This window comes from Priestia sp. 10L35 (assembly GCF_056395685.1).
The window spans coordinates 114834-229929 of sequence record NZ_JBFTKA010000002.1 but is presented as its reverse complement, the minus strand read 5'-3'; the positions used below and the strand labels follow the sequence as shown (position 1 = coordinate 229929).

Here is a 115096-nt window from a genome sequence, read left to right as displayed (position 1 = left end):
ACAGTACCTGCCTCCACTTGATCTAAGGAGATTCCTGCGTTCTTATACTCTTGTTCTAGTAGTACCGTTAATCTTTGAACATCGATTTCAACATCGTTTAGCATAGGAGTGGTATAGATAGAACTTACATACGTTACGCGACGATCAATAATTTGACAGCCTGGCAGCGTAAACTGATTTTGTTGATTTGCTATTAACAGCTTGCTTACAATCAATTTTGTTGTGCTTGTTCCGATATCTAAACCTATGCTCGTTATCCATTTCTGTAGCATGCTATCAATCCCTTATCTCGTTTGAATATGGTGATTATCATAAAACAGTTTTTTGAATATTTCACTAACTATGTTATCAAACCTGACACACTTTTGTGTAAACAAAGGTGACAAATGACAAAAAAAGACTAAATCTTGGTAGATTTAGTCTTTTTGCTTATGATGAGTGTGATTTAGTTACAATCATTCTTGATGCGGATGGAATTAATAGTGAAAGAATGATTAAGCAGGCTATTAGTGACCCTACCATTGAAATACCGTTCATTGAAAAAGAATACCATAGAGCGGACATGCCCTTTGGCGCATATGATCCCCAAAAAATAATACCCGCAATAAAGTGCCAGAAATACCGTGCGAAGCTGCCGATAACAAGGGATAAAACAATCAAAACAAAAGCTTTTGATCTGTTATTGTTAGCTAAATTTGTTTTAATAGATTGCGAAAAAATACCTCCAACACCTATAAAAGCAAAAGCCACAATATATTCAATAAACGTTTGTAGCGCTGTTAAAATATAAGCCGTTCCTGTTGCCAACTGCAACAGCCCCCATAATAGACCAGATAGGGCCCCGCCTTTTACTCCCCAGCGAAAGCACATAATAAAAATGGGCACCATGGAGAACGAAATACTCACAGCCGTTGCAATCTTAATGGAAGGCAAAAGATCAAGTAGAAGTGCTAATGCTGCAAAAATAGCTATTTCAATTTTAGCCTGTAAAGGTAATGCTTTATTCACGTTTCTCACTCCTGTTTTTGAATCATTCATATCAAACGGTTTACACAGGAGTAAGCAAATATATGCTACTATTCCCACATTCCTACGCTAGCGTTAACTAACAGGTTCGAAGGGTCTGAACAATTTGTTCACTCTCAGCACGGCGGCTCCCCCTGTGGTACGTTCGGATATTTATGTAGTATTATGACAACATTCATTATACCATATGTAACAAAATAGATTCGAGAGATTTCAAAGATGTTTCTATTTTCTGAATCTATTTTTTATAATGACAATCGTTTTAGTATTTGGTATACTTCTTTTATGTCAAATGAATATAAAAAACCCTCATCCTAATCGATGAGGTAGAGGTCGCAGTTTTTAATAGTAAAGCAACGGAAATGCAGAGAACATTGAGGATGTTGTTTGAAAGGAAAAATTGCCGAAGTTTAGATCACTTCTCGGTTGATTTAAGCTGGGGCTGTCTCCGAACAGGAACAGAACTGTCACATCATGCGAGTGATGTGAAGAGCTATCTTCACGGAAGGTTGACGCGGTTTTCAGATTTAAAAGCGCGCACATATACTGCGGGCTTTTTTTATGTTATCCCGTCTCTTTCCGTACATTCGAAAGGAGTATTTATCTATGCAAGAGCAGCAAGAATTAAAACGTGGGTTGAAATCTCGCCACTTAACGATGATTTCATTAGGAGGAGCCATCGGAACCGGCTTATTCTTAGCAAGTGGTGGAGCAATTCACACAGCAGGACCTGGGGGAGCGCTTTTAGCTTACGCTATCATTGGTGTCATGGTTTACTTTTTGATGACCAGCCTAGCGGAGCTCGCAGCTTATATGCCTGAAGCCGGTTCATTTAGTACGTATGCGTCTCGGTTTGTAGATCCATCCTTTGGTTTCGCTCTCGGCTGGAACTATTGGTATAACTGGGCTATTACGATTGCAGCTGAATTATCTGCTGGAGCCCTTATTATGAAATTTTGGTTCCCAAACTCTTCTTCTATTTTATGGAGTGCCCTGTTTTTATTAATTATGTTTGGGCTTAACTACCTTTCTGTAAAAGGATTTGGTGAATCTGAATTTTGGTTTTCGTTAATTAAAGTAGTAACAGTTATCATCTTTTTAGTTATTGGCATTATGATGATTTTTGGTATCTTTAACAATGAAGCACCAGGGTTTAAAAACTTCACGCTTGGTGATGGACCCATTCACGGTGGATTCTTTACTGTCTTAGGTATTTTTATGGCTGCTGGTTTTTCATTTCAAGGAACAGAGTTGCTTGGAGTCGCAGCTGGAGAAAGTGAAGATCCGGAAAAAACGGTTCCTCGCGCAGTTAAACAAGTCTTCTGGCGCATCTTGTTATTTTATATTTTAGCTATTTTTGTTATCGGGATGCTTATTCCATACACAGCCGATTCATTAGCAAGTGATGATGTGCGAGTAAGTCCATTTACTTTAATATTCGAACGAGCAGGTCTGGCGTTTGCAGCATCAGCTATCAATGCCGTTATTTTAACAGCCGTTTTATCTGCTGGTAACTCAGGTATGTATGCTTCTACGCGTATGCTGTGGAACTTAGCGAAAGATGGAAAAGCACCAAGGTTCTTAGCAAAAGTGAATAAACGAGGCGTTCCAGTGAATGCTTTAATCGCAACGGCACTTGTCGGTACACTTGCATTTGGTGCTTCATTTTTTGGAGACGGTGCGGTATACACGTGGTTACTTAACGCTTCTGGTATGTCTGGCTTTATTGCTTGGTTAGGAATTGCCATCAGCCACTATCGTTTTAGAAGAGCATTTGTTGCCCAAGGTCATGATTTGAGTGAACTTCCATATCATGCAAAACTTTTCCCGTTTGGTCCTATCTTTGCCTTTATTTTATGTGCTGTTGTCATTTTAGGTCAAAACTATTCGGCGTTTACGGGTGATTCGATTGACTGGTACGGTGTACTTGTTTCTTATATCGGACTTCCTTTATTCTTAATTGTTTGGTTAGGATACAAATGGACGAAAAAGTCAAAACTTATTCCGTTAAAAGAATGCCAAGTAACAGTGAAAAAATACGAATAAAAAAAGCTCTCTATTCAAAAGAATAGAGAGCTTTTTTTATGTGATCTGATCAGCAAAATGAAGAGATATATAGGCGGGCTGATTTTTCATAACAAGCATATAACCTTTGAGGGGACGATTACAGTAATCAGCAGCTTCTATATAATAAATACGCTGAATTAACCTGCTTAAATGGGTTGCAAAAGATGGAAGTTGATGAGTAGGAATGCTTTGGATGTAGTCTATGATTTCTTGTTTAGTTTGAAGGCCCGAATGGGTACATTCTAACAGATGAAAAAGCGGATCTGCTGCTATAGTAGATAGTTCAGAATTGTGTTTGATTCTATTCAGCTGGATATGCAGTTCTTTTTTGGACCATCTTTTTGGAATAGCTCTTAGATGCTGATATTGAAAATGTGTATTCATGATAGCTAACACCTTTCGTATTAAAATAATAAAACGACTTATTATTTTAATAACCTTTACACATGAAACTAAAACGTCACAATGTGTAAAGGTGTCATACATCTTATAAAATAAGCTGATAAAAAAGCACATCTTGCCACTGATCGAATTTCCAGCCTACTTCTTTAAATTCTCCGCAAAATGTAAAATTAAATTGCTCATGCATTTTGACACTGATATCATTCCCTTTTGTAATCCCTGAAATGACAACGTGATGGTTGAGTTCTTTAGCTAATTCCAAAATCCGCTTCATAAGCTGTTTTCCAATGCCATACCCCTGCTGATTTTTGTCAATATAAATCGATAGCTCTACCGTTTGAATGTACGCCTCTTTATCTCGATAAGAAGAAAGCGAAGCATAGCCCGCTACTACCCCATCTTTTTCTGCGACAATAAGCGGAAAAAGTTCATTGCTAATATGATTATTAAACCAGCTCCTTCTTTGCTCTACTGTTACAGGCGTTAAGTCAAAAGTAGCAGCACTTGTTTGAACAGACTGGTTATAAATTTCAACAAGCATAGGTAAATCTTCTTCTTTAGCATAACGAATGATCATATGTACAAACTCCTTATAGTATAGAATTATCTTTATTTTACTTCTTTTAAGGAACATAATCTACATAAAAAACCGATGTGCGCATGCACATCAGTTGTGATTTTGAGCATATTGAAAGGTTTGAAGAACTTGAAGTGTCTCTTTTGTAGAAACGACCGTCGCAAACTCCTCATGCAAAGAAGACAGTGCGAATGTATGTACATCTTCTGCAGGAAGGCTTGTTTTTCCATCGTAGGACATACCATCAAAGCAAGCTGTTGCATCGTTTACAACGTACGTTCTGTACCCTAAATTTCCAGCCATGCGGGCAGTCGTAGAGACGCAGTGATTAGTAGTTAGTCCTATTAAGATAAGCGTATCATAACCATTTGCTTTTAAATAACTGTCTAGCTCTGTTCCAATGAAGCAGCTGTTCACGTGCTTGCGAATTAAGTATTCATCTTCTTGTGGACCAAACCCTTCTTTGAACTGAAATCCCTTCGAACTTGGATGTAAAGGAGAATCTGGATTTTCTGATGCATGCTGTACGTGAATGACAGGATAATTTTGGCGCCTCCATGCTTGCAGTAGCGTCAGCATATGTTTTTCTGCATCTAGATTGTTTCTTTCCCCCCACTGTGGTGAATAAAATCCTTCTTGTACATCAATAAGCAGCAGCACTGGCCGGGAACGTAGCATAAGCATCATCTTCTTTCATCTTTATTTTAAAATGGAAATAACGTATGTGCACCCATCAGGACCGGCTTTTGACGAATGAACCGTTTGTTTCGGTAAATGTATCCGATCTCCTGCCTGACATAGAACCGTATCATGTTCAACTGTAAAGTAAATAGATCCTTCAAGTATATGAAGAATTTCATCAGTTGGATGGGTATGAGATGGGTGCGTTTGAAAAGCAATATCGTGCTGTACTTCAACGTATCCAGTATACGCCGGAAGCAGTTCTTTAATTACTTCTTCAAACTTTCCGCCAACTCCTTTTTTAATAGAGGCTTTTTTTACGTCCATGCTGCTCACTCCTTTTTAATTTAAACGGACACTGTCCCGTAATATAGTTGTTATCATCGTGTAAAAAATATTGCTTCCACTCTCGGTTTTCCTGCTGTCCATACCATCCTAACTCAGGGTGAGCTGATACGTCATCATATGTTTTTAACCGATCGCGGACCACCTTTTGTACGTGCCGCCCTATTTTTGAATCTCCTGTCATACCTTCAAACACCCACCGAGGTTGAAATGTAATCATAAATCCCCTGCTCTTACGGCTTTTACGTAAAGAATGAGCAGGCGTATTACAGACGACAAAAATAGGTTCTCCGTGAAAGCAAAATTCCCATAATGGATCTTTTGGATCTTTTGGAATGTCTTGCGGCCATGTCTTTTGATCAATTTGATGAAGAAACGTCAGCGTATCCCAAAACATCGTTTCGTACTCTTCCATTGAACGTTCTTTATGTTCAGGCTTAAAGAATAACACAAAGGATGTATAGCGACCTATGGTTTTAAAAGTATCTATGTATTCTCTAAGTGCCGACGCTGCATTCCTAATATCTTGGTAGTTATAAGGAGTAGTCACAAATGAAAACCGCAGTAAATCTTTTTTAAAGCCTTCTACCCCTAATATACAAGGAAATGGATTTTCTTCTGATAATATATCGCTTTGGAAATATTGAAAAGCATCTTTTCCCCAAAACGGGACATGCGTTGACTCTAAAATCTCATTGGCTCGAAAAAGCATTTTTGATGCCATTAAAACCCTCCTTATGGAACTCAACGTTACATGTGTATTAAAGAAAAGAAAGTTTATGAGCATTTTTAACTAAATGCCGCTTCTAAATTATAAAACTCTAATCTATATATATATAAGCTACTATTGGACAAGTTAGAAAGGAGGCTGTGTTTGTGGAGTGGTTTTTGATTGCTATAAAACAAATAATTCTAGGTATTAGTCTCGCAGCACCGGTAGGTCCAATTAATATAGAGATGATTAAAAAAGGGCTGACGAAAGGTTTTTGGGCTTCTTGGCTAGTTGGTTTAGGGGGCATGACGGCCGACATTTTATTTATGCTCCTCATTTTAATAGGGTTAACGCCTTTTGTGCAGATGCAGGCTGTTACTGTTACCCTGTATGCAACTGGTTTTGTCATGCTCACATTTGTTGGCTTTCAAAGTATGAAACAAGCTGTTTCTCGTTCCTTTTCAATAGATGTAAATAAACCCTCTATTAAAAGAGATAAGTCGTTTTTTACAGGTTTCTTCATTGCTCTTATGAATCCTTTAAATATTGTGTTTTGGTTTGGTGTATTTGGGTCAAGCTTAAGCGAAAGCCTCCAAAGTCAAACGTGGCTATCTGTCTTTTTTCACAGTTTCTTTATTATCTTTGGCATCCTTCTTTGGAATTTAAATATTGCCAGCAGCATTCATTTTACAAGAAAATTTATCACGCCTAAGCTTCTTCGCTTTATTACGTTAGGTGCAGGTTTTTTACTTTTTTTATTTGGCTGCCAATTCGGTTTTAAATGTATATCCTTACTTATAGGCTGAGTTTTTAGCGATGAGTTCAATAAGAGTGTCATTTACTTTCTCACGTTCATCATAAAAAAGACCGTGTCCACTATTTTCAAATGGAAGAAGTGTAGAAAATGAAATATGACGATTCATAACTTTTGCAAGATCAAATGGACAAATTTGATCTTTTTTTCCGTGTAATATATATGTCTCAGTAAAAATTTGACTCAAATCTTCCCGTAAGTCTTCGTCTCGTAAAGACACCGCAGTTTTAATCGTTCCATGACCGGATGCCTCTAAACCTAAATCTTGAAACCATCCTCTAAAGGCTGAGCTGGTAGGCTGATTAAAAAACTTTTTCTCAAACTCTTCAAGCATGTTAGGACGATCTCTATACGTATTTTGAATAATTGTATTTACTTCTTCAGAAGGAAGTCCATATGGAAAATCAGTTTTTTGAATAAAGCTTGGAGCCGCTGCCCCTAATAAAATTAACTTCTTCACGCCATATCCTAAATGTCTGCTCATATATCGAATAGCAATGGCTCCCCCCATAGAAAAGCCTACGAGCGTATAATTTTTAAGCTCAAGTCTTTCTACTAACATGCGAATATCATCCGCTAATTGATTATAAGAATAGCCGGTGAAAGGTGCATCTGATTTTCCGAATCCCCGAAGATCAGGAGCGATACATCGAATACCTCGGGCCGGCAACGTTGTAAATTGGTATTCGTACATTTTAGCGTTAACCGGCCACCCGTGAAGGAAAAGAACGGGTTCCCCTTTTCCAATATCTCGAACAAAAAGTTTAGTCTTAGGAGTTACGTGAATAAAGTAGTTCATCTATAACACCTCCTAGTTGGTCTTATATATATATGTGTAGGACAATTGGAACATTCAAAAGTTTCTTAGAGGCTTGTGTAGGAGGTGTATAATGTTTATCTGGGATAAGGAGTAGGGAAATTCTTTTATATTGTTTATTTAGAACATAGTTTAATTTAAAAATATTAAACAAAAAAAGTAGTAAAGCGTTAAAAACTTTACTACTTTTTTTGTTATTTTTCTTCCAGCCACATGTCAACTAAATTGCCAGCTTCGCTTTGGTCCAATACGAATGAACCGTTGCTGTATCGGTCGCTAGCTCGCATTGTAGACGGGTCAACCTGCTCGATTTGACCTTTAGATGATTCCACTATCACGTAATGTTCTTTAGAAATTGCTTTTACTTTTGCAATTTGATGCGGATTAGATTTTAGTTCTCGGACCATCACTAGCCCTCGTTTTGCTCGTGCTGATTCTTCAAACTCAGTAATTTTTGTCTTTTTCACAGCTCCTCGCTGTGTGGCGATAAATAATTCAGTTGATAGAGCTTCATCTTCATCGAAGATAACGCCGCTTACAACATAATCATCGTCTTTTAAGTTAATTCCTTTCACACCAGAAGCGCGAGTCCCTACAATATTGATTTCTTCTTCCCGGAAACGCAGTCCGTAGCCAGAGCGAGTGGCAATAAACACTTGTTTTTTACCATCCGTTTGATATACATCGATTACTTCATCATCGCCTTTTAAATTAACGGCGACAAGAGCTTTGGAGTAGCGCTGTGCTTTATATTGAAGTAATTCTGATTTTTTGACCATACCATTTTTCGTAAAGAAAAGCAGATACTGATTTTCTTTAAATTCTTTCACTGGTATCGCCCGTACAATTTGCTCTTCTTTATCAATTGGAACAATGTTCATGATATGCTGCCCCATGTCTTTCCACCTGATATCAGGAAGTTCGTGCACTGGCATATATAAATAATTCCCTTTGTTTGTGAAGATGAGTAGCGTTTCAGTTGTATTAATTTCATACTTCGCTAAAATTCGGTCCGTATCTTTCATACCGAAGTCTTGCCCGTTAGACGCGGCGTAAGAACGAAGGCTTGTTCGTTTTACGTATCCGTCTTTTGTGACTGTCACCATCACCTCTTCAGATGGAACCATCACTTCTAGATTAATCTTAATTTCTTCGATTTCCGCTTCAATTTTTGAGCGGCGTTCTGTACTGTATTGCTTTTTCACACGGCGTAATTCTTTTTTGATTACATTAAAAAGTTTTTTCTCGCTATGTAAGATTTCCTCTAACTCGTTAATTTTAGCACCTAGCTCTTCAGCTTCCGCTTGTAGAGCTGTGATGTCCGTGTTTGTCAAACGGTATAATTGAAGCGATACAATCGCCTCTGCTTGAGGTTCTGTAAATTCATATTTGGCAATTAAATTATTTTTAGCGTCGCGCTTATCTTTAGAAGCTCTAATCGTCGCAATAACTTCATCTAAAATCGACAGTGCCTTAATCAATCCCGCTACAATATGTTCACGTTCACGTGCTTTTTGAAGTTCGTATTTAGAACGATTTGTTACCACTTCTCTTTGATGATCAATATAAGCATCAAGAATGTTGGCCAAGCTCATAAGCTTTGGTCGCTTTTTAGCAATAGCAACCATGTTAAAATTATAAGGTACTTGCAGATCCGTATTTTTATAAAGATAGTGAAGTACTCCTTGAGCATTTGCATCTTTTTTTAATTCTACTACGATGCGCAGACCGGTACGATCCGTTTCATCGCGAACTTCAGCAATACCTTCCACTTTTTTATCTAAACGAAGCTCATCCATTTTCTTAACAAGGTTGGCTTTGTTTACTTCAAACGGAATTTCCGTAATGACAATTTGCTGTTTTCCGCCGCGAATGGACTCCACTTCCGTTTTTCCGCGAATAATAATTTTCCCTTTACCTGTCTCGTAGGCTTTCTTAATTCCGTCTACCCCTTGAATGATTCCTCCCGTAGGAAAATCAGGACCTTGAATAGCCGTCATCAACTCTTCAATTGTACACGTTGGTTTATCAATTCGCATGATCGTTGCGTCAATCACTTCACCTAAATGATGAGGAGGAAGTTCTGTAGCATAACCAGCTGAAATACCCGTGGATCCATTCACTAGCAAATTAGGAAACATAGCCGGTAACACAGTTGGTTCGCTACTTGTATCATCGAAGTTAGACACAAACTCAACCGTTTGTTTGTCAATATCTCGTAGAAGTTCTGCAGCAATCGATGAAAGGCGAGCTTCTGTATAACGCATTGCTGCTGGGGGATCTCCATCAATACTTCCGTTGTTTCCATGCATTTCGATTAATACATTTCTAACTTTCCATTCTTGACTCATTCGAACCATGGCCTCATATACAGATGAATCACCATGAGGGTGATAGTTACCAATTACGTTCCCTACAGTTTTGGCTGACTTGCGAAAGCCTTTTTCTGCTGTATTCCCATCTACGTGCATTGCATATAAAATACGGCGCTGAACGGGTTTTAACCCGTCTCTTGCATCCGGCAGTGCACGCTCTTGAATAATATATTTACTGTATCGACCAAAACGGTCGCCTAGTACATCCTCAAGAGGTAAATCTAAAAAGCGTTCTGTTTGTGTCATTGTACGTCCTCCTCTGCGACCGTTAATACATTTTCATTATCTAAAATATTTGGATCTTCTTCTAATCCAAACGCTACGTTGCTTTCAATCCATTTTCTGCGAGGTTCTACTTTATCGCCCATCAAAGTGGTCACACGACGATCAGCGCGAGCAGCATCATCAATACGAACACGAATCAGCGTACGCGTCTCTGGGTTCATTGTTGTTTCCCACAGCTGATCTGCGTTCATTTCACCGAGACCTTTATAGCGTTGAATCATATACCCTCTTCCTACCTTATCGATAGCCCCTTGCAATTCTTCGTCACTCCATGAATATTCAACCACTTCTTTTTTACCTGACCCTTTACTTACTTTATAGAGCGGTGGAAGAGCAATAAATACTTTTCCTGCTTCCACAAGCGGTTTCATATAGCGGTAGAAAAACGTTAGCAGAAGCACTTGAATATGAGCGCCATCCGTATCCGCATCGGTCATGATGACTATTTTATCGTAGTTAATATCATCGATGGTGAAATCTGCTCCTACTCCTCCGCCTATCGCGTGGATGATCGTACTAATTTCTTCGTTTTTAAAAATATCTTGAAGCTTGGCTTTTTCGGTATTGATAACCTTCCCTCGCAGTGGCAGCACAGCTTGAAAGCGGCGATCCCTTCCTTGTTTTGCTGAACCTCCGGCGGAATCCCCTTCGACTAAGTACAGTTCGTTTCGCTGAGGATTTCTTGATTGCGCAGGCGTTAACTTTCCACTTAGAACGGTTTCTTGACGCTTTCGTTTCTTCCCGTTTCTTGCATCTTCTCTTGCCTTTCGTGCTGCTTCACGCGCTTGAGCAGCTTTGATTGCTTTTTTTACAAGAAGAGAGCTTACGTCCGGGTTTTCTTCTAAGAAATAGGCAAGTTTTTCAGAAATAACTGAATCTACGGACGAACGAGCTTCACTTGTACCTAACTTTCCTTTTGTTTGTCCTTCAAACTGAAGCAACTCTTCAGGTATTCTAACGGAAACGATGGCTCCCAAGCCTTCTCGTATATCTGTTCCTTCTAAGTTTTTATCTTTTTCTTTTAGCAGGCTTACTTTACGGGCGTATTCATTAAATGCACGCGTCATAGCGCTTTTTGCACCGGACTCATGCGTTCCGCCATCTTTGGTACGAACATTATTAACAAATGATAAAATGGTTTCAGAATAACCATCATTAAATTGAAAGGCAAATTCAACTTCAATATTATGATGAATCCCTTCAAAAAAGACGACTGGATGAAGTGAATCTTTTTCTTCATTTAAATATGAAACGAAGGCTTGAATACCTGTTTCATAATAAAAGATATCGTGACGATCATGTCTTTTATCGATTAACTCTATTTTGAATCCTTTTAACAGGAAAGCCGATTCGCGGAGCCGTTCACACAGCGTATCATAATTATACACAGTTGTTGAAAAGATCGTGGCATCCGGTTTGAAATGAATCGTTGTTCCCGTTTTTTTCGTTTTCCCTATTTTTTCTAGCGTCGTAACCGGCTTTCCTCCATTTTCAAAACGCTGTTCATAAATAAATCCATCTCGATGAATGGTTACGGTCAACCATTCAGACAGCGCATTTACAACAGATGCACCTACTCCGTGTAAGCCTCCGCTTGTTTTATATCCACCCTGTCCGAATTTACCTCCTGCATGCAAGATGGTTAAAATAACTTCAGGCGTTGGTTTTCCTAGTTTATGCATGCCCGTTGGCATACCTCGACCTTTATCTTGTACAGAAATTGAATTATCTTTGTGAATGGTTACAATAATTTCTTCTCCGTAGCCTGCTAGAGCTTCATCGACAGAGTTGTCGACGATTTCATATACTAAATGATGCAGACCTCGTGTATCCGTACTTCCAATATACATACCAGGACGTTTACGAACGGCATCTAATCCTTCTAGTACTTGAATTGCATCTTCATTATAATTAAATTGTTGTTTCCGAGCCATTCATACTACCCCTTTCATCACAACGAACATTACTACATTATGTATGAAACACAAACGTTTGCGTTTCGTGTCTAAGAATAAATGATCATGTATCCTATCTTTTAATTTTATAGTGTTCGCATCAACAGAACGTATGTTTCTATTTTTGCGTACTTACAAGATTTTAGCACAAATTTCCGTATTATAAAAGCAATATCTTGTGTATTCATGGATTATAAGCATTATAAAGCTAGCTGTCTAACGTCTATTGTAGCGGAAACGCTCTTACTATTTCAACGCATGGTGAAACCCATGCAAGCAGTGTGCATGGGTTGGTTGTTCTGCTTATAGATCTTACTTTGTTAAAGCATGCTCAACTTTTATACAACGATCCATAACTACAGTATACCCTTTTTTAGCGAGCAGGTCATATGCTTCTTCATTAATTAAACCAGATTGTGCCCAAAATACGTCTGCGTCTACTTCTAAAAACTCTTCTGCAACTTCAAGCAAATGCTCAGAGCGGCGAAATACATTAACGATATCAATATGTCCTTCAATTTCTTTTAATGAAGATACAGCTTTTACGCCGAGCGCTGAGTTTATTGTCGGGTTCACCGGAATAATCTCGTAACCTTGCTGCTGCATGGCTTCTGAAACCATATAAGACGTTCGATGAGGGTTATCTGATAAACCTACTACAGCAATGCGCTTGCTTTTTTTTAATATTTTACCAAGCTCTTGGCGGGAAGGAATTTTAATGGACATGTCTATTACCTCTCTTAGCTATATAATATGTACTGAACAACATTCGCGATTTACAGTTGATTTCCTGCATATAGTACCCGTTTTCTCTATTTTTGTAAACGTCTTCTTTTTTTAAAATAATTGTCTCTCACCCAAAACTAGCTATGTTTTTTTAAGTATCTCATGGTAAAATAGAAACGATATAGAAATAAAGGAGCTTTCAAACATGAATTATTTATTACCTATTCTTGCCTATATCTTGGGCTCTATTCCTTTTGGACTAGTTGTTGGAAAACTAGGATACGGCATCGATATACGAGAGCATGGAAGCGGCAATTTAGGCGGGACCAACTCCTTTCGTACATTGGGTGTAAAAGCCGGAATTATCGTTACGCTGGGAGACATTCTAAAAGGAACCCTAGCAGCTTCTTTACCGCTTTTATTTAATACGAATCAAAACATTCTCTTCATTGGTTTATTTGCTGTCATTGGTCATATTTTTCCTGTTTTCGCGAAATTTAAAGGCGGGAAAGCTGTTGCCACGTCCGCCGGAGTGATTTTATGTTATGAACCTCTTTTATTTGTTTTCGTACTATTATGTTTTTTTATCTGCTTATACATAACGAAATATGTATCACTGTCATCAATGGTTACCGGGGTATTAACCTTTATCTACACGCTATTTAAACAAGACTACATGCTTATTATGATTATTGGTTTAATTGTAGCCTTTGTCATTTACAGACACCGCGCAAACATTACCCGAATTCTTAACAAAACAGAACCGAAAGTCACATTTTTGTCAGGTAAAAAGAAATAAGGGGATCTTCCTCTTATTTCTTTTTTTATAACCATCTTGTAAGCGAATACATTTCTTATTTATTAGTTATACTGATACTAAAATAAGGAGGTGAATGATGTGAAGAAAAAATGCCCCATTTGCAAACGAAATAAGAAAATGGATTCACAGCTAGAAGGAAGCCGCTACTGCGTTCACTGCTGGGAAACCATTGGAAAACAATATGATTTCAAATGAAAGAATGAAACGATTTAATATAGAAATGAAGCCTTCACCTCTATATTAAATCGTTTTATTTTATCTCATTCCTTCCTAGCCGGATTCGTATATATTGGTAATTTATCTACCTTTCTACTATAATAAATGTATCCGCAGTATTGGAAGGAGCATAATGAATGAAATTAACAGTAACAGAAGCAGCAGCTACGTGGTACAAAGATGAAATGATGCTAGAAGGAAACGAAACAATTCGCTTTTTTGTTCGCTACGGCGGATGCAGCAACGTTCAAAAAGGTTTTTCTTTAGGTGTAAACACAGATTCTCCTAAAAACGTTGGCGTTGAAACAAAAGTTGACGGTTTAACATTCTTCGTAGAAGATGAAGACCTTTGGTACTTTGACGGTCATGATTTGACCGTAAATTATAATGAAGAAACAAAAGAACCTGACTTTCATTACGAAGCGTAAGAAAAAAAGCATCGATTTATCGATGCTTTTTATTCTTGCGCTTAACCCTGCTTTTTGGCATCTTCATAGGCTTTATGCCATTCCGGATAATTACGGCGAATCGAAATAGGCTTAAAGTTTTCTTTTTTCACACATACGTGTGACGATGTTCCTGTTAACGCAAGTTCTTCATTTGAATTAAAAATTTCGTAGCCGTACACAACGCGTAGACCGTCATAGTTCTCAACCCAAGTATGTACTACAGCTGTCTCGCCATAATGAAGCGGCTTTTTATATGAAGCCTGTATATCAATAACTGGCGACAGCACACCGTCTCTTTCCATTTGTGCATAGCTAAAACCTAAATCACTAATAAACTGCGTTCGACCTATTTCCATCCATACTAAATAGTTAGCATGATACACAACGCCCATCTGATCGGTTTCTGCATAGCGCACTTCGATTTCTTTCTTCGACACTAGCATGATTCTACCTCCTCTTGCACTGTTCCTGTTTTATCTTACCATATAAGGAGAATATACTCCTACTAGTTTGGTTGTAACTCAATATGTTGTAAGACTAAGCACATTTTGAATGCGATATATCAGTGTTTCCAGCCGCGTCATCTTATTTTCATACTTTTTATAAGGAAGTGTATATGTGTAGTCTTTATTTGTCCATAAACGGTCAAAATAAGCGTTTAGTTCGGTCATAGCCTTTTTGTTAGAAGCTCCTGATACTTTAATATCCGTTTCTAAATTCAAGTCATCTAAATTTCGTTTTGTGAAATTTGCTGCTCCTGCAATAATCGTTGCCTTTCTTTTGTTCCCAATAAATAAAGTTTTAGGATGATACTGCTCTTTTCCCGTATGATACCAGCGAACTTTAATATCGCCTTTAGATTTTTTCACAAGTTCTGCTGCTACTGGACGGTTAGGCAGTCCGAACTTTTTTCTTCCAAACGCATTTTCATTAGGATCTAAAATTAATCGTACGTTTGCGCCTTGTTTGGAAGCTTTCAAAAGCGCCTTTATTACGTCTCGATCTCCAAGATAAAACATGCCAAGCCATACATCGTCTCCTTTTTTAGCATGACGTAAATCATGTAATACGTGCTTATAGATTTTGCCTTCTGTTAACAGCTGAACATAGAGGTCTCCCTTTTCTTTTTCTTTCTTCTTATACCGAGGTAACTTTCCTCCGTAAGAAAAATCTGACACCGCTTGTTCACTTTTCACCACATCTCCAATGATATTCCCTTTTACTTCAAAGGCCATGTTAGAATTATAAAAACTTGCATCATGAGGATTGGCAGAGGAGATAATAACGCTTTGATCTGTTGCTACTACTTTTCTATGATTAGCTTTTACATTTAACAACTTTAAATAAGCACGGACCGTCGCTTTAGGCGCATTGGTACCAAACGGATTTGTTATCCAGCCGTTTCCTTTTTCACCAAACCACTGAATAAAAGTTCTCCACACTGCAGAATACAGTGGAATGGAGTCTCTGAGCTTAGATAAATTGGTTTGCACCACTTTGATTCCGTTTAGCCGCAGTGAATCTAACCACTTTGAATCATGTGAGCCGTAGGTTGTATTGATTTCATCTGTAATAAAGACGATTTCGATAGTAGGATGTTTTCGTTTCTTTTCAATCAGCTTACTTGCAAGCGTATCACTAAGGTGAGGAAACGTTTCGCCTTGGTTATAGTAGCCGTTAAATAGAAACATATCCATAATAATAAAAGCTTTTGCGTCATCAATCGCATTCGTAACTGCTTGAAAAATATGTTGTTCAGAAACAGATGTCTGCTGGTCTTGATACGTTAGGTCTGATAAAAGAAATACATCTTCTACTTTGTGGGGCTTACTTTCGTATGAAACTCCTTTAGGCAAGGGCTTATGTGTTTGATAAGAGCCCACAATAATCAAGACGACAAGTAAACTGATCAAAATCCTTACTACTTTCTTTTTCACGTGCTTTTTCACCTACATAAACCTCTTCGCTAGTTTGTATTAGTATTGACTTACTAAAAAAATATAGAAAGAAAGCAGCTAAAACCGTTTATTTTTAGCTGCTTATTGTCGTTGCTTTATTTATTAAATCGTACCTTCGTAACCATTTTGACGAGCTTCTGACTCATCTTTTATTTCGCTGCGCATTGCTTCGATACTTACTTCGCGATTGTGATTTTTTTGCTGAATGCGCTGACGCTCTTCTTCATTGCTGCATGCAGCAGCTTCTTCTGCTTCTTCAATGTTTTTCATTGTATTTTGCACCATTGTTTGTAATTTTTCAACGTTATCACTGCGATCGTCTGGATTCGGTTTATTCCATGCCATTGTATCTTCCTCCTCAAAATAACTTTGTTACAATTGTAGTATGCCGGATTTGTTCATCTCTATAAGTGGAAAAAAATGATTTTAGTTTACATAATATAATTATAATTAAGTTAAAATGTATATATAAAACATACATAATATGGTAATATATACATACAAAGGGGGAATCTCTATGACTAAACGAATGATAACATTACTAAGCGTCATCTTTATTGCAGTGCTTGCCGTATTTTTTATGTCGCAAACCTCATTGGCATCAAAATTGACAGCAAGTGCCTTTATGAAGCCTCATCATTACTCAAAACATGAAGAAAAAATGTTAGCTGTGACAAACCTGGACTACAAAAGCAATATCATTGCATACGATGTGAAAGCTCCTAGTGATGCAAAAGAAGCTTATGTAAAAGCTACTTATTACGAAAAGGGAAAAGCCAAAGAACCTTTATTTTCAGGAGGGTTGACTGTTTCAAAAGAATTTGACATGTTTGCTATTACATATAAAATCGATGATAATACTCACAAAGTTATGTTTAATGTAGGCAGCAACGATACAAACCTAGGAATAGAAGCGGAAAAGCCAAAAAAAATGAACGGCTATTCCTTTACTGGATTAGAGAAAAAACAAACGGTAAAAATGAATAAAACATATCCAGTTGCTGCTTTATTTGGTGACGATGGCAGTGGCATACGAGTTGCTCCGCTTTCAACCGACGATGAAGAAGTCGTTAAAGAGCTTATTTCGACCAATCCTTACGTTTATTTATTCACGGTAGAATTCAAATAATAAAAAGTCGCTGAATTCAGCGACTTTTTATTCACTCACCTTTGGTTTGAATAACTTGAGGATGCTTGCCGGATTTATCTTGCATTTGTTTTCCGTTATTTCCACCAGCTTCTCTCGGTTGAGTGCCGATGTGATTCGGAACAAAAGGTTTGCTTTGTTTTTTAGGATTTCCCATGCTTATCCCCTCCTCACCGTTACTCTAACCAACTTACTTTAAAGTTATTCAGCTCTTTCAAGCATACGATCTTCTAACCGCTTTTCAATTTCCATTTCAATGCGTTCAATTTCTGACTGATCTTTTAACAGCTGCGTTTTATTTTCTTGCACTAACTCTTCAAATGAACGTTTGCGTAATTTTCTCATGATTACAACACCTACTTTATGTAATTTTTATGAAAAATCTGAAAAATCTAAAGAAACTGATATCATATAACTATCTATATTGTAACCAATTTGTCAGATAAGTAAACATACTTTTTTGAAAAGTTGTAAGAAAGTTTGACATGTTTAATGACTTATCTATATATACGATGATAAAGTAAATAAGTTTCATGTTTAATAAAACAAGCAGCGAAGTTAATTCGCTGCTTGTTGAGCAAAGTTTTCCATTTGTTTAAGCGTCATTGGACCATTCACTCGTTGAACAATTTTCCCTTCTTCATCTATAAAGTAAGATGTCGGAATGGTGGAGACTCGATATTTTTTACTTCCTACATTATCTTGGTCGTCCAATAATACACGAAACGTAAACTGTTTTTCTTTAAGAAACTTAGATACTGCCTGTTTACTGCCTTCTGACGAAGTTAAATTAACCGCAAGCAGCTGTACATCGTTTCCATATTTCTCGTAAAACGCTTGCATATCGGGCATTTCTTTTTGACATGGCGGACACCATGTTGCCCAAAAGTTTAAAATGACTTTTTTTCCTTTAAAGTCCGATAATTGAACAGATTTCCCGCTCGTATCTGACAGTGTAAACGGAGGCGCTGTATCTTTTGGTTCCAACCCATAAGCTTGACCTGAAGCCTGACGAGCACTATCGCCTTTTTTGATATTTAAATCCTTGTATTCGCTTAAGTTAGAATTATCGGATGCTTCATTTGGAGAAAGCCCTTGCCAAAGTGCGTAGCTAAGAAAGCCTACTAGAAGCAAGACCGCAATTATTTTTTTAACCATATGATCGGCTCCTTTATTTCTTCTAAAAAGTGATAATCTATGTACTAATAGATATGTGCAATATCTACTAAAATAATCCTTTTATAGGGCATTTTCTTTTATAATATAGCATATTCCCCTCTCACTTTTTGTCGAAAACGGTGCGTTTGCATAAAAAAAGAGCGGCTCACGAGAACCGCTCTTTTTCTTTATAACTTACGCATGTGTTTTAGATTGTAATTTATCACGAAGCACCATTTGAAGGATACCACCGTGGCGATAGTAATCAATTTCAACTTCACTATCGAAACGAACCAGTACTTCAAATTCTTTTTTGTTTCCAGCTTCATCAGTTGCTGTTACTTTTATAAAATCACGTGGTTTTACTGTTTCATCAACTGCTACTGCAATTGTTTCTTTTCCAGTTAAACCTAATGTATCCGCGCTTTCACCATCTTTAAATTGAAGAGGTAAAACACCCATTAATACTAGGTTTGAACGGTGAATACGCTCGAAGCTTTCAGCGATTACTGTTTTAATACCTAAAAGATTTGTTCCTTTTGCTGCCCAGTCACGAGAACTTCCCATGCCGTAATCTTTGCCTGCAAGTACAACAAGACCTGTATCTTGCTCTTTGTATTTCATACAAGCATCATAAATGCTCATTACGTCATTTGTTGGCCAGTACGTTGTCCAGCCGCCTTCTGTACCAGGAGCTACTTGGTTTTTTATGCGGATGTTTGCAAACGTACCGCGCATCATCACTTCATGGTTACCACGACGAGAACCATATGAGTTAAAGTCTTTTGGCTCTACACCGTTTTCTTGAAGGTAAAGACCTGCAGGTGATGTTTTTGCAATTGAACCCGCTGGTGAAATGTGATCCGTTGTCACTGAGTCACCAAATTTCGCTACTACGCGAAGATCATTTAACGGTTCTACTTCACCTGGTTCTTCTGATAAGCCTTCAAAGAAAGGTGGGTTTTGAATGTACGTTGAATCATTCTCCCACGTATAAAGCGCATCTTCGCTTGTTTTAATTTCATTCCAGCGTTCGTTATCATCGAATACGCGCTCATACTCGTTACGGAATAATTCAGGCGTTACGGTACGGCTAACAACTTCTTTAATTTCATCTTGAGAAGGCCAGATGTCGCTAAAGAATACTTCATTGCCGTCTGTATCAATGCCGATTGGATCTTTTTGTAAATCTACATCTACTGTTCCAGCCAGTGCATATGCTACAACAAGCGGCGGAGAAGCAAGGTAGTTACCTTTTACTAATGGATGAATACGTCCTTCAAAGTTACGGTTTCCTGAAAGAACAGACGTTACAAGCAAGTCGCTATCTGCAATCGCTTCTTCAATTTCAGCTTCTAATGGACCAGAGTTACCGATACAAGTCGTACAGCCATAACCTACGATGTTAAAGCCGATTTTATCTAAGTATGGAAGCAGCCCTGAATTTTGCAGGTAAGCCGTTACTACTTTTGAACCTGGTGCTAAAGAAGTTTTCACGTAAGCTGGAACATCCAATCCTTTTTCTACCGCTTTTTTCGCAACTAAACCAGCTGCTACTAATACGTAAGGATTTGATGTGTTCGTACAGCTTGTGATAGCCGCAATGGCAATGGCACCTGTTTTCATTGTTGTTTCTGAACCGTCTCCAAGCTTAAACGTAATTTCTTTATCCACGTCTTTAGCATCAAGTCCGAAGCTTTGGTTGCTAACAGGAGCTGTTAAAGCCTTCTTGAATTCTGTTTGCATTTGAGAAAGTGGAATTAAATCTTGCGGACGCTTTGGACCAGAAAGATTTGCTTCAATCTCAGCAAGGTTAATCTCAACAACGTCAGTGAAAATTGGATCTTCATTTTCTGGTGTGAAGAATAAACCATTTGCTTTTGTATATTGTTCGACAACCTGAATGTCTTTTTCATCTCTTCCTGTTAAACGCATATATGCTAATGCTTCTGCGTCAACTGGGAAGAATCCACATGTTGCACCGTATTCAGGAGCCATATTAGCGATTGTTGCACGGTCAGCTAATGGAAGTTCTGCTACGCCAGGACCGAAGAATTCCACGAATTTTCCGACTACTCCTTTTTGACGAAGCACTTGCGTAACTTTTAACGCTAAGTCTGTAGCTGTAGTGCCGTTTGGTAATTCACCAACAAGTTTAACACCGATTACTTCAGGAACTGGGAAATAAGAAGGTTGACCAAGCATACCTGCTTCCGCTTCAATACCGCCAACACCCCATCCTAAAACACCGATACCATTAATCATCGTTGTATGAGAGTCAGTACCTACTAGAGAATCAGGGAAAGCTACAAATTCACCATCTTCTTCAACAGCATGAACAACGTTTGCTAAATATTCTAAATTTACTTGGTGCACGATGCCTGTAGCTGGTGGCACTGCACGATAGTTATTAAATGATTTTTGAGCCCAGCTTAAGAAATTATAGCGCTCTGTATTACGTTGAAACTCGAGGTCCATATTAATTCGTAATGAGTCAGCTGTACCTGCTTTATCAACTTGTACGGAGTGGTCGACAACGAGGTCTACTGGAATTTCTGGATTGATTTTGTCAGGATCTCCTCCTAAATCAGCCATTGCTTTACGAAGTGACGCTAAGTCTACAACCGCTGGAACTCCAGTGAAATCTTGAAGAATAACACGAGATGGTTTGAAAGGAACATCGATATCTTTAATATCTTTTGTTCCCCATTTTGCAAGGTTTTCGACGTGTTCTTTTGTAATAACACGGCCATCTACCTGACGAAGAACAGATTCTAATAATACTTTAATTGAATACGGCAGCTTAGATACATTACCTAAACCTGCTTCCTCTAAAGCTTGTAAGCGGTAATAATTATATGTGCTGCCATTAAGATCGAATGACGAACGAGCGTTGAAAACGTCTTTTTTAGTCATTGCTTTTACCCCCTTAAAATTCTATGTATAAAGGATTTACTTACCCCATCCTCTATTCCCTTCACCATCTATCTTAATATAATATTATACATAAGTAAATAAAAAGAATGTTATTAATTAACATAAGTTTCACTTATAACCTTTTTCCATTCTCCTTTTATTTTTCTAATAATTCATATTTCATTGATTTTTACGCATGCTAGAAACGGAGGTGATTCAACATGGCTAAACGTAAGTCAAACCACGTCATTCCTGGAGCTAACGCGGCTAGCGCTCAAGGAAAAGGAGCGGGTTATAATGAAGAGTTTTCAAATGAACCATTAACGGAACAACAGAAACAAAATAATAAAAAACGCAAAAAAAATCAATAAAACAATCTCTTATTGGATATACTAATCACTAGTTAGAAAAGCAAAATCGTTTAACTCCATGAAATCTAACGAGAAGGCGTCATTATATGTGACGCTTTTTTTCTGTTCCCATTTCCTGTTTTTGTTAAACCTATTTTTAGAAAGGGGAATTTTTCATCGGATAAATTCCCTGTCACTATCCTACCCTAATAAATGAAAGGGAGGCTTTAACTATGAACAAAAACAGCAGCAAAGACATCAGAAGAAATGCACCAAAAAGCAATTCTGGACAGCCAGAACCGCTAAGCGGATCTCATAAAGTAAAAAACCGTAAGCATTCTCGCCAAAAACACAATAGCGGACATGATATGTAAAACAGCGGCAAGCTCTCTATAGAGCTTGCTTTTTTATGCGTAGAAAAGACAGCTAGTACTTCAAGCTTATTCTTTGCGCAGGAGTTCACTAAGTACATAAACGCGCATATGATAGTAAAGTGAAACAGTTTAAATAATGGAGGAACGCAGAAATGAAAAACAAGCGTCTGCCAGCAGACCAAATGTTTGTAAAAGGCTTTCAAGAGTTGTTAGAAGTCATGCTTTCAAATCCCTTTATGAGTTATTTAGATTATGATTCCGTTCGTATAGATTTATTTGAAACAGAACAATCATTTATTGTCGAAGCTGAATTATTAGGGTATCACCCTAAGGATATTATCGTTCAGATAAAAGCTGACCACTTACAGCTGACAGCCAAAAAATACTGCATTAGAGAATTTCATGATGAAAAGCAAGGAACGCTTGCAAGAGAACAAATGGAAGAAAGCGTTGAACGTACAATCGACTTTCCATTTCCATTGATGAATAAAAAAATTACCGCTACATTTAGTAACGAAATCCTTGAAATTACGATTTCTAAACATGAGACAAATGAATCTAATCAGCAAATAGTCCCTATCGATTTCCAATAAAGCTGCAGATGTTGTCTCTGCAGCTTTATTGGAACTATTTAATTGTTTATTTAGCACATAGTTTTTTAAGAATATTCTTCTTTTCAAAACAATGGGATATCTAATTTATTTTACGGCACACTACTAAAAAAGAGTAAAAGGAGAACGTTTATGCTTCATACTGCCTGGAAAGGTAAAATCAGCTTTGGATTAATTGATATCCCTATTAAACTGCACGGAGCAATTGAAGAAAAAGATGTAAAGCTGCGCACGCTACACTCCGTTTGCCATACACCTATTCATCAAGAAAAACATTGCCAAACGTGTGGACGAGAAGTAGAATCCGATGAACTGGTTAAAGGATACGAAACTGCGACCGGTCAGTTTGTTGTACTTTCACAACAGGAAATTGACAGTGTCAAAGAGCCCTTTACAGCAAACAAAGCCGTTGAATTGTTACACTTTGTTTCGTTAGATGACATTGATCCCCTGTTTTTTGATAAGCCCTACTATATTTCTCCTGGGGAAACAAGCCTAAAAGCTTATTATACTTTATTAAATGCACTTGAAATAACGAATAAAGTCGGTATTGCGGATGTATTTTTATATTCCAAACAGCAAATGGCAATTATTCGTTCCGTGGGCGGATCTCTTGTTCTTCACACGATGCATTTTGAAGAAGAGCTTCGTTCAGTCACAGATGTGCCTAACTTATCCAGTACTTCTTCCATTAATGAAAGTGATACACAAGTGACGGTGGAATTAATTGATAAGCTATCTACTTCTTTTAATCCGTCTATTTACAAAAACAACTACCGAGACGCCTTACAAAACGTCATTCAACAAAAAATAAATCAAGGCGAAGTTACAAAAGGCAGCGGAAGCGAAGAACGAGATATTCGACATTTAATGGAAATGTTAAAAGTGAGCATAGATCCTTCTACTTTACACCCGACAAAATCAACAGCAGAGAAAAAAACTTCATCCTTAAAAAAGAAAGCATAAAAAAGCTAACGAAGAAATTCGTTAGCTTTCATTTGCAACAGAAGTCTTAGGAACAATAGTTCCATATGACGCCGGTATTTTTAAATATTGCGTTACTTGATTATTTTCTACAAAGACAATAAAGTTATCTTTTTTATCTTTTCCAATACCTTTTGCTTTTGCTTCAGACCACGTGAAGCCCAGCTTTTCATTTACCTCACTGCGAGTCGTTTCCGGTCCAAAAACATATACTTTATCCCATCTAAAATCACATAATTCATTAAAATCAAGGATGGAAGCTTCTTCTTTACTTTGATTTGTTTTTTTAATTTCATTAATTACAGTTTGCTGAAGTTGCGCTTGGTTGCGTTCGCTGTATACCCTGTCAATAAAAAAAGTTGCCAATAGCGCTACTAACGTGAATAGTAGAATCTTTTTCACTTCGTTGTCCTCCTGAAACGTTCTCTGCACATGATACGACTTCTTTTCGATACGGTTTTATTCTCTACTATTCTAGAAAATTCAACAGGAAAATACAACTAAAATCTCGAAATGTCATCAAAACATAAAAAACTTAACACTATGTCAACGCATAAAAAAAGACTTGTTCACTTTCTATCTATTCACCTACTCAGCGCTGAAAAAATGTGGTTCTACCGTACAAATAGCTTCAATAAATTCTTCTACTAACCCTTCTTCTCCCGGCAAAAAAGGCAGCGCGCCAACTCCAACACGTTCAATACTTTTATAAAAGTGATGCTGCTTATAGTCCTCTGCTTTCCCTGGAAACAGCACAATCGCTGTTTGTACCGGTTTTATTCCATTTTCCTCTACAATAGCGTCTCGGTAACGATGCATGGTATTAATATCTTCTTCTCTAGGTGAAGGCGTATCGTGATTTGGTTTGATACGATACTTAGCGTCAAAAAGATATACATTTTTTTTCTCCCCTTGCTTTACTTCAAGCAGTAAGTCCGGCTTTTGAATAACGGTATGAGTATGATGGTATGCTTTCTGATACCATAGCGTGACTTCTGCTTTCCCCACTTGAAAACGATGATAAGACGGCTGCATCCTGACGTTCAACCCTTGTTCTGTCGTTGTCATGATGTTTTGTTCTATCCGTTTGCCGTAAGTTTGCAACTTCTTTAAAAGACTAACATACGTCCAGTATTCATAGAGAGTTGCGATATCTTTTAATGAAAGGTGGTAAAACTCTCCGTTAAGAGCCAACCCTCGCGTTAAGAACATAAAGTATCTGCTTGCTTCCCGGTAGCGGGGTGCCGTACGCAGTGTAGGAGGAAGAGTTGAAGCTTGTAGGGTCTTCACCCGTTGCCAAAACGCATTATTTAACAGTCTTTTTAATTCGGCATGATTAGTTTCTAGAGCCGATACGGCTTCTTTTTTTACATATCTATCTTCTATCAATTTGTCAATTAGGGCAGTTAGCTTATGATACAGCTGCGTCATCATCCATTTTACACTTTGGTTTTCCAGATTATCATAGGTAGACACATGCCTGGTGCCAATAGCTTTTGTGGGTACTACTTTTATATTCCGATTAATTTTAATCCCCCTGCTTGAAGGTGCAAGATAGGTAGGGTGGGTTCGGACAAAAGATATAGCACGGCTATCTTGTTTTTTTATTTGATCGCCTCTCATGAGCTCATGTTCAACTTTTACCGATTGAAACGGCTGATTTTCAATCTGACGCACAGAATGAAGAAAGGGTTTCATATAGTGAGAGAGAACATGATAAAATTCCGTCCATGTTGCTTGCTTAGACCAAACAGATTTGGCTTGAATATATGTTTTACGAAGCATATCGTATGCCAAATCATGAATGTATCCGTTCACTTCATCGACCATGTGTACATAGTCTGTCTTGTAGCTCATCTTTGAAGGGAAAATTTCAAGAGTAAAGGAGAGCTCTTTTTCTCTTTCGCTGTAAACATGAAACGTAGAATACCCTACTTCATTTTGAAAGCTTATATTTCCCGTCAAAATGTAGGGAAATCCTACGCTTTGAAAGCTTTGTTCAACTGCTTTTGAATCGTGGTTAACAAACAGTCTTGTTTGATTTTTAGAAACAACTGTAATTTGATAGGTTTCATTTTCAAAAAATAAAGGCTCAAGCGGCGGTTTTGAAGTCATCATGCCTTTTGTTTGATTTAATACTTTTACATGTGTAATTCCTTTTCCTGTACAAGAAAAAAACATCACTTCTTCTGCAGATTTTATTTTTTTCTTATTTTTCCCTTTTATAACCACCGTACACGTGTCAGTTTCAATTTCAACGTACGGTATTAATCCAAAATGACGTGTATCCGTATACTTCAAAACGTCTCATCATCTCCATTATTTTGCGTGCGCTTTTAGGAAATCTCATTCCATCTGCATTTACGACAGCTGTCTCAAATTCATCATCTAACAGCGTATTTGTACAGTAATAATAAAGGTTTTTTAATAAATCAAATGTGTACCCATCGCTTCCTGAAATACGAGGCAAAACTTTTTGCAAAACCTGAAAATCAAACGCCTGATCAAATGTAAACATTCCGCTTTTCACCGCGTAAATTAAATAAAAGCATATTTCGTCGCGTACGCGGTAACCTATTTGTAAATCGACTTCTATAAGCATCTCATTGATGGTTAGCAGTTCATTTGTTACTTCGTGAATGAGCTCAGCATGTTCAACATACGCATCTTTTAAGTGAACATATTGACTTTGAATTTGTACATTTTGAATGCCGTGCTGAGACGGATCTTTATCATCTAAAAAATCAAAAGAATCTAGTTGAATCTTATTTAACTCAATGGTGTTGGTACGATCTAACAGCTTTTGACTAAACCCATGAGTTGTTTCATCCATATTAATTGTACCGATAATGAGAAGATTAGATGGCAAATAAATATCTCGGAACATCTTATGTCCCGGGAATAACGGAGCCGTTTTGATTTTCCCTTTTGACCAGCTCCTGCTTTCCATCACGCTTAAAATATCGCTAAAATAATGTTCAACTCGAGCTAAGTTCATTTCATCCAATATGGCAACATATGTGTAAGCTGGATGCTGAATGGCTTGCTGCATAATGGACAGAAACGATCCTCTTCGAAAATCTCCTCTTAAATCAATATATCCTAATAAATCTGAACTATCGTGCCAATCGGGTCGAACCGGAATGAGCACTTGTCTTCCATTTTCAATCGTGGCACCGATACTATCTGCTAAGAGCTGAGCAAGCTTTGTTTTTCCTGTCCCGCTCATTCCGGATAAAACAATAAACGGTTTAGTCTTTAAAGCAAAGTAGGCGTTGGCTATATCATGTCGTTCATATGTAAATCCAGATTTCCTAATATACTCATGAATATGGACGATGGCGTCTTTGTCTCCAATCATCTCTTTGCTCATTCCGTATGTTTTTATATACTGTTCATGCATACTTAGCAGTAAATGCAAGTCCTCTTGCAGCTGATCATTGCTAGGTAAGTCTGCTATATTGTAAGGAAGGTAAAGAGCTACTCTATCCTCAAAGCTTTTCGCTTCCATGCTTGTACCAATGACAATATGATTATCTTTCAATACGCGGGCATGTTCAGGAGTAAAAAATCGAATGTCTTTCAGATCTGTTCCTTCTTCTGAGTCTCCTCTCATCATGACTAAGTAAATACGCTGACCGTCTTCACTGAATAAATACGCGACCATCACGTCACTCTCTATATTCTTATTCGCAAGGGTCACGTAAGGAAATGTTTCAGCGTGGTGTCCCGATATACGCATTTCTTCTCGATTTATATGCTCCAATCGATAAAGAGAAATCGGAAGCCTGCGTGTAAGCATATTTTCTATTTCATGTTTTACAAGTACGTCTCCACCCATTTGTTTATAATGTTCCGCTACATACAGCAGCCGCTCGCGCAAACTCATCGAATTCTCTCCTTTCTGCCTTCACTGCAGTTTGTAAAAATAAAAAGCATCGTCAGCTGACCACGCAAAAGGTTCATTTCTTTTATTATAGACGCTTTCTTCGTATAGTAAGCTATTTTATAACGTTAGGAAACACTACATTATTCTTTTCTCTACATACATGTTTATGTTCATTTTAATGAAACATGACAGAAAAGAAAAGCGTTAGGGGCTTAATGAATGAAGGGGCAATGATATGAACAGAAAAATAAGCAGCTTGTGTGCCCAAGGATAAAACACCCATTATGCTACATGATTATTTAACATCTGATGCTTTTGGCTGAGTAAAGAAAAAGATAAAAATAATAAGCGGCAGGGCGATAAGAAAAATACTCGTCTCTGAAGGTCTTACTGTAGGTATATCCGTTAATGACATTTTAATCAGTCCTTTGTAAATTTTTCAACTAAGTCAGGATTTACATAAAAATGTTTTGATACGGTACGATGAAAAAACTGAGAGGATTGATTCAGTTCACTTAATGCAGGTTCTGTTTTGGGAACGCCAAAAATAGGTCCGCTTACGTTAATGGTAAACCTTCCAGAAGAAATAAAGGCGCCCGACACATTGATCTGGTTATTAAGCAGCAAAGCCGCAAGAAACACATCAATCATATCAATAATAATATTAATTCCCACATTTCCGTCTTTTCCTTCGATGCGACTGGTTCCTGTAATAGGTCCGCCTACTGAAACACGAAAAGCTCCGGGTGTCACAAATACTCCTATAATTGTTATTTGGCCAGTTAATAATAATATGGCTGTTACTACATCAAGATCTCGTTGAATGGCAAAGATAAGTTCCCTTTCTTTGTCAAAGCCGCTTTTCCATTCCACATTCTCCACACCCTTAGCACATACTATTCTAACCACGTGTAAGTGTTATTCTAATTCTGCTTTTTCTTTTCTCACTCGCGCTCAGAAAAGTGTAAAACAGATTTTACTGCGTCTTCAATTTCTTTATACCCTGTACATCTGCATATATTGGAAGCTAACCACTCCTTTATAATATCGTCACTGCCTGAAGGATGGCGTTTGGAAAGCAAATGAGCATTCATAATAAAACCCGATGTACAATAACCGCACTGAAAAGCAAAATGTTCAATAAAAGCTTTTTGCATAGGTGAACTCTTCAGTCCTTCTATAGTCATTATTTCTTTCTCTTCTGCTTCTGCCGCTAACATAAGGCAGGATTTCATTTGCCGCTGATTTATCCCTACTGTACAAGCTCCGCAGTCTCCATTTAAACAGCCTGGTTTTGCTCCGGTAAGGCCCAGCTTTTCTCTTAATACGTAAAGCAGCGTATCTGCTGTTCGGATATCAACCATTTTTTCTTCCCCATTAACCTTTAGCTTAACTGTTATTCTATACCCTTCATCTCTTAGCACATTACGTTCCTCCCAGCTCTTTGAAAATATCAATCAATAAATTTCCAATCACAAATTTGCGATATCGATCCGATCCTTCTCCATCATTTAAAATTGGAGCCGGTATATAATCAAGAGCAGTTTGAAGTCGATCTTCTAATGGAATGTCTTTCTGGTTTAGCACTTCTTCTACTTCAGCTGATCGAAAAGGAAACGAACATACTCCGCTGAAAGCTACTCGAATGTTTTCTTCTGTTTTTAAAGCTGCTACTGTAACTAGTGGATATCCTGTATCCCACTGCTGGCGCTCCTTTATACTCATATACGGGAGGTCAGCATACTTTGTTTCAACAAACACCTGAACAAGCAGCTCTCCTTTTTTCAGCTGCAAACGCCGCTGAAAAAGATCGTGAATCGAATGGAGCTTTATTCCACTGAGATCTGCCACTGCGAGTTGACTATCCGCTAGAAGGAGCGGCAATACGGCTTCTCGATAAAAGATATGCCCACAAATATTTCCTCCCAGCGTTATTTTATTTCGAGCCGTGTGATCAGCCACTTCGCTAGCAGACTTACTTAATAAAGGAAATAAGTTTTTCTCTTCCAGTTCAGTCAACGTTACACCTGCACCAAAAATCATCCAGTCTTCATCGGCTTCTGCTTTTTGAAACTCGGGTATATTTTTTATATCAATGACAGCATGGGTAACAAACAAACCCAACCTGCCCAATGTCAGAATTTCAGTGCCTCCAGCATAATAACGCGGCTGTTTGCCTTGATTCTCTAACTCTTGAAATAAGGCAACTGCTTCTGAAACGGTAGCAGGTTTGTGATATTCAAAGTCAAATGAAATCATCAGCATTCCCTTCTTTCATTCTCCAAATTAATTCTGGAATAAGCGGAAGGTGGTTTAATTCTGTTTCTGCTGCCACCGTTAAGCTGTTTCCTAAAGAAGCCGGCATACCAAGCAGCCCGTGTTCTCCCACTCCTCTAGCTCCGTAGGCCGCATCTAATTGAGGCGTATGAACAAAATCTACTACGTACTCCGGATGCTCTCCGTAGCGAAGAGGACGATATTTCCGAAGCTGAGGGTTTAAAATACGGCCATTTGAATCAAACCAAAATGTTTCTCTTCCGGCAAACGATAGGCCCATACTCATCGCTCCCATGACTTGCCCTCTTGCCATTTTCTCGTTTAACACGGTTCCTATGTCAATAACAGAGACTGCTTTTACAATACGATATCTATACGTTCTAGGGTTATATTCCACTTCAACTCCTTCAGCTGCTACCGTCCATTCAGGACCGGGACGCCCAGCTCCCGTTTCTTTATCCAAGTAGGTCATCCCTCTTAAAATATAATTGCCCCTCCCTATGATTTGCCCTCCAATTGCATTTCCGTTCGGATATTTATAACCATATACAATTTCTTTAAAGGCCAAGGAGGTTTCAGGCTCATCCCGTAAAAAAACTTTTTCATTTTTTATTTCGATATCTTCCTCAGAAGCTCGAAATATACAAGAAGCTATCTTTTTTAATTGGTTAATCACATCTTCAGCCGCTTCTAAAACCGCTCTTCCTGCCATAAAAGTGCCTCTGCTAGCCACCGTTTTCCAATGTTCAGGAGTCGTTTGAGTATCTACTTCCATTCGCACATGAATACGTTCCACGGGCATCTGCAATTTTTCAGCCAGTATTTGCGCGAGCACTGTTTTGGTCCCCGTGCCTAATTCAATAACGCCAGACATTAAATTCACGCTTCCATCAGGATTGAATGTGAGAATAACACCTGAACCTGCGTTTGTTTCAATAGTGGAGGTTTTCCAGACGCAGCTAATCCCTTTGGCAGTAATAAGGCCGTTTTCATGAACTATTCTCTGCCCTTCCTCCCATTTCATTAGCTGCTTCAAGCGACGAATACATTCCGGTAAGTTACCAACGCTGCTAGAAGTTAAACGTACTTGCGTAGGCGTAGTATCACCCGGCAGAATAGCGTTTTTTTCTCTAAACTCCAAAGGATCTATACCTGCTTTTTTAGCAAGGATGTCCATCGTGCGCTCAAACGCAAATAATAGTTCCGAATGGCTAAATCCTCGAAAAGGGGAAGCGTAAGGGTGATTTGTATATACACATAATGAATCACAAAAAATATGTTCAAGACGATAAGGTCCCGTACAGTCAGCTGCTGCTGCTTTACTCAAGTCCGTTCCTTTATCTGCGTAAGCACCGCTGTCGAACAAATAAAGAATGTCAGCAGCCTGCAAGAGTCCCTCTTTAGAACAACCTAGCTTGATTTTGGCATCTAGACCTACGTGAGCAGGCGAAGTAAGCATATCTTCTTCTCTTGTGTTCAATATTTTAACCAGCCTTCCACCCACAGCTTTTGAAGCTAGATAAGCAAGCAGCTCCAGCTGAACAGCTGCTTTTCCTCCATACCCTCCTCCTACTAGCGGTGTTTCAACGATCACTTTTCCCGCTTCAATTTCAAAGTACTCACTGATTAATTTTTTGACCATAAAAGGAGCTTGAGAAGAAGTGATAATTTTAACTAATCCATTTGGAAGGATTTCAGCAGCGGCGCTTCTTGTTTCCATTGCCGCGTGATCTGAAGGAGATAGAGAAAATGTTTCTTCGACTATTAACTCACTTTTTTGCCAACCTTCTTCTATATTGCCTTTTCGAATTTTAACTCTGTTTGCTACGTTGGTGCCGGGCTCTGGATACACCGTTTCATCATGCTTGTAGATGTGCATATGTTCATGCACTAAAGGAGAATCAGGCTCAATAGCGGCGCTAGGAGAATGTACGACAGGCAACGGCTCATATTGAATATGAACGGAGCTCGCCGCACGCTCAGCGAGTGCAGGAGTTTCTGCTACTACCAGGACTACGGCTTCTCCGTGATAACGCACTTTTTCAAATGCAAGCGGTCGCCGGTCACGAACTCCTTCCCCGGTTAACGGCAAGTGCTCACCCGTCACAACCGCGTGAACACCGGGAATAGCAATCGCCGCTTGGACGTCTATGGCTTGAATCCTTGCATGAGCGTAAGGGCTGACTACTATTTTGGCATGCAGGGAGCCTTTAAACATGTAATCATTTGTGTATCGAGCCGTACCCGTTAATTTTTCCAATGCATCTTTTCGAATCACGCTTTTTCCAATGATCTCCACTCTTTTGACCTCCATCAATCAAAACAGTCGACGTTTCTCTTTGTATATCTTTTTAATGCGTTCATATCCTTGTTTTGTATCAACATCCATAAAAAGGGAAGCGTCGGTCCATTCGTAAAATATTCCATTTTCAGGTCCGCTTTGTCTTATAATTTTTCTTGCCCCTTGATCTCCTTGCAGCTTATCCAAGCTTGAAAACATTTGTTTTGAAAATAAAACCGGTGCTCTGGAAATTCCTTGATAAAAAGATGAAATAAATGGAACAGAAAAATATTTTTCAAAAAGAGAAACAAATGTATCTATCAGCACGATGCTTATAAGAGGCTGATCTGCCAACAGCACAATAATAGCATCAGCGTTTAATTCTTTTGCTTTTTTTAATCCGCATTTTAAAGACGCAGACTGATCTTTTAAGGCGCTACTACAAGAAGTATGACTCCACTTCTGCTGATATGCTTCTGAAAAAAGAATAGGGTCAATCCACTCAAGATGATCTCCTTTCTTAGTTACTACTATCGTATGATTTACTTTTGAAGAAACAGCTTTTCGTAAAGCTTTACTTCCCAAACATCCATTCCCTAAAGGCAGCAGCAGTTTATTTCTGCCCATCCTTTTACTAGCTCCTGCGGCAAGATAAACAGCAACAATATTTAACCCGGACATTTTCATCCCTTTTTTTCATCATACATTCGGAGGTTTTGAATTAGTTCAGCAAGAATACTAACGGCAATTTCCTGCGGTCCTACCGCTCCTATAGAAAGTCCTACCGGCGAATGAATGCGTGAAGAAATATCAGTATTCAATAATCGAAGTGTTCGCTTTTTAGATCCTAAAACTCCTATATACTTCACAGGGTTTGATTTTAATATCGAGAGAATTTCTTGATCGCGATAAAAATTATGCGTCATGATCACAACAAAATCATCGCTTTGTATGGACAGCTGTTCGTCTACTTCCTCTGGAAATCCAATATGTATTTCCTCTGCTAGCGGAAAATGTTCCTTATTACATAAAGCCGGTCTCCAGTCGCATAAGGTAACAGAAAACCCCGTATTGGCAGCAAGTGATACTAAGTATTTTGCATCGGCACCTGCTCCCCAGATAACTAGACGAGGCTTTGGTTTATATAGATGAGCATATGTGAGCAGGGAGCAATTTGAAAGTTGAATACCGCTCTTTCCCCCATTCCAATCATCTGTTGCAAAAGATGATGTGTCGCTATTTCCACCAAATATTTCGCCCGTCTTTTCTACATAAAAAGAGGTTGTTTGAATAAAGTTTTTTTCTAATTTTTTAATATGCAAAACAGGATTTCGGTTATCTAAATGACGTTTTACCCGCAAAAGATTTTGCTTCATCCTCGCAGTTACAGGTTCTAGGAGAATATAGAGAATTCCATTGCAGCCTGCTCCTTGTCCCCATCCTGCATCACCTTCTTCTTTTAAATTGTACGTAACGGTTAATACGTGCTCAGTGTCGAACAACTCTTTTACGCGCTCAGCAATATCTGCTTCTACACAACCAGCGCTTAACATCCCAATGTTCTCTCCATTTTCTTGAAACAGCATGGACGCTCCTTCTTTTAAATATGAGGATCCTTCTACATGAACAATCGTTGCCAACACACTTTTTACTGTTGATGTGTTTACAGCATGTAAAATATCGTGCATTTTTATTATTCCCTCCTTTTCCTGTCGAGGTTTTAAAATCTTTTCACGTTTTACACAGAACTACAATACGCTACAGTAGACCACTTCTACTCTCTGAATGAATCCATGTATTATTCATATTTTCAAAGAAGCTACAATAAGCTTTTAAAGACTTAGAAGAACTGTCGTTTGAAAGGAGAATAATATGCTATTCGACTCAACAAAAATCAACCTAGGAAAATTGAACGTTCGCAGTGCTGATCAAGCAAGCAGTATTTCTATTGGAAATACGTCAAAAGTTACAAGATATGTTACAGCAAAGAAAAATCAGGCCTTCGGACAGCAGCACGCTGATCAATGTTTTACAGCGGGATCTGCTTACAAAACTGTAGATAATGATTATGTAGATGCATTTGCAACAAAAAATGATAAATAAGGAGGAAACCATATGATTTTTTCGCCTATGGTCATTAACTTACAAGCCTTCAAAGTGAACGTTTTGGATAATTCATCCGTTTTAAGCATAGGACCTAATCAGCAGCTTGATGTGTTCGTATCTTATAAACGTAATCAAGGTCTGGGAGAATCAAACGGAGATTTTTCTCCGAACGTAACTCCGTTCTCATGGATTATAGACTCAGATGTAAATGATTCAAACTCAGTTAAAAATAGCGTAATTTAATTTTTTCATCTCCTCTACCTCTACTGCGCACAACTAGCAGCATATCTTCATCTATTCGTCTATTAGCATTCAATCGGAAGCCTAATAAATATAACCTGCAGCTGAACTGGCTATATTTATTAGGCTTTTTCTATGAAATGGGCACTTTTTGAAAAGATGATGGGCTGTCAATTTGATCTCGATCATCGACACAGCTTCTCGTTCCTATAAAGCCGCTATCATCACCAAAATTTTGCCCAAATCCCTGTGTTTTTTTATCTGAATTATTCCAGTCTGCTAGTAAATTCTGTCCGATATTTACTGCAGACGCATTTTCAAAGGAATTTATCTTTAGCATTAAAATATTAATATTTATAGATGCACCTGCCATTTAAACCACCCCCTTTTCAAACTATATTCAAATTCCATCTTTTTATGATGTGTGGTAAGGAGGAAACCATATGGACTTTGATAAACTTATGCAGTGGATGGAATTTGCTAAAAAATATCAAACAAATGACTTTTGGAACGGTGTTTTTGATCAAACTGCTTTTAACGAATTTATGAAAGAAAATATGGATATGAATGCTCCTGATTCATATCAGGCACCTCAGGCTTCTAAAAGTACTTTTCCACCTGTTGACATTTACGTTACCCCACATGAAATCATTATTATCGCTGACTTGCCCGGCTATCTAAAAGAAAATTTGCACGTGTCTGTTTCAGGCAGCCGGCTTTTGTTAAAAGGCTCACCGCACCCTCTCATCACAGGACAGCCGGTTGTACAAGAACGACCTTCTGGAGACTTTAACCGAATTATTGAATTGCCAGAGCCTACGGATGCGCATCATCTGCGTGCGAAATTTGAAAATGGACTGCTTATTCTTTCTTATCACAGGCAGTTTTTCCAAGAAGAACGTATTCACATTGAATAAGGCTTAGTAGTTTTATGAATGAAATTCAATAGTTCACATAAGCATTTATAAACGCAAAGAATTTAACGTGAATTTCCAAACTGGACCAATATATATTTATCTAACTGTTATTACATCGGAAATAAGCCCAAGATGAGGAGAAGCGAAATGTCTATGAAAGGATTTTTTAACCCCAAACAGACTAACCAACAGCTTCATACTGAGCTAGCGGACTTCAAACATCAAATCAAGCGCATTAACACGCTTGAAGTTCACATGAACCGTTTTTTAAAACTCGAACCGCAAATTGGTTCTCTCATAATGCTCAAAAAAAAGCTGGAGGCTCAGCCCTCGCACTCCAATGCTTCTTCACCTTCACAAAGAAGCACTCATAAAAATGCTGAACAAGCATATGCAAAAGATAAGAAAGAGATTGCTAACCAGCTTCAATTTTTAAAGGAAAAAGTAGCGCAATTGGAACAAGTGATCTCCATGCAACCCCCTCGCGATAAAAAGATAGACGCTGTACCTTATATGGATATAACTCGGTTAGTAGAACAATCTGTAGAAAAACAAATGGCTCCTTATATCGAAAAAATGACCGAACTAGATAACAGAGTTTCAGCATTAGAACGCAGCATGTCGCTTTTAACTGAAGTACAGGTGGACATGCTAAAACGAACGTCTTCCCTTCAAGAAGAAGTGAAATTGATTCACCAAAAAGGCACACTTTTAGAAAATGCTCCTCCGCCTATTCATATTGATAAATTTTTTCTTGATAAATACGAACAAAACAACAATATTGGCCAAGTGGGCATTAAAGAACTCGGCGGTACTTTAAATATCGGAGCTACATACGGAAGCGGAGCTATACCAAAGGATTTCACGGACCAAATCCAAAAAGACATGGAAGAGTTAAAAAACGCTAAATCCGATATTTCTTCTGGTAAAACGAAGCCTGCACAAGAGGAAAAAGAGAATTCTTCTTCCTCTTTCGAAAAAGAAGACACGTATACGGAAGTTCCTATTTTTGATGAAGATGATCCAAAGGAAGAGTCAGTCTAAAAAAGTCATAAAATTATATGTAGTTATGACTAGAATTTTTGCAAGCTATTCTTTACACTATAGGTAATAACTTCAAAAAAGGAGATATGCTGATGCCAAAGCTTTTATGGAGAATAGGTGCTGTCATGTTGCTAATGTGTGGAGGCTTTATCTTTTTATTTATTGCTGCTTCGCAAATGATGGTTCAGCAATACAAACCTTTTTTTAGACGCGAGAGTGCATAACTCTCGCGTTTTTTTATTGAATGTTATCCTGTTTATGGTAATATATATATCAAAAAGATATAGGTGAGGAAAATAAATGAAGGAAAATCAAACAACATATGCAATTTTAGGACTGCTTACCACGGAATGCAGAACTGGTTATGAAATTAAGCAGTTAATGGATCGAAGTTTAAATCATTTTTGGAAAATCAGTTATGGCCAAATTTATCCCACTTTACAAAAGCTTGTGAATAATGAACTAGCAACGGTCAATTCCGTTGCTCAAACTGATAAACCAGATAAAAAAGAGTATGTCATAACAACTAAAGGAAAAGAAGTTCTGCAAGATTGGCTGCGTGAACCTATTAAGCAGCTCCCTTCCGAAAGAAATGAAATTTTGTTAAAACTCTTTTTTAGTAGTCAGCAAGAAAAGCAGCTCACAATTTCCCAGTTAAAAAACGCTCAGCAGAAACTAACTGAACGTTATCACATGTATTGCGGAATCGAAGACAGCATTTCTAACAGCCCTTCTCCCGACAGAACGTATTGGCTTATTACCCTAGACTACGGTAAACGAACAACGTGTGCTTCGATAGAATGGTGCAAAGATACGATTAATAAATTATATGATGAGGAGGCGCATAATTTATGATTCATTCCAATCGTGTGATGGCTAAGCCCGGTCAGGAGTTGGTCGTCTTTGTTATAGGAATGCGCATTAATAAATGGACAGCCGTACACAAATGGTTCCCTGTATTTAAAGCAATGCCTCCTATGATTCGCGAATTGTATACAAACAAAAAACTTGGCTTTTTATCTTTGCAAGGATCTTTTAATTTAAGAACCATCACGCTGATTCAATATTGGGAGTCAGTTGATCAATTGACCTCCTATGCAAAAGGTCCTCAGCACTTAAAAGCTTGGAATTCTTTTTATAAACAGGCTTCAAAAACGAATGCAGTGGGCATTTATCATGAAACGTACGTCATTTCTGCAGGAAATTATGAATCAGTATACGTGAATATGCCTTTGTTCGGTTTAGCTAAAGCGCTTGGATCTGAAACCATAACGAAACATACTCAAACTGCCAAAAAACGTTTGAATGTTAAAAAGCCGCTTTAACTAAAAGCGGCTTTCGTTATATTTGTTATACATATATTTTCAGCATTTGATTGGCACCTTTTTGAAATTCGTACGGGACGTCTGCTATTTCTGTTCCCTTTACTAGAGGCGCAATCTCTTCTAACAGCTGCGGCAAATAGGTAGAAATCTTGCCGCTCAAATTCGTTAAAGGAAATAAACGTACTTCCTCTTTTGTAACGCGTATCAGTTCTTTTAAAGCTTCTAAATGAAACGTATAATCTAACCGGTCGCTGTACATAAATAAAAAGTTTGCACAAAGCGTTAAATCAAACTCGTTCTTTTGAAACGGCAAATTAGGAAGTGCTCCGTACTGATAGGCTTCGGGATTCTTTTTCATATGAGCAATACAATCTTTTAATGCTCTTTTTCGATGTTCAGTTAAATCATCAATAGACGAAAAATACTTCCACACATACTGTTCTTGTACGTGCTGCATTTGATTCATCGTATGAATTAAATCCAGGCTTCCTTTCTTTTCAAGCTCTTCTGCCGTAAATTTATAGGCAATATCACAGCTAGTAGCCTCCGTACCTTGCTGCAAGGCATGAGCAGTAAAAGAACAGGCCCCGCTAGCACAGTCTAACACTTTTTTTCCTTTTAAATACTTTTCATTCAAATTAAACATAGCTCTATACTCTTCAAACGTTCTGCCGATAAAAACAACTCGGTCAATTCCTAACTTTTTCTCTGCTAAACTCAACTCTACTCAGCTCCTATCTTTTACTTAGACTTTCATTTTACAGAAAATTGGATTAAATTCCAATAGTTTATGTAGTAATTAGTTTAACCACTATCTTTTGAAGGCCTAAAAACAGGCTCCAACACATAACTCCTATTGATAAACTCATAAACAAATGAAGAGAGTTTTTTAAGCAAATATAGACGACAGCAAGTAGTAAAATAGTGCCTGGCAGTCCATAAAGAACGCCTAGTGTAAACTGACTGACCACTTCCTTTTTTTCTCCTTGCACTGATAACCATATAATACTTAGTAAGCTCACAATTGGAAGGGCAGCCACAATTCCACCGTATGTCGGAAATCTTTTGGCCATTTCTGTTACCCCTGCAATAATAAGAGCCGACATTAAAATTTTGATGATACTATACATGTTTTGCACGCTCACTCAATAACTGAAAAGCCTGTTGAATCAGCTGTTTTTCAGATGCTGTCATTTCGCGTAAAATAGCTGATACTTTTTCTTCATCCAAGCTTGAATTCCGTTTTAATAGGTCTTTTCCTGCTTCTGTTAAATGCAGAATTACTTTTCTTTCATCATGTATATCTCTATTTTTATATACATACCCTTTATCCATACTTCTCTTTACGTGTTCAGATGCCGTATTATGCGAAACGTGTAAATAATCCGCAATTTCTTTTATTCCAACCGAAGATGATTTATCTATATGCTGTAAAAGACGTATTGTTTGGTGTGTAATTTTCTCTTGATGCGTATAGTGCAAATGATAATAAATAGACGTCCAATAACTGTTTAACTCTTCTACTTTCATGATCCTGCTCCTTTATATCGTATTTTTAGTTATTATCGTATTATACGATATATATTACAGGAACAACAGCCAGGTTTCAATACTACCTTCTTTTTATCTGACATCTCACATAATAATACGATTTAACAGTTACACTAATCGTACACACTGTGAAAGGCGGTTGTATGACATTGATTCTTCGACTGTTAAAATGGGTTCCGAATCTCTTTACGATTGGAAATTTGCTAAGCGGCGTATTTTCCATAGCTTTTAATATGAATAGCTACGAACGCTTAGCTGCTCTTTTTATTTTTCTAGCCGCTTTTTTCGATTTATTTGACGGCAAAATTGCGAGAAAGCTGAAAGTTAACAGTGAGTTTGGTGTAGAGCTAGATTCTTTGGCTGATATTATAAGCTTTGGCGTAGCGCCTGCAATGCTATTTCATACTCTTTCTCCCCACTCTTGGCTAACCGTACTCGCTTTTATGATTTATCCAAGCATGGGCGCATTAAGATTAGCTAAATTTAGTGCAAATCCAACCATGGGTTATTTTATAGGGCTTCCTATTCCTTTTCCCGCTCTAATTATCGCCCTGCTTGGCATGTTTTATTACGTAAACCCTTACCTTATGATTATTTTAGCTATTTTGATGGTTAGCCCTATTCGAGTGATGAAAATTTAGATGCAATAAAAGACAGACAAAATGCCTGTCTTTTATAGTGCTGTCCATTCTTCGCACAGCATTTTATGCTTGAATTTCAGCTCATGTTCTCTTTTTTCAAGCTGAGCTTGTAAAGAGAGCCACTCGCTATTATCAGGTGCTGAGCATAATTTTTCTTCAAGGGACAGTAAGGAATCCAGTACGTCTTCAAGCTGAGCAGCCACTTCTCTTTGCTGTTTTATGTTCATTTTTTTCAACAGTAGTTTTTCATTTTTCTTCATTTTTTTCACCTCTTTCTTTTCTTTACCCAATGTTGAGTGTTTTAGTATAGAAAGTATATGGTTAAAAATATTTCTACTGTAATAAAGATTCTTTAATAGCTTATTTTATTTCTAATTGTTATTTAGAACATAGTTTAATAAGATTATCATATCTGATACAATTAGTAATACTTTTACAAACCGTGATATACTTAAAAAAAGAAAGGATGATGAATAGAAAATTATGCTGCAAAAATTTGGTTTTTCTCAGTATGAAAGTCAAGTATATGAAGCGCTGCTTGCGAATGATGGCCCGCTGGATGCTAGTTCAATTGTTACGTATTCGCATGTTCCAAAAGCAAAAATTTATGAAGTGCTTAATCGTTTAATTGATAAAGGTATTGTAGTAAATACATTGTCCGGGAAAAAGAAACTTTACTCAGCGGTAGCCCTTCAAACCGTCATTCAAAAACTTACTGCTGATTTTGAAAATGACATTAATGAACTAAAAACATATAAAATTAAAAAAACGTTTACAGATGATCATGTTTGGAGTTTAAAAGATAAATCCTCTATTTCTGCTCACATTGAACAATTGATTGACGAAGCGGAATCTTCTATTATTTTATCCGCATGGAATGATGAGTTAGAACATTACCGCTCATTGCTAGAAGAAAAAGAGAAACAAGGCGTAAACGTCGAGGTCTTAACCATAGGGAACTTGCAGACTGCCCTCAAACATTTACATACATTAAATCCAATAGATGATCATAAAAACCTTGAGCCGTCGCAGTTGATTATTGTTGACGATGCTTACCTTTTATTTGCCGGCATTGAACATGCGACATGGAAAGCAATAAAAACCATGTCGCAGCCGCTTGTAAAAGTTTTTGCTGATTTCTTTTATCATGACGTCGCACTTACCCATATTACAAAGAAATATCAAGAGCAGCTTCTTCAAGATTCTGAGATCATGGAGCTGCTTACTCGACTGCGATATTAAAAAGGTTACTAATTCATTAGTAACCTTTTTAATATTACCTATTGAAATCCTTTCTAAAAAAGGTTACTATTCTAGTTGTAACTTTTTAAAGAGGGGGTTTTTTGATGAATAAAAAAGTTTACATACTTGCGATTGCTTCCTTTGTTGTTGGAACGGTCGAATTAATTCTAGGAGGCATCTTAGACTTAATTGCCGATGCATTTCATGTATCATTAGCAAAAGCAGGTTATTTAATCTCTATTTATTCATTTGTTTATGCCTTGTCTGCGCCGATTTTACTAAATGTGACGGCTAAGATAGAGCGTAAAAAAGTTTATATGTGGACATTATTTATTTTCTTATTGAGCAATGTATTTTCAGCCTACAGTTCGGGCTATTATATGCTACTGATTGGACGTATTCTTGCTGCTGCGAGCGGTTCTTTTATCATTGTATTATCTACCACGATGGCTTCTAGAATGGTAAAACCTGAATACCAAGGCAGAGCAATTGGCATCGTATTTATGGGAATAAGCGGCTCACTTGTTTTAGGCATTCCTCTTGGTATTTTGATTGGAAATGCGCTTGGCTGGCGTCAAGTATTTGTTATGATTGCAATTTTGACTGCGATTATTATGATTACCGTTTGGTTTACAATGGAGCGTCTAGCTCCTGCTCCAATTGTACCGTTAAAAACTCAGGTAAAAGCTTTACGCAATAAAAAAATGCTCGCTATTCACCTAGCAACATTATTTGTACTTGCGGGCCATTTAACGCTTTATGCTTACTTCACGCCATTTTTACAGGAGACGCTAGGATTAAATACAACGATGGTGACTATTATTTATGGTATTTTTGGTCTTGCTGCCGTGGCAGGAGGAGGACTTGGAGGAGCTGTTTCTGATAAATGGAATCCTTCTTCATCTGTTATCACCATGATTGCTCTCTTTTTTGTTAGCATGATTGCTATGCCTTTTGGCGTTCATTTACCATTTGTTGTGTTCTTGCTTCTTATGATCATTTGGAGTGCGCTCAGCTGGGCGGTCTCACCAGCTCAAAGCAATTTAATTATTCATAGTGCACGCGAGACGTCGGACATTTTAATCAGCACCAATGCAGCGATTTCACACGTAGGAATTGCGATCGGCTCCTATGTTGGAGGAATTGTCGTTAATCAATACTCTGTTATTTATAACGGCTGGGTCGGGTCTATTTTTGTTTTGTTTGGTCTTTTCTGCTCTCTTTATGCGGTAACACGAACAGAAAGCACAGCAGATACGCTTCATAGTAAATAGGCTTTTATAAAAAAGCGTACACATATGGTGTACGCTTTTTTGATTATGATGGGTCTCTATGCATTTCAGCTGCAAATTGAGCTTCGGACATAACGATAAAACCATGCTTTCTTAGCAACGCAGTCGTTACCCCTTCACCTGCTATTTTAACGTTTGAAAATGCCCCGTTATATATATGTTCACTTCCACATGAAGGGCTGTTTTCTTTTAGTACAATAACAGTAGCTTTTATTTCTTTTGCGATGCTCAGTGCCTTATAGGCCCCGTCTATGTATATGTCTGTGACGTCTTTTCCCGATCGTTCAATAACTCGCGCATTTCCGTTTATTACGTCTATTCCCGTTCCTTTTATAATTTCTGCCGGTTCTCTAGGCGTGTGAAATCCACCTAACAGTTCCGGACACATCATTACCGCTTCTTTATTTTCAACGAGCGCTTTCATTTCCTTAACTAAGGCACTGCTTCCATTATATCTGCATCCTTGACCTGCTAAGCAGGAACTAACCAAAATCACAGAATTCTCCCTCCCATAAAAAAACACTTCTCATTCATCATACAAAGAATATATGATGAATGGAAGTGTTTACCTTTTATATTTTATTCAAGATCACGCTTGGACTCCTGCTCTTTGTCTCGATCCGTTTTCGCTTCAAATTCAGAGCGAGTCATTACGTCCTCTACATGCATATTTACTTCTACTACTTCTAATCCCGTCATCTCGTGAACTGATTTTTTTACGTTATTAACAGTTTCAGAGAAAATGGCTGGAACATTTTTTCCGTATTCGACAATTACTTTTAAATCAAGGGCAACTTGCTTTTCTCCTACTTCAGCGTTAATCCCTTTTGTGATATCTTCAGTGCTGCGGAAGCGATCTGTTAACCCGCTCATAAATCCCCCGCTCATTGATAAAATCCCTTTAATTTCATTAGCTGCAATTCCAGCAATTTTTTTAATGACTTGATCTTCAAATGTTAATGTATTTTGATGTGTATTTTCCTGAGATTTTACTGCTGTATTTGTTTCATTAAGTGCCATAACTAACATCTCCCTTAAAGTGATTTTCTATCTTCCTTTAGTAAAGAATCCTACCCAAGCATTTATATCTAAATGACCGTCTCGCCACTTCCCAATTACATAACCAATTCCCATAAAAGCTACAATTAGCAGCGTGGGACCAAAACCAATTGTTAATAGCAAAATTGCCAACACTAAACCTGCCAGAATACCAAGTACTCGGCCACGGTACGGAATCAATTTATCTGGAGTACTCATTATGTCCCTCCTTCATCACACAACACGCTCTTTCTTTCGTGTTTGTGTATCTGTTAAGTCAACACGGACGGAGTGAACGGGAAGCTCCAGTAAGGCCTCCACGGCGCGTTTTGTTTCAAGCTGCATTTCTTTTCCTAGTGTTGGTAGTCCATCTCGTCCAAACAACGAACAGTTGATATACAGACTAACTTTTTCTTTGCGAGAATGAATAGATGCCTGGACTTCAGGAGAGCGTATTCCCTGAAAGCTTCTAATTGCTCGTAAAGCTGTAGATTCGATCGTTGCTTTAGAAATTGTTATTTTGCCTTCACCAGTTACAATTGCTAAATTCTTTTTAGGCGGTCTGCTAAATATGCCTGTTAAAAGAAAAATAATAAAAATAACTGCTAAAAATGCGCTTATTGATAAAATTGTGTAGTAAAACCACTCCTGATGCCGCCACTTTTCTAACCAGTTTGAAAGGTGAGGAACCCTATAAACCATCAGTGCTAACATACTGGAACAAATCAGTCCTGCAATTCCAATAATTGCGATTAAAAACCGATTAAAATTATTCAATTTTCCACCTCATCTCAACGTGAGCTCCTACTGCTTTTTTGTTGTGTGTAAAGGGAAGGCAACGAGATATTCAATAGTTACCCGCAATATTTTTTTGATAAACTTTCTAATTGTAAAACTGAATATAAAAAAAAACGACTAGGTTTCCCTAGTCATTTTCCGCGTCTCTATACGTTGTCTTGTGAGCTTTGATGAACTTATTACCATTTATTAAACCGCCAATTAATAAAATAGCGGCCGTTAAATAAAACCAGACCATTAAAATAATAATACTTCCAAGCTGACCATAGATTTGCGAGTAGCTTCCAAACTGGACATAGTATCCAAATCCGGTAGATACAACTTGCCATCCTAGCGTGGAGAAAACAGCTCCTGGAAGTACATCTTTCCACGTTACTCTTGCGCTTGGCATCAGTTTGTAAAAAAGAATAAAAAAGCCTAATAAAAATAATGTCCCAATTCCCCATCTAATTGTCGTCCAGCTTTGAAACCATATGTCAGGAACATGGACTTTTGTTAGTACCAGATGTCGAATGACCTCTTCAATAATTGGGACAAATAATGAAATAGCTACCACAACCATAAAACCAAAAGTTAAAATTAAATCATTGATTAAACCGCGCAAAAACGTTTGTTTTCTTTGAATATGATACGCGTCATTTAACGAGCGAACCAAAGATTGTATAGCCATAGATGCGAGCCAAAAAGTCGCCAATAAACTAAAAGATAAAACCTTTTTCCCGCTATTGTTAACTGTTTCAATTGACCGTTCAATTACGTCATAGGCGCTTTTAGGCGTAAATGGTTCAATAAATACCAGCAAATTGTTTGTATCAATTGGAAAGAAACTCAGCAGAGAAAAAAGAAAGATAATAAACGGTACAAAAGATAACAAAAAATAGTAGGCTGTTTGAGCAGCCTGATCAAAGAAACGCTCCGTAAAAAAACGAGCGGCAACGGTCTTAGATGTTTGAATCATAACAGCGTTCTCCTTTACTTTCGCTTCACTCTGTAGTGAAATTCATATTCAATTTTTATGTTCAACATGTATTGGATAAGTTTCGGCTTATAAAGCTTTCCTTTTCCATTATCCACGGTTGACAAAGAATTTAACCTGTAAAATTATACAGCCGGTTCATAAAGAAGATATTATTATAATTACATCTGCCATTACCACCATATTAATAGATCTTCTTTTCCTTTCATAAAACCATAAATTCTTTGGGACTGCTTTCCCTTTTTTTTTACTTCTTAAACTTTTTTACGCTATGTTAAAAAAGTAAAACATAAGAGCACCGATCAGCATCAGCATAATCATTAAAACAAAAATAACCAAAGCGTGAGAAGATTGATACGTTTGGCTGTTAATTTTTTTGCGGGTTGAAAAATAATGATAGGTTGAGAAGAGAAGCAAACCTGCACTTGCAGCTAAAGAAAAGATAATAACAGCAATAATAAGAGTATCGGCTGCTTCACTTAATGTTTTTCCGGAATTGAAATGTAGGCCGCCTGCAACAAAGCCAATGCCGAGTGTGGCAATAGACGTTCGAATCCACGCTAAATACGTTCGTTCATTTGCCAAATGCTGCTGAATATAAATGGATTCATTTTCTTTTTTAGTCATTTACATACCACCGTCCTTTTATATGTCTTCTATTATAAATAAATGCTCAAACGAAAATAAATTGAGGACGCTTCACGCCACATTATACCCGAAAAGAACGAATTATTACCATCTTCAAGCGGCTAAAAAACCCTAACGTAAAACTGTACCCCTTTCTATTTTCACTTCACGTTAATAGTTCACTAAGTGAATCATTTTATTTTTAAATATTTCTGATATATGGTATAATTTAAACTGATAAAAAGATGCTGCATGTATGCTAAAAGAGCAGGCCGTATGGTTTCGCTCTTTTGTTGTTTTCACGCCATGCGGCACAACGAAAGAAGGAAATAGAATGGAATTATGGAAACGAAACTTGTACATTTGCTGGTTCGGTTCTTTTTGCACCACAGCCGGGATGAGTTTAGTTATTCCGTTTTTACCGCTTTATATTGAAAAGCTGGGGGTTCACGATACAAGCTCCATCAGCAGATGGGCTGGTATTGCCTTTGGATCTACCTTTTTAATGGCGGCTATTGTTTCTCCTTTATGGGGGAGTTTGGCCGATAAATATGGGCGAAAGCTTATGCTCCTTCGCGCAAGCTTGGGTATGGCAGTTGTTATGACTTCCATTGGTTTTGTGCAAAATGTCTATCAGCTTGTCGGACTGCGCTTTTTAATGGGGGCCGTTTCCGGCTTCATCTCTGCAGCCATTACGTTAGTAGCGACTCAAACACCTAAAGAGCACAGCGGTAAAGCATTAGGTACGTTGTCTACAGGGGCTGTATCAGGATCTTTATTAGGACCGCTAGTAGGCGGCTACTTAGGAGATACAATCGGGCTACGCCACGTCTTTTTCGTGACGGGTGCATTTATGTTTTTGTCTTTTTTAATTGTAAATTTAATTCAAGAAGACAAAAAAGAGACGGCGAAAACGACGAAAGAATCTAACATTGGGTTACTGTCTCTTAAAAATTCAAAGGCCGTGATTGGTGTATTTGTTACAACTTTTTTACTGCAGCTTGCAGTTATGGCTATTCAGCCAATCGTTACACTGTATGTAAAACAACTGTCTACTCATACCGATCACCTTGCCCTTATTTCAGGCTTTGTCGTAGCGGCAACAGGAATTTCAAATATTTTAGCTGCATCAAAACTTGGCAAAGTCAGCGATCGCGTTGGTCCTCAAAATGTGCTTCAAATATGCCTGCTTATCGTAGCGGTGATTTGCGGCTTACAGGCCTTTGTGCATAGTACTTGGCAGCTATTCTTACTTCGTTTTTTACTCGGTTTTGCAATGGGAGGATTATTACCTTCTATTAATTCTTATTTAAAGAAAATTGTACCGGACTCGATTACAGGCAAAATGTTTGGCTATAATCAAACAGCGCAATATTTTGGGAATTTAGCTGGTCCAGTCATTGGCGGACAAATTGCCGGAGCTAAAGGAATTCCTTACGTATTCTTAACAACCAGTGTTCTTCTACTATTGAATGCTGGGTGGGTGTATTATCAGCGCCATCACGGAGAACAGCTAGACGGTAAAGCCGCATAAAAAAACCTTCCGTTTTAACGGAAGGTTTTTCTATTACCACAAGGGTTCTTCTTCGCTGCTTACTTCATAAGAAAGTGGCATCATAACAACCGCTGCTATGAAGAAAATAAGCTCCGCGACAACAATGGATGGAAAGGAAAAGTCAAATAGTGAGAGAATAAGCCAAATAATAAGGGGTGCAAATGAGTAGATTGATAATCGCTTTTGGGATTTTGCAGAGATATACTGTTGTTTGTCACAGTGTGGGCATTCTAAAACGTTTCTAAATGTTAACAGTTGTTTAAAGGTTGTCCTCCAGTTCCATTTATGATTACAATTTTGACAGGTGGCCATGGGCATCACGCTCCTAAAAAGATTTATGTACATATAAAGTATACGTACAAGTTGGTATAGAGTTTCATTTTTATGATTAAAAACGTTTTTACTATTATAACATAAAACAAAATAAAAGGCTTTTCACAAGAAAAAGCCTTTTATTTCAACGTTTATTTAGATACAGCTTCATTCGTTTGAGAAGTTGTTTTTACTTTTATAACCATAATAACAAAAGCTAGCAACCCAAGAATCGCCGCTACGAGAAAAGGAGCTTGAGGCGCTACGGCATTGCCGATAACTCCTGACAATAAAGGAGCAAACGCTGCGCCTAACCATCTTAAGAAATTATATCCTCCAGATGTAATTCCTCGTTCATAAGGAGATACTTCCATTACATGACTCGTAAATAATGCATTATTAAGTCCTGATACAAGACCTGCTGCCATGATTAAAACAATGCGCAACCATGTTGCATCAAAGGCAAATAAACAAATTAAAATAAGTGAAAAAATAATTAAGCTAACATGTAACACTTGTTTTGGCTGATATCTTTTTTCTAACTGATGTGCTAAAACCGCTGAGCCATAAGCTAAACATAATCCCCATCCAAAGAAAACAAAGCCAATTTGAAGAGCTCCGATCGATAGAATAAGCGGCGTATAAGCTAACACTGTAAAAAATCCGTAGTAATAAAGCATGCCTGATACAGCGCCTTGAGTAAATGGTTTTAATTTATAAAGTTTTACCATGTCTTTAAAACCAGCTGCTTTACGAGCCTTAGTGCTTGCAGGCTGTTTAACAATTGTTAATACTAAAATAAAGGCGATAAAAATTAAAGCACTTGTACCGAAAAACGGCAATCTCCAAGAAGCATTTCCTAACACTCCTCCTACAAGCGGTCCTCCGGCCATTCCCAAACCAATTGCAGCTTCATATAATCCTACTGCTTTTTTTACTTCACCTGATAATGCAATAAGCAGCGTCATAGCTGTTGCAAAGAAAAACGAATTACCAAGTCCCCATCCTGCTCGGAAAATGGAAAGCTGAGGAATATTGTTAGAAAACCCGCATAGTGCTGCAAAAATCGTCACAATGATAAGTCCTGTTACCATCAAACGCTTGTCTCCTACACGTGATGCTAAGATGCCTGCTGGAATCATCATAATAGCCATCATTAACAAATAGGAAGTAAATAACATTTCTACTTGCCAATGAGAAGCTCCAATTTGCTTAGCAATCTCCGGTAAAATCGGATCTACTACCCCGATTCCCATAAATGCTAAAAAAGTAGCTACTACCGTAATAATTTGACCTAATCGGTTATTTGAATGCTGTCCTTCCACTCTTTCATCTCTCCTTTTGTTTTTGTTTTTTCATGTATTTCCATAGCAGATTCTCGCATTTCTTTTAATTCTGTTTTAAATGCCTGCATTTTAACCACTTTAAATTCAATCATCTTGATTTGATTTTCCAGTAAATTTTCTATTTTAGTTATCTCTTTCGCTGATAATCCTTGCTGCTCACTTCTTTCTTCAATCATTCTTTTGAGCGACATAAACTGCTGCAGCTCCTGTAAAGAAAAACCAAGAACTTCTTTTGCTTCTGCTACTTTTCTTAGTTCTTTTACCTCTTCTTCGGAATAAATCCGTGCATTTCCTTTTGTACGCTGCGGGGGCAAAATGAGTCCAATCTCTTCATAATACCGAAGAGCACGCTTGGTCAAACCTGTCATTTTCGTCACGTCATCGATTAAATACATGCTTTCCCCTTCACCTCCCTTTAACATTAACGTTAACGTCAACTCTATATTACTATTATAGATTAACGTTAACGTTAATGTCAATAACAGTAAGACATTTTATGTAAATTTAAAAAATATGTGCACAAAAAAACCTATTGATAAATCAATAGGTTACATCAATATGTCATATAGCTGCTGTGCTGTTTCTCCTGTTACTTTACCGTATACCCCTCTTCTTTTAGAAGTAAGTTCCGCACTCTCGGCGGTGAATCGTACATTGTATACGACTCCTTCATAAGTAAGCTGTACATCTGGATCAAGAGCGATGCTGTAATCAGCTTTTTTCCATTGAATTTGTTTCATAATTGATTCTACAGCTAAAGCATCTTCTGAACTTAACGTTTTATCTCCTGCTTTTATAGGCTTGCCCTCCCTTTTTTTATTAAGTTTTAGTTCAGAATGAGAAGATGAAAATTCAAGTTGGTTTTTATCATGCGCTATGAAATCTTGGGGTAGTTCTACATAGCGGACAACTTCTCCTTCGTGTACAAACACAAGCATTTGATTAGCAGCAGATATTTTTTTCATCATCTCTTCACTGATCGGTGCGTTTACAAGTTTTTCTACGTCGGCTTTCTTGCTTTTGTTTGTTAATAAATATCCTTTTTCCCATTTAAAATCACTTAACTTCGATACATCCACTGAGCTTACACCTTTTTGTTCAAATGATTGCTGAATATTCTCCCCCATTTTTTTGTCGTTGGTGACTTGGGCATTAGAACTGCACCCTACTAAATAACAAAAAATAAGGCCTATTGCTATAAGAGCCTTCACTTTTGCCTTCCTCCTCTCTACCATTCTTTTAGACAATTCCAACTTTGTACCATTTTAACATATAATTCCCATATTCTTCGCTGAAACAGATAAAGAATACGCTTACATAATTTCACGCATATAAATGTGATTTATTTATAAGTTTTTTCTGAATATTTTAAGAAAATTTTAATATTTTATTTAGTTCGTTTTTAAACTTTATCTTTAGACTAAAAAATAAGTTAAAAATAAATAACGCAGGAGGAAAACAATGACTTGTCTATCTGAAGTTTTAAAGTTTAATGAAAAATTTGTAACAAATAATCAATTCGAGGCTTTTCAAACATCCAAATTTCCTAACAAAAAAATAGTGATCTTAACTTGTATGGATACACGTTTGTTAGAATTACTTCCTAAAGCCATGGGGCTAAAAAATGGAGATGCGAAAATAGTGAAAAATGCCGGAGCTGTTATCTCCCATCCCTTTGGCAGCGTCATGAGAAGTATATTAGTTGCCGTCTACGCTTTGCAAGCTGATGAAGTATGTGTCATCGGTCATCATGAATGTGGAATGACGGGCATGAAAGCTGAAGCTATTTTAGCCTCTGCTGAACAAAGAGGGATCAGCGCGGAACAGATTCGTAATCTAAAATATGCCGGTATTGATTTAGAATCATGGCTGACTGGGTTTGAATGTGTAGAAGATAGTGTCGAAAACAGTGTGGATATGATTCGAAATCACCCTTTATTACCGAAAGACGTGCTTGTTTCTGGAATGGTTATTCATCCTTCAACAGGAAAACTTGACGTCGTTGTCAACGGCTATTCCCAAGACCGAGCTGAAACCGTAAGCTCATGAAGGAGGATTTTATCGAATGCTAAAAGATAACCGATTTCAAGGCTATTCAGCAGGGCATTTACAAAAAGACATTATCGCCGGTTTGGTTGTTGGGGTCGTTGCTATTCCTTTAGCAATGGCCTTTGCCATCGCTTCTGGTGTAAGACCTGAATACGGGATTTATACAACCATTATCGCAGGGATTATAGTTTCAATATTAGGCGGATCGAAATTTCAAATTGCAGGTCCAACAGGTGCATTTGTTCCAGTGCTGCTTGGAGTTGTCATGCAGTATGGTTATGAGAACCTCATTATTGCCGGCTTTATGGCTGGAATTATGATTACGCTTCTCGGAATATTTAAGCTAGGAAAATTTATAAAGTTTATTCCGCGCCCTGTAACGATTGGATTTACAGCAGGAATTGCGATTATTATCTTCTCAGGTCAGATCGCTAATTTTCTAGGATTAAAAGGAATTGCAAAACATGAGGAATTTCATTTAAATATGATTGAAATCCTACGCAAAATTGCAACGATTAACATTTACAGCGTCATCATAGCCGCTATTTGTTTAGCTATCGTGATTACAACGCCAAAGTTTTTACCTAAAATTCCCGGTGCCCTTCTAGGTCTTCTTGTCTCCACACTTGTAGCCATTACACTGTTCCCAGGAAAAGTTGCAACGATTGGCTCTACTTACGGTGCCATTCCGAGCAAACTACCATCTTTTAGCTTCCCAGATTTAACTTGGGATAACATCGTGATGCTATTTCCGGCTGCCTGCGTAATTGCAATGCTTGGAGGTATTGAATCTTTACTATCGGCTGTTGTTGCTGATAATATGGCTAAAACCAAGCATAATAGCAATAAAGAGCTTGTCGGCCAAGGAATTGCTAATATCGCTACCTCGCTATTTGGCGGAATTCCAGCAACTGGTGCCATTGCCAGAACGGCTACTAATATCAAAAACGGCGCAGCTTCTCCGTTATCAGGAGTCATACACGGCTTAGTTGTTTTATTGGTCCTTGTGATGCTAGCTCCTTATGCATCAAACATTCCGCTGGCAAGTATGGCACCTATTTTAATGTTTGTGGCTTGGAATATGAGTGAGCGTAAAGAATTTGCGCATATTTTAAAAACCAAGTCAGCTGATTCATTTGTACTTGTAGCTACGTTTTTATTAACAGTTTCAATCGATTTAACAACAGGTGTAGGCGTGGGTCTACTTTTAGCTATTGTTATGTTTGTGAAACGAATGAGCGGATCACTGAAGATTTCAAAGGTTTTAGCGGAAACATCTGAAAACGCTCACAAATCTGATTTGATGGAATATACCATGCAAGGATCTCTTTTCTTTGGATCAGCTGAAGTATTAGAAGATTCCTTCGATAAGATCGCTGAAGCGAAACCGAAAGTTTTATTGCTTCGAATGAGCCAAGTCTCCTTTATTGATACATCTGGAGAAGCTTTACTATCGAAGGTGGTCGAACGTTTGAAAGATTCGCATAGCCAAGTCGTTATTTCTGGCTTACAGCACCAGCCGAAAGAAATGTTAAAGTCAACCGGTCTATATGATAAAATCGGTGAAAAAAATATATTTTCTTCCGAACCTCCCGTGAGTAAGATTAAAGCTCGTCATAGAATCGTTACTACGTAGTAAAAAAGAGATCCGAACGATTAATCGTTCGGATCTCTTTTTTTAAATATTAAACCGGTACCCTGCTCCCCAAACCGTTTCTAGGTACTGAGGATCTGCTGGGTTTTCTTCTAACTTTTCTCTCAGTTTTCGAATGTGAACTGTTACGGTTGAAATGTCTCCTGAAGAATCAAATCCCCAAATTTTTTCAAATAGATGTTCTTTACTTAATACTTGATTTGGATGAGAAACGATAAACTTCAGCAAATCGAATTCCTTCGCTGTAAAAAACACTTCTTTGTCATTCACAAATACTCTTCTAGCGAGCGTGTCAATCGCTAAACCATGAATACGAATCATACGCTTTTCCTGCTTATCAGAGAGTCTTTCATATCTCGCTAAATGCGCTTTGACTCTTGCAACCAGCTCCCCAGGGCTGAATGGCTTGGTAATATAGTCATCTGCACCTAGCCCGAGCCCTCTAATTTTATCGATTTCTTCTTTTTTAGCTGAAACTAAAATGATTGGTATATCTTTTGCAGCTCGAATTTGCTTGCACACTTCAAATCCGCTCACTTTAGGGAGCATAATATCCAAAATAACCAGATCAAAATGTTCATTTAACGCTTTTTCTAATCCCTTATCACCGCTATATTGAACGTCTATTTCAAAATCGTTAATTTCTAAATAATCTCTTTGCAATTCAGCAATACTTACTTCATCTTCAACTAACAATATCTTCTTCATATGTATCACCATTTTCATTCATTTTTTGCAAAGAAAAGAAAATACTTGTTCCTTCGCCAAGCTTACTTAGTGCCCAGATGTCTCCCCCGTGGCGTTCAACAATTTGTTTTGCAATGGCCAGTCCAAGTCCACTTCCTCCAGTATTGCTGTTGCGGGACTGTTCTGCTCGATAAAACCGGTCAAAAATATGCGCTAATGCTTCCGGTGAAATCCCTGCGCCATTGTCTTTCACTTCAATAATGAGTTCACTTTCGGTAGCAGAAAGAACGATATCGATTCTTTTTCTTTCTTTATCCATAAATTTAATACTATTGGTTGTTAAATTTATTAAAACTCTTCGCAGCTGCTCAGCATCTGCCTTTGCATACAGTGTCGTTAGAGAATCATTAGAAAATAAAACATCAATATCATGTTCGCTCATTTCAAACTGAAGCTCTTGCACATAACTTTCCATAAATGCAGAAATATTAAGTTTTTTAAACACAAATGGAATTTCGTGCAAATCCAATTTAGAAAATAAAAACAGCTCATCGATTAACGCATTCATGTCTTTTGCTTTCGTTGAAATCGTTAACAAATATTTAGAAAGCTTATCTGGCGTGTTAGCTACTCCATCTTGAATTCCTTCTACATATCCTACAATGGAAGTAATAGGAGTTCGCAGATCGTGTGAAATACTTGAAAGCAGCTGTTTACGGTTATCTTCATACTGAATTTGCAGTTCAACAGAAGATTTTAGTTTTTGCCTCATTTCTTCAAAAGCTTGCGTTAATTCGCCTATTTCATCCTTTGAATTAGCAGAGATCTCAAAGTGAAGATCACCTTGTTTTATTTTTTCAGCCGCTTCTTTTAATTCACGAATGGGTTTAATAATGCTTCTTGAAACAAGATAGTTTAAAAATCCAATAATCACAATTACTAAAATTAATAGTAGAAAGATTAAAAAAGGGAAAATTCGATTAATAATGCCTACATAAGGGCTGATTTTTCGCAAAACGTAAATGCTTCCTTTTTCTTGATTCGAGAAAGGAAAATCAAGGTTGATATATGTAAAGTACTGCTTGCCTACGCGCAGCATGTCCTGCTGATACGAGTGATTTCCTTTACTTTTTTGATGCTTTGGCAAGTATTTACGGAGGTTTTCTCCTTTAATGGATTCTGAAGCATATACAACCTCTGTGTTTTTTTGAATCACAATATCAATATTTTCAAATTCATATTTTTTAACCGTCTCCGGCCGCAGCAGCTGCTCCGGTTTTTCTTCACTCAATAACTTTAAATCCAAGAATGCATTTTCTTCTTCTGGCGTTAACAATTTATACTCATAGGAGTGACTGTACAGTTTTCTTACAAAATCGGCGTCTCCAGTAATGGAGAAGAAAATGAGAAAGCCCGATAAAAAAAGCAAAATAATAAAGACAAACACAATACTGATATACGTTAAAATAAAACGAAGCTGAATTGACATTACTTACCCTATGCCCCTTTGGCTTTAACAAAACTATTTGATAGACTAGTAAAGGTGAATAACAAATAGATCGTTAGACATTATACATATAGCAAAAATTAAAACAACAAAACAAATGTATATTCTCACTTTACCGTGATAGAGTGAGAATGAACACCACCTTTTTTACCATTTTATGAATTACTGGAAAATTATGATCTATTTTTCATAATATTCTTAGGCTGAAAGGTATACTATATGCCTTAATATTTTAAAAAAGGAGATTTTTTAATGAAAATTATTAAAGCTACTTCCTCTCACATCCCTTCTGTTGCCCGTCTGTACGTTGACAGCTGGCGCATTACATACAAAGGATTAGTACCTGATGCTTATTTAAAAAGCTTATCTTATGAACAAAGTAGAGAAAAATGGTCCCTTTTTCTTACCGAGCCTTCTCATTTTATTTTGCTCGCTATCGATGAACGAGGAGAGATTGTCGGCTTTTCAGCAGGTAAGCCTCATTTGTCCCGTGCTGAAATATACGCGCTATACGTTTGCAAGGAAGTGCAAAACCAAGGAATTGGTCACCTTCTATTTTCTCATTCAGTAAAAGAATTTGCTGATCAGCAATATACGTCTATGATTATTTGGGCTATGAAGAAAAATAAGAAAGCCGTTCAGTTTTATAAAAAATTAGGCGGCAAAAAAATCTTGAATCGCACAAGTCAGTTTGGAGAAACTAAAGTTGAAGACGAAGCTTACGGTTGGGAACGTCTTCCTTCTATATAAATAAATGAGCACACTAGTGTGCTCGTTTATTTATATAGAAACACTTGTTGAAGCGTTTTCCCAAGCATGCATTCATTTTAGAAAAAAAGATAAGACGTGGGCAATCACTTCAACGATAGCAGCAATAAAAAATGCTTGCTGCAATCCGGAAATCAGTCCATTCACTTTTGCTAAAGCTGTATTTGGTTCATTTACCCCTTTTACGTAACTCTCTTTTCCAGAAGACATAATACTGATAAATAGCGCAGTTCCAATTTCTCCGGACACTTGTTGTAATGTATTCATTATTGCTGTGCCATGAGGATACAGCTGCTTAGGGAGCTGATTTAACCCCGTGGTAGTCTGTGCAGGCAGCATCACCATCGAAATACCAATCAACATCATCACGTGTAGTGCAACAATATAAGCTACACTCGTAGAAGCAGCGAGTTGACTAAAAAGTCCAAGAGATAGGATAACGAGCACAAGACCTAGAGTGACTAATGCTTTAAGACCAAACTTATCAACAACTCAGACATTAGACAGTTTCTATACAATCATACTCATAACCTTTTAGAATCGCTGCGCTGTTCTAGCTTATAATGACTATACAAAAAGCAGAACGATTATACGCTCTGCTTTTACATTCGAGAAGATAACGTTATTGAGCCGTTGTCTTTTTATCCGTTGAATGAACTTTATTACAAAGCTCATTCCAGTGCCAAAAACAATTCCCTTGACTCACTATAAAACAATCCAGCCATTTCTGAAAATTCATATGTAATACATGTGCATCTTGAAACGATGCGTTCCGCTTTTTTACTATTATATATGCAGAGTGCGCTGATTTTTTGGAGTCAATGATAATCTCTTCTTCTCCAACAGACCCAATTGTTATATAGAGACTCTGACTTTTATAAGCTGTTTCTCTTACATCTTCTAAGCTATAAAGATTCCCTGCTATTTTTTTGTCAGCATCAATGAACAAATTACACCCATTTGTTAGCTGCAAAAACTGCTTGTAGTCTTCAGGAAGTGATACATGCATTTCTTCTTCAAAAACATTCAGTTGATTCTTGCTTACTCCATCAAAAAAAGTACACGTGGTTCTGTATACTTCTCCTTCATTTTTACACACTTCTATAACATTATTGTTTTCCCACAGCCGCTTTCGAAGTGAATTTATTATTTTTTCAATCATACTCTTCCTCCAAGCGTTGGATTTAAAACGGTTACATTACATTAATTAAACAATAATGTGCTAATTCCTTCTTTCCTACTAAATTATACGACAAACTTTAGAATTTCATGTTCAAATAACATAGAAAAAAGCAGCGAATATCGCTGCTTTGCAGGTTATACAGGTGCTTTTTCTTCCTGTTCAGGATGGTGATCGTAATCAATAAGCGCTTTTGGAAGGCCCGTATATTTAGCCCAATAATAAATCCCAAGAGATACGACCGCTATGATAATTAAGTCTACAGGCGTATCGATCAAACCCTTTCCTCCGCCGAACGAACCAATATAAGAAATAAAGAGCATGATGATATAATAAGCAACTAACCACCAAGTTGATTTAATCTGCTGACGAAGACTTACTTCGTTTTTAGGCACATATTTAGCAAAAATCAAATATATAACAAACATAACCAATTGAGAAGTTAACAGCCATGAAATAGTCTTCCATCCTGACCAGTAGACAATAAAGGAAGCAAAAATAAAGGATAATGGACCAATTATACTCATTCCTCTTAATTTAAAAGGCTTTTCCAAATCTTTTGCGTTCACCATAAAGGCCGCTGATGAAATTGGTGCAATCGCGTAAGAAAGAATAAGCGCAACAGAGCATACGTTTACGAGTGCATTCCATGAAGGAAATGGCAGTGTCCAAAAAATCGAAAGTCCTAATGAGAGCCATAGAGATGATCGAGGAATCCCTGTTTTTTTATCCACATGAGCAAACGTTTTAAATAACGTACCGTTACGAGACCAAGCATAGATAAGTCTAGATGTTGTATTCATAAAAATATTACCGTTACCACCCGGTGATAAAATGGCGTCTAAAATAACAAGTGTTGCTAGCCAGCCAAGGCCAAGAACAACAGCGATGTCTTTAAATGGCAGTGAGAATTTATCTTGAATGCCGGACCAACCGCCTTTAATCATGTCAGATGGAATAGCTCCGATAAATAATACTTGTAGGGCAGTATAAATGAGAGCTGCTAGAATGATACAAATCACAAGAGCAATTGGAATATTACGCTGAGGATTTTTTACCTCTCCAGCTACAGATACAATTGGATGAAGGCCTAAGTAGGCAAACATAACCCCGCCTGTGGCAATGGCGGCCTGGATACCATCAAACCCCCCGGGAGCAAACTCTCCCATCGTAAAGTTTCCTGACTTAAAATAAAATGCCAGCGTTACGATTACTGTAAGCGGTACAAAATATTTAAAAATAGAAATGATAATATTCGATTTTGCAAATGCTTTTACACTCCAGTAATTGAGTAAAAAGAATAAGCAAAGCAACACAAATTGTAGAATCCATCCAGATATCGTCGGTGAATCAGATCCAGATTTTGTTAAACCCGGAAACCAGTAGGCCACATACTGTCTCACAGCTGTTACTTCGATAGCGATTAAGCTAGTGTACGCTACAATAGTAATAAATGAAATCATATAGCCTACAAGATGACCGTGTGAATAAACAGGATACCGAATAATTCCTCCTGTACGAGGCAAGGCAGCCCCTAGCTCAGCGTATACAAGGCCTATTAATAAAATAATAACTCCACCAATAACCCAAGAAAAACTTCCTGCAGGACCGGCTTGCGTAGCGACATTACTAACGGCAAACAGCCAAGCGGAGCCAAAAATAGCCCCTAATCCAATCAATGTTAAATCTAATAGGGATATCGTCTTTTTAAACGGACCTTTATTCTCCATAAGCTTCCTCCTTTGGATGAATCATCACTTTTGTTGTTTTTTTTGACAACATTCATATATATTCGATAATATGTGTCAAAATTTTTATTACTATACCCATTCAAAATTACTTTGAATCCCTTTTCTTGATTTCTACAGATTAATTAACAGAAAATTTTTAAAAATAACTCTTATATTCAAGACACACTAAAACTTTTTCTTCTCTTCTTTAATAGGTAAAATACTCAATAAATGAAAGGAGTTAGACAAATGACTTTACCAGAAAATTTGCCTGTTGATTTTACAGCTTACAACCACTTAACATTCCTTCCGCTCGGACGCAAAAATAAATCGATTCGGTCCGTAGGAAGTAAACATACTAAAGGGCTACTTGGACGTTTAAATGACTACTTTGAGCGAGCAATGAATGAGTTATCTCAAGAAGATATAGTCCTTTTTCAAACGTTCTTATATGGAAGTCATAGGGGCGGTTTTCCTGTCGCAATTGATAAAAATGAAGACGTTTATCCTCACTTTTGGAAACCAACTTCATTTCTATGGAAAGAATATAATAAGAATCGCGGCATTCCTATTCATCATGATGAGTTTTATTCTCAAGATTTTACGGTTTTAACTAAAAATGAGTTGGAAAACTACCTCGGAAGTATTATGAAAGATTACATGTTTTGTGCTAGGATACATGATTCTTCCAAAGAAGAATGGATTCAACATATTAATAAGTGTTTCTTCAAACATCCGCTCATTTCCCTTTATCATCGAAATGCAGATGTGATTGAAGCAATTGAACAATCAAAAAAATCACCTTTGCTTTTTATTATGAAAAACCCTGAGCAAATTGCTTTTTGGCGCAATCGGATTGAAATCATTATGAGACCTTTTCGATCTCTTCCTTACACCGCCTTTGAGAGAGGATTTTCAGATACGGAAGATACGGTATTAACTGTTCACGGAGAAAACGAGATCATTCGCTTAACTTCAGAAAACAGAGGTCTCGCCGTAACATATGATGTTACAAATAATGCTATTTCACTCGATGATGAGTATAATGTAGTGCTAGCAGCGAAACGCTTAGCTACAACTCAGCGGCAGTTCGAAGAGATTATAGATGAAAATGAAGAAGTGATTCAAAAACTACTGGTCTTTTTTAAATGGAAAAGTCTTTTAAAGCATCATGAAGTGCACATCAAAGAAATCCAAGACAAATTGTGCAGCCTAACCACTTATCAACTTAATCAAAGACAAGTTTTACAGGAAAACGAGCCCTTTCTTTCCTTCATTCAAAAGGTATTACAAGTAAAAACACCGAATGCAAATCTCGAAGTTGGTTCCATTCAATGGTTTTCGCAATGGGATTTTCCAGATGTCACCCTGCTGCAGGAAACAAACAAATTTACATGTTATATGGACCCAAACGAAATAAAAAAGAAACTGACAGAAATAGGCGCTAAGATAGAAAATGAACTTCATAAGCAGCGTCAGGACCTGCTTTCGACTCCGCTAGAAATCGGTCAAATAACTTTTGATTCAAACCAAATGCTACGGTTACTAACGCTTATAGATACCTTAAAGAACACGGAAACTCAGCAGAGTTACGTACAAATTTTAGAAGGTGTTTCTACTAACAGTATTCGTCAAAAAGAGCTCGATAAAATACCCGCATTTGGATTATTAAGTTCCGTGAAGCGCAAGCGCATTGTTACGTATTTACAAGAATTACAAAACTATCAGCTGCTTAAAAAAGAGAAAAAAGGATTCAGCCTCACTCCAAAAGGCGAAGCCATCCGACGTCTATTTGAAGAAGAATCACTGAGAATATGAGATTATATCTCGCGTGATTCTTCTTTTTTGATTTTGAAGACTACTTTCTCTATTAAATGCTTATCATAATTAGAAATCTCCATTCATATAATCATTACTAGATTAGCAAAGTCCTTCATACCTATTAGCCTGATGCTGACATAGAGAGGAGATTTCGCCATTGAAATCTAGTAATCGCGCCAATTTTGTAGTGTTAACATATAAGATGGTTCTTGTTATTTTATCCATTGTTTTAATGACATCATCTATCATTGTTCTAGTAAGTTACTCAGCATTTAAAGAACAGTTCAATTCTTCTATTGTCTATCAAACGTTATCGAAGCATAAAGCAGAAAGCCTTTATTATTTGATGAGCCAGGAAAACCACCACTTTTCAACGGCTTTTGATAAAAATTATTCGCCTCCAGGTCTTTCTTCTACACTGCTAGAGTTATCAACAAGTATTCGAGCAGAAGACGCGAGAAGCTTGTTTGGTTCAGAACTGCCTGGATTCAGTATTTACGACTCCAATATTATCATCGCCGGTGAAGGCACAAATTTCACAAACTTCCCTAGAGAATCTGCACCACCATTAGATGAAACGCTAAAAGAAAGAAATTCTACTACAAAAGTTCAGCAACCTAAAGATAACGATGGTACGAATGCTCCAAATAATAATACAACTGGCGGAAAAAAGGTATTTTATATTTATCATACGCACAGCTGGGAATCTTACTTGCCTCTGTTAGGACTTGAAGGTGATCCAGATGCTAATAAAGCTGTAGATAGTAAAACCAATATTAATATAGTCGCAAATATGCTAGGAAAAGATTTAGAGGCTCAGGGAATTGGGGCAGAAGTGGATCAAACCAATATTGGACAGAAATTAAAAGAAAAAGGCTGGAACACCAACCAATCGTACGCCATGTCTCGCACAGTAATTGAAACGGCGATGACTGAGAATAGAGATTTAACTTACTTTATCGATTTGCACCGAGATTCGCTTCGAAAAGATAATACAACCATTAAGATTAACAATAAATCGTATGCAAAAGTTGTGTTTGTTTTAGGGAAAGCGAATCAAAACTTTGAACAAAACTTAAAAATGGCAAAAGCGCTTCATGAAGGTCTTGAAAAGAAATATCCTGGGTTAAGCCGCGGAGTTATTGGCAAAAACAAATCCAGCGGTAACGGTGTATATAACCAAGATGTTTCTAAAAATGCGATTTTAATTGAAGTGGGCGGAGTTGATAATAACTTTGATGAACTAACCAACACAACAAAAGCACTGTCTGATGTCATTAGCCAATTTTACTGGCAAGCTGAAAAAGTAGATGCCCCTGCTCAATAAAAAAAGCCCTCTTCACTGAGGGCTTTTTAAAATTCAATTCCTTTTACAGCAGGAATTCCTTCATCATAATAATGTTTATGAGGCTTCATTTCCGTCACAAGATCTGCTGCATCCATCACTTCTTTTTTAGCAGAACGCCCGGTAATGACCAAATGCATATGCTCAGGGCGCTTTTGAATAAGGTCAATTACTTCGTGTAGCGGTAGCACATCATCAATAGGAAATTTCTCGATAGCCAGTGCATTATTTAACTCGTCTAAAATAACTACATCATATTCGTTCGAGAAGACTTTTTCCTTCGTTAGCGCCCAAGCTTTTTGCAAAGCTTCACGATGTTCAGGCGGTGTTTTTGTCCACGTGAAGCCGACTCCTGTTTGAATCATTTCAATTCCTATTCTGTCAAACATCAGCTTTTCGCCATATGTACGCTGAGGAGATTTAATAAATTGAATCATTAATACTTTTTGTCCGCGTCCCGTAGCGCGCAACGCAAGACCTAAAGCAGCGGTTGTTTTTCCTTTACCGTCTCCGGTATAAATTAACGTAAGACCCCGTTTGTCTTTCAATCTAAAAACCTCTTTTTCTTCGAATTTCAGTTTACAGCCATGTTGTTTTTTCTGTAAACGGTGTTCTAGCAGGCTCTTTCATTTTTGTAAGAGACTCTTCATTTGGATAGCCTAGAAATACGTTTCCTACTACGACTTTACCTGAAGGGTTGCCAATAAACTCATGTAATCTCTCGTCTCGAACAAGACCAACGCCTCTTGTTCTCCAAACGAATCCAAGACCTAGTTCTTTAGCCGCTAGCCACATGGAATGAATCGCGCATGAAACCGCATATTTGTTGTCTTCAGTGGCTTCATCGTCTCCTTCAACTGTGTCAGCTGTTACGACGATATGTACAGGCGTATTTTTTACTGCTTTTAACGAACTTTCTACTAAATGAGGCTTTGTAGGAAAGCGCTCCTTTAAATAAGCTTCAGCCAGTTCTTCATACTTCTTTTTTGCTTCTCCTTGAATCACATAAAAGCTCCAAGGCTCTCTCATTCGGTCATTTGGAGCCCACGTCGCTGCTTCAAGCAGCTGTTCGATTTTCTCTTGTTCCACTTCACGCGCTTCATGATCTCGTACCGCTCTTCGTTCTTTTAGCTGTGAAATAATCGTCATATTGTCTCCTCCTTTTAACGTTAAAGCAGAATATTTTCCGCTCTTTCTTCGAACCATTTTATTTTTTCTCTAATTGTCACAACTTCACCTACAAGCACAATGGCAGGATGAGCAATTTCTGCTTTTTTTGCTATTTCTTCGATTGTGGCAAGCGTTCCTGTTACGGTGCGCTGATACTTCGTTGTGCCCCATTGAACAAGCGCTACTGGAGTATGTTTATCTCGTCCATGGTCCATCAACTGCTTGCATATATGAGGTAAATTTCCAACGCCCATGTAAAACGCAATTGTATCTATTCCTTGAGCAAGCGCTGACCAATTTAAATAATCTTTTCCTTTTTCTTCTCTTCCATGACCCGTTACAATCGCAAAAGAAGTGGCATGATCTCTATGGGTAACAGGAATTCCTGCATAAGCTGGAGCTGCAATTCCTGACGTGATACCAGGCACTACTTCGTAAGGAATTCCTTGAGTAGCAAGCACTTCCGCTTCCTCTGCTCCGCGGCCAAACACAAAAGGATCGCCTCCTTTTAAGCGCGTCACTACTTTTCCTTGAAGCGCTTTTTCAACAAGCAGTTCGTGAATACGATCTTGGATGACTCCGTGCTTACCCGGTAATTTCCCGCAAAAAATAAGCTCCGCGTCTTTTTTAGCATAGTTTAACAACTGTTCGTTGGCTAAGCGGTCATATAAAATAACATCCGCTTCTTGAATACACTCCATTCCATATACGGTTATTAGCTTCGGATCTCCTGGTCCAGCTCCTACTAAATATACTTTTCCAACTGTCACACGGCATCTCTTCTTTCTTTTTTTACCGCTTTACACTGTTCCACCCAGTTTTCTACCATCTTCATAGAAGAGCCGAAATGAAAGTGCGTATAGCCGGCAATTAAATTATTGTTCATATAGCCTTCTTCTTTCATTCCTCGCATCCCTTTTGTATCATAGGCAGGCGAAAACTCTTTCTCTGAATGAAAGGTTGAATAATGAAATTCATGGCCTTTAGCTTGTACATCGCCTTTAAATAAAAAATTCTCCTGCTTTCCCGTCACTTCTCGGTACCCTAAAGCAGCTAATTTTGTCTGCATTCTTACTTGTCCGGGAATAAGCCCCACCATTTCATGGCATGTATCATCTGTTGTGACAATAGCATCTGTTAAGAACATAAACCCTCCGCACTCAGCAAGCGTAGGAATCCCTTTTTGAATAGCTGCTCGAACAGAATTTTTAACGTCGATTTGCTGAGCCAGCGTTTCAGCAAATTCTTCTGGAAATCCGCCTCCTATATAAAGACCGTCAGCATCTTGTGGAACCACTTCTCCTTTTAAAGGCGAAAATTCTACAAGCTCTGCTCCGTAAGCTTTTAACAATTCGAAATTTTCTTCATAATAAAAGTTAAAAGCGGCATCTCTCGCTACAGCAATTTTCACTTGAGGTACGGACGGCTTTGTAAAGATAGGATCATTAATTTCTATTTTAGGAGCTAAAGCCAGTTCATATACTTTTTCGATATCAATTGTATCATGAACAAGCTTTCCTAACTGTTCAAAAAACGGCGTTAACTCTCCTCGTTCAATCGACGGAATGAGCCCGAGGTGACGTTCAGGAATCGTAAGATCATCGTTTCTTTTCAAGTAGCCTACTACAGGGATATGACATTCCTGCTCAATCGCTGCCTTAACAAGTTTATAATGTCCTTCACTTCCAACCCGGTTAGCAATTACACCAACGATGTTAGCTTCCGGTAAAAATTGCTGAAACCCTTTTACAATCGCCGCTGCACTTCTAGCCATACTAGCACAATTGACAACTAAAAGGACAGGGCTATTGGTGATTAAGCTGATTTCTGCTGTTGTTCCTTCGTTCGTTAACGGGTTTTTCCCATCGAAAAATCCCATAACTCCTTCCATGATGGAAATATCAGCATCTTCACTAGCACGAGCGACAATTTCTCTAACCATATCGTGTTCAAGCATCCAGCTGTCTATATTTCGAGACGTTCGTTCTGTAACAGCCGTATGATACGTTGGATCAATATAATCGGGTCCGCATTTAAACCCTTGAACTCTGTAACCAGCTTGTCTTAATGCTGCCATCAGCCCGATTGTAAGTGTTGTTTTCCCTACGCCACTTCCAGTACCGGCAATGACGAGTCTTCTGTTTGACATGTTGTTCTCTCCTTTAGTCATAGGGAATAAGCGCCACTGAAATGGTGACATTCCCTGACTTTTTCTTCACAAGTTCAAGCTTATCAGCACCGCTGTATAACATAGCAGCAGGTTCACTCACGCCATATGCACCTGTATATTTAAAGACAGTATCTGAAGGCTGTTGGATACTTATGCTGTTTAGCTCTTGGGGCGAATAATAGACAAACTCCCAGCCGTACTTAGACGCCACTTCTAATAGCCCTTCTTCATCTTTCTTTATCTCTATTGTACATAATGCTTTTACACTTTTCATTGAAAACTGAAGTTCAGCAAGCGTTTTTTCAATAACGGTTTCAATTTCCGCTGCACTTGTTCCTCTGTTGCACCCCATCCCAATCGCCAGTACTTTTGGACGGTAAAGAACACCGTTTTCTAAGATTGCTTCTTCCTCTTTTTTTAAATTGCGATGCGTTACGACCAAAGCTGCATGTGGCGATGCTTCAAGAGCTGTCTGAATCGATGAATATGTTTTAATGTTAGCTGGAACAGGGTGCTCATAATGCCACCAGTTCTTTTCACCTGATTCTTGAACCACTGCTATTTCTTCTTCATTCACCACAGAAGCGCTGACAGGCGTTAGTTTTTCTGCTGATTCCCACACCCATCCAAAGCGCTTACCAAATAAATCAACCGGAATTGTTTTTTGCACATCGGATGCTGTTGTAATGACAGGATGAGCTTCAAGAGCTGCCGCAACTTCACGCGTAAGCTCATTTGCTCCTCCGATATGACCCGAAAGCACGCTAATGACATTTTCACCTTTATCATCAATGACAACAACCGCAGGATCCGTTTTCTTATCTTTTAAAATAGGGGCAATCATACGCACAACTGCTCCCAGTGAGATAATAATAATAAGTCCTTTATACGATTCAAAAAGAGAAGGCAAAAGCATCCGAACGCTTCCTGAAAACAGCTGGATGTTCTGCTCTTGTTCGTCTCCTTTTTCAAACTTGCTCATGTAATACACATCAGACTGCTGAAAAGTGCGGCCTAGATTTCTTGCAATTTCTACGCCGTGTTTTGTGATAGCTACAACGGCATAATCTCCGCGCTGTGTAATGAGGGCTTTTTTTCCTTCTTGGAGTTGAATCATTCCGACTTCACTCCTCTTCGAAAGCCATGGGTAAATGTTTTGTCATAAAGTTTTGAACGATAATCTTTGTCATGAATGTGTGGATCAAGTGCCCAGCCTGCCAAAATCATCGCCTGCTTGCGAATGCCGTTTGTTCGCATAGCATCATCTAGGTCTTTTACCGTTGTGCGAACAATTTTTTCATCTGGCCACGTTGCTTTATAGACTACTACAACCGGCGTGTCTTCACTCCAACCCGCGCTTATAAATTCTTTCATTACTTTTTTTGTGAGCGTCGCGCTTAAAAATAACGCAATGGTACATTTATGTTTTGCTAAATCAGTTAATTTTTCAAACTCAGGTACAGGCGTTCTTCCTTCAGCACGAGTTAAAATAACCGTTTGAGTCAAATCTGGAATGGTTAATTCTGCTTCAGCCGCTGCAGCAGCAGCGAATACGGAGCTGACGCCCGGAACGATTTCAATATCAACGCCTTCTCTTTTTAAAAGCACCATTTGTTCCATAATGGCTCCGTACATAGCAGGATCTCCGGTATGTACTCTTACAACCATTTTTCCTTCACGCATGCGTTCAAGCATCGTACCGACCATTTCTTCTAGATGCATACCCGCTGTTTTTAACACTTCAGCTCCTGGTTTAGACTTAGCAACTAGCTCTTGACTTACCAGTGAGTCAGCGTACAAGACAACATCTGCTTGCTGAAGTAATTTTAAGCCTTTTACGGTAATTAAATCTGGATCTCCGGGTCCAGCTCCGATTATGTATAACTTCATTTTCGCACCACCATTAGCGTTAAGTATTGTAAATCGGCTCCTTCTAGTTCTGAAGCTTTCCAGATAATTTCTTCATCTGACGTTACTTTTGTCACCACTGACGCTTTTTCAAGCAGATCAAGCTCTTTTAAAAGACCGACCATAAAATCGATGACTTTGGCCACTTTAATAAAAATGACGCAGTCGTTTTCCATTAATACTTTTTTCATTGTTTTATAATCTTCACGAGCAGGAACAATTGCTACGTGTTCATCACCGTCTGCTAACGGAATACCTAAACGAGATGCAGCTCCATTAATGGATGAAATACCAGGAATTACTTGAATCGGAGCTTCAGGGTGACGTTCTTGCATTAGACGCATCATGTGAATAAACGTACTGTAAAGCATAGGGTCTCCCTCTGTGACAAATGCTACATCTTTTCCTTCCTGGAGCTTTTCCCATACTCGTTCTACCGTTTCGGTCCATTTTCTTTCCAAAATAGCAGGATCTTTTGTCATTGGAAACACAAGGCCCAGCATATCTTTTTCATTTGCACTGAAATAGACATCAATAATTTTTTGGGCGTAGCTTTTGCTTCCTTTTTGTTTTTTCGGGTACGCAATAACGGGTGATTCTTTTAATTTACGAAATGCTTTTACTGTAATAAGTTCTGGATCTCCCGGTCCAACTCCAAGTCCGTACAATGTTCCAATCATATTCATTCTCCTCTTTTGGCTGTAATAATATAAATGGGGTTTAAAGCGTCAAATCGCGTTAAATGTAAAATGGGCTTGCTTCTTGAAATTTGTGCAAGGGTAACAGCAGTCTCGAATCCTCGCTCTTTAAAAGCTTTCATTCCTTCTGCTAAATTTTCAATCGTTACGGCATTTAATACGATGCGCCCTCCTGCATTTAACCGGCTGCAGCACACGTCTAAAATGGTTTCCATGCCTCCTGCTGTGCCTCCAATAAACACCGCGTCAGGATCAGCAAACTCACTTAACCCTTCCGGTGCTTTTCCGTGCACAGTGTGGGCGTCTACTCGAAATTTCAATAGATTTTCTCTGCAGTTTTCTAAGTCTGCTTCATTTTTTTCCACGGCAAAAATTTGTCCTTCACGCGCAATTTTAGCCGCTTCAATTGCGACTGAACCCGTACATGTTCCGATATCCCATACGACGCTGTCTCTCTTTAGCTGCAGGGCGCTAATACTAAGTGTACGAACTTCTTTTTTAGTAATAAGTCCCTTGTCCGGCTTGCGTTGAATAAATTCATCGTCCTCTATTCCAAGAGGCCAGACTGGGCTTTTTTCTACCTGCTTTAATATCACGACATTAAGCGGAGAAAAGAGTTGGTTCGCCGCTTCTTCCAGCGAAAGCAGCTGACAGCGCTCCGTTTCTCCTCCTAAATTCTCTGCTACAAACATCTTGTATTCCGTCATGCCAAATGACAATAAGTAGTTTGCCAGAGCACTAGGAGAATTTTGCTCATCTGTTAAAATCGCTACTTTTTTATGACCGTCTATGCGCTGAGCGAGTCCCTTTATACTTCTCCCGTGCACGCTTGTAAAATAAGCGTCTTGCCATCGCTCTTTTAAACGTGAGAATGCAAGCTGAATAGAACTTAAATAAGGATATATTTCAACGTCTAGCTTCGTAGAAAGATAGCTTCCTATTCCGTAAAATAACGGGTCGCCTGACGCTAACACAACCACATTTCCTTCTTCGTTTTTTAAACGTTCAACAAGAGGAGAAAGACCCCCTTCAATCGCTACTTTTTCTCCTTCGAAATCTTGAAAAAAATCCAGGTGACGCTTTCCTCCAATTAGCACATCACTTTCATACACCCACTGTTCATACATAGGAAGCAAACTTAACTTCCCATCGTCACCAATTCCAATAATTTTAATTGCCATGTTGCACCGCCTGTCCTAAAAAATCTCCTTTTAATGTGTAAAGAGACGTATCGACATCGATTCCGTCCCCTACTTCCTTTAATGCTGATAAACAGCAGTACTCGCACAGTTTTTCAAAAAACTGATGATGACCGCTTTGCGTCATTAAATCCCCCACTTGAGAAGCTGTGTTTGCACCTTTTATTTCCTCTACCAGTTCAGCAGAAGCGCCTGACTCAGAAGCTGCTTTTGCTAAAAAATTAAAATCAATGGGTGCACTTTTTGAATGAACCATCATAACGCCTTGCGCGACTTTTGAAAACTTTCCCATCATGCCTACGAGCGACACTTTTTTCATTCCTTGCTTTTTACATTGTTTTAACGTAAATCCAACAAAATCTCCCATTTCGATAAATGCTTCTTCCGGAAGTTCAGGGAACTGTTTCATTCCATACTTTTCGCTTCGGCCCCCTGTCGTAATGACAACGTGCTCACAGTTACTCGCTTTAGCAACGCTGATTGCCTGAACGATACTTGCTTTATAAGCAGCTGTCGAGAACGGAACGACAATCCCCCGCGTCCCCAGTATCGAAATGCCTCCTAAAATACCTAGACGCGCATTTAATGTCTTTTTCGCCATTTCTTCTCCTTCAGGAACCGAGATGACAATCTTAACGCCTTTTTGTATATTGTATTGGGCTAGAAGCTGTTCAGCTGTTTCTTTCAGCATCTTTCTTGGAACAGGGTTAATGGCTGCCTCACCGACAGGAACTGGGAGACCGGGCTTTGTCACACGCCCTACTCCCACTCCTCCATCAATGATAATGTCTGCACCATTACACCACGAAACTTCAGAAATAATCAGCGCTCCGTGCGTGGCATCGGGATCGTCTCCAGCATCTTTAATGATGCTGGCTACAGCACTGCTTGTGCGATACTCGCATTCTTCAAGATGAAACGTAGCAAAGCGGCCGACAGGTAGGTAAATCGTTGACTCATCTTGCACTTCTCCTGAAATTAGCGTAAGCAGAGCTGCTCTCGTAGCTGCCGTTGCACAAGCGCCCGTCGTATAGCCTTCTCTGAGTTTCTTAGGTTCTTTTGGTACTTCCTTCATGCGTTACACCTGATCTGCAAGAATTGAAATTGCATTTAATGCAGCAACCGTTACCGTACTGCCGCCTTTTCGCCCGATGTTTGTAATAAACGGTACGTCAAGTTTTGCAAGTTCTTCTTTAGATTCAGCTGCTGAAACAAATCCTACCGGCAGACCAATAACAAGCCCAGGCTTCGCTTCTCCTTCTTTAATCAAACGAATTAATTCAAGTAAAGCTGTGGGTGCGTTCCCAATTGCAAAAATTCCACCGTCTGCTTCTTTGATGGCTTTTCGCATCGAAATAATTGCACGCGTTGTATTTAAGCGCTTTGCTTCTTCCATTACGTCCGGATCTGAAATATAAACTTTGATTTCACCGCCGTGTTTTTCAATTCGCTGCTTGTTTGTTCCTACTTGTACCATTTGTACATCTGCAACCACTTGCTTGCCGCTGCGAATAGCTTTAATTCCCGCTTGAATCGCATCCGGATGAAACAGCATGCTGCGTCCAAGCTCAAAGTCTGCAGACGCATGAATTACGCGCTGAACAATTGGGTACTGTTCGTCTGTAAACGGATGAGGCCCAAGCTCTTCTGTAATCATTTCAAAACTTTTTCCTTCAATTTGCTGAGGCTGAACAGTTAACGGTTTAAATTCTGTACGAAAATCCATCTCAATCAACTCCTAGTTTGGTTTACTAAAGCATGAACGACTTCTTCAAACGTGGAATACACGGTCCCATACTCAATTTTCGGTCGCCCAATCATAATAATATCTAAGCCTAACTCTTTAGCTGCTTCCACTTTTTCATCCACAGATCCAACTTTTCCGCTTTCTTTTGTGACCATGACCGTCACTCCGTATTGCTTATACAGCGCGCGATCAAACTCTTTTGTAAACGGCCCTTGAATAGCAATAATATTTTTTTGCGGAAATCCTAATTGCTGGCACTTTTCCATATTATCCAGCCTTGGAAGCATACGAGCAACAAGCCGTACATCTGAAAGAGGAAGCAGCTTTTCTGTAAAAACCTGCAGGGTTTTGCTGCCTGTTGTCAGCATAATAACTCCTTTTTTCTCAGCTGCTACTTCTGCTGCTTCTTCATACGTAGAAACCATCGTCATATTATCATAGGTAAAAGCCTGCGAAGCCCGCTCATAGCGTATGTAAGGAATCGCTGTTTCAGCAGCCGCGCCGATAGCATTTTTAGATGCTTCTTCTGCAAAAGGATGACTTGCATCCACAATAGCTTTTACACGATGTTCGGTTACAAAATCCATCATATCTTCTTTTGTGAGACGTCCAATTTTCACTTTCACTTCTGCACGCTGTAATTCGATAGCTGCGTTTTCGGTTACAACCGTTGCCGTAACCTCATGACCTGTTTTTTTCACTTGCACGGCTAATGCACGTGCATCGCTAGTTCCGGCTAACAATAAAATCATTTTAGCTCGCCGACCTTATCTTCATGATGGTCGTGGTCATGATGGTGATCGTGGTGATGGTGTCCGTGATCATGATCATGGTCATGATCGTGATGATGATGGTGATCAATATGCTCCATAATGCCGAGGCGATATTGACACGTATCGCAGTTCATTTTCACTTCACCTTCTAATCCTTCTTCAGCACGTTCTTTTAAAATTGTCTGCAGTTTTGGGTGAAAACCGAAATAGCTAGCGAGCTTAAACTCAATGTTTTCATGCTGCATTTTATACTGCTTCACCATTTCTTCTAATCGCTTAATTAATACTCCTGTAAATAAGAAATACGGGAGAATAACCACTTTTTTAGCGCCCAATTTCAAACATCGCTCCACGCCTTCATCAATCAGTGGAGCGGTCACGCCCATAAAAGAAGTTTCAACGATTTTATAGTTTGTTTTTTCCCAAAGAAGGCGCGTAATTTTATATAAATCACTGTTTGCATCAGGATCACTTCCTCCTCGCCCTAAGACGATAACAGCCGTGTCTTCAGCTGGAGTTTCCAAATTCTCTCCTGATTCTTGTAATCTCGTTTTTAAAATTTCAAGGGCTTCTTCATGAACGCCAATGGGACGTCCGTATACGAAGTTTACGTGTGGATATTTTTCCTTAGCTTCATCTATAGCCGCCGGAATATGTATTTTAGAGTGGCCAGCAGGCAAAAGCATAATTGGAATTACAACTACATCTTTTGCTCCTTTTGCCACACATGTATCAATGCCTTGACTTACATTTGGGCGCTCAAATTCTAGAAAACACGTTTCTATTAAGATAGATGCGTCCCAATCATGCTTCATAGTCGAAATAAATTCGCGAATTTGATCGTTCCCTTCAGGATCTCTGCTTCCATGACCGACAAATAAAACTGATTTCATATAATGCCCTCCCATTTTTTAATCTCCACACGGAGCTGGTTCTACTTTTATTTTTGGTGTTATATCTTGATAGTCGAATCCATAAACGTTCTTCACACGCTTAAAGAATTTATGAAATCGCTCATTAGGATGACCTTTTTCTTTATATTCATGGACAATGTTCTCCACTATTTCAACAATGTCATCGGGTGCTATGCCTTCCGCCACAATTTGACCTGAATGCGCATTTCGTCCAACCGTTTTAGCTCCTAAAAATAAATCAAACGCACCTTTTCTATAGACAATGCCGATATCTTCTTGAACTGCGCCATAACAGGCCATACCGCATCCATTAATACCAAGCTTCAGCTCTTTTGGCATGTCCCTTCCCCCGAGGCGTTTTTGTAATTCTTCCGTATGTGGAATAGCATCGCTTTTTTCTCCATCACAAAAATCACACGCTTTAATTGTGAACACGTCTCCGACCGGAGATAGTAAAAAGGAAGCTGCTTGGAGCTTTTTAATAATCACATCTGGCTGGGCTGTTGGAATTTGCAGTTTGATTTGATGGTCAGGTGTATACTCCATCGTACCTTTTTCACCAACAACTTCTGCTAGTGTGGTCATTTGAACAGGCGTGAATTTCTTATTTGCAAGTCCTGGGCTAACCGCCACTTCGAAAATTGACTCTATTGGCTGATGTACGACCGCAGAAGTGGTTTCACCTAAAATTGCTTGAAGCGCTTCTTCTGCAAGAGCTCGTGAAGTTGCTGTTTCTTCTGATTTGGTCTGAACTGCTTCAATTGCTGAAGCTGTTTGCTCTACAGTCTCTTCTTGATCGAGAGCCCATGGTTCTGCTTCTTTTCGAAGTCGCTGATGCGGTCTTAGCGGCTGCTCCGTTTGGTTGAGGGTATATTTCCGCTGATACCCGCGCGGTGTAATCATTAAATCGTCGTAAAAGAACGTAGATGAATTTCCGACAACAACGGTAGTCAGCATGCCTATTTCGTGGTTTAACATGTCTTTTAAGTTAGTCATTACGACTTCTTCACGGTCACGATAAGCGCTTTTCACAAGACCAACAGGCGTATCAGGAGAACGGTACTTTAATAGAATCCTTTGCGCTTCAACAATTTGTCTTGTTCGTCTTCCGCTTTTTGGGTTGTAAAAAGCCACTACAAAATCTGCTTGTGCAGCTGCTTCAATTCTTTTTTCGATTAGCTCCCAAGGCGTAAGGTGGTCACTTAAACTAATCGTACAAGCATCGTGCATCACGGGCGCTCCAAGGAGAGATGCGCATGAATTGATAGCCGAAATGCCAGGAATTACTTCCAGCTCTACGCCCGTTTCTTTTTTCCAGCCTTTTTCAATCAACACTTCATACACAAGGCCTGCCATTCCGTATACTCCTGCATCTCCGCTCGAAATGACAGCTACGGTTTTTCCTGCTTCAGCTTGCTTTACAGCTTCCTGTGCACGGCTTACTTCTTCGGTCATTCCCGTACTAATAATTTGCTGATTCGTTAACAGTCCTTGAATTAATTCCACATAGGTTTTGTAACCGATGATCATATCACTTTCTTGAATGGCTTCTCTTGCTCGCTGTGTAATATGTTCAAAGCTTCCCGGCCCAAATCCAATAACTAACAGTTTACCTTTCATGCTAGCTCCTCCTTTATGCGTTACTCTTTACTTTGTCAATTCCCTCTATGGAGTCACTGTTTTCCGGAGAAACGAAACCATTTTGATCATATTCATAAATAAGCGATTCCTTTATACTGCAGCCTCCTGCTAAATGCTCTTCGACAATCCGGTGAGCCACGGTTTCAGTGACCTGCTTGTACCAATCTCCTGAAGGATAGACGATAGCTACAGGAGCATCTTTGCATCGTCCGTTACAGCGCGTACGCGTTGTATGAACCGTTTCATCCAAATCCAGTTCCGTCACTTTATTTCGAATAGCTTGTGTGGCTTCTTCTCCACCTTTTCTCATACAGCTGCTTCCATTACAAATCAATACGTGATGTTTTGTTCCGTTTAAGTTCCACGTCGTCACACTCATTCGCTCCTTTACTAAAAAAAGCGCCTCTATCAATGATAGAGGCGCAGAAAATTCAAACTAAGTTTTTGCACTTCCACCTATATCCCGTAGGGTAAGCTTCGCATTAGAAAAAGGCTGGTTTCCTGACTTCGATTCATCACTTGATTGCGCCTTCCCAAATACAGTGGCATATGCAATCAGCTCCTCTTCACAGTGGCGGGTACCGCGCTGGCTTCACACCAGACTTCCCATTTAACGCAATGTGAACATTGCGCACCTTTTTTGCACGATATGTAGTTTTTCGATACGAGAAAAACCCGCTTCGCTAATATGCGAGCGGGTAAAACGTCAGAATAAGAGTGTACACGAATGCCACTTTAAGCCAACGTTTCCCTTCCCGCTCCCCGGAGAAATAGAAACTTCACAATAAAGACAGGTCTCCTGACTTGTGTATCATTCTACTTGAGAACCTTCCCGTGATTTTTTCACAGTGGTTATACTCGTTCGTCCACACTTACAGTTGCGGGGGCAGTACTGGTCTTTCACCAGTTTCCCTATTAAGCCTTCTTGGCATCTTTACTGTTGCTGTTTGATATATATGAACCTTTTAAACTATCAGAATAATAGAAGTAACTACCATATCATAGCGTACATTTTTTTTTATTTCAACTCTATTCTTTTCGGAAGATACAAGCACCTATAAAAAAACAAGAGCATAAAGTCAGCTCTTGTTTTTTCATTATATAGCTACTAATGTTAAATGAGGATCATTATAATACACCACTTCTGAAAGAACTTTACAGCCATTTGTTTTGGCAAAAGCTTCTCTCGCCTGCTTTTCAGTTTCAAATTCAAACATTTTCATTTCTTTTCCAGCATATACCGTCAGTACCCACATGAAAAGATTCGCCTCCGATTATTGTAGTGATCGCTATATCCACATTATGCCGAAACCATTTCCTTTTGAAAACCCATTCTACAAAACTTGTCACAAGAAACTTTTAAAAATTTAAAAACATTTTAACTTCTGTAAATGAACAAAATGTACAAAAGGTTTAAGCAATATTATACCTCTTTAAAAAGGTGCTTTTTTAATCAACTGTTGCTTCACCAGTAAAAAATATATAGTATTTATTAAAAAAAGAAGCCGGACAGCCGGCTTCTTTTTTAGGAAAGGAAAGTACAGACATCACAATCACGTCCCGCTCTTTATTTTGCATAAAAATACACTAATTAAATATTGCTTTCTTAAAGCAGAACCATGTTCGATTGCACATAGTGATAAAGAAGCTTATACGTATGGTTTAATGAATCTTGATGCGTTCTCTCAAACGCATGAGAAGAATCAATTCCTGGACCAATTAAGCCGTGTACGATATCGTGTCCGGCACGAATAGCAGCAGAAGCATCTGATCCGTAAAACGGATAAATATCTAATTTGTACTGAATATCATGCTGCTTAGCTAGCTCCACCAAATGCTTTCTCAAACCGTAATGATATGGGCCGCTTGAATCTTTTACACAAATAGACACGGTGTATTCATCGGTAGATTGTCCATCTCCCATAGCACCCATATCAACCGCTAAGTATTCTACTGTTTGAGGCGTAATGTTCGAATTCCCTCCGTATCCAATTTCTTCATTATTTGAAATGAGAAAATGCGTAGTGTATGGCAGTTCGATCTGTTCTTCTTGAATTGTTTTTATGAGCTGAAGCAATAAAGCTACGCTTGCTTTATCATCGAGATGACGAGATTTAATAAAACCGCTTTTTGTTATTTCTACACGAGGATCAAACGAAACAAAGTCGCCTACTTCAATTCCAAGGCTGCGAACATCTTCTGCGCTATGTACTTTTTCATCCAATCGAATTTCTATATTTTCTTGATTTCGCTCAGCTTTCCCTGCATCTTTATACACATGAACAGATGTTTGATGCATAAGGATGGTTCCTGTAAATACTTCTCCTGATGAAGTTTCAATTTCACAATATTCTCCTTCAATAGAATTGTAGCGAAACCCTCCAATCAAGTCGATTTTCAGACGTCCACTCGGTTTGATTTCTTTTACCATAGCACCTAATGTATCGACATGAGCCGTCAGCATGCGGTGGTGATCTGTATCTTTACCGGGAATAGTAGCGACTAAGCCTCCTTTTCGATTGCGATACGTTTGAATATTTAGCTCTTTTATATAGTCTTCGACAAATGAAATTACCTTTTCTGTATTTCCAGAAGGACTGGGAATCGAAACAAGCTTTTTAATTAACTGAACAGTTTCCGTCATTATGACACTTCCTTTGTCTCTCATTTCTTTTATTTTACCATATGTTTCAAAAAAGATAACAGTCAGCTCCAAACAAAACAAGCCGGGCAGCTGCCCAGCTTGTTTTGTTTTAAGCTATGTTTGATTTCTTTAATTCATTTGTATAATTTAATGATTTTTGCTTATCAAATTCGCCTTCAGACTTTGACATCACAATTGCAGCTAAAGCATTTCCTACTACGTTAACTGTGGTACGCATCATATCAAGAATGCGGTCAATTCCTGCAATAAATGCCATGCCTTCAAGAGGGAAGCCCATAGATTCAAGTGTAGCAAGTACAACTACAAACGATGCTCCCGGTACACCAGCCATTCCTTTTGAGGTTAACATTAGCACAAGAAGGAGCTGAATTTGATCCATAATGGAAAGGTCGATGCCGTACATTTGAGCAATAAACAGCGATGCCAGCGCCTGATAAATGGTTGAACCATCTAAGTTAAACGTGTAGCCTGTTGGAATAACAAACGATGTAACCGATTTAGAACAACCGAAGTCTTCCATCTTTTTGATAAGAGATGGTAAAACGGCTTCTGAACTTGCCGTTGTAAAAGCAAGAAGCAGCTCGTCTTTTAACACTTTTATCAGCGTAAACATGCTTGTTCCAGCCATTTTAGCAATAATTCCAAGAACCACAAGCACAAAGAAAATCATGGTGAAGTAAACGGCGAACACTAATTTTCCTAATGGAATAAGTGATCCGACACCAAACTTTATAATATTAACACCAATAAGTGCAAATACACCTACTGGAGCAAATTTCATCACCAAATTAGTTACCCAAAACATTGCATCCAAGACGCCTTCAAAAAAGGCTAAAACAGGTTTTCCTCTCTCTCCAATCGAAGCTACGCCTACACCAAACAGTACGGAAAATAAAATGATTGGTAAAAGATCGCCCTCTGCTACCGATTGAAAGACGTTTGTTGGAACAATATGAAGAAGCTCTTGAGCAATGCCTGTACTTTCAGACGTTTTTGCCGTTGCCTCATATTGAGAAATATCGCTTTTTTCAATATGTCCCATATCAACCCCTGCACCAGGGTGGAATAAGTTCGCGGCAATAATCCCCACTACAATAGCAATGGTTGTAACAATTTCAAAATAAAGAATTGTTTTTCCGCCAAGCTTACCTAATTTTTTGATATCGCCTACTCCTGCGACCGCTACGATTAATGCTGAAATCACAATCGGTACGACAATCATCTTAATTAAATGAATAAATATGTCTCCAACCGGCTGTAAAATAGAAATGGCTGTATCGCTTCCATAAAAAATAGCACCTACAGCTACGCCTAAAATCAGTCCAATTAGAATCTGAGTTGCTAGACCTAACCTTTTCACTTTCTTGCTCCTTTCGCACAGTTGACTTTCATCCATCGAGCATATGCGGTTCCGCGAACCGTGTATAAATATACATCCTTACAGCACCTTATGTAAACAGTTCTTTACTAAAAGGATGTAAGGCCGCACATGCGAATTTTTAAAAGCCACGGTTCTGTTTTATCATATCAAATAATTGTTGTATATTGAGATTTTTTTGCTAAGTATTTTTCTATTTTTGCTATTTCAGCGAATAAATTAAAAAAATAAAATTTTATATTGAAATATGCATTTTAGGTTAGTATAATACGATACATGTTTATTTTTATTATTCGAATATAAAATTCTGAAAATTTTAATTATTCAACACGATAATAAAAAGCATTTATAATTTTGGAGGTTTTAACGTGTCAAACAAAGTTCCTTTTTCATTTATAGTGGTTATTGGCTTTATGCTTTTTGCCCTATTCTTCGGCGCAGGTAATTTAATCTTCCCTGCAATGTTAGGTCAGTCTGCTGGAAGCAATATTTGGTCAGCAAACGCTGGATTTTTAGTAACGGGTGTAGGTCTGCCTCTTCTAGGCGTTCTCGCATTTGGTTTTTCCGGAAAAGAGGATTTGCAGTCTTTAGCTAGTCGCGTACACCCAGCTTTCGGTATTATCTTTACTACGATTTTATACTTGGCAATCGGACCGCTTTTTGCGATGCCAAGAACGGGAAGCGTTTCGTTCGAAATTGGCGTTAAGCCTTTTTTATCAGAAAATCCAGGGCATCTTCCCCTTATCATTTTCACGGTAATTTTCTTTACTATTACCTGCTTTTTTTCGCTAAATCCTGCGAAAATTGTCGATTTAGTAGGAAAAGTTTTAACACCTATTAAATTAACGTTTATTGGAATATTGGTAGTTGTAGCCGTTGTGAACCCAATTGGAAAATTTGAAGCACCAAGCGAAGCTTATACAACACACTCATTTTTTAAAGGCTTCCAAGAAGGCTACTTAACAATGGATACACTAGCATCATTTGTTTTTGGAATTATTATTATTAATGCAATTAAAGAAAAAGGAGCAAAAACCAACCGACAAATCATCACAATTTGTGCAAAAGCTACGGCTATCGCTGCCGTTATTTTAGCTCTTATTTATAGTGCATTGTCTTATATGGGTGCTTCAAGCGTATCAGAGCTTGGACGTCTTGATAACGGAGGTACGGTTTTGGCTGAAGTATCAAATTACTACTTCGGCTCTTACGGAGGAATTCTTTTAGGTCTGATGATTACCGTTGCTTGTTTAACAACAAGTGTAGGCCTTGTAACATCTTGTTCATCCTTTTTCCATAAGCTGTTTCCAAGTGTTTCTTATAAGTTGATTGCTGTCATTTTATCAGCATTCAGCGCCGTTGTAGCAAACTTTGGTTTAACGGAATTAATCGCTATTTCGGTTCCGGTCTTAACAGCTATTTATCCGTTAGCTATTGTGTTAATTGCTTTAACATTCTTACATCCTTTATTTAAAGGACGTTCTGAAGTCTACCAAGTAAGCCTTCTGTTCACGTTTATCGTTAGTTTATTTGATGGCTTAAATGCTGCTGGATTCAAAATTGCCGCAGTAAACGATCTGTTTACATCGATTCTACCTATGTATGGAGTGGGTCTCGGCTGGGTAGTTCCTGCTATTGTAGGAGGATTAATCGGTCTTGTCATTACCTTCCTTCGTACAAATGATAATACGAACAGAAACACTTCAAGAAAATTGATTAAATAAAAAGAGGATGCGAGTGCATCCTCTTTTTATTATGACGTCTTATGAGTAAGGAGTTTTTTTCTCCATTAACTTCACTTCTTCTCTTAACACATGTTTTTCGTATAGATATTTATCCGTTCGTTGAAAATGATATTTATCAGCTTTTTCTTTTTCAGATGTGGTCAAAAGCACTCGACGATCAGAAGCATCTGACACACCAAACGTTTCATTTTGATAAGTAGCATACGGAGCTACAAAAAACACTTCTTCAACAGCATCACGAGGAACTTCTTTTGTAAAAGTGGTGTCATTGTATGGAATGAATCCATTTGCTACATCGCCTTTCTCATAGCTAATCAGCTTTACACATCCGTTTTCCGTTTCATAACATTCGTAATCTCGTTCATTATATGCTGCATACAAACCTTTTCGAATCACAAAAAACCAGTCCTTTACATTGGGTTAGCAACCGCTGGTACAAATCGTTTTTCTTCTGCCACATAGGTAGCTAAAAGTACTTCTTCCCCATTTACCACTTGGTATAGTTCCGCTCCGTTTGCTGGTGGATAATAGTTATCAAATTTGAACTCTGGAACGGTTTCCCCGTTTCGAGATCCTGTAAACCCATTAAGCGTACATGGAGGTCCGTCTGTTGTTTTTCCTCCGAACACAGTCCCGTAGGGAATATCAACATGGCTTACCGCTTGCGATTTGAATTTGATTACACCGTACGTCGATCCTTCTTCAGGAAACGGCCTTTTGCCTGAACCATCGGTGTAATCTAAACGTAAGCTTTCAACAAAATCTTTGTATGAAGTAATATCATGAACATCTTCAGCTTTAGCTACATATCCTCCCACTGCTGTATAAGATCCATCTACATACTTTTCAATATCTTTAGCAGGGATCGTTTTTTGCAGCAGCGTATCTTTTGTAAGGGGTGAAACAGAGTCACGTATAGCCTTCATTACTTCTATTTCATGAGAAGTTAATGTTTTAACATCCTTTAATTTTAGTTCATTAAACTCCTTTTTTGTAAGATTAACGCGCTTCAGCACTTCATTAATTTTTTGATCAAAATCTTCTAAGCTTTCTAAATCTGAAGCCATATAATGAGCATCAACTGTTCTTACATCTTTATGTACTTTTTTAACTTCATTTAATTCATACTGTTCTACTTCATCAGCCGTTTTAAACGTTTCAACGCTTGAAATGGTTTCGCCATTCGTATCAGCTACAACGTAACCGTCTTCAGCTTTGATCACATATCCGACTTCTCCGTTACCTAACGCAATTAAGTCTGACTGTTGAAAAGCGGCTTTCTCTTTTTCTTTTTGAAATTCCTTATCTGTCATTCCCTTAGTAACGAGAGCTTTAAGTTCTGACGTGTCTTTACTGCCTTTTTGATTTGCTTCTACTTTCTCAGATGTCACTGATGAAGTTTCTGTATTAGATGGCGAATGAGTGACCGTCCCGATGACAAAAATAAGACCAAACACAATCCCTATGCCATACAAAAATTTGCTTGTTTTATGAGCTCTAAATAAAATTCCTAACACAATGCAAACAATACCTGCAATCAAGCTATCTACTAATAATAGATGTCCCAACAACCAAACCCCTCCTCTTTAATTCTTGTTTATGTTAAAAAAATCCATAAAAGAAGTCAATACAATTAATGTAAATAAAGTTTTAAATAGGAATATATTCATAATTATTACTAATTAATCCCTTTTAGTAGGTCTCAAAAATAAAACACACCACCTAAAAATAGATGGTGTGTGAAGTATAGTAAGCAATTAAGAAATTTGTTTAAGTTCTGATGAGAGTTTTAAAAACTCTTCTTTATTTTTCATCAATAGCGTGCGGTCGATTTCTTCTTTTAGCTGTGCTTTACGAAATTCTGCAATCGCCTTGTCTAAAATCATCTCAGCGAATAATGCATCAAGCACCTTTCCGTTGGATTTTTGCGGTGAATTAAGTAAATTCTTTTTCATAAGAAATCAACTCCTTGGCTTTTTTATAATATAACACAAATATTCTGACTTTTCAATCATTTAAACCAAGTATTTTACATCTATTTTTTTCACATAAAAAGGCCGCCCTTTTGTTATAAAGAGCGGCCTTTTATTACGAATCTGCGGCTTTTTCTTTTACTTCCGCATAGTAGTTTTCATATTCAATAAATTCAGGAGCTTGATGAGCTGCCATGATACCGTGGTAGCTGATATCTAAGCCCACTTCTTCTTCTTCTTCCGTAGATCGAAGCGGAACCACCAAGGAAATAACCTTTAACCCTATCCACGTCGTAACAAATCCCCAAGCGCATAGAGCGATTAACCCAAGAAGTTGAACGCCAAGTAACGTCCAGCCTCCTCCGGTAAACACACCGCCGTCTGTAGAAAACAAGCCCACAGCCAACGTGCCCCATATTCCCGAAGCTGCGTGTACAGGAAAAGCTCCTACAGGATCGTCGATTTGACGTGCTTCGAGCCAGTTTGTAGCTGCCATCATTAATAAGCCAGATACAGCTCCAATAAAAATAGCAGATGGTGTGTTAACAAAAGCGCACCCGGCCGTAATGCCAACCAGTCCGGCAAGCGATCCATTTATTACAGAAGGTGCATCTGAACGGTTGTAGCGAAATAAAGTATAAAATAAAGTAGCTGCTCCGCCTGCTGCTGCTGATAACATTGTGACAACAGCAATGTGACCAATTCTAACGTCAGTGGCACTTAGCGTACTTCCTGCATTAAACCCGAACCATCCAAACCATAATAAAAAAGCACCCACTGATGCAAGCGGCAAATTGCTTGGAAGAGAAACAGAACTAATTCCATTTTTCGTGAACTTCCCTTTTCTCGGTCCAATCATTATTGCAGCTGCTAAAGCTGAAAAACCGCCAAGAGCATGGATAACTGCCGAACCGGCAAAATCAAGCATCCCTAACTTACTAATCCATCCGCCTCCCCAAATCCAGTGGCCGGCTATAGGATAAATAAATGTAGTCATCAAAATCGCATATAAAAGATATGCCCGGAAATTAATTCGTTCTGCCACCGCTCCAGAAACGATAGAAATGACCGCAATAACAAACGCACATTGAAACAGCCAAAACGTTTCAAGCCCAATTGGAATGTCAAGGTGCGATAAATTACCTGAGAGCGCAAAACCGCTTTTACCGACAACTCCACCTAAATCATCACCGTACATTAATCCAAAACCAATTAAATAGAAACAAAGCGTTCCTATTGTAATATCAGCGAATACTTTCATAATAATATTTACGCTATTTTTATAGCGGACAAAACCTGCCTCTAACAAGGCGAAGCCGCCTTCCATTAACAAAATCATCGCCGCTGTTAACACGACCCACGTTGTATTTATCCCTAAACTTAGTTCATTAACACTCATATCCCAACGCCTCCACTGCTTTTTAATCGTTTTATTTCTTGTACAATAGCAGGCGAAAGCGTAATTTCACTTGTTTCTTCATTTTCCGCTTTTATTAATTCAAGAACTTCATGAAGTTCTCGCATTTGTGCTTTAAGTTGATCAATTTTTTTAAAGCGTTCCTTTACGTATACCATATACTCGACCGCTTGATGCTGACTTAAAGGACGCCCGGTAAAAAATTTACGAAACGGTGATAGTGATTGATACCAAGCTTCTTCAGCACGTTTCTTCTCTTCGTATTTACTAATTTTCGTTTTTATATCTTCTATTTCTTGTGCTTTAGCTTCTTTTAACTTCATTATAAATTCAATTAATTTTAATTGAGGCAATGTAATGACCACATTATGATAAAGTTCATCCACTATAACCATGTTATATCTCCTTACATAAGATGTTATATTCTGATTATATGTAGAACACTATAGTAAGTCAATGTAATTTTTTGAAAACTCTTTAAATAGTAAATGCGCCCTATCTTTTTACTACTTATAGAATATTAAGCTCGTATGTGTTGAAATATGACGTTATTTGTTTTATCGTAGGAAGAGGAATCATGTTAGTTCCCTATTTTAATTTTATTTACCTAGGCAATTATTCGCTTTATTTCTTATAAACTTTTATTAAACAAAGGGTTACGAGGTTCTTCACTTATTTTTTCAACGAAATGAGTTGATTTTATCTCGTATTAAAATTAAAATAGAATTATGTGCAAGATTTCACAACTTCACAATGTAGTTTGAAAGTCTAGCAGATAACTAGGAACTACATATGCAACAGTATCCAGCAAAGGAGGACTTTTCATGTCTCAATCAACTATTCAAAAATCAGCTGCAGAGGAAAATGCTGCTGTACAAACAGAAGCGGCAGTTAACAAAGGTCAAGCGGATGTGTTAGATCAATTGTTAAAGCCTGAAGTACAAGAAGCTCTTACTGTTCTTGTAGATAATTTACCAAAATTATCTGAAATGGTAACGGTGCTTACAAAAACTTACGACGTTGCGCAATCATTATTAACTGACGACGTATTAAAAGAAGATCTACTTGGTGGAGTAAAAGAATTTATCGAGCCGGTAGAAGGAACAGTAAAAGGTCTTGCAGCTACTGCAATCGAAGCAAACGATCGTGCAGAAGCAAATGCTTCTAATTCAATCGGTTTATTCGGTTTATTACGCATGCTTAAAGATCCACAAGCTCAAAAACTATTCCGCTTTGCACAAGCGTATTTAGACATTACAAACGAAAAACAAAAATAATTTTCATTAAAAAGTGTGGACGGAGGATCGACTATGTCAAAACATATTTTAATTTTAGGCGGCGGTTACGGTGGTTTATTAACTGCAATGACAGCTCGCCAACACCTAAGTGCGGATGAAGCAAAAATTACAGTAGTGAACCGTTTTGCTACTCACCAAATCATTACAGAATTACACCGTCTAGCTGTAGGCGGCGTTTCTGAACAAGCGGTAGCTTTACCACTTGATAAATTACTTAAAAACTACAACGTTGATTTAAAAATTGCAACGGTAAAAGAAATCTCACCAGATCAACGTGAAGTATCTCTTGAAGATGGTACAAAATTAAGCTACGACTACCTTGTTACAGCTTTAGGTAGTGAAACTGCTTACTTCGGTATCCCTGGTTTAGAAGAGCACAGCTTCGTTCTTAAATCAGTAAATGATGCAAACCGTTTACGTGCACACGTAGAAGCTTGTATCGCTGAATACAGCAAAACAAAAAATAAAGCTGACGGTACAATCGTAGTTGGCGGTGGCGGATTAACAGGTATCGAACTTGTTGGTGAATACGCTGACTTAATGCCAAGCCTATGTCTAAAACACGGTGTTGATCCGAAAGAAATTTCTCTATACTGTGTAGAAGCAGCTCCTACAGTTCTTCCAGGCTTCCCTGCTGAATTAGTAGAGCGCGCTCAATCAAGCTTAACAAAACGTGGCGTTACATTTGTTACTGGTACACCTGTAACAAAAATGGATGCTACAACTGTTGAACTTAAAGACGGCAGCAAAATTGAAACAAAAACAATGGTATGGACTGGCGGAGTTCAAGGTAACTCTGTAGTTGCTAACTCAGGTATCGAAGTAAACCGCGGTCGTGCACTTGTAAATGAATTCTTACAATCTACATCTCATAAAGATGTATTCCTTGCTGGTGACTCCGCGGTTGTAATGGGTCCAGAAGGTCGCCCTTACCCACCTACTGCTCAATTAGCTTGGCAAATGGGTGAAGTTGTAGGCGTGAACTTAGCAGTAGCTATTCGCGGCGGAGCAATGGAATCATTCGTTCCTGTCTTCTCTGGTACACTAGGAAGTCTTGGACGCAAAGATGCAATTGGTACAATCGGCGGAAACAAAACGCAATTAAAAGGTTTACCAGCATCACTTATGAAAGAAGCAAGTAACGTTCGTTACTTATCTCATATCAAAGGATTATTTGCATTAGCTTATTAATCCGTCTTAAAACGAAAGAGGAATTCTCCTCTTTCGTTTTTTTATTTACATAAGCCAAGAAATAAGAAGCGGCAGCGTAATCAACGATAAAATAGCACTAATGACAAAAGCAGACGCCGTTTCATTTTCTAAGCTTTCAAACCGCAAAGCAATCATCGCAGCTACAGCAGACCCAGGAAAAGCTACCAGCAAAATAGCTTTTGTCACTTCATCTGAAGATAATCCTATCCATACTGCAATTCCGAGCATAACGATGGGTTGAACCGCTACTTTTAAGACAGCGATCCCAAGCGCACCTTTACTGAAGTTAATTTTTCCAATTCCAATCGTTACTCCTACCGCAAACAAAGCTGCTCCCGATGTGATACTTCCGATTTGATCAAGCATATCCTGTAACAGTTTAGGTGACTGAAAGCCGCAAAGCGTTAAAATCACTCCAATTAACGGTACACATGCCAAAGGCTCAGATAAACCATGCAAAATGGAATGAACCGTTACTTTGAATAAACTTGTTTTCTCTTCCCCTTCTTTTCGCCCCCGTTGTCCAACGGTTCCTAAAATCGTTGCCAGCGGATCTAAAATCGCGTTTACTACGATGCCTGTTATGGCAATTGGAATCGCTACGGCGCCTGCACCGAACAATCCTCCGAGTACTGGAATGCCCATAAAAGCAAACGTTGGCTGAGCTGAGTTTAGGGCAAACATAGAAGAAGAAGTTAACGTATGCTTCCCTGCATACTTCACGACGAGCAATATAATGAGGTAAAACCCGACGATTCCTAAAATCAGCGTTACTAAAAACGGCCATTCGTCTATGAGTGTTTTTCTTGGGGTTGTCGTTACACCTACAAATAAGTGTGCAGGAAGCGCAAACTTCGTTACTAATGTGTTGAGCCCCTTAGACGTTTGCTTATCAAATTTTTTAAAGTGCCCTGCTAAATAACCAAGCAAAATGACAAAAAAGATAGGCGCGAGAATGAGAAAAATTTGACCTATGCTCATTTATCATCACCTCATTCATTTTTTGCCTTAACCGGTTTATAAGCAGGCTGCCATACCGCTGCTTCTACAAGTTTATTTACATTTTGCTCCGTAACAGTTGCTACGTTATCTTTTACAGCAGCATCAGCAACTGCTACTGCAACCGCCTTTGATACTTTTTGAAGATCTTTAATGTTGGGAAGAAGCGTATCTCCTTTTGTATCTGTTTCTGCTATACGCGCTACTGCATTGGCTGCTTCTGCAAACATAGATTCAGTAAACTTTTGAGCGCGAACCACAATTGCACCTAAACCAAGACCCGGAAACACAAACGCATTATTAGCCTGTCCGATTTCATAAGTGTGCCCGTTATATTCAACGGGTTCAAATGGACTTCCCGTTGCAATAAGGGCTTTTCCTTCCGTCCATTTTATAATATTTTCCGGAACAGCTTCAGCAAGTTTAGTTGGGTTTGAAAGCGGCATAATCACCGGACGCTCTACATGCTTTGCCATTTCTTTAATAATTTCTTCGGTAAAAGCATCCGTGACGCCTGACGTTCCAATTAAAATCGTTGGCTTCACTTGCTTGACAAGCTCCAACAGTGAAATTTTATTTTCATCGTCTTTTTCCCATTCTTTAATCTCTTCATTTTGGCGAACATACGGCTGTTGAAAAGGAGCTAAATCTTCCATATCTTCGGTTAACAGACCTCTGTAATCATATGCCCAAAAACGATCATATGCTTCTTCTTCAGACAGCCCTTCAAGCATCATCGCACTATGAATACGATCAGCATTCCCGATTCCAGCAGATCCCGGTCCAAATACAACAACCCTCTGATCTTTTAGGGGCGTTCCTGTAATACGCACCGCTGTTAAAACGGCTGCAAGAGTAATCACTCCCGTTCCTTGAATATCATCATTAAACGTTAAAATTTTATCGCCGTATTCTTTCATAATGTGACGCGCGTTAATATTCCCAAGATCCTCCCAATGAAGAAGCGCTTTAGGAAACTTGGTCGTTATTTCTTTTACAAATTGAGCAATAAAACGATTATAGTCTTCTCCTTTTACTCGTTCATGACGATTTCCTAAATACAAAGGATCTTCAAGAAGCTTTTTGTTATTGGTTCCCATATCAAGAACAACAGGCAGTACGCGGCTTGGGTCAATTCCTGCTGCAGCTGTATAGACGGCTAACTTTCCAACGGCAATATTTATCCCTCCTACACCCCAGTCCCCAATCCCTAAAATACTTTCTGAATCCGTTACAACGAGCAAATCAATATCTTCGCCGTCGAGTCCTAAGTTTTCAATCGCATCACTTAACCGATCCGCTTCATTTACGGATAAATATAATCCGTCAGGTCGATGGTATTCATGGCTGTATTCTTGGATGGATTGACCTACAGTAGGCGTATAAATAATGGGAAGCATTTCACTTAAATGATCGGTTAATAAACGATAAAATAAGACGACGTTCCGATTATGCAGATCATTTAACGAATTATTTTTTTGAAGATCATTCGGCGCTTTTTTGAACTGCTCATATGCTCTTTTTGCCTGTTCTTCTAACGTTAAAACCGTTGGAGGAAGAAGTCCCTGCAGATGAAGCTCTTCTCTCTCTTCTTCAGTAAAAGCAGAACCTTTATTTAAATAAGAAGTGGATAAAACTGATTTTCCTTTTAGTGAAGTTGAAATTGACCCATCTTTTTCTATTTTATATGCTCTCATGCTTTTTTACCTCTTTTCCTAAACAATTAGATAGGGTTAGGTTCAGCAAAGAGATATATTTTTAACCATTTATTTTTAATGAAAACAAAAAAGAGATTGAGCCATAACTACATCAATCCAATCTAAAGACGAACAAACGGGATAAATGAAACCTGTGTTCAACCTAACAATAAAAAAATCCGAACGATTCATCGTTCGGATCTTCCTTATACGAAAATACGTTTTTCCCCGCCTCGTTTTTTATACCACGCTATAGTCTTCCTGCTCACTTTCTGAGTAATTAGGTGGCTGTATATGTGAAGGCACAAGACATTCATAGCTTTCCCCTTCTAGCCTATCCTCCAGCTCTTGTTTGGCTTGACTAATCAGCTCTTGATTTTCTATCATTTCAATCGCTGTAGCCGCGATGGCTTTTCCAGCCAATAACATCGCATCGTGGGCATACTCCGTTTTCCCTTGAGCAACAGCTTGCCATGTATGAAACGGCGTAGCATAAGCCCACGTTGCAGTCACGCACTGTGCAGTGGGAACATTCCAGCTAACGTCTGCGACATCAGTTGATCCTGTCATGAAGGAAACATTTTTAGACATAGGAGCAATTTGGTTGAAGACTGGATGATCCGCTAAAGCTTTGTCTAGCAGTGAACCCACTTGTTTTTTTGCTGCTTCTTTATCTTCAGCGGATGTAGACTCGTAAATAGCTTTGGCAAAAGCTATTTCTTCATGTTTCACTTCAGCCAAATTTATCTGCATCATTTGCTTATGCATCAGCTCCTCCATTGTTTGATTTGGAATTAGATTAGCGCAGGCTCCTTGAATTTCCTGTTCCATTTGTGTTTCAGTCATTAAAGCCGCTCCCTTTGCAATTTTCACAACCCGTTCATAAAGTTCTTTTACTTGAGATGGCTTCGGAGCACGAATTAAGTACATCACTTCCGCTTCTGCTTGAACGACATTAGGAGAAATGCCTCCGCTGTTTGTAATGGCATAGTGTACGCGCGCTTCATCTATCATATGTTCACGCATATAATTCACTCCAATATTCATCAACTCTACAGCGTCTAAAGCGCTTCTGCCAAGGTGAGGACTAGCAGCTGCATGACTGCTTCTTCCTTTAAATTTAAAAGCTGCTTGCATAACCGCATTCGATGACGTATGCATAACACCATTAACGGTAGCGGGATGCCATGAAAACGCGACGTCTACATCTTGAAAAAATCCTTCTCGTACCATATACGTCTTTCCGTAACCACTTTCTTCGGCTGGACATCCATAGTATCGAACGGTCCCCGGAATATTTTTTTCTTTTAAATATTCTTTGACAGCAAGCGCAGCTGCTAGTGAGCCTACGCCAAGTAGGTTATGTCCACACCCATGGCCATTTCCGTTTTTTTTGACCGGATCTGCTACTGCGCACTTATCTTTTTGACTCAGCCCGGTAAGCGCATCGTATTCACCGAGAATAGCGATGATCGGATAACCGCTCCCGTAACTTCCAATAAAACCTGTTTCAAGGTTAGCAATATGTGTACGAAGCGTAAACTCTTCTTTTTCTAACATGTCGCAAATCAGCTGTGCCGACTTATACTCTTCAAACCTCGTTTCTGCATATTCCCATATTTGATCACTGATTTGAGTTAGCTCGTTTCGCTTTTTTTCAATAAGTTGTTCGACTTCTTTAATAATATTCATGAGACACTCTCCTTTTTCTTCATTATTTAACAGCATTTTGTTCGTCCACTACCACTTTTGCAGGTCGAATCGAAAACAACGAAATAGCACAGACAAGAGCGCAGATAATTAATAAAGCAAATGCTGCATTATACGACCCGCCAAACGATTGTACTAAAAAGCCAATGAGCATCGGTGTTAATACGCCGGCTGCTTGAGCTCCTGTATTGATAAAACCATTTGCTGAACCGACCACTGATTCAGGCAACATTTTTAAAGGAGCTGAAGCGATTAAAATCACATTAAACGAAAACAGCAAGGTGACTGCACTTTGAAAAACGATGAACATGCCTACGCTAGGTGAAATGGCCATGAAGCAAAGAAAAATACCCATCAGTAAACCAAACACCGCCGCTATCGTCTTGTCTTTTCCGTCCGGAAGCTTGTCTAAAATAAAGCCGCTAACAAACATTCCTATAATGCCTACAAATGCTGGGATAGCGGAAAGAAAACCGATGTCCGTTAAATTCAGATGTCTTACTTCGGCTAAATATGTAGGCATCCACGACATGAGCCCCCAGTTAATGGCGTAGATACTGAAGTATGCAATAAATAAATTCCAAATCATCGGAGTTTTGATAATTTCTTTTAATGTCATCTGCTTAGCAGGAATAGCAGAAGTCTCTGTTTTTTCTCTCTGCTGCTTTTCTTTCAGTAAAAAAACAAACAGAACTGTAATAACGAGTCCGATGGCTCCTATGATATAAAAGATACTTCTCCAGCTTATCGTTTGCATCAGCTGCGTCGCTAGAATTGGTGTAACCACGCCCATAATCGTACCTGACGATAACAAAAAGGACATGGCTCTACTGCGTTCTTGCTGAGGAAACCACCCTGCGATTCCTTTTGATGCAGACGGAAAGTAACTTCCTTCCCCTAAACCAAATAAAAAGCGAATGATAATAATAGAAGCAAAAGACCAGGCCATGCCGGTAAAAACCGTAAACAAAGACCATAAAAGAACGGCGATTGTAATGACTTTTTTAAATCCAAAGCGGTCTGCTAGCCACCCCCCAGGTATTTGCATCAGTGCGTATCCTGCAAAAAAGCTGCTTAAGATGATGCCTGTAGAAGAAGCATTCAGATGTAGATCTTTCGAAATATCTAAAATAGCGTAATTAATAATAAAACGATCTAAGTTTCCAAGCGACCAGCCTAAAAATAATAAAAATAAAATGACGTATTTCCAGTTCGACCTTGCTAACATAAATGCACTCATCTCCTTTTTATTCCATTTAATGTAATGTTTTGTAACAAATCAATTCGTTATATAAATATTAAAAAATTCTGACTATTTTTTCAATGTGTATTTCTATATAATAAGAACTATAACTATGTATTTTTTTACATTAAGTAGTCTATAAGGGGTTGTTAACATGAGTGATTTATTAGCTAATATGAAAGGTTATCTTACATCTATTATCAAAAATAGTCCTTATCAGATTTGGGCAAGTATTGATTCTGCAAATTTTAACGTGATTTTTTCCAGTTCTTCATGCTCATCCCTGACTTACACTCCTCCCACTAGCCTACATAACGGCAGTGATTCCTTTCAAAAGCATACGGCATATGAAGAGTTCGAGGAAATTTATTTATCCTTTCCAAATCGCTATGCGTTTGTTGTTCGCATACTTGCTAAGCATGACTGGACACCCCCACAAATAAAACAGCTATCAGCTACCTTTTCTCCTTATATGCTGCAAAAAAAGCTAGAGCGGCATGAGCACATTTTAAACGTGCTTATGAAAAGCATTAAGGAAATCTCACTTTTACAAGACTCAGATTTTCTATTAACAAGAATTCTTGAAAATGCTCTTTCAGTTATTTCTGTTGCGGATATGGGCGTGCTGTGGATGTTTGATTCTTCCACTCAATTTCTTTTGCCTCGCGCCTGGTCCGGGGGGCCAAACAATGAAATTCAAAACATGAAAATGAAAGTTGGCGAAGGAATTATCGGAAAGACATTTCAGCATAATAAAAGCTATATGTATACAAACTTAAAGGCTATATTACGCGATTCTTCTACTATGACTGACGACAATATTCATTATCTTAATCAGTCCTATACGTTTACAAACATTCAATCTATTATTTCTGTCCCAATTTGTATGGAAGAACAAACGGTATGCGTACTCATTATTTATCAAAACGGTACAACCCCTCTTTTAAATGAAGCGGATAAAGAATTGTTAGAAAGCTTTTCCGATCAAGTATCGATTGCTCTCTTAAACTCAGCGCTTTTTGAAGATGTAAAAAACCAAAATGAACTTTTAATACGCCGCGATCAAATTCATCGTACATTCATGAATGTTTCACTTCAAAGTAAAGGAATTGAACCGATACTTACCGAATTGCGCCGAATGGTTACATCTCCTGTCACCATTGTAGATTTTGTTGATAATAAGACCTATGGCTTTTTAAAATTCTTTGATATAGACACAAAAGCAGCTGAATTTCACACGCATTTTCTTTTACATACAAAGCCTTGTTTTTATACTATTGAGGCAAACAATGAGGCACACAGTGTGTACATTCACCCCATACACGGCATTGACACGCTCTTAGGGTTACTTATTATGCAGGCAAATCAAGGAAATCTTTCCTCTCTAGATCAAGTGGCACTCGAACAAAGCAGCTCTGTTATTGCATTAGAAATGCTGAAAAAACAAACGTTAGTCAATTTATTTTACAAACGAACACATGAATTATTTAGTGAATACTTATCGTGTTATGACACCACTTTGCTGTATCAAAAAGCAGCTGAGTTAAACATTGATACAAAAAAGCATATTCTGGTCGCTCTCATTACCATTCGTTCACAAGCGGACCTGCAGCTCTTAAACTTACACCTTCATCGCCTTGTATCTGACATCAAATCGGTTTTCAGCTCAAAAGCACCGGTCGTATACGGATTCGACACCAAAGTAACCATTGTATTTACGCTTGACCCTTATGAAAAACATCATGCTATTATCAAACAATTAGAAGATTTACTCTCAAAATGGCGTTACTACAATGAATGTCGTGTAAAAACAGGGATTGGAAGTCGGTATTCTCACTTTACTCAAATAGGAAAAAGTTATAGTGAAGCTGAAAAAGCTGTCTCTTACCTTTTGTCTCAGCAGCAAGATGGATGCATGTTGTATGAGGAAATAGGAATTAACCGGCTATTTATTAATCAGTCGAAAGAAGAAGTCAAAACCTTTATTGATGAAGTATTTCTCCCTCTTAAGAACAATCATTCAAACGATGAACCTTTAGAGCAAACGCTAGAAGCGTATTTAGATAATAACCGCTCTGCTTCACTTACAGCTAAGCAGCTTCATATTCATGTTAATACACTCTATCAGCGGTTGAAAAAAATTGAAGAAAAAATGAACATATCATTTACAAACAGTGAACACCTATTAAAAGTTCAGCTAGCATGCTATTTAAAAAAATTTCACTACAGCTAAAAAACCGATTCTTATTTTTAAGAATCGGTTTTTTCGGTAGAAAGAACAGCCTTAATTGATTGCTTCCAGCGGCTCAGTATCTCTTTGGAATCATGAAGCTGAAATTGAATTCCTGATGTTAAAACTGCATATTTTGCGTAATCTTCTTTAACACCGGCTACTTCTCCCGTAAATAGCTCATAGCCTGATAACACAGAAGCTTCTTTTTTCAGCAAAAATTTAATGTAATAAGCTTTTCCTTCAACAACTAATGTAACGGTTGCCCTATGATTCTGTATCATGTTTGTTGAAGACGTTGTATCTTTCCATACTAGCAGCTTGACGCGTAAAGAGCTAATAGCTACCAGCTCTCCTGCGCTAATCATGGCTACATGAGGAAAACCCTCGGATGTCACTGTAGATAGCAGCATTGCATCATGCTGCTTTCTTTCTAAGTCTTTTCCATTTAAAAATACGCGCACGGCTTTTGGCAGCTCTGCTTTATTCATTTTACTTACCACCTTTGCTGATTAAGATCGGGATGGCACAGGAGGCACGTGCGTTGCCAGCGGTACTTCTTTTGGATTGACTTTAAATGGTCGAGGGTATTTTTCAGGATTGGTGATGGTCTCAGGTTCAGAAGAACGCCAGGTAAACAAACACACGCTGCATAAGTAAATCTCCCAGGCTCCTTCAACTGGTGATTTAGATACTAAGTTCGCTTGTTTGGCTTCACATCTTGGACAAGTATGCATGTCGATTCCTCCTTGTTTATTTTTGCATCATATTCGTTAAGATTTTTTCCCATTTCTCAGTTTCAAGTGGTGTATCTAAAGGCTGAGAATAGTGGCCTCTTGTTTCCGGTGCAACCGGTGTTGTAGCATCCAAAATCATTTTATCTGTAATACCAGCCGGCTCAGATCCTGGATCAAGTGGCAGAACTGAAAGATTAGGCACTGTTATAACATCGTGTTTTGGGTGCATTTTTGTCGATAGCGCCCACATGACTTGCGGTAAATTAAACGGATCCACATCTTCGTCTACTAAAATAACTAGCTTGCAATATCCTAATCCATGCGGCGTAGTCAATGCCCTCATACCAACCGCCTTAGCAAATCCTCCGTATCGGCTTTTCGTTGAAATGATAGCAACGAGACCATGAGTATACATCGCATTCACAGCTTCAATCTCTTCAGGATATGCTTCTTTTAGCTGCTGATATAAAGGAACGCTTGTATTGATTCCAATTAAATAATCTGTTTCTGTCCAAGGCATACCGATATATAAACTTTCAAAAATAGGATCTTTGCGATGGTATACACGATTGATTTTGATAACAGGCATGCTTCTGCCACCCGAGTAATGACCTGTAAATTCGCCAAAAGGACCTTCATATTCACGTTCACCCGCTAAAATTTCTCCCTCTAAAATCACTTCTGCTCCCCAAGGTACATCTAAATCAGAAAGCTGAGACTTCACAATTCTGTATGGCTCACCTTGAATAGCTCCTGCCATTTCATACTCTGATTGATCGTAATGAAGCGGCGTAGCGGCTGCTGTGACAATCGCAGGTTCACATCCTAAAGCAATTGATACAGGGAGGTTTTCACCTTTTTCTTCAGCTTGTTTTAAGTGAATGGCAATATCATGCTGTGGCACAGGTTGAATGCCTAGACGGTCTTTCCCTTTAACCTGCATACGATATATACCTACGTTTTGCTTACCAAAGTTCTCCTTATCATGCTGATCACGAGAAATAACGCACGCTTTATCTAGATAGTAGCCTCCGTCTCCTTGATTCAAGCGAAACAACGGCAAAAGGTCGAATAAGTTAATATCATCTTTAATTTCACACTCATGAAACGGCGCTGTTTCTTCTCTTTTTACTTTAACAGGAAATTTTTCATATCTCCGAGCAAACTCAAAGAACTGTTCTTTTACAGGAGTTGATTTAGGCAGTCCCATCATTAACGCGTGATTTGACCAGGAACCCATTACGTTTAGAGCTACCTTTGCATTGTTGTACCCATAAATATTGGTAAATAATAATCCCGGCGTTTGGTCTCCTAAATTACTGATGGCTTGACCTGCTGAACCTAAATCTGGATCAGGCTGCACTTCATCTGTAACCGTCAGTAGCTGCCCTTCTTTATGTAGCGTATTAAGGAAATCTCTAAAGTCTTTATAAGCCATGTTTATTTTCCTCCTTGTGATAAATGTTTAATTCCATTCCATCTTTTTGCCTCAGGAAGATCAATTCCTAATTGATCTAACGTTCGAACAGCAATATGGGTGACAATATCCTCAATCGTCTCAGGCTTGTTATAAAATGCCGGCATAGGAGGCACAAGGATAGCTCCCATTTTTGAAAGATCCAGCATGTTTTCTAAATGAATCGTATTCAAAGGCGTTTCTCGAGGAAGTAGCACCAGTGGCTTTCTTTCTTTTAGCATCACATCTGCTGTTCTCGCTATTAAGTTATCTGCTAGTCCCATTCGAATAGATGCTAATGTTTTCATGCTGCAAGGACTAACAATCATTCCATCTATGCGAAAAGAACCGCTCGAAATTTTTGCTGCTTGGTCTTGATATGAATAACAATAATCTGCTAGCGCTTCTACTTGCTGAACGCTATAGGGTGTTTCCAGCTTAATTGTGGCATGAGCCCAAGGCGACATGACTAAATGCGTTTCAACAGAAGCCTTCTTCAAAAGCTCTAAAATTCGAATACCTAAAATAGCTCCCGTGGCTCCTGTGATTCCTACAGCTATTTTCATTTCTCTTCCTCCTCTCTGCTTTGGTTACACATTTAACTTTACACTCATTTTCCATACAATTAAAATATTGATAAAATATATAATAATACCTTTAAAGTATGGAGTTGAATACAGTGGAATTAAGACAGCTGCATTATTTTATTGTCATAGCTGAAGAATTAAATGTGACCAAAGCAGCAAAGCGCCTGCATATGGCTCAGCCTCCTTTAAGCAGGCAGCTAAAACAGCTCGAAAATGAGCTGGGCCTTTTGCTTTTTGAACGAAATAATAACAAGCGCTTATTGTTAACGGTAGAAGGAGAGCTTTTTTTAAAACGAGCGAAAGAAATTGTGCAAAGGGTCGAAAAATCAGTATTGGAAGTACAGGAATGTAAAAACGTAACAAATGAAAAACTTGAAATTGGATGTACAATCTACTGTGCATCAACGGTTCTCGATAAGCTAACTCTTATTCAAAAACAATATCCAAACAGCACATTTAATATCTATGAAAACGAACCAGCTCACTTAAACGAATTATTAACAGAAGGAAAAATTGATGTAGCAGTCACTACTACTGACTTACCTTATAAACATGTCAAAACAAAAACACTTGCACCAGATGTTTTTGTTGTAGCTGTTCCTAAAGAAAGTGGTTATGCAACAGAAAAGATTTCAGTCGCTGAAATTGCTTCTCTCCCTCTTATTCTTCTTCGCTCAAACCGGGAAATAAGCATATATAATCGCATTGTGAAGGAATTTAAAAAGATGGATATAACACCTAATATTTTATGCGAATGCCATGACTCAGCGATGCTTCTTAATTTAGTATGTCGTGGCCTTGGTGCTGCCATTGTTCCTTATTCAATGCTTTCCTCTTTTTCACTAGAACGTATTAAAATTTTAAACATAGAAGATAATCCATTTGTAATTGAGCCTTTAGTTACGTGGCGTACCGACAGTTATCTTCCCAAAATCGCTCAAGAATTTTTAAAGCTTTTTTAAGTATAGATGCACAAAAAAAGACTTTGCTAAAATAGCAAAGCCTTTTTTGTTCTATATCCATGCATGTGATTACATTAACCAAGAAATTAACAATGGTAATGTAACAAGTGACATAATGGCACTAAGTACGAATGCTGAAGCTGTTTCACCAGCTAGGCTGTCAAAGCGAACTGAAATCATCGCTGCTACAGCTGAACCTGGGAACGCTACTAATAATACTAATTTTACGATATCAGCTGATGATAGACCCATTGCTGTTGCAATTCCTAACATTACAAGCGGCTGAATAGCCACTTTCAAAATCGCAATACCAAATGCCGATGGGCTAAATTGAATTTTACGAATACCAATTGTTACCCCAACTGCGAATAGAGCCGCACCTGATGTAATTGAGCCAATTTGATTTAAACTGCTTGATAATAAATCTGGAGATTGGAATCCACATAATACTAATACTACTGCGATTAACGGAACACAAGCTAACGGCTCAGAAAGACCGTGTAAGATTGATTTAATGGTTACTTTAAATAAGCTTTCTTCTGAATCCCCTTCACTTCTTTCGCGTTGTCCAACCGTACCAATAATAGTTGCTAAAGGATCAAGCATCGCATTTACTACGATACCAGTAATGGCGATTGGAATTGCTACTACATCCGCGCCAAACAAGCTACCTAATACGGGAATACCCATAAACGCAAACGTTGGCTGCGTAGAGTTTAAAGAGAACATAGACGCGCCTGTTAGTGAGTATTTGAATACATATTTTGCCACAAGTAAGAAAAGAACATAAAATCCAATAATACCAAGAACTAATGCTAGTAAAAACGGCCATTTTTCAATAAGCGTTTGTTTTGATGTTGTTGTAATACCAACGAATAGATGTGCAGGTAACGCAAATTTTGTTACAAGCGTATTTAACCCTTTAGATGTTGTTGCATCAAACTTTTTGAAATACCCTGCTAAATAACCTAGCAAAATAACAAAAAAGATTGGGGTTAAAATAATAAAGATTTGACTAATTTCCATTTTTGAACACTCCATTGTTTAGATTAGAATCAATCATATAAATTTGCTTTCTTAGAAAGATAATTATCTTCTAAGGCTTGTCTATGGATATTGTTTACGTCAGGCCATTCATCTCCCCTTTTGCTAAACATCTCTACAAATATGAAGTAACGTATAATGGTTCATGAAAACGCATGGACTTTGTTTTTCTGCAATCATTTATTTACTTCGAAGCTGTTCATTTATTTAACATCAAATCACACAAAACTTGTCATACAATACATTAACTATACAACCTTAGTAAAAACTTGTCATACAATCATGTTGTTGGCTTACTTAGGCTGAAAAAAAACACCTTCAAATGAAAGATGCTTAATCTTGTGACGAAAGAAAGCTACTTCTGATTGATGAGGAAGAATCTCTAAGAGTTTGAAACTCTCAGTTAAAAAGTTCCATAATTTCACAAAGTTTTTACAAACCATCTTACTTATTTGTATATTGCTTTCTGTGACGAATTTATGAACATGTTTTAACTTAACATTTGTAGGGCAATTATTCAATTACATTGATTAAAATTTTAATGAAAAAAATATTTTAATCCTGTTTTTTTTACATAAAACGGATTAAAATAGTCACAAAGACCTATATATTAACGGTTAAAAAGAAGATGATTCATCTATCACCTTCTTTTGCTCACTTTATTTAATAATTACATTTCGATCATAACGTTACTTTATTTTAGCATCAATAATGGAAAAATTGTGGTCTTCTGAAAACCACGTTTTAATTTTTTCTTTTGCTTTCAGTTTAACACCTTCATCAATGTACATGGCAACTTGAATCAATGCAAGCCCTAGAGCTCCTAAATCATCTGTAAATCCAACTCCTGCTGCGAAGTCTGGAATTAAATCTAGAGGAAGAATAAAGTAACCTAATGCTCCTATAATAACTGCTTTTGCTTTTGGCGGAATATCAGGCTTTTGCAGCGTGTAGTATAAAAGCAATACGGCATAAACAACGTTTGCTCCCGCTTTTTTACCAAACTTTTTAAGCTTGTCCCAAAATTTTTCTTCCGAGTAATATTTGGCTGTTTCCTCTGTACGAACGGGTACAATTTCTTGTTTCTCTTCCATATCGATCACCCTTTCATCACCATATGTACTTATTATAAACGATTATCTCTACCGAATTCCATTGAGAGCTTAAACTCCATAAACCTGCACAAAGCAGGCTTATGAACTTTTTAATGAGTAATGCTTCATAACGATGGTAACTAAGTCATTCAGCGCTGTTTCACTTTTAGAATGATTTTCAAACTGCTGAATGAGATCCATATGTTCAAGCAGCACTTCGTAATTACCCGTCATCTTTCTCAGAACTTCATATGCGGAACTATTCAAATCCACTTGTATTTTCAAATCCTCCAGCTGTACTAGATACTCATTCCAGCGCTGGTCTTGTTCTAGCAGCAGCCATACAATTTCTTTTATCGCCTTCCGCACATTGGACTCCATCTTTTCATCTCCTTTGATACACAGATATAACAAAGTCTATGAAAAAAACGAGCTTTTTCATTCCCGTATTAAACAAAAAGAGTTCCTTTTATTTTATAACAAGCCCGCTTAAGAGCTCTTCCCATACTTTATCATCGCGCAGCACGTCCATTGAAAAAATAGGTGCATGTAAGACACATGTATAAGGCAAGTCCCAGTTAGCTGCGGATAAAAGTTCTTTTTCACTGTTTGTCAGCAGCAGTATATAGAAATCGTTCTTGACCATTTCCTTTAAAATATGCTCTAATTCTTTCGCTTCTTCATACGTTCCACCCATACGAATAAACAATATACAAGAACTGGTCTCCATCGACGTTAAAAATCGCTCCGTTCTCCGTTCATATTTTTCTTTGACTTCATTATATGAAAGCCAGTTATTCTCTGTATTAATAGACGACGGAAAATCATGAGCAGAATCAATTTGATACACCTTATCACGCAGTCTAAGCGTGGAACCATCTCCGAAAGAACTGATATAGGTTAAGTGTTCATATACAAATAAGTCTTTACAACGATTTTTCAACAGCTGATTGACATGAGAAAGAGAAATGCTAATACACCAATCAATCACGCCCGCTTGTTTTCGCAAAAAATATTTTTTCATGTATATCCCTGGAAAACAGTTATAGCCTAAACTGTATATCATATCGTACTGCTTGCTTTTTAGTTCATTTAAAGTAACCACGTTCATCCTCCCTTCTACTATAAAATATGACAGCTTTTCATAGAAAGAGGCGGCTTCTGCCTTATGCCGTACAGGCTTTTTGCTTCTTAAAAACTTGTGTAAATAAAGAACAATAACGTAAAGGAAAATAACCGAAGCAAAATATTTTGGAACTCGAAAGATTATTGTTAAAATACTTGTATTCCATTGAAATAACAAGGCCTATGAAGTCTTTAAAGAAAGAAGATGAAATTGATGAGTAAAGCATTAAAAGATATTCCGATTTCCGTATTGGATCTTTCTCCTGTAGTTGAAGGAGGAACTGTATCTGACTCACTTAGAAATACATTAGATTTAGCTCAGCACGCTGAAAAATGGGGGTATAACCGCTACTGGCTAGCTGAACATCATAATATGACAGGTATCGCAAGCTCCGCTACATCCGTTGTAATTGGTCATGTAGCTGCAGGCACGTCACGCATTCGCGTAGGCTCTGGAGGTATTATGCTTCCTAACCATTCTCCGCTTGTTATTGCTGAGCATTTTGGCACGCTTGAATCACTATTTCCAGGACGTATTGATTTAGGCTTAGGAAGAGCCCCAGGGACAGATCAGCTGACAGCACAAGCTCTACGACGCGACCGCAGAAGCGACGGCAGTGACTTCCCAGAGCAGCTGGCTGAACTGCAAGAATACTTTAAACCGGCTTCAGAAAGTCAGATGCGCGTTAAAGCAGTTCCCGGTCAAGGTTTAAATATTCCGATTTGGCTACTTGGCTCAAGCGGTTTTAGCGCACAGCTTTCTGCACAGCTAGGCTTGCCATTTTCATTTGCAAGTCACTTTTCGCCTAATAATACAATGACAGCTCTTAACATGTATCGCCGTTATTTTAAGCCGTCCGACGTGTTAGACAAACCATATGCAATGTTAGGTGTAAACGTAATCGCTGCTGATACAGATAGAGAAGCTGAACGTTTGGCTACTTCTATGCAGCAGCAGTTTCTAAATTTAATTCGAAACACACCGGGTAAACTAAAAGCTCCTGTGGATAATATGGATGAACTATGGACTGACTTTGAAAAAGCTTCTCTTCAACAGCAGCTGGGCTCTTCTATTGTCGGAAGTCCTGAGACGATTAAAGTCAAGCTGGAACAGTTTATTGAAGAAACAGAAGCAGATGAACTGATGATTAACGCTCAAATTTACGATCACAAAGCTCGCCTTCGTTCGTACGAAATTGTTTCTCAGCTGTTCAAATAATAAAAAAGGCCGGACGCGTCCGGCCTTTTTATTTGCTTTCTACTGCTTCAAGAAGTAAATCTGCAAGATGAACGGCCCTTACACTTTCTTCTACTCCTTCTCTGACTACCCCTAGCTTCATTTGAATGAGACAGCCCGGGTTTGCTGTTACAATCGTATGTGCATGGGCTTCTTTCACTTTTTCCATTTTATAATCTAAAATTTGCATAGACATCTCTTGTTCCGTTAGATTATAAATACCAGCTGAGCCACAGCAATGATCCGCATTTTCCATTTCATTAAACACCGTTCCGTTAATCGCTTGGATCAGTTTTCTCGGTGCGCTGGACGTTTTCATCACGTTTCTTAAATGACACGAGTCTTGATACGTAATAATTTGACTTGGCAGCGATAACTTTTGTTTTTCCACAAACTGTTGCTGCACTAGAATCTCTGAAAAATCTTTCACTTTTGCAGAAAAGGCCTCTGCTCTTTCTTTCCATTCCGGTTCCTCTTTTAATAAATGATCGTATTCTACCAACAGCGCACCGCAGCCTCCTGCATTAAGAACAATATCATCCGCTTGAATGGATTCAAACGCCATGATATTTTGCTTCGCTAACTTCTTTGCCTGATCTTTTTCTCCTCCATGCGCATGCAGTGCGCCGCAGCACGTCTGCACTTCTGGTATAACGACCTTACACCCCGCTTTTTGTAAAAGTGCAATCGTCGCGTTGTTTGTTTCCATAAACATCGTATCCATTAAACACCCTGTAAAAAAAGCAACCGTACGCTCTCTTGTTCCTTCTGCTTCAAATAAAAACGGCCGTTTCTTCATTTCTTTTTTGGTTGGCGCAAGCGGAAGCGTTTTTTCCATTTGTGCTAGATTACCAGGAAGGACGTTTAGTATGTTTGTTTTTTGAACAGCTTTTTGCAAGCCGCTTCTTTGATAGAAAGCAAGCAGAGAATGTACATTTTTTAATCGTTCTTTATGAGGAAAAAGCTGTTCAAACACCATATGCCTGAGCGCTTTTACCGGCCATTTATGCCTTTTTTTCTGCTGAATAATATCACGCGCTTCTTCTAATAAGTGTCCGTACTTCACACCCGAAGGACAAACAGGCTCACACGCTCGGCAGCCAAGACAAAGATTCAATTGCTTTTCAACAGATTCATCAGGTTCAATAAGTCCGTCTACAACTCCTTTCATCAAAGCAATTCTTCCGCGCGGTGACGCTGCTTCATATTGATTCGTTTGTCCATACGTCGGACAGCTTGGCAAACAAAAACCGCATCTCATACAATTCATTAACTCGTCATAATCTAACCGTTCTTTGAATGCTTGCTGAATGTCTTTTGTTGCCGTCATGAACGAACCACCACTCTTTTTCTCGTGTCTTTAGCAAAAATTTTCCCTGGATTCATAATTCCTTGCGGGTCCAAAGCATACTTAATTGCTTTCATCGCAGCTACTCCTTCTCCGCCCATCTTCAATGCCAAATACGGTGCTTTCATTTCTCCCACTCCGTGTTCACCTGTAATCGTTCCTCCAAGCTCAATGGCTTTATGAAAAATCGCTTCAAAAGCTTGTTCGACGCGGTGAAGCTCTTCTTTGTCGCGCGCATCTGTTAAACAAGTCGGATGCAGATTTCCGTCTCCTGCATGACCAAACGTACAGATCTTAACGTTATATGTTACGGCAATTTCATTAATCGCTTTGACCATTTCGCTAATTTTAGACCGCGGGACGGTTGCGTCTTCTAAAATCGTCGTTGGCTTCATCCGTGCTAAAGCAGAAAGAGCTGATCTTCTTGCTGTACTTAACGCTTCTGCTTCTGCTTGCGAAGCCGCTACTTTTACAGATACAGCATTTCCTTCGCTGCAGATGCGTGAGATCATTTCAATATCCCGACTCACCACTTCCGGGGGACCGTCTTGTTCAATCAATAAGACAGCGTTTACATCTGTTGGCAGACCAACTTGCGCAAAATCTTCTACTACTTCGCACGTCGGCTGATCTAAAAATTCAAGCGTAGCTGGAATAATCTTATTGGCGATAATAGCTGAAACCGTCTTAGCGGCTGCGTCCATGTCTTCAAACAGCGCGAGCAGGGTTTGTTTTGTTTCAGGTATTGGAATGAGCTTTAAAATCGCTTCTGTCACGACGCCAAGCGTTCCTTCAGAACCAACAAACAAGTTCGTTAAATCGTAGCCAGCTACATCTTTAGCTAACTTGCCTCCCGTCTTTATGCAGTCACCGTTTGCGAGAACTACTTCAAGACCAAGAACGTAATCTTTTGTTACGCCGTATTTTAAGCCTCGTAACCCTCCTGAACATTCATTGATGTTCCCTCCGATGGTTGATATTTTCATAGAGCTTGGATCAGGAGGGTAAAATAAACCTTTTGCTTCTACGGCGTTAATTAAGTCTAACGTGATAACACCTGGCTGCACGGTAGCGGTTAAATTTTCTTCATCAATTTCCAAAATTTTATTCATTCGGTTAAATGTAAGAACAATTCCGCCTTGCGTTGGACACGTTCCTGCGCTTAAATTTGTACCTGAACCTCTTGGCACAATAGGAACATGATCTTCGTTGCATATCGTTAAAATTCTTTTCACTTGATCTTTGTTTTCAGGCATAATAACCGCATCAGGAAGCGACTGAAAGTTAGGTGTTGCGTCATAAGAGTACACGAGTCTTGCTTCACTGCTATCTTGAAAGTTGGCTGATCCTACAACTTCAATGAGCTTTGCTTTTGTTCGTTCATTAAGCATAACGTTCCTCCTTATATATCTCTTAATCTTATTATAGTTGCAGAAGCCACGAGGGACTATGGATAAAAAACTAAAAAAAAGTGCTTTAAAAACTCATTTTTTGTATGTTTATCTAACGAAGGGCGCACTTACTCTAATAGAGACAGCGCAAGGTAAAAAAGCGTGATACCCTTTACGCTTTTTGGATCAATGTCTGTTAGTTCTTTCATTTGCTTCAAGCGGTAATGAAGCGTATTAATATGAATATGTAAATCAAACGCCGTTTTTTTCAACGATTGATCGTTGGCTAAATAGTATTTCAGCGTTTCGAGAAGCTCTTTTTCTTTTTGAATGGAAGAAAGCACTCGACTCAAGAATTCCTTTTTTACAGGTTCAGAAACGTCTTCTAAAATCATGTCCATCAGCAGCTCCTCATAAAAAACAACGGTTTGACGTTTTGAAGCCACTTTAAGCGCTTTTTTCGCTTCTTCATATGAAGCATGCAAATTAAATTGCTCCGCTGGCTTTCCTACACCAATAGTGATCATAACTTGGTTGTTTGCTTGAATATACTGCTGACATTTTATTAATTCTTCTTTAAATCCTCGCCTTGCCTTTTCACCTACAGCCTCTTTAAGTAAAAGCAAGCGATCGTATCCCCAATTTGCAATATAATCTCCTTCAGCTTTATGACTTTCAAACCAGTAGCGAATCATTTCTTGTACGTGCTGCTGCTTCTTTTTCGAAAGAGATGAATCAATTTGAAACAGCGTGCAGCAATAAGAGCTGTCTACTTGTACTCCTAAAATATGGCCTCGTTCAATAAATTCTGCATCTACTTGCTGGCTATAAATCCATTCACGAAAAAAAGCTTCTACTCCTTTATTTTCCCATTCCTTTGTTTCTATGTAATATGCCTCGCGAATAATTAGCTCTGTTAATCTTCGAATAATGTCTGCAAAAGGCTCAACAGCTTCTGGAATACCTGTAATACCAATAACGCCAATAATGTCTCCTTGATAACTGATAGGCAAATTAATTCCTGGCTTAACTCCTTTTAAATCTGCTGCTTCTTTTTTAGATATATATAGTTTTTTCTTTTTTTGCATCGCGTTCCACGCGCCTTCATGAAAAAAACCAACCCGCTTTTCTTCTGTAGACGCAATAATAATTCCGCGTATATCCGTTACAATTACATGTTCTTTCATCACAAGCTGTACTTCTTTTATAATTTTCTTCGACAGTTCAGACACTAGCTGCACGTTGTTTACACCTCACCTATCATCAATTAAAAGAGCTGAAAGAATGGTTTTCTCTCAGCCCGCTTTTTTATTATGCGTTCACTTTTTCAGCTTTTTTTAGCACGTTAAAAAACTCTTTCATAAATTTAGGTAAATCCGGCCAAGCTTGTCCGGTTACTAGGTTTCTGTCTACATGAAGCGTCTGTTCTACAAATACAGCACCCGCCGCTTCTACTTCCGGTCGGCAAGCAGGATACGCTGTCACTTCTCTGTCCTGCAGATACTCTCTAACCGTCGTTAACACGAGCTGACCATGACAAATAACGCCTAAAGGTTTATTTTCTTTTAAAAAATGCGCAGCAATTTCCTGAACTTTTGTGTTCATTCGAATGTATTCAGGCGCCCGTCCTCCAGGAATAATAAGTCCATCATAATCGGCGGGATCCACTTCATCGACAGAAGCGTGAGAATCAATTTTATATCCCGTTTTCTCTGTGAATGTTTCCATCTCTGGAAGGAAATCATGAACAACCGTTTGAAGCTTCTTTTTCACGGGAGAAGCAATGGTACACTGAATATCTTCTTCTAAACAGCGATAATACGGATAAAAAACTTCTAATGCCTCCACGGCATCTCCTGTTAAAATCAAGACACGTTTACTCATCTTTTATCACCTTTTCTTTCTTAATGTCATCATTTACTTCTTCTCGCAAGCTGCTTTCCATTCCTGCTTTTCCCCTATGAATAATAAAAAAAGCAGGGCCTTCATTCCTTATCAGGAATGTCAGCCTTGCTTTTTATCTTGTAATCTTTTTAATTCAGCTGTTAATTCAATAAACCAAGCCTTGTCTTTCGTTAGCAGCGCAAGATCAATCAATGAAAGAATCTGCTCTTCGTGCGCCGTTTTTTGAAGGGGCAGCTTCTCTATTTTTTCATCCATCATGCCAATGGTTGTGCCGACCATTTTTTCATCATCACTTTTTACAACGTTGATTAGTGCTGCTTTTTTAGATGGATTAATCGTTTTAATATATCCGTATATAAGTTCACCGTCGCGAGACTTTCCTTTGACCCAGTCGCCTACTTTTAAATTTCCTTCAAATAGCTTCACAGTCATTCTCCTTTCTTCATAAACATGCTAAGAATTAATGTAACGGCATATAGTACTGCAGAAAGTAGTGTAATCATAATACTTACAGTTTAGAAAGTCAAAGAATCTGTTTTAGAGCCAAAAGCTTGATATATAACTAAATCACTGCAACCTATAGACAAACAAAGGAGATAAAGATTCCTTGTGAAACCGCTGCTGATTTCCGTGCAAGGCTCCGCTCCAATCAACCGCTAAAAGCACCTATATACATGAAATCTATGTTCACCACAACCATAAAAAAATCCGAACGATTCATCGTTCGGATTTTTCTTTAACTAAACTCAGCCTCTTTATTTGTTAGACGAGTCCAGTTAAGCTGTAGATTCCAATAATTAAGAAACATGCAAGCGTTTTTATAACAGTGATGGCAAAAATATCTCGGTAAGACTGCTTGTGGGTTAACCCGGTAATAGCAAGTAGGGTAATAACAGCTCCGTTATGAGGAAGCGTATCCATACCGCCTGATGCCATCGCTACAACTCTGTGCATAACTTCAGGAGGAATGTTGTACTGATTAATAGCTTCTACATACTTATCTCCCATCGCACTAAGCGCAATTCCCATACCTCCAGAAGCAGAGCCTGTAATACCGGCTAAAATGTTTGTCGTAACGGCTCCATTGACAAGCGGATTTGTAAAGGTATGTGAAATACCATCACGAACGGTTGCAAAGCCAGGAAGAGATGAAATGACGCCTCCAAAGCCATACTCAGCTCCCGTGTTCATCGCAGCGAGAAGCGCTCCGCCAATACTTGCGTTAAGACCAGCTTGGAAACCGGTGGTCACTCTCTTCCAGTCATACGCAATCGTTGTGATAATTCCAATAACAAGTGCCAATTCCACTGACCAAATACCAACAACTGCGGTTAAATCTACTTTTCCGAACGCTTCAAGACCAATTTTGGCAAAATCAAAACCGTCTGGGTACCACTTTGGAATAGAAACAGTAAAAAATTTGTTTGCCACCCCTACAAGCACGAGCGGAACAAATGCAAGAATCTGTCTTGCTACGCTAGGTTCATATTTAGGTTCTGTAGAAGGTACAGACTCTTTTTCTAGCTCTGCAGCAGCCGCTAGTTCATTATTAAACCCGTAGTAGCCTTCTCCAGCTTTTCTTGCTTTTTTGCTTCGGCTTTCTAAATACCAAAGACCTAAGCTAAAGACAATCACCGATCCGATAATCCCCAGTGTCGGAGCAGCATAGATGTCTGTTTTAAAAAAAGTCGTTGGAATAACGTTTTGAATTTGCGGTGTACCCGGAAGTGCATCCATGGTGAACGAAATAGCTCCTAATGCAATCGTTCCCGGTACTAATCGTTTTGGAATATTCGCTTCGCGGAATAAGTTAGCCGCAAACGGATAAACTGCAAACGCAACAACGAATAAACTTACCCCGCTGTAGGTTAAGATTGCTCCCATTAAAACAATAGCCAAGATGGCGCGTTTAGCCCCTACTACTTTAACAATTGTTTTCGCAATCGATTCAGCGACTCCAGACATTTCTACCATCTTCCCGAAGACTGCTCCTAATAGAAAGACAGGGAAGTAGTTTTTAATAAACCCAACCATTTTCTCCATAAAAACGTTTGAGAAAAACGGGAGTGCATAGCTTGGTTCCGTTAAAATAACGGCTAGCAGCGCACACAGTGGAGCAAACAAAATAACTGAAAATCCGCGGTAAGCAACCAGCATTAAAAGCCCCAGAGACAGCAAAATAATCAGCAAATCCATAACGTTTCCCCTTTCATCCCTCATTCAATTTGTTTTGAATTTATCTTATTTTTTATAAAGTGCAGACTCAAACTCATATTCATAGCACGTGTAATACAGCTGGATAATTTCTTCTGCCGTCGGTACAAACGGATGGTTAGCAGGACTTCCGCTTTGAATCGCATCCGCTGCCATTTTCTCAAGCGCCGCGTAAAATAGCTGGCGATCAATGCCCCACGTTTGAAGATTAGGAATCTCTAAGTCGATACAAAGCTGCTTGATGGCTTCAATTAACACATCTGCTCCCTCTTTTTTTGTATATGATACGTTCGGAAAAAGAGCTTGTCCTATTTCACCTAAACGATCGATTGAAGCCTCTTTTGTATAGTCCAAAACCGCAGGCAGGAGCATCGCATTAGAAATACCGTGCGGCACATGGAATAACGCGCCAATAGGTCTTGACATACCGTGCACTAGAGCAACAGATGAATTTGAAAACGCCATTCCTGCCAGCATAGATGCATAGGCCATTTCGTTTCTTGCTTGAACATTTTCTCCATTTCTATACACAAGACGGATATTTTTCATGATTAACTCAATTGCTTGAAGCGCAAGTGAATCTGTAAAAGGATGTGCTTTTTTAGACAAATACGCTTCCACTGCATGACTGAGTGCATCAATTCCTGTAGCTGCCGTTACATGTTTCGGACATGATAGAGTTAATAACGGATCAACAATGGCTGTATCAGGCAATAATTGAGGTCTTGCGAGCATCATTTTTACATCGTACGCCGTGTCTGTAATAACCGTCGCTTTCGTCACTTCTGAGCCTGTTCCAGCAGTTGTAGGCACGGCAACCAAAGGAAGCGGACTATCTTGAAAATCTTGTTGATTTTGAAAATACGTTCGTAGATGCCCTTCATTTGTCATCATAATGGCAACCGCTTTTCCAGTATCGATACAGCTGCCCCCCCCTAAGGCAATAACCACATCGCACTGCTCTGTTTTACATATAACAAGCGCTTCATCTAGATGAATATCTGTCGGCTCTGAATTTACGCCTGTATACACGGCACAGTCCATGCCAGCCTCTGCTAAGTAACGACGGCAAGTTTCTACATTCCCTGCTTTCACCATAACGTCATCACTTATAAGCAATGCCTTTGTCCCAAGCAGTGCAGCCTGTTCTCCAATTTTAGAAAATGATCCTTCTCCATATAAAACCGTGCGTGGTACAAGTAGTTCATAAATTCCCACTGTTTTTCCCCCTTTGTTATCTCGCTGACAATCTCTCCTTCCGTACTTTCATGCTGACTTATGTAAGCGATTTCATTTATTTGTGCAAAAAACCAACATGAACTTCGTTTTTCTCCCCTATTTATTCTCTTTTTGTATACCCCTTTCCTCTTTCATTCTAAAATTTCATCTTATATTTTTCAATCTTTTTTTGTAACTTTTTAAAAATTACAAAAAAAGCCAGAGGTATTCTCTGACTTTACCATTTAAATAAACTTTTGAACAGTATTATTTCGATTTAATTTATAAATAGACAGCAGGAAAAAAACAAGTGCAAAAGCTAGTAAAATGCTGATATTTAACCATAGGCTGCTTAAATCAGCTCCTTGTTGAACACTTTTTAACGTACTTAATACCCACGTTTGAGGAAGAAAGTCGGCTATTTTCTGCATCACATCCGGCATAAATTCAGGCGGAAAAAAGCAGCCGGACAGTAAACAAGTTGGCGTGATGATAAGCGTCTGAAGACCATTCGCTGCTTTTGAACTTTCTGTAAAAGCGATAATTACAAGAGACAAGCCGATGGCTACTAGACCAAACAAAACTAAAATGAAAAACAGCTGCCATACGGGAATGTTCATATCTACGTGAAAAAGAGTCGTAATACAAACAAGTGTAATCATTACTTGCAGAGTTAATAAAATCATATTTGTAATAACATTGGATATCACGTATTGCCTTGCGCTAACTGGCGAAGCTAACAGTCTAAAATACGTTCGCTGCTCTTTTTCTTTTGTGATAAGAGCCGATAAATTCACCGCAGAAAAAAGCATAAACATGATTAAATATCCAATTGTCTGCTTGACAATGTTTTGATCGGTTCCTTTGTCTTCAAGGGCATGCGTCGAGACGTGGAATGGCGCTTTTTGATAATTCTCATACATTTGTTTAAACGCCGCATCGTCGCCCTCAGCAGCTTGATTCAGCGAAGAAATATTGTCAATATATTGATACAAATAAGACTTAATAAAGCTCGTTACTTCTGCTCCTTTTATTGAAGTGATTGTAATATGATCTGGTTTGTTCGCTTTGACGCTGTCAGAAAACCCTTTTTCAAAGGTAATAACCGTATCAACTTTCTTTGACGTAATCTCATGATCCACTTCTTTGTCAGTGAGTATTTTAACATTTGTTTTATGCAGCCCTGTTAAAAACTGAACGGTATCTTTTGTAATATCCGTTGAGTCGTGATTGACAACTCCGATATTCACCGAAGTCCCTCCTGCATTTCCATAAATAAGAACGGACATTAAAACCCCTGCAATAGGCAAACCAATAACAAGCACAAGCGTCCTTTTGTTTCTAAGCAGCATATTTCTTAGCATATTTGTGACAAGCCACATGATATTTTTCATGTTATAACCCCTCTCTTTTTCTCAAAAGCACAATTGCTATGCCCAGGAATAAAATAGAGAAGCCTACGTTCAACCCGATAACTGAAAGAGAAGCGCCGATATCATTTGTATAAATCAATTTAATAAGTCCATTATTCATCCAGGTTAAAGGTGATACATTGACGAATCCCTCTCCAGATCCATTTTGAAAATAGGTTCCTCCCACAATACACGACACTTGAATAACAACCATAATAATTGCTCTTGACGCCGCTTCCGTCTTCGTAAGGTAGCTCACTCCTAACCCAAAGCTAATGGCAAAAAGAATCTGTGATACTAACATCAGCAGCACGAGGAGTAAATGATCTCCCCAGTTGGCATCAAAAAAATATTTAGTCGACATAATGACGACTAACACACAAATGGCGTGAACCAAAACAGTACCTAAAATTTTTCCGACAAAAATTTCAGCGGTTTTAACCGGAGCGGCTACTAATCGACTAACTGTATTTCGCATACGCTCTCCTCTAATTAAATAACTCGCTGAGATAGATCCGTACAAAACAATCATAGTTGTCATTGAAATGGCGTAGTAGTCTATTGAATTTGGCTGTTTTTGAGAATGAAGAGATGTTTCTTGAATATAGTCATGCTTAGACGCACGGAGCAGATTATCCACTTGCTGAGGGTTTACTTTAGCCACTTCCATAGCCACATTGTACTTATCCACAAAAGTGCTTAACATACCTTGGACCATGTTGAATTCAATGCTGTTTTCTTCATTTCCGTAGAGATGAATGTCTCCGTCTTTCATTTCTACATAAGCTGTATAGCGCTGCTCTTTTACTTCTTTTTTTCCATTCTGATCTTTTTTCAGCGCTTTAAAGTGAATGCCCGATTTTTCTGCATGGGCAGCAAACTGCTTAAAAACAGCAGATTCTTCATTACTTGTGTCGATTTTATAGAGAACATAACTGTCGTCTATCTTCATATCGTTATTAAAGGCTTGAGACAAAGCTGTTCCTAAAATAAGGACAAGAGCCAGTGGAAAGAGAATCATAAAGATAAATGCACGCTTATCTCGCAGATCACTTTTCATTTCTTTCAAAGCAATTGCAATAATATTCATTCGTTATTCCTCCTTTCTTTTATAGATCTCTTAAACTGCGCCCTGTCAGCGTGAGAAAGACCGTCTCTAAATTAGGGGCTTGTTCTTTAACTGCTTTAATTTCGATATGATGCGTCATTAAATAATGAATGACTTTGTTCAAGTTATTCACTTCGGCGCTTGAATTAATTTTAATGATTCCATCTTCATACGTAACGGCTGTTACGCCTGGAATTTCTTTTAGACCGCTGCAATCTATATCGTCCGCTTCTTTTACTTCAATCCAAATATCTTTTGTATCAGTGATAATAGCTTTCAGCTGCTCTTTTGTTCCTTCAGCAATAATCTTGCCATGATCAATAATCGCAATTTTTGTACATACCTCTTCTACTTCTTCCATATAGTGACTGGTATAAATGATTGTGCTTCCCATTTCATTTAGCTTTTTTACAGATGTTAAAATATAATTTCGCGACTGAGGATCAATGCCAACCGTCGGTTCATCCATAATGATAAGCTTCGGGCGATGAGCAATTGCGCATGCGATATTTAACCTTCTTTTCATTCCTCCTGAAAAGCTTTTCGGATACGCCTTTTGTTTATCTAAAAGCCCTACAAACGCTAAAGCTTCTTCGACTCGTTCGTTAAGAAGTGACCCTCTTAATCCGTAGAGACCTGCAAAAAACTTCACATTTTCATAGGCTGTCAAATCTTCATAAATCGCTAAGTCCTGCGGAACAATTCCAATGTTCATCTTTGCGAAATTTCGGTGTTTCTTTATATTTTTCCCAAGTACTTCAATATCGCCGCTGTTGCTTTGAAGCAGACTAGCTACCATATGAATCGTTGTGCTTTTTCCTGCTCCGTTTGTTCCTAAAAAGCCGAATATATCTCCTTCTTCTACTTGTAAAGACAAATTATCTACCGCAATAAAATCTCCAAATTTCTTTGTTAATTTTTGAATTGATAATACGTTCATCATTTCACCTCTAGTGTGTTGGTATATCCTTATTTTATGAAAAAAAGGCAAACTTACGTCAGTGCATAAGTTCACCTTTTCTCCATGAGAAATCTCATTATTTATGTATGAAGTTTCTCACCTATCGGCAGCAGCGTGGTAACAGAAAACCCGTTTGCCCCGTCAACGATCACCGTTCCGTTAATGGAAGCAGCTCGCTCTTCCATTCCTGCAATGCCAAGGCCTTTTTGAAACAAGTGAGCCCCTTTTCCATTGTCTTTGACTTCTACTTTAACCATTTTATTTAGTACATGAAGCTCAATGGCAATCATCGTTGCTTCTGCATATTTTAAGGCATTCGTAATAGCTTCCGTTATATTTTCATGGATAATTTTCCACTGAAGAGGGGTGATAAGATCCAAATTACCTTTGTATACAAGAGGCATTGCGATACTATGTTTAGCCTCAAATTCACCAATAAATAATTTAAGCCTGCTGATTCCTATTTGCTCAGCGGGAGGCTTTATACTTTTTAACGTTAACCTGATTTCTTCAATGCCTTCTTTCGAAATTGTAATTGCATTTTGAAGAAGAGACAGCGCTTTTTCTTCATCTTGCTTCATTACATGCTTTGCTGCCTCCATTTGAATAAGCGCTCCTGTCATTGAATGACCAATCTTATCGTGAATTTCCTGCGATAATCGATTTCGCTCTTCTAATTTTGAAGCATATTGAGACTGTCTCACATACTCTTTATTTTCATTCACATGCTTTTGCAGCTTTTGCATACTTACTCTCATTTCATCGAGCTTTTGTTCATAATTGATTGTCCTCTTTTGATAGAGAGCTGCTCCTGTATAAATAAAGAAAGTAAACGCAGCGACTAACACATACAGCGCGCTAATGTCAGAGGGAACAAGCAGCATTGGAAGCAACACAATCAGCAGCACCATCCATTTTTTCACGACTGATTCTCCAATAAGCTCACAAAGGTTTAGCGGCAAAAGAAGAAAAAACAAAGGATGAAGTTTATACGCACAATATAGAATAAGGACAATTGAACTAACAATAAACATGCGCTTGAACGCGCTCTTTTTCACAATGGACGCTGCAATATTAACACAGCTGTAAAGAAGCAGTGCTAACACAATAGCTGAAATCGAGTGTACATAATTAAACTGAATGTACGTAATAGCCAAAAACAGTATAAGGATGAGCTTAGTCATCATTAATCCGACTTCCATAGCCCTACTTCCCTTTACCGGTTAAATAGTAAATAGCAATTTGAGTACGGTGCTCAAGTCCCGTCTTACTTAAAATCGAACTAATATAGTTTGCTACGGTACCTTCTGAAATAAAAAGTGTTTTAGAAATTTCTTTATTTGAAAGCCCCTTGGCAATCAGCGTCATAATGCTCGTTTCACGCTCTGTAAACTGTGTCATATCCGCTTTTGACTCGCGCTCAGTTGCAGCGTTTAAACTTGATTTAATTTTATCAAGTACAACATCTTGAAGAACCGTATGTCCGTTGAACACGCTTTTGATCGCGTCTCGAATGCGCTCTGGTTCTGTATTTTTTAACAAGTAGC

At 38.4% G+C, this 115096-nt stretch carries 125 protein-coding genes and 4 riboswitches (2 of these 129 only partly in view); of the genes, 31 read left to right on the top strand and 94 right to left on the bottom strand.

The window, feature by feature from the left end:
* Both AC1DEF_RS07130 and thiT read right to left on the bottom strand, forming a co-directional pair.
* Positions 1-272 carry the start of an ethanolamine ammonia-lyase reactivating factor EutA gene (locus AC1DEF_RS07130; RefSeq protein WP_477727332.1) on the bottom strand. 1147 nt of this gene lie to the left of the window's left edge, so only the first 272 of its 1419 coding nucleotides appear in the window; its start codon is at positions 270-272; its stop codon lies off the left edge, out of view.
* 157 nt (positions 273-429) lie between these two features.
* Positions 430-1038: an energy-coupled thiamine transporter ThiT gene (gene thiT / locus AC1DEF_RS07125; protein ID WP_097824355.1), complete on the bottom strand. Its 609-nt coding sequence runs from the start codon at positions 1036-1038 to the stop codon at positions 430-432.
* A gap of 32 nt (positions 1039-1070) precedes the next feature.
* Positions 1071-1171: riboswitch (TPP riboswitch) on the bottom strand.
* A 174-nt stretch (positions 1172-1345) separates the two neighbouring features.
* A riboswitch (Lysine riboswitch) is annotated at positions 1346-1530 on the top strand.
* A 102-nt stretch (positions 1531-1632) separates the two neighbouring features.
* On the opposite strand from thiT, the gene AC1DEF_RS07120 reads away from it, so the two are divergent.
* Positions 1633-3072, top strand: coding sequence for an amino acid permease (locus tag AC1DEF_RS07120; RefSeq protein WP_050689739.1), 1440 nt, complete (start codon positions 1633-1635; stop codon positions 3070-3072).
* A gap of 36 nt (positions 3073-3108) precedes the next feature.
* Here the strand turns inward: AC1DEF_RS07120 and AC1DEF_RS07115 are convergent, their stop codons facing one another.
* From AC1DEF_RS07115 to AC1DEF_RS07095, 5 genes are all read right to left on the bottom strand, one after another.
* Positions 3109-3477, bottom strand: a complete 369-nt coding sequence (locus tag AC1DEF_RS07115) for a hypothetical protein (RefSeq protein WP_097823284.1) — start codon at positions 3475-3477, stop codon at positions 3109-3111.
* Between the two features lie 103 nt (positions 3478-3580).
* Complete coding sequence (locus AC1DEF_RS07110) at positions 3581-4072, bottom strand: GNAT family N-acetyltransferase (RefSeq protein WP_097823283.1); 492 nt, start codon at positions 4070-4072, stop codon at positions 3581-3583.
* A 90-nt stretch (positions 4073-4162) separates the two neighbouring features.
* Complete coding sequence (locus tag AC1DEF_RS07105) at positions 4163-4750, bottom strand: cysteine hydrolase family protein (protein WP_097824354.1); 588 nt, start codon at positions 4748-4750, stop codon at positions 4163-4165.
* A gap of 21 nt (positions 4751-4771) precedes the next feature.
* Positions 4772-5080: a cupin domain-containing protein gene (locus AC1DEF_RS07100; protein WP_034651653.1), complete on the bottom strand. Its 309-nt coding sequence runs from the start codon at positions 5078-5080 to the stop codon at positions 4772-4774.
* The gene (locus AC1DEF_RS07095; protein WP_097823282.1) at positions 5055-5822 is read right to left on the bottom strand and encodes a YqcI/YcgG family protein; all 768 of its coding nucleotides are present in this window, start codon (positions 5820-5822) and stop codon (positions 5055-5057) included. Before AC1DEF_RS07095 ends, AC1DEF_RS07100 begins: the two co-directional genes overlap by 26 nt.
* A gap of 152 nt (positions 5823-5974) precedes the next feature.
* Here AC1DEF_RS07095 and AC1DEF_RS07090 point away from each other — a divergent pair, with 152 nt between their 5' ends.
* Positions 5975-6616, top strand: coding sequence for a LysE family transporter (locus AC1DEF_RS07090; protein ID WP_097823281.1), 642 nt, complete (start codon positions 5975-5977; stop codon positions 6614-6616).
* On the opposite strand, the gene AC1DEF_RS07085 is transcribed toward AC1DEF_RS07090, so the two are convergent.
* The 4 genes from AC1DEF_RS07085 to AC1DEF_RS07070 all read right to left on the bottom strand — a co-directional run bounded on the left by AC1DEF_RS07085 (position 6602) and on the right by AC1DEF_RS07070 (position 12782).
* Positions 6602-7423 (bottom strand): alpha/beta fold hydrolase, encoded by an 822-nt coding sequence (locus AC1DEF_RS07085; RefSeq protein WP_097823280.1) that lies wholly within the window; start codon positions 7421-7423, stop codon positions 6602-6604. The genes AC1DEF_RS07090 and AC1DEF_RS07085 overlap by 15 nt on opposite strands.
* 212 nt (positions 7424-7635) lie before the next feature.
* The gene (parC, locus tag AC1DEF_RS07080) at positions 7636-10062 is read right to left on the bottom strand and encodes a DNA topoisomerase IV subunit A (RefSeq protein WP_097823279.1); all 2427 of its coding nucleotides are present in this window, start codon (positions 10060-10062) and stop codon (positions 7636-7638) included.
* Positions 10059-12035: a DNA topoisomerase IV subunit B gene (parE, locus tag AC1DEF_RS07075; protein WP_097823278.1), complete on the bottom strand. Its 1977-nt coding sequence runs from the start codon at positions 12033-12035 to the stop codon at positions 10059-10061. Before parE ends, parC begins: the two co-directional genes overlap by 4 nt.
* A 333-nt stretch (positions 12036-12368) precedes the next feature.
* Positions 12369-12782 (bottom strand): CoA-binding protein, encoded by a 414-nt coding sequence (locus AC1DEF_RS07070; RefSeq protein WP_013057242.1) that lies wholly within the window; start codon positions 12780-12782, stop codon positions 12369-12371.
* Positions 12783-12987: 205 nt separating this feature from the next.
* Between AC1DEF_RS07070 and plsY the strand changes: the two genes are divergently transcribed.
* Positions 12988-13581: a glycerol-3-phosphate 1-O-acyltransferase PlsY gene (plsY, locus tag AC1DEF_RS07065; protein ID WP_043982828.1), complete on the top strand. Its 594-nt coding sequence runs from the start codon at positions 12988-12990 to the stop codon at positions 13579-13581.
* Positions 13582-13955: 374 nt separating this feature from the next.
* The gene (locus tag AC1DEF_RS07060) at positions 13956-14246 is read left to right on the top strand and encodes a HesB/YadR/YfhF family protein (RefSeq protein ID WP_013057245.1); all 291 of its coding nucleotides are present in this window, start codon (positions 13956-13958) and stop codon (positions 14244-14246) included.
* A 41-nt stretch (positions 14247-14287) separates the two neighbouring features.
* On the opposite strand, the gene AC1DEF_RS07055 is transcribed toward AC1DEF_RS07060, so the two are convergent.
* From AC1DEF_RS07055 to tlp, 3 genes are all read right to left on the bottom strand, one after another.
* Positions 14288-14710 carry an acyl-CoA thioesterase gene (locus AC1DEF_RS07055; protein ID WP_028408348.1) on the bottom strand — a complete coding sequence of 141 codons (423 nt, stop codon included), beginning with the start codon at positions 14708-14710 and terminating at the stop codon, positions 14288-14290.
* 78 nt (positions 14711-14788) lie between these two features.
* Entirely contained in the window at positions 14789-16216 is a 1428-nt protein-coding gene (locus AC1DEF_RS07050) for a phospholipase D family protein (protein ID WP_097823277.1), read from the bottom strand.
* Positions 16217-16327: 111 nt separating this feature from the next.
* Entirely contained in the window at positions 16328-16570 is a 243-nt protein-coding gene (gene tlp / locus AC1DEF_RS07045; protein ID WP_013083367.1) for a small acid-soluble spore protein Tlp, read from the bottom strand.
* Positions 16571-16742: 172 nt separating this feature from the next.
* On the opposite strand from tlp, the gene AC1DEF_RS07040 reads away from it, so the two are divergent.
* Positions 16743-17354, top strand: a complete 612-nt coding sequence (locus tag AC1DEF_RS07040) for a hypothetical protein (protein WP_097823276.1) — start codon at positions 16743-16745, stop codon at positions 17352-17354.
* A gap of 31 nt (positions 17355-17385) precedes the next feature.
* Here AC1DEF_RS07040 and AC1DEF_RS07035 read toward each other — a convergent pair whose 3' ends face one another.
* The 4 genes from AC1DEF_RS07035 to acnA form a co-directional block, all read right to left on the bottom strand.
* Positions 17386-17529: an acid-soluble spore protein N gene (locus AC1DEF_RS07035; RefSeq protein ID WP_043982832.1), complete on the bottom strand. Its 144-nt coding sequence runs from the start codon at positions 17527-17529 to the stop codon at positions 17386-17388.
* 44 nt (positions 17530-17573) lie between these two features.
* Positions 17574-17717 (bottom strand): FbpB family small basic protein, encoded by a 144-nt coding sequence (locus tag AC1DEF_RS07030; protein WP_013057252.1) that lies wholly within the window; start codon positions 17715-17717, stop codon positions 17574-17576.
* A 213-nt stretch (positions 17718-17930) separates the two neighbouring features.
* The gene (locus AC1DEF_RS07025) at positions 17931-18530 is read right to left on the bottom strand and encodes a TlpA disulfide reductase family protein (RefSeq protein WP_097823275.1); all 600 of its coding nucleotides are present in this window, start codon (positions 18528-18530) and stop codon (positions 17931-17933) included.
* Positions 18531-18725: 195 nt separating this feature from the next.
* The gene (gene acnA / locus AC1DEF_RS07020) at positions 18726-21446 is read right to left on the bottom strand and encodes an aconitate hydratase AcnA (RefSeq protein ID WP_230184152.1); all 2721 of its coding nucleotides are present in this window, start codon (positions 21444-21446) and stop codon (positions 18726-18728) included.
* A gap of 221 nt (positions 21447-21667) precedes the next feature.
* Between acnA and sspO the strand changes: the two genes are divergently transcribed.
* The 4 genes from sspO (at position 21668) to ku (ending at position 23747) form a co-directional block, all read left to right on the top strand.
* Positions 21668-21817 (top strand): small acid-soluble spore protein O, encoded by a 150-nt coding sequence (gene sspO, locus AC1DEF_RS07015; protein ID WP_013083371.1) that lies wholly within the window; start codon positions 21668-21670, stop codon positions 21815-21817.
* A 212-nt stretch (positions 21818-22029) separates the two neighbouring features.
* Positions 22030-22170, top strand: coding sequence for a small acid-soluble spore protein P (locus tag AC1DEF_RS07010; RefSeq protein ID WP_013057256.1), 141 nt, complete (start codon positions 22030-22032; stop codon positions 22168-22170).
* A 152-nt stretch (positions 22171-22322) separates the two neighbouring features.
* The gene (locus AC1DEF_RS07005) at positions 22323-22763 is read left to right on the top strand and encodes an Hsp20/alpha crystallin family protein (RefSeq protein WP_043982838.1); all 441 of its coding nucleotides are present in this window, start codon (positions 22323-22325) and stop codon (positions 22761-22763) included.
* 150 nt (positions 22764-22913) lie between these two features.
* The gene (gene ku / locus AC1DEF_RS07000; protein WP_028408343.1) at positions 22914-23747 is read left to right on the top strand and encodes a non-homologous end joining protein Ku; all 834 of its coding nucleotides are present in this window, start codon (positions 22914-22916) and stop codon (positions 23745-23747) included.
* A 21-nt stretch (positions 23748-23768) separates the two neighbouring features.
* Here the strand turns inward: ku and AC1DEF_RS06995 are convergent, their stop codons facing one another.
* The 9 genes from AC1DEF_RS06995 to AC1DEF_RS06955 form a co-directional block, all read right to left on the bottom strand.
* Positions 23769-24167, bottom strand: a complete 399-nt coding sequence (locus tag AC1DEF_RS06995) for a hypothetical protein (RefSeq protein ID WP_013057259.1) — start codon at positions 24165-24167, stop codon at positions 23769-23771.
* A 186-nt stretch (positions 24168-24353) separates the two neighbouring features.
* Positions 24354-26066: a DUF2357 domain-containing protein gene (locus AC1DEF_RS06990; RefSeq protein WP_097823273.1), complete on the bottom strand. Its 1713-nt coding sequence runs from the start codon at positions 26064-26066 to the stop codon at positions 24354-24356.
* The gene (locus AC1DEF_RS06985; RefSeq protein WP_043982841.1) at positions 26020-27654 is read right to left on the bottom strand and encodes an MrcB family domain-containing protein; all 1635 of its coding nucleotides are present in this window, start codon (positions 27652-27654) and stop codon (positions 26020-26022) included. The genes AC1DEF_RS06990 and AC1DEF_RS06985 overlap by 47 nt, the downstream gene beginning before the upstream one ends.
* Before the next feature lie 420 nt (positions 27655-28074).
* A complete protein-coding gene (locus AC1DEF_RS06980; RefSeq protein ID WP_029322049.1) occupies positions 28075-28527 on the bottom strand; it encodes a hypothetical protein in 453 nt (150 codons plus the stop codon).
* A 71-nt stretch (positions 28528-28598) separates the two neighbouring features.
* Positions 28599-29078, bottom strand: coding sequence for a (2Fe-2S)-binding protein (locus AC1DEF_RS06975; RefSeq protein ID WP_477727331.1), 480 nt, complete (start codon positions 29076-29078; stop codon positions 28599-28601).
* A 1-nt stretch (position 29079) separates the two neighbouring features.
* Complete coding sequence (locus AC1DEF_RS06970; protein ID WP_097823271.1) at positions 29080-29913, bottom strand: FAD binding domain-containing protein; 834 nt, start codon at positions 29911-29913, stop codon at positions 29080-29082.
* Entirely contained in the window at positions 29900-32230 is a 2331-nt protein-coding gene (locus tag AC1DEF_RS06965) for a xanthine dehydrogenase family protein molybdopterin-binding subunit (protein WP_176521213.1), read from the bottom strand. The genes AC1DEF_RS06970 and AC1DEF_RS06965 overlap by 14 nt, the downstream gene beginning before the upstream one ends.
* A gap of 18 nt (positions 32231-32248) precedes the next feature.
* A complete protein-coding gene (locus AC1DEF_RS06960; RefSeq protein WP_097823269.1) occupies positions 32249-32893 on the bottom strand; it encodes an NTP transferase domain-containing protein in 645 nt (214 codons plus the stop codon).
* Positions 32894-32895: 2 nt separating this feature from the next.
* Positions 32896-33900, bottom strand: coding sequence for an XdhC family protein (locus tag AC1DEF_RS06955; protein WP_097823268.1), 1005 nt, complete (start codon positions 33898-33900; stop codon positions 32896-32898).
* 184 nt (positions 33901-34084) lie between these two features.
* Between AC1DEF_RS06955 and AC1DEF_RS06950 the strand changes: the two genes are divergently transcribed.
* Both AC1DEF_RS06950 and AC1DEF_RS06945 read left to right on the top strand, forming a co-directional pair.
* Positions 34085-34315: a hypothetical protein gene (locus tag AC1DEF_RS06950; RefSeq protein WP_043982849.1), complete on the top strand. Its 231-nt coding sequence runs from the start codon at positions 34085-34087 to the stop codon at positions 34313-34315.
* A gap of 12 nt (positions 34316-34327) precedes the next feature.
* Complete coding sequence (locus AC1DEF_RS06945; RefSeq protein ID WP_013057270.1) at positions 34328-34561, top strand: hypothetical protein; 234 nt, start codon at positions 34328-34330, stop codon at positions 34559-34561.
* Positions 34562-34691: 130 nt separating this feature from the next.
* Here the strand turns inward: AC1DEF_RS06945 and AC1DEF_RS06940 are convergent, their stop codons facing one another.
* On the bottom strand, positions 34692-34931 hold the full coding sequence (locus AC1DEF_RS06940) for a hypothetical protein (RefSeq protein ID WP_013057271.1): 240 nt from the start codon (positions 34929-34931) through the stop codon (positions 34692-34694).
* A gap of 70 nt (positions 34932-35001) precedes the next feature.
* Here AC1DEF_RS06940 and AC1DEF_RS06935 point away from each other — a divergent pair, with 70 nt between their 5' ends.
* The 5 genes from AC1DEF_RS06935 to AC1DEF_RS06915 all read left to right on the top strand — a co-directional run bounded on the left by AC1DEF_RS06935 (position 35002) and on the right by AC1DEF_RS06915 (position 37844).
* The gene (locus AC1DEF_RS06935; protein ID WP_043982850.1) at positions 35002-35475 is read left to right on the top strand and encodes an Hsp20/alpha crystallin family protein; all 474 of its coding nucleotides are present in this window, start codon (positions 35002-35004) and stop codon (positions 35473-35475) included.
* A gap of 147 nt (positions 35476-35622) precedes the next feature.
* Positions 35623-36519: a hypothetical protein gene (locus AC1DEF_RS06930; protein WP_097823267.1), complete on the top strand. Its 897-nt coding sequence runs from the start codon at positions 35623-35625 to the stop codon at positions 36517-36519.
* A 92-nt stretch (positions 36520-36611) separates the two neighbouring features.
* Positions 36612-36743, top strand: a complete 132-nt coding sequence (locus AC1DEF_RS06925) for a hypothetical protein (RefSeq protein WP_013057274.1) — start codon at positions 36612-36614, stop codon at positions 36741-36743.
* A gap of 76 nt (positions 36744-36819) precedes the next feature.
* Positions 36820-37374, top strand: a complete 555-nt coding sequence (locus AC1DEF_RS06920) for a PadR family transcriptional regulator (RefSeq protein WP_016764331.1) — start codon at positions 36820-36822, stop codon at positions 37372-37374.
* Positions 37371-37844 carry a DUF4188 domain-containing protein gene (locus AC1DEF_RS06915; RefSeq protein ID WP_097823266.1) on the top strand — a complete coding sequence of 158 codons (474 nt, stop codon included), beginning with the start codon at positions 37371-37373 and terminating at the stop codon, positions 37842-37844. The genes AC1DEF_RS06920 and AC1DEF_RS06915 overlap by 4 nt, the downstream gene beginning before the upstream one ends.
* A gap of 25 nt (positions 37845-37869) precedes the next feature.
* Here the strand turns inward: AC1DEF_RS06915 and AC1DEF_RS06910 are convergent, their stop codons facing one another.
* The 3 genes from AC1DEF_RS06910 to AC1DEF_RS06900 all read right to left on the bottom strand — a co-directional run bounded on the left by AC1DEF_RS06910 (position 37870) and on the right by AC1DEF_RS06900 (position 39374).
* Positions 37870-38565, bottom strand: coding sequence for an SAM-dependent methyltransferase (locus tag AC1DEF_RS06910; protein ID WP_075421669.1), 696 nt, complete (start codon positions 38563-38565; stop codon positions 37870-37872).
* 67 nt (positions 38566-38632) lie between these two features.
* On the bottom strand, positions 38633-38974 hold the full coding sequence (locus AC1DEF_RS06905) for a DUF3147 family protein (RefSeq protein ID WP_016764334.1): 342 nt from the start codon (positions 38972-38974) through the stop codon (positions 38633-38635).
* Positions 38967-39374 (bottom strand): MarR family winged helix-turn-helix transcriptional regulator, encoded by a 408-nt coding sequence (locus AC1DEF_RS06900; protein ID WP_043982857.1) that lies wholly within the window; start codon positions 39372-39374, stop codon positions 38967-38969. The genes AC1DEF_RS06905 and AC1DEF_RS06900 overlap by 8 nt, the downstream gene beginning before the upstream one ends.
* 170 nt (positions 39375-39544) lie before the next feature.
* On the opposite strand from AC1DEF_RS06900, the gene pssA reads away from it, so the two are divergent.
* Positions 39545-40036: a CDP-diacylglycerol--serine O-phosphatidyltransferase gene (gene pssA / locus AC1DEF_RS06895; protein WP_176521268.1), complete on the top strand. Its 492-nt coding sequence runs from the start codon at positions 39545-39547 to the stop codon at positions 40034-40036.
* Between the two features lie 32 nt (positions 40037-40068).
* On the opposite strand, the gene AC1DEF_RS06890 is transcribed toward pssA, so the two are convergent.
* Complete coding sequence (locus AC1DEF_RS06890; protein WP_016764339.1) at positions 40069-40296, bottom strand: hypothetical protein; 228 nt, start codon at positions 40294-40296, stop codon at positions 40069-40071.
* A gap of 223 nt (positions 40297-40519) precedes the next feature.
* Between AC1DEF_RS06890 and AC1DEF_RS06885 the strand changes: the two genes are divergently transcribed.
* Positions 40520-41278 (top strand): TrmB family transcriptional regulator, encoded by a 759-nt coding sequence (locus tag AC1DEF_RS06885; protein WP_477727330.1) that lies wholly within the window; start codon positions 40520-40522, stop codon positions 41276-41278.
* A 104-nt stretch (positions 41279-41382) separates the two neighbouring features.
* Positions 41383-42552 (top strand): MFS transporter, encoded by a 1170-nt coding sequence (locus tag AC1DEF_RS06880; RefSeq protein ID WP_097823265.1) that lies wholly within the window; start codon positions 41383-41385, stop codon positions 42550-42552.
* Positions 42553-42595: 43 nt separating this feature from the next.
* On the opposite strand, the gene AC1DEF_RS06875 is transcribed toward AC1DEF_RS06880, so the two are convergent.
* From AC1DEF_RS06875 to AC1DEF_RS06850, 6 genes are all read right to left on the bottom strand, one after another.
* The gene (locus AC1DEF_RS06875) at positions 42596-43066 is read right to left on the bottom strand and encodes a 2-thiouracil desulfurase family protein (RefSeq protein WP_097823264.1); all 471 of its coding nucleotides are present in this window, start codon (positions 43064-43066) and stop codon (positions 42596-42598) included.
* Positions 43067-43149: 83 nt separating this feature from the next.
* The gene (locus AC1DEF_RS06870) at positions 43150-43590 is read right to left on the bottom strand and encodes an Asp23/Gls24 family envelope stress response protein (RefSeq protein WP_427076429.1); all 441 of its coding nucleotides are present in this window, start codon (positions 43588-43590) and stop codon (positions 43150-43152) included.
* 27 nt (positions 43591-43617) lie between these two features.
* Positions 43618-43827, bottom strand: a complete 210-nt coding sequence (locus AC1DEF_RS06865) for a DUF2273 domain-containing protein (RefSeq protein WP_016764344.1) — start codon at positions 43825-43827, stop codon at positions 43618-43620.
* Positions 43828-43842: 15 nt separating this feature from the next.
* Positions 43843-44385 carry an alkaline shock response membrane anchor protein AmaP gene (gene amaP / locus AC1DEF_RS06860; RefSeq protein ID WP_097823262.1) on the bottom strand — a complete coding sequence of 181 codons (543 nt, stop codon included), beginning with the start codon at positions 44383-44385 and terminating at the stop codon, positions 43843-43845.
* Between the two features lie 148 nt (positions 44386-44533).
* Complete coding sequence (locus AC1DEF_RS06855) at positions 44534-45364, bottom strand: YihY/virulence factor BrkB family protein (protein ID WP_014459853.1); 831 nt, start codon at positions 45362-45364, stop codon at positions 44534-44536.
* A 282-nt stretch (positions 45365-45646) separates the two neighbouring features.
* Positions 45647-46009, bottom strand: a complete 363-nt coding sequence (locus AC1DEF_RS06850; RefSeq protein WP_043982866.1) for a YidH family protein — start codon at positions 46007-46009, stop codon at positions 45647-45649.
* 334 nt (positions 46010-46343) lie between these two features.
* Here AC1DEF_RS06850 and AC1DEF_RS06845 point away from each other — a divergent pair, with 334 nt between their 5' ends.
* Positions 46344-47543 (top strand): multidrug efflux MFS transporter, encoded by a 1200-nt coding sequence (locus AC1DEF_RS06845; RefSeq protein ID WP_043983117.1) that lies wholly within the window; start codon positions 46344-46346, stop codon positions 47541-47543.
* A gap of 33 nt (positions 47544-47576) precedes the next feature.
* Here AC1DEF_RS06845 and AC1DEF_RS06840 read toward each other — a convergent pair whose 3' ends face one another.
* From AC1DEF_RS06840 to AC1DEF_RS06825, 4 genes are all read right to left on the bottom strand, one after another.
* On the bottom strand, positions 47577-47876 hold the full coding sequence (locus AC1DEF_RS06840) for a TIGR04104 family putative zinc finger protein (RefSeq protein WP_016764349.1): 300 nt from the start codon (positions 47874-47876) through the stop codon (positions 47577-47579).
* A 152-nt stretch (positions 47877-48028) separates the two neighbouring features.
* Positions 48029-49201 (bottom strand): MFS transporter, encoded by a 1173-nt coding sequence (locus AC1DEF_RS06835; RefSeq protein ID WP_097823261.1) that lies wholly within the window; start codon positions 49199-49201, stop codon positions 48029-48031.
* Complete coding sequence (locus AC1DEF_RS06830) at positions 49171-49701, bottom strand: MerR family transcriptional regulator (RefSeq protein WP_477727329.1); 531 nt, start codon at positions 49699-49701, stop codon at positions 49171-49173. The genes AC1DEF_RS06835 and AC1DEF_RS06830 overlap by 31 nt, the downstream gene beginning before the upstream one ends.
* 69 nt (positions 49702-49770) lie before the next feature.
* On the bottom strand, positions 49771-50433 hold the full coding sequence (locus AC1DEF_RS06825; protein ID WP_097823260.1) for a hypothetical protein: 663 nt from the start codon (positions 50431-50433) through the stop codon (positions 49771-49773).
* Positions 50434-50683: 250 nt separating this feature from the next.
* Here AC1DEF_RS06825 and AC1DEF_RS06820 point away from each other — a divergent pair, with 250 nt between their 5' ends.
* Both AC1DEF_RS06820 and AC1DEF_RS06815 read left to right on the top strand, forming a co-directional pair.
* The gene (locus AC1DEF_RS06820) at positions 50684-51271 is read left to right on the top strand and encodes a beta-class carbonic anhydrase (protein ID WP_043982872.1); all 588 of its coding nucleotides are present in this window, start codon (positions 50684-50686) and stop codon (positions 51269-51271) included.
* 16 nt (positions 51272-51287) lie between these two features.
* Positions 51288-52907, top strand: a complete 1620-nt coding sequence (locus AC1DEF_RS06815; protein ID WP_097823259.1) for a SulP family inorganic anion transporter — start codon at positions 51288-51290, stop codon at positions 52905-52907.
* A 42-nt stretch (positions 52908-52949) separates the two neighbouring features.
* On the opposite strand, the gene AC1DEF_RS06810 is transcribed toward AC1DEF_RS06815, so the two are convergent.
* The gene (locus tag AC1DEF_RS06810; protein ID WP_028408317.1) at positions 52950-53633 is read right to left on the bottom strand and encodes a response regulator transcription factor; all 684 of its coding nucleotides are present in this window, start codon (positions 53631-53633) and stop codon (positions 52950-52952) included.
* The gene (locus AC1DEF_RS06805; protein WP_097823258.1) at positions 53611-55101 is read right to left on the bottom strand and encodes a sensor histidine kinase; all 1491 of its coding nucleotides are present in this window, start codon (positions 55099-55101) and stop codon (positions 53611-53613) included. Before AC1DEF_RS06805 ends, AC1DEF_RS06810 begins: the two co-directional genes overlap by 23 nt.
* A 270-nt stretch (positions 55102-55371) precedes the next feature.
* Between AC1DEF_RS06805 and AC1DEF_RS06800 the strand changes: the two genes are divergently transcribed.
* Positions 55372-55869 carry a GNAT family N-acetyltransferase gene (locus AC1DEF_RS06800; protein WP_097823257.1) on the top strand — a complete coding sequence of 166 codons (498 nt, stop codon included), beginning with the start codon at positions 55372-55374 and terminating at the stop codon, positions 55867-55869.
* Positions 55870-55941: 72 nt separating this feature from the next.
* Here the strand turns inward: AC1DEF_RS06800 and AC1DEF_RS06795 are convergent, their stop codons facing one another.
* From AC1DEF_RS06795 to AC1DEF_RS06785, 3 genes are all read right to left on the bottom strand, one after another.
* The gene (locus AC1DEF_RS06795) at positions 55942-56334 is read right to left on the bottom strand and encodes an MFS transporter (protein ID WP_255255699.1); all 393 of its coding nucleotides are present in this window, start codon (positions 56332-56334) and stop codon (positions 55942-55944) included.
* Between the two features lie 175 nt (positions 56335-56509).
* Positions 56510-57049, bottom strand: a complete 540-nt coding sequence (locus tag AC1DEF_RS06790; RefSeq protein WP_097823256.1) for an SMI1/KNR4 family protein — start codon at positions 57047-57049, stop codon at positions 56510-56512.
* Between the two features lie 155 nt (positions 57050-57204).
* Complete coding sequence (locus tag AC1DEF_RS06785) at positions 57205-58797, bottom strand: APC family permease (RefSeq protein WP_013057301.1); 1593 nt, start codon at positions 58795-58797, stop codon at positions 57205-57207.
* 249 nt (positions 58798-59046) lie between these two features.
* Between AC1DEF_RS06785 and AC1DEF_RS06780 the strand changes: the two genes are divergently transcribed.
* Both AC1DEF_RS06780 and spoIIP read left to right on the top strand, forming a co-directional pair.
* Positions 59047-60615, top strand: coding sequence for an RQC-minor-2 family DNA-binding protein (locus AC1DEF_RS06780; protein WP_097823255.1), 1569 nt, complete (start codon positions 59047-59049; stop codon positions 60613-60615).
* A 160-nt stretch (positions 60616-60775) separates the two neighbouring features.
* Positions 60776-61945 (top strand): stage II sporulation protein P, encoded by a 1170-nt coding sequence (spoIIP, locus tag AC1DEF_RS06775; RefSeq protein ID WP_043982887.1) that lies wholly within the window; start codon positions 60776-60778, stop codon positions 61943-61945.
* Between the two features lie 26 nt (positions 61946-61971).
* On the opposite strand, the gene cobO is transcribed toward spoIIP, so the two are convergent.
* The 18 genes from cobO to AC1DEF_RS06685 form a co-directional block, all read right to left on the bottom strand.
* Complete coding sequence (gene cobO / locus AC1DEF_RS06770; RefSeq protein ID WP_013057304.1) at positions 61972-62511, bottom strand: cob(I)yrinic acid a,c-diamide adenosyltransferase; 540 nt, start codon at positions 62509-62511, stop codon at positions 61972-61974.
* Between the two features lie 31 nt (positions 62512-62542).
* Positions 62543-63112 carry a nitroreductase family protein gene (locus AC1DEF_RS06765; protein ID WP_050690212.1) on the bottom strand — a complete coding sequence of 190 codons (570 nt, stop codon included), beginning with the start codon at positions 63110-63112 and terminating at the stop codon, positions 62543-62545.
* A 20-nt stretch (positions 63113-63132) separates the two neighbouring features.
* Positions 63133-63903: a uroporphyrinogen-III C-methyltransferase gene (cobA, locus tag AC1DEF_RS06760; protein ID WP_013057306.1), complete on the bottom strand. Its 771-nt coding sequence runs from the start codon at positions 63901-63903 to the stop codon at positions 63133-63135.
* Positions 63900-65282 (bottom strand): cobyrinic acid a,c-diamide synthase CobB, encoded by a 1383-nt coding sequence (locus tag AC1DEF_RS06755; protein WP_097823254.1) that lies wholly within the window; start codon positions 65280-65282, stop codon positions 63900-63902. The genes cobA and AC1DEF_RS06755 overlap by 4 nt, the downstream gene beginning before the upstream one ends.
* A gap of 13 nt (positions 65283-65295) precedes the next feature.
* On the bottom strand, positions 65296-66420 hold the full coding sequence (locus AC1DEF_RS06750; protein WP_097823253.1) for a cobalt-precorrin 5A hydrolase: 1125 nt from the start codon (positions 66418-66420) through the stop codon (positions 65296-65298).
* A complete protein-coding gene (gene cobM / locus AC1DEF_RS06745) occupies positions 66417-67193 on the bottom strand; it encodes a precorrin-4 C(11)-methyltransferase (RefSeq protein ID WP_025751698.1) in 777 nt (258 codons plus the stop codon). Before cobM ends, AC1DEF_RS06750 begins: the two co-directional genes overlap by 4 nt.
* Positions 67190-67891, bottom strand: a complete 702-nt coding sequence (gene cobI, locus AC1DEF_RS06740) for a precorrin-2 C(20)-methyltransferase (protein WP_097823252.1) — start codon at positions 67889-67891, stop codon at positions 67190-67192. The genes cobM and cobI overlap by 4 nt, the downstream gene beginning before the upstream one ends.
* A gap of 2 nt (positions 67892-67893) precedes the next feature.
* The gene (cbiE, locus tag AC1DEF_RS06735) at positions 67894-69090 is read right to left on the bottom strand and encodes a precorrin-6y C5,15-methyltransferase (decarboxylating) subunit CbiE (RefSeq protein WP_318331372.1); all 1197 of its coding nucleotides are present in this window, start codon (positions 69088-69090) and stop codon (positions 67894-67896) included.
* Positions 69080-70183: a cobalt-precorrin-5B (C(1))-methyltransferase gene (locus tag AC1DEF_RS06730; RefSeq protein WP_028408304.1), complete on the bottom strand. Its 1104-nt coding sequence runs from the start codon at positions 70181-70183 to the stop codon at positions 69080-69082. The genes cbiE and AC1DEF_RS06730 overlap by 11 nt, the downstream gene beginning before the upstream one ends.
* Positions 70184-70186: 3 nt before the next feature.
* Positions 70187-70834, bottom strand: a complete 648-nt coding sequence (locus tag AC1DEF_RS06725; protein WP_013083415.1) for a precorrin-8X methylmutase — start codon at positions 70832-70834, stop codon at positions 70187-70189.
* A 5-nt stretch (positions 70835-70839) separates the two neighbouring features.
* A complete protein-coding gene (gene cobK, locus AC1DEF_RS06720) occupies positions 70840-71607 on the bottom strand; it encodes a precorrin-6A reductase (protein WP_097823250.1) in 768 nt (255 codons plus the stop codon).
* Positions 71604-72521: a sirohydrochlorin chelatase gene (locus AC1DEF_RS06715; RefSeq protein ID WP_097824352.1), complete on the bottom strand. Its 918-nt coding sequence runs from the start codon at positions 72519-72521 to the stop codon at positions 71604-71606. Before AC1DEF_RS06715 ends, cobK begins: the two co-directional genes overlap by 4 nt.
* 18 nt (positions 72522-72539) lie before the next feature.
* On the bottom strand, positions 72540-74162 hold the full coding sequence (cobJ, locus tag AC1DEF_RS06710) for a precorrin-3B C(17)-methyltransferase (RefSeq protein ID WP_318331371.1): 1623 nt from the start codon (positions 74160-74162) through the stop codon (positions 72540-72542).
* 13 nt (positions 74163-74175) lie between these two features.
* Entirely contained in the window at positions 74176-74556 is a 381-nt protein-coding gene (locus AC1DEF_RS06705; protein ID WP_016764370.1) for a (2Fe-2S) ferredoxin domain-containing protein, read from the bottom strand.
* Between the two features lie 101 nt (positions 74557-74657).
* A riboswitch (cobalamin riboswitch) is annotated at positions 74658-74837 on the bottom strand.
* 118 nt (positions 74838-74955) lie between these two features.
* A riboswitch (cobalamin riboswitch) is annotated at positions 74956-75134 on the bottom strand.
* 146 nt (positions 75135-75280) lie between these two features.
* Entirely contained in the window at positions 75281-75439 is a 159-nt protein-coding gene (locus AC1DEF_RS06700) for a hypothetical protein (RefSeq protein WP_013057318.1), read from the bottom strand.
* Between the two features lie 193 nt (positions 75440-75632).
* Positions 75633-75761: a hypothetical protein gene (locus AC1DEF_RS06695; protein WP_255255698.1), complete on the bottom strand. Its 129-nt coding sequence runs from the start codon at positions 75759-75761 to the stop codon at positions 75633-75635.
* Between the two features lie 28 nt (positions 75762-75789).
* Positions 75790-76827 carry a M42 family metallopeptidase gene (locus tag AC1DEF_RS06690; protein ID WP_043982902.1) on the bottom strand — a complete coding sequence of 346 codons (1038 nt, stop codon included), beginning with the start codon at positions 76825-76827 and terminating at the stop codon, positions 75790-75792.
* 109 nt (positions 76828-76936) lie between these two features.
* Positions 76937-78208 carry a cation:dicarboxylate symporter family transporter gene (locus AC1DEF_RS06685; protein WP_014459829.1) on the bottom strand — a complete coding sequence of 424 codons (1272 nt, stop codon included), beginning with the start codon at positions 78206-78208 and terminating at the stop codon, positions 76937-76939.
* A gap of 386 nt (positions 78209-78594) precedes the next feature.
* Here AC1DEF_RS06685 and brnQ point away from each other — a divergent pair, with 386 nt between their 5' ends.
* Positions 78595-79950 carry a branched-chain amino acid transport system II carrier protein gene (gene brnQ, locus AC1DEF_RS06680; protein ID WP_097823247.1) on the top strand — a complete coding sequence of 452 codons (1356 nt, stop codon included), beginning with the start codon at positions 78595-78597 and terminating at the stop codon, positions 79948-79950.
* 39 nt (positions 79951-79989) lie between these two features.
* Here brnQ and AC1DEF_RS06675 read toward each other — a convergent pair whose 3' ends face one another.
* The 5 genes from AC1DEF_RS06675 to AC1DEF_RS06655 all read right to left on the bottom strand — a co-directional run bounded on the left by AC1DEF_RS06675 (position 79990) and on the right by AC1DEF_RS06655 (position 83756).
* Entirely contained in the window at positions 79990-80367 is a 378-nt protein-coding gene (locus tag AC1DEF_RS06675) for a hypothetical protein (protein WP_097823246.1), read from the bottom strand.
* Positions 80368-80381: 14 nt separating this feature from the next.
* Positions 80382-81539, bottom strand: a complete 1158-nt coding sequence (locus AC1DEF_RS06670; protein ID WP_097824351.1) for a hypothetical protein — start codon at positions 81537-81539, stop codon at positions 80382-80384.
* Between the two features lie 189 nt (positions 81540-81728).
* Positions 81729-81926 carry an IDEAL domain-containing protein gene (locus AC1DEF_RS06665; RefSeq protein WP_013057324.1) on the bottom strand — a complete coding sequence of 66 codons (198 nt, stop codon included), beginning with the start codon at positions 81924-81926 and terminating at the stop codon, positions 81729-81731.
* Positions 81927-82059: 133 nt separating this feature from the next.
* The gene (locus AC1DEF_RS06660) at positions 82060-83343 is read right to left on the bottom strand and encodes an ammonium transporter (RefSeq protein WP_050690199.1); all 1284 of its coding nucleotides are present in this window, start codon (positions 83341-83343) and stop codon (positions 82060-82062) included.
* Positions 83340-83756 (bottom strand): hypothetical protein, encoded by a 417-nt coding sequence (locus tag AC1DEF_RS06655; RefSeq protein WP_097823245.1) that lies wholly within the window; start codon positions 83754-83756, stop codon positions 83340-83342. Before AC1DEF_RS06655 ends, AC1DEF_RS06660 begins: the two co-directional genes overlap by 4 nt.
* Positions 83757-84185: 429 nt before the next feature.
* On the opposite strand from AC1DEF_RS06655, the gene AC1DEF_RS06650 reads away from it, so the two are divergent.
* Both AC1DEF_RS06650 and AC1DEF_RS06645 read left to right on the top strand, forming a co-directional pair.
* On the top strand, positions 84186-84638 hold the full coding sequence (locus AC1DEF_RS06650) for a DUF1641 domain-containing protein (protein ID WP_013057327.1): 453 nt from the start codon (positions 84186-84188) through the stop codon (positions 84636-84638).
* A gap of 33 nt (positions 84639-84671) precedes the next feature.
* Positions 84672-85850: an NAD(P)/FAD-dependent oxidoreductase gene (locus AC1DEF_RS06645; protein ID WP_013057328.1), complete on the top strand. Its 1179-nt coding sequence runs from the start codon at positions 84672-84674 to the stop codon at positions 85848-85850.
* Positions 85851-85895: 45 nt separating this feature from the next.
* Here the strand turns inward: AC1DEF_RS06645 and AC1DEF_RS06640 are convergent, their stop codons facing one another.
* The 4 genes from AC1DEF_RS06640 to AC1DEF_RS06625 all read right to left on the bottom strand — a co-directional run bounded on the left by AC1DEF_RS06640 (position 85896) and on the right by AC1DEF_RS06625 (position 91505).
* Complete coding sequence (locus tag AC1DEF_RS06640) at positions 85896-86852, bottom strand: AEC family transporter (protein ID WP_043982913.1); 957 nt, start codon at positions 86850-86852, stop codon at positions 85896-85898.
* An 11-nt stretch (positions 86853-86863) separates the two neighbouring features.
* Positions 86864-88567: an NAD-dependent malic enzyme gene (locus AC1DEF_RS06635; RefSeq protein ID WP_097823244.1), complete on the bottom strand. Its 1704-nt coding sequence runs from the start codon at positions 88565-88567 to the stop codon at positions 86864-86866.
* A 240-nt stretch (positions 88568-88807) separates the two neighbouring features.
* Positions 88808-90259: a M20 family metallopeptidase gene (locus AC1DEF_RS06630; protein ID WP_097823243.1), complete on the bottom strand. Its 1452-nt coding sequence runs from the start codon at positions 90257-90259 to the stop codon at positions 88808-88810.
* A 22-nt stretch (positions 90260-90281) separates the two neighbouring features.
* The gene (locus AC1DEF_RS06625) at positions 90282-91505 is read right to left on the bottom strand and encodes an MFS transporter (protein WP_477727328.1); all 1224 of its coding nucleotides are present in this window, start codon (positions 91503-91505) and stop codon (positions 90282-90284) included.
* Positions 91506-91674: 169 nt separating this feature from the next.
* Between AC1DEF_RS06625 and AC1DEF_RS06620 the strand changes: the two genes are divergently transcribed.
* Positions 91675-93753 carry a helix-turn-helix domain-containing protein gene (locus AC1DEF_RS06620; RefSeq protein WP_097823241.1) on the top strand — a complete coding sequence of 693 codons (2079 nt, stop codon included), beginning with the start codon at positions 91675-91677 and terminating at the stop codon, positions 93751-93753.
* A 17-nt stretch (positions 93754-93770) separates the two neighbouring features.
* Here AC1DEF_RS06620 and AC1DEF_RS06615 read toward each other — a convergent pair whose 3' ends face one another.
* The 4 genes from AC1DEF_RS06615 to AC1DEF_RS06600 are packed head-to-tail and all read right to left on the bottom strand — an operon-like array spanning position 93771 to position 96509.
* Positions 93771-94241 (bottom strand): hypothetical protein, encoded by a 471-nt coding sequence (locus AC1DEF_RS06615; protein WP_097823240.1) that lies wholly within the window; start codon positions 94239-94241, stop codon positions 93771-93773.
* Between the two features lie 21 nt (positions 94242-94262).
* A complete protein-coding gene (locus AC1DEF_RS06610) occupies positions 94263-94487 on the bottom strand; it encodes a non-oxidative hydroxyarylic acid decarboxylases subunit D (protein WP_097823239.1) in 225 nt (74 codons plus the stop codon).
* A gap of 16 nt (positions 94488-94503) precedes the next feature.
* Positions 94504-95925 carry a non-oxidative hydroxyarylic acid decarboxylases subunit C gene (locus AC1DEF_RS06605; RefSeq protein WP_057273293.1) on the bottom strand — a complete coding sequence of 474 codons (1422 nt, stop codon included), beginning with the start codon at positions 95923-95925 and terminating at the stop codon, positions 94504-94506.
* 2 nt (positions 95926-95927) lie between these two features.
* The gene (locus tag AC1DEF_RS06600) at positions 95928-96509 is read right to left on the bottom strand and encodes a non-oxidative hydroxyarylic acid decarboxylases subunit B (RefSeq protein WP_097823238.1); all 582 of its coding nucleotides are present in this window, start codon (positions 96507-96509) and stop codon (positions 95928-95930) included.
* 113 nt (positions 96510-96622) lie between these two features.
* On the opposite strand from AC1DEF_RS06600, the gene AC1DEF_RS06595 reads away from it, so the two are divergent.
* Positions 96623-97492 carry a LysR family transcriptional regulator gene (locus AC1DEF_RS06595; RefSeq protein WP_097823237.1) on the top strand — a complete coding sequence of 290 codons (870 nt, stop codon included), beginning with the start codon at positions 96623-96625 and terminating at the stop codon, positions 97490-97492.
* Between the two features lie 69 nt (positions 97493-97561).
* Here the strand turns inward: AC1DEF_RS06595 and AC1DEF_RS06590 are convergent, their stop codons facing one another.
* The 4 genes from AC1DEF_RS06590 to AC1DEF_RS06575 form a co-directional block, all read right to left on the bottom strand.
* Positions 97562-98518 carry an AEC family transporter gene (locus AC1DEF_RS06590; RefSeq protein ID WP_025751675.1) on the bottom strand — a complete coding sequence of 319 codons (957 nt, stop codon included), beginning with the start codon at positions 98516-98518 and terminating at the stop codon, positions 97562-97564.
* 707 nt (positions 98519-99225) lie between these two features.
* Positions 99226-99630 carry a YkvA family protein gene (locus AC1DEF_RS06585; protein WP_057236131.1) on the bottom strand — a complete coding sequence of 135 codons (405 nt, stop codon included), beginning with the start codon at positions 99628-99630 and terminating at the stop codon, positions 99226-99228.
* Between the two features lie 99 nt (positions 99631-99729).
* A complete protein-coding gene (locus tag AC1DEF_RS06580; RefSeq protein WP_013057341.1) occupies positions 99730-100011 on the bottom strand; it encodes a hypothetical protein in 282 nt (93 codons plus the stop codon).
* A gap of 88 nt (positions 100012-100099) precedes the next feature.
* The gene (locus tag AC1DEF_RS06575; protein WP_477727327.1) at positions 100100-100741 is read right to left on the bottom strand and encodes a DUF1796 family putative cysteine peptidase; all 642 of its coding nucleotides are present in this window, start codon (positions 100739-100741) and stop codon (positions 100100-100102) included.
* Between the two features lie 228 nt (positions 100742-100969).
* Here AC1DEF_RS06575 and AC1DEF_RS06570 point away from each other — a divergent pair, with 228 nt between their 5' ends.
* Positions 100970-101974 carry an LLM class flavin-dependent oxidoreductase gene (locus tag AC1DEF_RS06570; RefSeq protein WP_013083439.1) on the top strand — a complete coding sequence of 335 codons (1005 nt, stop codon included), beginning with the start codon at positions 100970-100972 and terminating at the stop codon, positions 101972-101974.
* 28 nt (positions 101975-102002) lie between these two features.
* Here AC1DEF_RS06570 and AC1DEF_RS06565 read toward each other — a convergent pair whose 3' ends face one another.
* The 12 genes from AC1DEF_RS06565 to AC1DEF_RS06510 all read right to left on the bottom strand — a co-directional run.
* A complete protein-coding gene (locus AC1DEF_RS06565) occupies positions 102003-103322 on the bottom strand; it encodes a (Fe-S)-binding protein (protein WP_097823235.1) in 1320 nt (439 codons plus the stop codon).
* Complete coding sequence (glcD, locus tag AC1DEF_RS06560) at positions 103319-104731, bottom strand: glycolate oxidase subunit GlcD (protein WP_097823234.1); 1413 nt, start codon at positions 104729-104731, stop codon at positions 103319-103321. The genes AC1DEF_RS06565 and glcD overlap by 4 nt, the downstream gene beginning before the upstream one ends.
* A gap of 128 nt (positions 104732-104859) precedes the next feature.
* Positions 104860-105972, bottom strand: coding sequence for a CdaR family transcriptional regulator (locus tag AC1DEF_RS06555; RefSeq protein ID WP_097823233.1), 1113 nt, complete (start codon positions 105970-105972; stop codon positions 104860-104862).
* 70 nt (positions 105973-106042) lie between these two features.
* Positions 106043-106615 carry a DJ-1/PfpI family protein gene (locus AC1DEF_RS06550; RefSeq protein ID WP_013083443.1) on the bottom strand — a complete coding sequence of 191 codons (573 nt, stop codon included), beginning with the start codon at positions 106613-106615 and terminating at the stop codon, positions 106043-106045.
* Positions 106616-106735: 120 nt separating this feature from the next.
* Positions 106736-107068, bottom strand: a complete 333-nt coding sequence (locus AC1DEF_RS06545) for an IDEAL domain-containing protein (protein ID WP_218039865.1) — start codon at positions 107066-107068, stop codon at positions 106736-106738.
* A gap of 330 nt (positions 107069-107398) precedes the next feature.
* Entirely contained in the window at positions 107399-108832 is a 1434-nt protein-coding gene (locus tag AC1DEF_RS06540; RefSeq protein WP_013083445.1) for a GntP family permease, read from the bottom strand.
* 45 nt (positions 108833-108877) lie between these two features.
* On the bottom strand, positions 108878-110068 hold the full coding sequence (locus tag AC1DEF_RS06535; RefSeq protein ID WP_097823232.1) for an iron-containing alcohol dehydrogenase: 1191 nt from the start codon (positions 110066-110068) through the stop codon (positions 108878-108880).
* Between the two features lie 245 nt (positions 110069-110313).
* Positions 110314-111462: an ABC transporter permease gene (locus AC1DEF_RS06530; RefSeq protein ID WP_097823231.1), complete on the bottom strand. Its 1149-nt coding sequence runs from the start codon at positions 111460-111462 to the stop codon at positions 110314-110316.
* Between the two features lies 1 nt (position 111463).
* Positions 111464-112570, bottom strand: coding sequence for an ABC transporter permease (locus tag AC1DEF_RS06525; protein WP_097823230.1), 1107 nt, complete (start codon positions 112568-112570; stop codon positions 111464-111466).
* A gap of 19 nt (positions 112571-112589) precedes the next feature.
* Positions 112590-113528 carry an ABC transporter ATP-binding protein gene (locus AC1DEF_RS06520; RefSeq protein WP_043982960.1) on the bottom strand — a complete coding sequence of 313 codons (939 nt, stop codon included), beginning with the start codon at positions 113526-113528 and terminating at the stop codon, positions 112590-112592.
* Positions 113529-113629: 101 nt separating this feature from the next.
* Entirely contained in the window at positions 113630-114751 is a 1122-nt protein-coding gene (locus tag AC1DEF_RS06515) for a sensor histidine kinase (protein ID WP_097823229.1), read from the bottom strand.
* Positions 114752-114755: 4 nt separating this feature from the next.
* Positions 114756-115096, bottom strand: partial view of a response regulator gene (locus tag AC1DEF_RS06510; RefSeq protein ID WP_373692950.1) — the 3' portion only. It continues 316 nt past the right edge of the window; 341 of the gene's 657 nt are visible here — the last part of the coding sequence; the start codon falls outside the window, past its right edge; it ends in the stop codon at positions 114756-114758.

Bases quoted from the DNA above. Each gene is read 5' to 3' on its own strand.
- AC1DEF_RS07105 (WP_097824354.1), bottom strand. From the start codon at position 4,750: ATGCTACGTTCCCGGCCAGTGCTGCTGCTTATTGATGTACAAGAAGGA.
- AC1DEF_RS06525 (WP_097823230.1), bottom strand. From the start codon at position 112,570: ATGAATATTATTGCAATTGCTTTGAAAGAAATGAAAAGTGATCTGCGA.
- AC1DEF_RS06570 (WP_013083439.1), top strand. From the start codon at position 100,970: ATGAGTAAAGCATTAAAAGATATTCCGATTTCCGTATTGGATCTTTCT.
- AC1DEF_RS06805 (WP_097823258.1), bottom strand. From the start codon at position 55,101: ATGTCAATTCAGCTTCGTTTTATTTTAACGTATATCAGTATTGTGTTT.
- AC1DEF_RS06520 (WP_043982960.1), bottom strand. From the start codon at position 113,528: ATGAACGTATTATCAATTCAAAAATTAACAAAGAAATTTGGAGATTTT.
- AC1DEF_RS06530 (WP_097823231.1), bottom strand. From the start codon at position 111,462: ATGAAAAATATCATGTGGCTTGTCACAAATATGCTAAGAAATATGCTG.
- cobJ (WP_318331371.1), bottom strand. From the start codon at position 74,162: ATGAAAGGTAAACTGTTAGTTATTGGATTTGGGCCGGGAAGCTTTGAA.
- AC1DEF_RS06940 (WP_013057271.1), bottom strand. From the start codon at position 34,931: ATGGCAGGTGCATCTATAAATATTAATATTTTAATGCTAAAGATAAAT.
- AC1DEF_RS06605 (WP_057273293.1), bottom strand. From the start codon at position 95,925: ATGGCTTATAAAGACTTTAGAGATTTCCTTAATACGCTACATAAAGAA.
- tlp (WP_013083367.1), bottom strand. From the start codon at position 16,570: ATGGCATGGAATAAACCGAATCCAGACGATCGCAGTGATAACGTTGAA.
- AC1DEF_RS06750 (WP_097823253.1), bottom strand. From the start codon at position 66,420: ATGATTCAACTCCAAGAAGGAAAAAAAGCCCTCATTACACAGCGCGGA.
- AC1DEF_RS07055 (WP_028408348.1), bottom strand. From the start codon at position 14,710: ATGCTAGTGTCGAAGAAAGAAATCGAAGTGCGCTATGCAGAAACCGAT.
- cobI (WP_097823252.1), bottom strand. From the start codon at position 67,891: ATGATTGGAACATTGTACGGACTTGGAGTTGGACCGGGAGATCCAGAA.
- AC1DEF_RS07030 (WP_013057252.1), bottom strand. From the start codon at position 17,717: ATGAGAAAATTACGCAAACGTTCATTTGAAGAGTTAGTGCAAGAAAAT.
- AC1DEF_RS07035 (WP_043982832.1), bottom strand. From the start codon at position 17,529: ATGGGAAATCCTAAAAAACAAAGCAAACCTTTTGTTCCGAATCACATC.
- AC1DEF_RS06850 (WP_043982866.1), bottom strand. From the start codon at position 46,009: ATGACTAAAAAAGAAAATGAATCCATTTATATTCAGCAGCATTTGGCA.
- AC1DEF_RS06855 (WP_014459853.1), bottom strand. From the start codon at position 45,364: ATGATTCAAACATCTAAGACCGTTGCCGCTCGTTTTTTTACGGAGCGT.
- AC1DEF_RS06780 (WP_097823255.1), top strand. From the start codon at position 59,047: ATGACTTTACCAGAAAATTTGCCTGTTGATTTTACAGCTTACAACCAC.
- AC1DEF_RS06695 (WP_255255698.1), bottom strand. From the start codon at position 75,761: ATGCAAAATAAAGAGCGGGACGTGATTGTGATGTCTGTACTTTCCTTT.
- AC1DEF_RS06880 (WP_097823265.1), top strand. From the start codon at position 41,383: ATGAATAAAAAAGTTTACATACTTGCGATTGCTTCCTTTGTTGTTGGA.
- AC1DEF_RS06790 (WP_097823256.1), bottom strand. From the start codon at position 57,049: ATGATTGAAAAAATAATAAATTCACTTCGAAAGCGGCTGTGGGAAAAC.
- thiT (WP_097824355.1), bottom strand. From the start codon at position 1,038: ATGAATGATTCAAAAACAGGAGTGAGAAACGTGAATAAAGCATTACCT.
- AC1DEF_RS06690 (WP_043982902.1), bottom strand. From the start codon at position 76,827: ATGACGGAAACTGTTCAGTTAATTAAAAAGCTTGTTTCGATTCCCAGT.
- AC1DEF_RS06635 (WP_097823244.1), bottom strand. From the start codon at position 88,567: ATGAGAGCATATAAAATAGAAAAAGATGGGTCAATTTCAACTTCACTA.
- AC1DEF_RS06610 (WP_097823239.1), bottom strand. From the start codon at position 94,487: ATGCATACTTGTCCAAGATGTGAAGCCAAACAAGCGAACTTAGTATCT.
- AC1DEF_RS06820 (WP_043982872.1), top strand. From the start codon at position 50,684: ATGACTTGTCTATCTGAAGTTTTAAAGTTTAATGAAAAATTTGTAACA.
- AC1DEF_RS06590 (WP_025751675.1), bottom strand. From the start codon at position 98,518: ATGGAAATTAGTCAAATCTTTATTATTTTAACCCCAATCTTTTTTGTT.
- acnA (WP_230184152.1), bottom strand. From the start codon at position 21,446: ATGACTAAAAAAGACGTTTTCAACGCTCGTTCGTCATTCGATCTTAAT.
- AC1DEF_RS06650 (WP_013057327.1), top strand. From the start codon at position 84,186: ATGTCTCAATCAACTATTCAAAAATCAGCTGCAGAGGAAAATGCTGCT.
- AC1DEF_RS06540 (WP_013083445.1), bottom strand. From the start codon at position 108,832: ATGGATTTGCTGATTATTTTGCTGTCTCTGGGGCTTTTAATGCTGGTT.
- AC1DEF_RS06985 (WP_043982841.1), bottom strand. From the start codon at position 27,654: ATGAGTTTGCGCGAGCGGCTGCTGTATGTAGCGGAACATTATAAACAA.
- AC1DEF_RS07040 (WP_097823276.1), top strand. From the start codon at position 16,743: ATGACTAAACGAATGATAACATTACTAAGCGTCATCTTTATTGCAGTG.
- AC1DEF_RS06815 (WP_097823259.1), top strand. From the start codon at position 51,288: ATGCTAAAAGATAACCGATTTCAAGGCTATTCAGCAGGGCATTTACAA.
- AC1DEF_RS07095 (WP_097823282.1), bottom strand. From the start codon at position 5,822: ATGGCATCAAAAATGCTTTTTCGAGCCAATGAGATTTTAGAGTCAACG.
- AC1DEF_RS06915 (WP_097823266.1), top strand. From the start codon at position 37,371: ATGATTCATTCCAATCGTGTGATGGCTAAGCCCGGTCAGGAGTTGGTC.
- AC1DEF_RS06640 (WP_043982913.1), bottom strand. From the start codon at position 86,852: ATGAGCATAGGTCAAATTTTTCTCATTCTCGCGCCTATCTTTTTTGTC.
- AC1DEF_RS06515 (WP_097823229.1), bottom strand. From the start codon at position 114,751: ATGGAAGTCGGATTAATGATGACTAAGCTCATCCTTATACTGTTTTTG.
- AC1DEF_RS06630 (WP_097823243.1), bottom strand. From the start codon at position 90,259: ATGAATATTATTAAAGAAGTCGAACAACTTATTGAAAAAAAGCGAAAC.
- AC1DEF_RS07085 (WP_097823280.1), bottom strand. From the start codon at position 7,423: ATGAACTACTTTATTCACGTAACTCCTAAGACTAAACTTTTTGTTCGA.
- cobM (WP_025751698.1), bottom strand. From the start codon at position 67,193: ATGAAGTTATACATAATCGGAGCTGGACCCGGAGATCCAGATTTAATT.
- cbiE (WP_318331372.1), bottom strand. From the start codon at position 69,090: ATGGCAATTAAAATTATTGGAATTGGTGACGATGGGAAGTTAAGTTTG.
- AC1DEF_RS06725 (WP_013083415.1), bottom strand. From the start codon at position 70,834: ATGGATTTTCGTACAGAATTTAAACCGTTAACTGTTCAGCCTCAGCAA.
- AC1DEF_RS07110 (WP_097823283.1), bottom strand. From the start codon at position 4,072: ATGATCATTCGTTATGCTAAAGAAGAAGATTTACCTATGCTTGTTGAA.
- AC1DEF_RS06620 (WP_097823241.1), top strand. From the start codon at position 91,675: ATGAGTGATTTATTAGCTAATATGAAAGGTTATCTTACATCTATTATC.
- AC1DEF_RS06700 (WP_013057318.1), bottom strand. From the start codon at position 75,439: ATGTGGGTACTGACGGTATATGCTGGAAAAGAAATGAAAATGTTTGAA.
- AC1DEF_RS07010 (WP_013057256.1), top strand. From the start codon at position 22,030: ATGAACAAAAACAGCAGCAAAGACATCAGAAGAAATGCACCAAAAAGC.
- AC1DEF_RS06970 (WP_097823271.1), bottom strand. From the start codon at position 29,913: ATGATTTCATTTGACTTTGAATATCACAAACCTGCTACCGTTTCAGAA.
- AC1DEF_RS06865 (WP_016764344.1), bottom strand. From the start codon at position 43,827: ATGAGTACTCCAGATAAATTGATTCCGTACCGTGGCCGAGTACTTGGT.
- AC1DEF_RS06905 (WP_016764334.1), bottom strand. From the start codon at position 38,974: ATGTATAGTATCATCAAAATTTTAATGTCGGCTCTTATTATTGCAGGG.
- AC1DEF_RS06655 (WP_097823245.1), bottom strand. From the start codon at position 83,756: ATGGTTATAGTGGATGAACTTTATCATAATGTGGTCATTACATTGCCT.
- AC1DEF_RS06945 (WP_013057270.1), top strand. From the start codon at position 34,328: ATGATTTTTTCGCCTATGGTCATTAACTTACAAGCCTTCAAAGTGAAC.
- AC1DEF_RS06800 (WP_097823257.1), top strand. From the start codon at position 55,372: ATGAAAATTATTAAAGCTACTTCCTCTCACATCCCTTCTGTTGCCCGT.
- AC1DEF_RS07070 (WP_013057242.1), bottom strand. From the start codon at position 12,782: ATGTCCATTAAAATTCCTTCCCGCCAAGAGCTTGGTAAAATATTAAAA.
- AC1DEF_RS06730 (WP_028408304.1), bottom strand. From the start codon at position 70,183: ATGAAGGAAGTACCAAAAGAACCTAAGAAACTCAGAGAAGGCTATACG.
- AC1DEF_RS06580 (WP_013057341.1), bottom strand. From the start codon at position 100,011: ATGGAGTCCAATGTGCGGAAGGCGATAAAAGAAATTGTATGGCTGCTG.
- AC1DEF_RS06840 (WP_016764349.1), bottom strand. From the start codon at position 47,876: ATGGCCACCTGTCAAAATTGTAATCATAAATGGAACTGGAGGACAACC.
- AC1DEF_RS06660 (WP_050690199.1), bottom strand. From the start codon at position 83,343: ATGAGTGTTAATGAACTAAGTTTAGGGATAAATACAACGTGGGTCGTG.
- AC1DEF_RS06545 (WP_218039865.1), bottom strand. From the start codon at position 107,068: ATGACTGTGAAGCTATTTGAAGGAAATTTAAAAGTAGGCGACTGGGTC.
- AC1DEF_RS06930 (WP_097823267.1), top strand. From the start codon at position 35,623: ATGTCTATGAAAGGATTTTTTAACCCCAAACAGACTAACCAACAGCTT.
- AC1DEF_RS06615 (WP_097823240.1), bottom strand. From the start codon at position 94,241: ATGAATAAAGCAGAGCTGCCAAAAGCCGTGCGCGTATTTTTAAATGGA.
- AC1DEF_RS06585 (WP_057236131.1), bottom strand. From the start codon at position 99,630: ATGGAAGAGAAACAAGAAATTGTACCCGTTCGTACAGAGGAAACAGCC.
- ku (WP_028408343.1), top strand. From the start codon at position 22,914: ATGCTTCATACTGCCTGGAAAGGTAAAATCAGCTTTGGATTAATTGAT.
- AC1DEF_RS06870 (WP_427076429.1), bottom strand. From the start codon at position 43,590: ATGGCACTTAATGAAACAAATACAGCAGTAAAATCTCAGGAAAATACA.
- AC1DEF_RS06890 (WP_016764339.1), bottom strand. From the start codon at position 40,296: ATGAAGAAAAATGAAAAACTACTGTTGAAAAAAATGAACATAAAACAG.
- cobK (WP_097823250.1), bottom strand. From the start codon at position 71,607: ATGATTTTATTGTTAGCCGGAACTAGCGATGCACGTGCATTAGCCGTG.
- AC1DEF_RS07060 (WP_013057245.1), top strand. From the start codon at position 13,956: ATGAAATTAACAGTAACAGAAGCAGCAGCTACGTGGTACAAAGATGAA.
- AC1DEF_RS07120 (WP_050689739.1), top strand. From the start codon at position 1,633: ATGCAAGAGCAGCAAGAATTAAAACGTGGGTTGAAATCTCGCCACTTA.
- AC1DEF_RS06600 (WP_097823238.1), bottom strand. From the start codon at position 96,509: ATGAAAATAGCTGTAGGAATCACAGGAGCCACGGGAGCTATTTTAGGT.
- AC1DEF_RS06755 (WP_097823254.1), bottom strand. From the start codon at position 65,282: ATGTCAAACAGAAGACTCGTCATTGCCGGTACTGGAAGTGGCGTAGGG.
- AC1DEF_RS06565 (WP_097823235.1), bottom strand. From the start codon at position 103,322: ATGACGGCAACAAAAGACATTCAGCAAGCATTCAAAGAACGGTTAGAT.
- AC1DEF_RS06900 (WP_043982857.1), bottom strand. From the start codon at position 39,374: ATGAAAGTAGAAGAGTTAAACAGTTATTGGACGTCTATTTATTATCAT.
- AC1DEF_RS06810 (WP_028408317.1), bottom strand. From the start codon at position 53,633: ATGAAGAAGATATTGTTAGTTGAAGATGAAGTAAGTATTGCTGAATTG.
- AC1DEF_RS06765 (WP_050690212.1), bottom strand. From the start codon at position 63,112: ATGACGATTATTTCACAGCTAAAAGAACGAAGAGCGGTACGAGATCAT.
- AC1DEF_RS06935 (WP_043982850.1), top strand. From the start codon at position 35,002: ATGGACTTTGATAAACTTATGCAGTGGATGGAATTTGCTAAAAAATAT.
- AC1DEF_RS06925 (WP_013057274.1), top strand. From the start codon at position 36,612: ATGCCAAAGCTTTTATGGAGAATAGGTGCTGTCATGTTGCTAATGTGT.
- AC1DEF_RS06625 (WP_477727328.1), bottom strand. From the start codon at position 91,505: ATGTTAGCAAGGTCGAACTGGAAATACGTCATTTTATTTTTATTATTT.
- AC1DEF_RS06785 (WP_013057301.1), bottom strand. From the start codon at position 58,797: ATGGAGAATAAAGGTCCGTTTAAAAAGACGATATCCCTATTAGATTTA.
- plsY (WP_043982828.1), top strand. From the start codon at position 12,988: ATGAATTATTTATTACCTATTCTTGCCTATATCTTGGGCTCTATTCCT.
- AC1DEF_RS07115 (WP_097823284.1), bottom strand. From the start codon at position 3,477: ATGAATACACATTTTCAATATCAGCATCTAAGAGCTATTCCAAAAAGA.
- AC1DEF_RS06665 (WP_013057324.1), bottom strand. From the start codon at position 81,926: ATGAAAAAGAATTTACTTAATTCACCGCAAAAATCCAACGGAAAGGTG.
- AC1DEF_RS07100 (WP_034651653.1), bottom strand. From the start codon at position 5,080: ATGGACGTAAAAAAAGCCTCTATTAAAAAAGGAGTTGGCGGAAAGTTT.
- glcD (WP_097823234.1), bottom strand. From the start codon at position 104,731: ATGCTTAATGAACGAACAAAAGCAAAGCTCATTGAAGTTGTAGGATCA.
- parE (WP_097823278.1), bottom strand. From the start codon at position 12,035: ATGGCTCGGAAACAACAATTTAATTATAATGAAGATGCAATTCAAGTA.
- AC1DEF_RS06920 (WP_016764331.1), top strand. From the start codon at position 36,820: ATGAAGGAAAATCAAACAACATATGCAATTTTAGGACTGCTTACCACG.
- AC1DEF_RS06645 (WP_013057328.1), top strand. From the start codon at position 84,672: ATGTCAAAACATATTTTAATTTTAGGCGGCGGTTACGGTGGTTTATTA.
- sspO (WP_013083371.1), top strand. From the start codon at position 21,668: ATGGCTAAACGTAAGTCAAACCACGTCATTCCTGGAGCTAACGCGGCT.
- AC1DEF_RS06575 (WP_477727327.1), bottom strand. From the start codon at position 100,741: ATGAACGTGGTTACTTTAAATGAACTAAAAAGCAAGCAGTACGATATG.
- AC1DEF_RS06550 (WP_013083443.1), bottom strand. From the start codon at position 106,615: ATGAGTAAACGTGTCTTGATTTTAACAGGAGATGCCGTGGAGGCATTA.
- AC1DEF_RS06715 (WP_097824352.1), bottom strand. From the start codon at position 72,521: ATGAAATCAGTTTTATTTGTCGGTCATGGAAGCAGAGATCCTGAAGGG.
- AC1DEF_RS06885 (WP_477727330.1), top strand. From the start codon at position 40,520: ATGCTGCAAAAATTTGGTTTTTCTCAGTATGAAAGTCAAGTATATGAA.
- AC1DEF_RS06950 (WP_043982849.1), top strand. From the start codon at position 34,085: ATGCTATTCGACTCAACAAAAATCAACCTAGGAAAATTGAACGTTCGC.
- AC1DEF_RS07005 (WP_043982838.1), top strand. From the start codon at position 22,323: ATGAAAAACAAGCGTCTGCCAGCAGACCAAATGTTTGTAAAAGGCTTT.
- AC1DEF_RS06960 (WP_097823269.1), bottom strand. From the start codon at position 32,893: ATGTCCGGGTTAAATATTGTTGCTGTTTATCTTGCCGCAGGAGCTAGT.
- AC1DEF_RS06955 (WP_097823268.1), bottom strand. From the start codon at position 33,900: ATGCACGATATTTTACATGCTGTAAACACATCAACAGTAAAAAGTGTG.
- parC (WP_097823279.1), bottom strand. From the start codon at position 10,062: ATGACACAAACAGAACGCTTTTTAGATTTACCTCTTGAGGATGTACTA.
- AC1DEF_RS07025 (WP_097823275.1), bottom strand. From the start codon at position 18,530: ATGGTTAAAAAAATAATTGCGGTCTTGCTTCTAGTAGGCTTTCTTAGC.
- AC1DEF_RS06845 (WP_043983117.1), top strand. From the start codon at position 46,344: ATGGAATTATGGAAACGAAACTTGTACATTTGCTGGTTCGGTTCTTTT.